Consider the following 115343-nt stretch of genomic DNA (forward strand, 5'->3'; position numbering starts at 1 on the left):
TTACTCCAGATTTGAAATGGAAGCGGATATGTAATCATTTTTTCACGAAACAAAGGGGTATAAACGAAGAGATCCGTTTCGCACGAAAGAAACGACTCTATCGAATGGACGTTCTTATGAAGGATGTCTTATAAAGGAGTGCCCCTGAATTTCTCACAAAGGAGACACCCCTTTTCATATAGAAAATTGGCGGCATAAACGAATGGCTGAAGGGAATCAGCGCGTTTCTATTTAAAGAAACGCGCTCTTTTTTTATGCATTGATTCATTTTTATTTCTCTTCATTGCAACGGGAATCTTTCCATTTTGTCTTCCCCGCTCTATGGCTGCGAAAGTATCAGCACCTTGTCACCTCTTTAGTATTCGTATGCAGAAAATTTATATATGCGCTAAAGAATAGATTGTTCAAATTGTCGCACATTAAAGTCAAGAAATTTCGGAGGTGATTCAGATGGCAAAGAAGAATAAGACAACCTTCAGAAAGGAGAAAAAGGAGAAGAATAAAAAAGTTCAGAGAGAAGAATATTCCAAAGAGTTCAATCAGGCAATCCACAACAATCCTCCTGCTGAAGTAAGAAAGCCGCGCAATACTTAAAAAGATGTAAAAAAGAGCGAATGAACTACGATTCGCTCTTTTGTATTATCCAAAATATACTTGCCCCTATTTTTCCATTAAAAAGACATCAACAATTAGGATAGCATCAAAGTTTCCATGAATAAGGACCTCTCTATAAAATCTTCACCATGCACCAGCTTCCCAATTAAACGATATATTGCTTCTTTATCTTTGAACGCAAAATCGCGCGCCAATTTCTTGAGAATAGTGGTTGGTGCTATAACCCGTATGCAGTTTGGCATCCGTCCCGAATCAATCCCCTCTTTTCAATTGGATGAAAAAAATCTGTCCAATTGGCTGTTTTCTTTCCGATATACCCAGTATGATAGATTTTGAAAGAGGGGGAAATGAAAGTGTTGCCATTTATACACGGATTTATTTTGGCATTCGGATTAATCTTGCCTTTAGGTGTCCAAAACGTCTTCGTTTTTTCACAAGGCGCCATGCAGCCGAGTCTGATCAGGGCCCTGCCTGCAACAATTACCGCAGCTATATGTGATACACTTTTGATTCTGCTTGCCGTTTTCGGCTTGTCCATCATCGTATTGCAGTTTGATTGGCTCCGGACCGGGCTTTTGACAGTTGGCATCATTTTCTTGATTTACATGGGATACTCCATTTGGAAAAGTCAGCCGAAAACCAATGAATCGAACATCTCTTTGCCGGCGAAAAAGCAGATCCTCTTTGCTTTATCCGTTTCCATCCTGAATCCCCATGCCATTTTGGATACAATCGGCGTCATTGGAACAAGCGCCATAAAATATGCCGGCATGGAACAATTTTTCTTTACCTTTGCCTGTATCATGGTGTCCTGGATTTGGTTCTTCGGTTTGACGGTGGCAGGTGCGATTTTCAAAAAGTTGGATCAATCAGGCAGCATCTTAACATTTTTCAATAAGTGTTCCGCCGTTTTTATTTGGGGAACCGCAGTTTATTTGCTATTGGATTTAATGAGTTGAAAACGGTTATATTATTGGGTGAACGTACGAACTTTACTTCCCCTTTTCTTTTCAAATAAAAACAATAAGAAACTGATAAAATAACCTGCTGAAACAAGGCTGAAACCGCGGAAAATTCCCGGGGTCATAAAGAAGTAAACACCGATGGGAAGGGACAACAGAAAAGCGACAAACATAAGCCATTTAGGTTTCAAAAATTGTCCGATGATGACAAAAGCGGCTGGAATGACGGCCGCAACAAATAAATTGCCGATGATTTCAGAATCCGGTGTCTGATAAGGATTATCGAAGGAAAAAATTCCCCAAAACACGAGGCTTGCCACTGCAGAGACAATTCCTACGACCGACCCTATCATCTGCATTCGTCTTCCTCCTTATATTACTATTTGATATTTAAATGGAATATAAATCTTTTTCTTTCATTTATTTATAATTTTTCTGATCCCAATGCAATAAATATTAATAAAATTTTTTATAAAGAAAAAAGAGCCGCAGCCCTCTGAACGAGATTCACGATCATTCTCCCGAGATTACAATCACATCGAAGGGTACCGGCTCTCCATTTATTTGGACTTCCATGTATTCTACATCGGCATCCTTGGATTTTGTCAGCCTAAAGAAATGGGCTTTTTCTTCATCCCCTTCTCCACTTTCATTCAATTTCACGATTAATTTTGTTCCCTCTTTTTCGAATGTCCCTTCTACATCCGAACGGGATTTATAAACGATATAAGAAACCTTTTCTCCACTATTGATTTTTTGCAATGTGGCATTTTGATCCATTTTTTCTTCCACATTTTCCGGCAATTCATCCAATTCGACCAAGCTGATTGTAGTTGAATTGCAAGCGGTTAAAATCAGCATAATAAGTGTGAAAAAATAAATTTTTTTCATGACTACCCCCTTTTTTATTACATTCAACAGATATTTCCAATATCCTTTAAAAAATTTTTCGCTTCCTCAGTTTTATCTTGAACTCTAAATTCATAGTGCTACAATCTAATTAAACTCTACTATAGCTGGAGGTCTTTCCATGGAATTGAATGAAAAAGAACTTGAAATACTCAGTGTATTGGAAAAAGATGCACGGATTGAAACAGCCGACCTCGCAAAAATGGTGGGCTTGAGTGTGGAAGAAACAGAATCCATTTTAAAAAAATTGGAAAATGATAAAGTCATCGTCAAATATTTAACAATGATTGATTGGACAAAAGTCGATGATCATCAAGGCGTCCGGGCGATGATTGATGTGAAAGTGACCCCTAAACAAGGAGTCGGATTCGATGAAATCGCGGGAAAAATCTATCGCTATGATGAAGTGCAATCAGTATATTTAATGTCAGGCACTTATGATTTATCCGTCATTGTGGAAGGGAAAACATTGAATGAAGTGGCGAACTTCGTATCCCAAAAATTGTCCACATTGGAATCTGTTGTTTCAACAACAACCCATTTCATCTTGAAAAAATATAAACATGATGGAATCATCTTGGAACAAGAGAAAAAAGATAAGAGAATTGTGGTGTCATAACATGAAGGCTACAAAAAAATCCTATGTTTCAAAAACCGTAAGAGATTTAAAACCCTCAGGCATTCGTCGTTTCTTTGATTTGGCAGCAGGTATGGAAGGCGTCATCTCCCTTGGTGTGGGTGAACCTGATTTTGTCACACCTTGGCATGTCCGGGATGCGGCCATCCGCTCCATTGAAGATGGGTATACTTCCTATACTCCAAATGCGGGTCTCCTTGAATTGCGGGAAGAAATTACAAACTATGTGAAAAATCGGTTTCATGTAGAGTACTCCCCTTCCGAAGTCATCGTAACAGTCGGCGCAAGTTCAGCCATTGATACAGCGATGAGAACGATTTTAGATCCTGGGGATGAAGTGATTGTCGTAGAACCTTGTTTCGTTTCATACAGTCCGATGGTGACGTTGGCCGGGGGTGTACCGGTACCGGTGCAGGCGTTGAAAGAAAACGATTTTAAAATTCTTCCAAGCCAAATTGAAGCGGCCATTACCGACAAAACAAAAGCATTGATGATTTGCTTCCCTAACAATCCAACAGGCACACTTTTAAATAAACAGGAATTGGAAGCGCTTGCTGAGATTGTAAAAAAATATGATCTACTAGTAATTTCCGATGAAATTTATGCGGAACTTACATATGACGTGCAATTTACAAGCATGGCCTCCCTTCCTGGCATGCGCGAAAGAACCATTTTGGTGAACGGGTTCTCAAAAGCATTTGCCATGACAGGATGGCGCCTTGGCTTTGTATGCGCACCGAAAGAAATTTCAAAAGAAATGCTGAAAGTGCACCAATACGCGTTAATGTGTGCATCCACCGCTTCCCAATATGCAGGAATCGAGGCATTAAGAAACGGTGAGGAAGAAGTGGAAAAAATGGTGAAAAGCTATCGTCTCCGCCGGAATTACATTGTGAATTCCTTTAATGAGATGGGGCTTACTTGCCACATGCCTGGCGGCGCCTTCTATGCATTCCCTTCCATTGAATCAACGGGCTTAAGCTCCCAGGAATTTGCTGAGCGATTATTGAAGGAACAAAGCGTGGCTGTCGTTCCTGGCGATGTCTTTGGTGAAAGCGGCGAAGGGCATATCCGCTGCTCCTATGCCACATCGATGGAAGAATTAAGAGAGGCTATGAAACGGATCAAACAATTTATTGATTCTTTATAATATGGATGGAGATGAACAGACTGCCGAGTTTGCTTGGCAGTCTGTTTTATTATTACTAATCTTCCTTTTTTTGAAATGAGGTTCTCTTCAAAAAACTTAACGCTTTCTTTAATATCTCCCCAAGGTTAGGACATTGGAAACTTCATTTTATCCAGTTAATCTGCTACACTCATTCATAACCATATTTTGAAAATATTGGTGGGATACGTTTGAAACTTAGGTTGTTCTGCGGATTATTTGCATTTTCATTTCTGGTCCTTGCAGCATGTTCCGACAACACCGACGTTTCGACAAAAATTAAAGCCAATCCTGAATCTGAATATAGCACCACCTTTGAAAAGCTTAAAATTGGAAAAATAATCGACTATGATTTTCAGATAGCAACTGAGGATCATCTGGTTTGGGTAACGGTTTGGGCGGAAGAATACCAGAATGGAAAACCACTTTCCGAACCGGTCACGCTCATCTCCTATGGACTGGAACCTGACGAAACAAGCCAAGGTCCTTTAGGCATTGGAGCTTTTGAAACTGAAGATGGCGCCTATCTGTTTCTTTATAACGAAAGTATCACGATGAAACCTAGAAAAATCGGCATTCCGCAAACCGGATATTCCGTGAGCGGTTGGCAATATGCTTTAGAAGAGGAATCGTTGGAAAACAATCAATCTTACTTATTAGCGGTATATCGGGCAACAGATGGTGAAATGGCCACTTACAATTTTCAAGATGAAAAAGACGTTCAGCAAATGATTCAAGACACCAATTACGCTTTACTCATTAAAATGAAATTGTAAGAGCGTGAAAGCTAATTATTATTGAGTATAGGAGTTGAATCGTTTGGATACTTTTGCGGAAATTTTACGCACAATTTTTGTATTCATTCTTATTGTCGCTTCCGGTTTTTACTTGCGCCACTTGGAAAAAACAAGAAAAGAGAGGGCATTATCCCCTTCAGAACGGGCGATGTTGATTTCGCTTAATATCGCATATTTACTATTTGCCGCCAGTATAGTGGTTTCCGTATTTTTTTAAATAAAAAAGGCTTAGCTCCAGCTGAACTAAGCCTCTTTTCATTACTGGGACGACTCATCGGAAGCGGCAAGCTCCGACTCCACAAGCCACTTGTAATTTTTCACCTCTTCCCCGGTTGTTGTGGTGAAATCCACTACATACACAGGACCTTCATCGGCCGATTCAATGGTTGCCGTTGCCCCGTCCATCCCTTCGATATGGTCTGCATTAATAACCAATTCTCTTCCTGGTTCCATCGGCGCTCCACTTGCCCCATCCAATTCTTCATGAATCACCCACTTATAATTTTCCACTTTCTCCCCGCCGGTTGTCGGTCTATAGGAGATCTCGTATGCCGTTGTATCATATACGGCTACAACCACTCCTTCCGCTCCTTTCATCCCTTCCATATGATTGGCGAAAATCTTCACTTTGGTGCCAACCGGGAATGCCGCATTCTCTGCAATTTTCAAATTCAGCGGCACAGAGCCGGTGCTGTCTTCAATTTCGTCAGCCTCTTTCGTTGGTGCCTCTTGCTCGGCAACATTTCCCTCTTGTTCGTCATTCTTGTCCAATTGTTCCGCAGTATCCCCGCAAGCTGCAAGCAATAGAATGAAGCCGAATAAAAAGATTTTGAATGCCCATTGCTTTTTCATAAAATCACCCTGTTTTTTTATTTTTTAGGGTTCGTCAATTTTGTTCTTTTATACATGATTTTGCTAAAGAAATATGATGGTTCTGAAACAAACGGGATGTCCATTCGTACCATTTAATAAGGGGGTGAAAAGGGGATGGAAACGAAAAAATGCAGCAAATGCGGAGGAACAGAATTTGCGGAAGGCTCGGACTTTATCGCTGTCAGACCAAGCAAAATGTCGATGAGAGGCAGCAACAAAATTTATACTTTTTGTTTACACTGTGGAGAAGTGGCCTCCATTCGGATTGAAAATACAACGATCTTCAAAAAGAAATAAAAAGGGATGTATAGGGAAACCTTGATGCCAAGTGTTTCCCTATTATTTACTTCACCGCCGCGGAAATTCTCTTAAATATGCCGAACCCTTTCATTTGAAGGGCCATTTTTTCTTTGAGGAGAAGGGGCTTTTGCACATAAACGGATATGTCCCCGATGGTGATTTCATGATATTGTTGCATATTTTTCGGCTTGAAAAGAAGCACAACAAGTTCTTGCACATCCGGGGCGCAACAGCTTCGCACTTCCAACAATTGCACGGTCAATTGATTGCCCTTTGAACGGATCCGCTCTTTTACCTCTTCATCCATTTCTATAAGCATGCTAATCCCCCGTTTCTGAAAAGTTTCCTTATATCTTATACAATTCGGATGATAAAATGAGTACTCTTTGAATCAATTGCGCATAGTTTGTTGGAAAGAAGCAAATAAAAAATCGCATGCCCCAACTTGGGACATGCGTAATACCCGCCTACTTACCCAATTCCCTCACTTGGACGGGAATCAAAGAATTTTCCAAACGGGGGCGCAAATGTTCATATTGGGATGAGAGCATCAACCGTTATATCAAGCCGATTGCAATATGTTGAATATTTCACCAGAGAAACCTTTTGAAAATAAGAAAACTGATAAGATACATCCTATCAGTTTTCCAATGGTTCTTTATCTTCCTGCCGGTTTGCGCTCTCAAAGGCAATTAATGCACATCCCAACTTTTTCTCCAAAGCCTGGATTTCCGCCAACTGTTCTTCGGATAATTGGGCATATTGCCAGTTTTCCATTTCCTTCACCTCATCAAGAGTATAGACAGGAAACGGGAAATTCAATCCATCCCGTTTTAGCCGACCATATCCCGGCTTCTTAAAAACTCCGCACTTCTCACTTCTCCTCAACCTTCGTAAAACTGGACCCCATTTCTTTGACTTTTCGCTCGATATAAAGCTTGATCCGAACGGGATATAAGCGTTTTCGCATCAGTTCCATCCTGCGGGAAGATGGCGATTCCCATGCTGGAAGTAATAACAACCGATCGATCTCCCAATTGGTAAGGGACTTGAAAGATATCTTGCAGCCGCTTTGCCACTTCCACAAGCGTTTGTTTTCCGCGGATATCCCGGATCAAAATGAGAAACTCGTCCCCGCCAATACGGCAAAGAACATCCCCTTCCCGCACATTCTTTTTCAACCGATCCGCCACCTTGATCAATAGCTCGTCTCCCATGTCATGGCCCAAAGTATCGTTCACTTGTTTAAAGTCATCCAAGTCGATAAACATGATGCCGAACATGGAATTCTTCTTGCCCGCTTCATCCATGATTTTTTTCATTTCCTTTGTAAAATGGAGCCTGTTCCAAACACCTGTCAGCGGATCATGGAATGCAAAATACTCCAGCTGCTCTTCATAAGTTTTCTTCTCGGTGACGTCCCTTATCACCCATTGATTCACATATTCCTGTTCAAACAAAACACGCCGAACCGTGATTTCAACCCACAATTCTTCCCCATCGATCCGCTTCACTTTTTCTGTCGCCGGCTCCCCTTCTTTCAGTGAGAGAGGGTGTTCCGTTTGAAGCAACCCCCCTATGGACGTCCCGATAATCGCATCTTTGGAGTCCGCACACACAATGTCAAGGGCAGGCTGATTCGCGTAAATGATGGTATCATCATTTGTCAAAAAAATGGCGTAAGGAAAATGGTCCAATAAATTGCGGTAACTTGCTTGGCTTAATTCCAGTTTTCGATGCATTTCCATATGTTCAGTAAAATCTTTGTACATCCCCACTGCAAGCACCTTCCCGATATTTACTGCACCATAGGAAGCCAAAATATCCAATATTTTTCCGTCTTTTCTTTTTCTTTTCGTTATATAGTGAGGGACATTCTTTCCGCTTCTTAACGTGTCCAATAATATTTCATATTCTTCTTTATTTTGAAAAATAAAATGATCGGGAGTTTTCAAATCCTTCGGTTCCCATCCAAGAAGCTTTGTAAAGGCAGGATTCGCCAATAAGATTCTGCCCTCATAATCAACGGTGAATAAGGCATCATTGGAGTTGTTCCATACTATTTCAAAAACACTGGTGTCAGATTGTCTATTAACCATTCATTTCTCTCTCCTAACGGACAAAAAAATTATCTTCCCAAAACACTATTGGAAAATAGAAGTTTTTACCTAGGTCTTTCCATGAAAAAAATATTTCCGATTGTGGCATAATTTGATCCAGCCAATCGGCAAATAGGATTAAACTCCCTTATTTTTATATGCGAATGGTCATAAATTTTTTCATCAATATGCACGAATACCACTTCACCTATAAACAAATCGCAGGCAGGTGTTTCGTCATTGCTCCCGCCTAAAGGAATGCCTTTCACAAGCTTGCATTCCATCCGCACTTTCGCTTCTTGTACACCGGGAACGCTGACAATTTCACTTTGTGCCGGAGTCATATTTGCAAATGCCAGTTCACTTTCACCGCTTGGCAAATTTGCCGCTGCGGCATTGAATTGCTCTATATTGTCATCATCCGCTATATGTACAACAAATTCTTGGGTTTCATATATGTTTTTTGCGGTATCTTTCATCTATCAAACGACTCGTCACAGTTGGTTACTAGTCATGTATAAAAAATCCAATTAAACTAGTAGTAGAATACTTGAATTAAAGGGAGAGAAAATTCACATGCCAGTTTACCATAAACTTGTACGTGACCGTATTCCTGTAATCATTCAACAATCAGGAAAAAAATGCGTTACGAAAATATTAACGGACGAAGAATATAGAAAAGAACTTCAGAAAAAAATGACAGAAGAACTAAATGAATACGTACAAGCCGAAAGTTCTGAACAAGCCATCGAAGAATTAGCAGATCTATTAGAACTTATTCATGCCTTAGCGAAGTGTCACGGCTCCACCATCGAAGAAGTCGAAGCATTCCGAAAAAAGAAAGCTGCTGAACGGGGAGGATTCGAAGAAAAAATCTTTCTCATTGAGGTGGAAGATGAGGGACGTTGAGTTAGTAACCGAACGACTCATTGATCATTTGATTGATGGAATCGAAAAATCTTCTACTATATGTATCTTAGTCTCCTTTCTGATGAAATCGGGCGTAGAACTTTTGAAAGAGTCACTCCAACGAGCAGCGGAACGTGGGGCGGATATTAAAATTTGTACGGGCGATTATTTATTTGTAACGCAGCCGGAAGCATTACAGGCTCTTTGCAACCTCCACGAAAATATAGAAGTTCGATTATACAAAAGCAATGGAACTGCCTTTCATCCGAAATCCTACATGTTCGAGTTTGAAAACAATGGGTATTTTATAGTTGGTTCTTCGAATCTCTCAAGGTCGGCACTGACAACAGGGGTGGAGTGGAACTTGGCTGTTAGTGGGGAAAAAGAGGTCTATGAAAAAGCGCTCAATGAATTTACGAAGCTGATGTACCATGAACAAACCGTGCCCGTCAATGAATTCACGGTGAAGGCGTATCAAAAAGAATATGAGACGTATCATCAACAACATCCCAATTTAGTAAGAACGTTGACCACTTCAGAAGAAATCGAATTAATGCTTCCTACGAAAAAGAAAAATAAAGTCCCTTATGAAGTTGTCCATGAATCATCCGCGCCATATGAAACGATTCAACCTCGTTTTGCTCAAATCGAAGCACTCGAGGAACTAGAGAAAACTATAGAAGAAGGATACAATCGAGCGCTTGTCGTCATGGCAACGGGTCTTGGAAAAACGTATTTAGCTGGTTTTTTTGCCAAACGATTCAATCGGGTGTTATTTATTGCCCATCGGGAAGAAATTTTACATCAAGCGAAACAATCCTTTCAGCGTATTTCAATAGAAAAAACATGCGGTATCTATAATGGCAAACAAAAAGAACGACACGCCGATTACATATTTGCTTCGATTTTTACGCTCAGTATGAAGCAGCATTTAGAAGTTTTTGATCGAGATGAATTCGATTTAATTATTATCGACGAATTTCACCATGCAGCAGCAAAGTCGTATCAGCGCGTATTAGACTATTTTAAACCTTCCTTTTTACTCGGGATAACCGCGACACCGGATCGTCATGATAATAAAGATGTGTACGCCATTTGTGATGGAAACGTTGCGTATCGGATCGATTTTTTAGAGGCGATTCAACGACAATGGCTCGCTCCTTTCCGTTACTACGGTATTTATGATGATACGGATTATAGTCAACTCACATGGTTAGGAACGAGGTACGATGAACAGGAGCTTCTTCAAGTTCAGCTGCGGAAAGAAATGGCCGATAAGATATTACAGGCTTGGGAAAAACATAAACAACCACGCACACTCGTCTTCTGTTCATCCATTAAACAAGCTGACTTTTTAGCCCATTATTTTCAACAACACGGCTATCAAACGGTTAGTCTCCATTCGAAGCAAATGGAGATCAGTCGAAAGCAAGCGATTGACATGCTAACAGAAGGAGAACTGGATGCTATTTTTACCGTCGATTTATTTAATGAAGGGGTCGATATCCCAAGTGTGGATACGTTATTATTTGTGCGACCCACTGAATCGTTAACGGTGTTCACCCAACAAATCGGTCGTGGATTACGCCTGTATCCAGAAAAAGATGCTTGTGTGATCATCGACTTAATCGGTAACTATCGGAATGCGGATGTGAAGCTAAGTCTGTTTGATACCGCACCAAACCGAAAAGGGAAAGCCAACATTCATCCGACCGTTCCTGCAAGCTGTGACATTCAATTAGATACGAAAGTCATTAACTTACTTCAAGAAATGGCTCGGAAACGACAGCCGCGAAAAGAAAAGTTAAACGCGCATTATTTAGAGGTCAAGCAAGAACTAGGAAGAAGACCAACGTATTTGGAGCTCCATTTAAAAGGGAAATCTAACTCAGTGGAATATAAACAAGAATTTAAATCGTATATAGGCTTCCTACATTGGGCCGGGGAACTTTCGGAGCGAGAACGAGAAGTATTTTATCGGTATGAACCTTGGTACATAGAAGTCGAGAAAACTGGAATGGCGAAAAGCTATAAAATGGTCGTCTTGTTAGCGATGTTACAACGTGGTGTATCCGCCTGGTACGATCCGATTACCCCGGAACAAGTCGCGCCATTCTTTCATCGATATTTAACGGAAGCAGAATATCGTAAGCGTATCGACTTTTCCGATAAAGAAACGAAACGTCTTTGGGACTACGACGAGCAAAAAGTAAGCAAACTTATCGTCAACATGCCGATGAAAAAATGGAGCGGCAGTTCAAACGGACTTGTCTTCTTTGAAAACAATCACTTTAAACTAAACTTAGAAGTAAAAAAAGAAGACGAACCGATTTTATTTGAGTGGACGAAACAAATTTGCGAATACCGTCTCCATTACCACTTTGAACGAAAAGCAAACACAACGAAATGAGGGAACCAAATGGACTGCATCTTTTGTACAATGGAAAAATTTGTACTCGAAAACGACCTTGCCTATGCCATATTCGACAAATACCCAGTAAACCAAGGTCACCTGCTCATCATCCCAAAACGGCACACCGCCAATTACTTTGACTTAACCGAAGAAGAACGGCTAGCCATCGATGACCTTTTATTTCAAAGCAAACAGTTCCTTGATGAAACATACCAACCCGATGGCTGCAACATCGGCATTAACTGCGGCCAAACCGCCGGCCAAACGATTTTCCATGTCCATGTCCACCTCATCCCAAGATATAAAGGAGACATGAACGACCCAAGAGGCGGGGTACGTGGGGTGATACCAGATAAGCAGAAATATTAGTTTATCTGGTGAAATCGTTTATTAACAAATGTAAATTAGTCCGTTTCACCTAACGTCGCCATAAGTTCATACATTTCAGCATCTAAGAAATTATTCACAATTCCCCAATAATAACCAAATATATTTTTGATTTTCCTGCCGTTTTTTAAGTTACGGATTAATTGCTTAAATGTGTCCACAGCAAGATCCACTTTGTCTTGAAGTGTGTAATACGTTAAGCACCGTGTTTGGATGGTGATAATTTTCCACAATTCTTTGATCATTTTGTAATTGTCAAAAAAACAGTTCACGAGATTACGAAATTCCTTCGGCACTCGATTGCTAGTATATGTGTAGTTTAGTTGAACGTCATTACGTTTATTATATAGATCATTAGTTTTAAATAAATTTTGATGGTTAGTTTTATGGGGTGTTAATTGCTCATCATTTGTTTGTTGATTTTTCGCAGATTCTTCCTGTTTACGTTGGTTGCAGGGGGTGTCATTTCTGTTTGAACGAGAATCATCTTTCTTTAAAAAACGATTAAATATCCACAGGTTACTAGATTGTGATCCGTCTTTTCTGACCGTTTCTTTTACGGTTAAAATCCCTAACTTGACGCATTTACGCTTCATCCGATGAAACGTACTTTCAGACACCCCATGCCCGTTATTCCGATCGGAAATGGCACGTAAAATTGTACTTATGGACGCATTCGACACCCCGTACACTTTCGCACAAAAGCGGACGAGTCCTTTAAACGCTATTAACTCCGAACGAGTAAAATCTTTTTTGTGCTCAAACAAAAATGCCTCAATATTATTATTAAAATCCTTCAACGACTCAAACTGACTATACTCTTTAAAATTCTCAATCGGTTTTTGTTGAATCATACTCTCTACCTCCTCACCTGCTATATAGGAGGAAGAGCGGGAATTGGGGACTTCCTTTTACAAAATTTATAAAATGATCTCTGTAATTTGGGGACAGTCCCCTACTACTTTAAAGCGTTGAGGGACAGTCCCGCACTGCTTTAAATGGTTAAAATAGGATGAGGGCGATATCGTAACCCGCTGGCTTGATTTGGAGTAGTGGACATTGCACTCTATTGTCCTTGTGAAAGAAAGCATTAAACTACTTTCGCCCTTCACAAAACCCTCGCCCACAGTGGATTATAGTTGATTAGAATTAAGGAGCTAGCATCAATTATTACTTAACTTATTTGTGTCCGATATAATAATCTAAATCTACTTATTTGAAAAAAGAATTTTCAGTTGAGGATAAATACAAATTATGGATAATTAAAATTAGCAATTTATTTTGTAAAAAAGGTGTGGTCCTTTTGATCGTCTACGAAGCAACAAAAGCTGAATTTATGTCCGATGTGTTCGAAGATCAGCTCGTTCCAACGATATGTGAAAATTTTAATCAAAAGGTAGGTAAAGTGAATGAGCGTGAAGTCCGGGCGTGGGATAACTCGATGCAATATATGTATCGGGTGTTGAATGATGAAGAAATTCCAGATGATGCAGGAGTAGCCATCGAATTTAATATTCCTCATACTTCTAAAAGGGTCGATTTTTTGATTTCAGGCATTGATGAACATAAACGTGATTCAGTGGTGATTGTTGAGTTAAAACAGTGGGAAAGCATCGAAAAAGTCGATGGAAAAGAAGCAATCGTAAAAACGATAATAAATCGAAATTTAGTAGAAACGACACATCCATCCTACCAAGCGTGGTCTTATGCTTCGCTTATAAAAGACTACAACGAAAGCGTACAGCAAGAACAAATAAATCTTTATCCATGCGCTTATTTACATAATTACTTAGATCTTGGTGAGAGCGATCCGTTAGTTGATCCGAGCTACCAATATTACATTGAGAAAGCACCTGTATTTATTAAGGGAGGAGCTGCAAAGCTTCGTTCATTCATTAAACGTTACATTAAATATGGGGATAATAAAGAAAACTTGTACAAAATTGAAAATGGTCGAATTCGTCCATCTAAGTCACTTCAGGATGCTCTCAACAACATGATAAAAGGGAATCAAGAGTTTACGATGATTGATGAGCAAAAAGTGGTATACGAGACCGCTTTACAATTAGCAAAAGAAGCTGAGCGAACGAAAACGAAACAAGTATTAGTCGTAGAAGGTGGCCCAGGCACAGGAAAATCTGTATTAGCCATCAATTTACTTGTAGAACTAACAAATCGAGATTTAGTCTGCCAATACGTAACGAAAAATGCTGCACCACGTAATGTTTATGCTAGAAAACTACGTCAAGACTTTCGGAAAGGACATATCGATAATTTATTTACTGGTTCTGGTAGTTTTATACACGCATCTGACAACGAATTTGATGCTCTAATTGTGGATGAAGCGCATCGGTTAAATGAAAAGTCCGGTATGTTTCACAACTTAGGGGACCATCAAATTAAAGAAATCATAAAAGCATCTAAGCTTTCAATTTTCTTTATTGATGAAAGACAACGTGTTACGTTGAAGGATATCGGTAGTATTGAATTAATAGAAAAGTTTGCAAAAGATTGTGGTGCAGCTATTACGAGAACAAAATTAGAATCACAGTTTCGTTGTAATGGTTCTGATGGCTATTTGGCTTGGATTGATGACGTGTTACAAATTAGAGAAACAGCTAATTCCCATTATTTTGATACGAACTATGATTTTCGGATTTATTCTGATCCAAACGAGCTTCGAAAAGAAATCGAACGACTCAATAAAATTAACAATAAATCGCGTATTGTCGCTGGCTACTGTTGGGATTGGAAAAAAGAAAGTAAGAACAATCCAGACAATCATGACATTGTCATTCCAGAACATAATTTCAGCATGAGTTGGAATCTTGGGAACACCGAAACGTGGGCCATAGACGAAAACTCTGTTCATCAAGCAGGATGTATTCATACATGTCAAGGACTTGAATTTGATTATGTTGGTGTCATTATTGGAGAAGACTTAATCTTCCGTGATGGTGAAGTTCAAACAGACTACACGAAACGAGCGAAAACAGACAACTCTTTAAAAGGAATCAAAAAGATGATGAAAGAACAACCTATAAAAGCGAAAAAATTAGCGGATGAAATCATAAGAAATACGTATCGGACTCTCCTAACGAGAGGACAGAAAGGTTGTTTTGTGTATTGTGTGGATAAGGGGTTAGGAGATTATTTATTAGAAAGATTTAATATGATTCATGATTATTACAATGAAAATACTAAATTGAAAGAAGTTCCTATAGTAGCTGAAGAAAAGGGCGAATATAAAAAGAAAATTCCCCAATAAATTTCTCATTTTTTATGGAAAATAAAAATTTTGTACTAGGTGATCTCATGAACAAAAAAGGCCTCTTTGAAGAATTAAAAATAAGTAACAAACTCTACCCAGAAACAAACTTAATTCAACACCTGTCACCTAAAGAATATATTGAAGTATTAACTCTTCATGCGGCTCGGAAATTAAGTGAACGATTTCAAGAGTTAGCGGAAAAAAATCGTTATAGCGAGATTATTCAGTTAACTGAGCAGCTTACTCAACTTGTTTCCGATCGTGAAGAAGAGTTAGCCCTTCCGTTGTCGATGATAACTTATAGTTATTCTCATCATGAATTACCAGTAACGGAGGATACATTTCTTTCTCGTTTAAGTTTGATACATAACCAAAAACATACAATTAAAAATTTCTTTAAAACTTTAAAGTATGAAATATTGACGGCAGATGCAGTTGATTTTATGGTTAGTTTTATCCGGATGTCAGGTTTACAGCTTCTTATTCGTCCATTAAAAGAGCTAGAGAAAAATGGCGTTCCAGTACGTATTATTACATCAACATATCTCGGGATTACCGAAGTAAAGGCACTAAGAAAGTTATTAGAGTTTACCAATGTGGAAGTTAGAGTCGTAGATACACAAAAAGAATCTTTTCATACGAAAGCTTATCTGTTTCACCGGGCATCGGGATTAAATACTGTCATTGTAGGTTCTTCGAATCTATCACATTCAGCTCTCAAAAATGGACATGAATTAAACGTGAAAATTCCTGATACTTCGTTTTTACCAATTTATAATGAAACGAAAAAAGTGTTTGATTCCATTTGGAACCATGAAGAAACCGTTCGTTTAACCGAGGCATTTCTTGTATCTTATGAACAATTAGTAAAAGCACAACGTCAATTAGAGAAATCAAAAATAAATAGTAAAGTAGCTGAAGTAAAACCAGCCTATAAATATAAAAAGCCAATTACACCAAATAAAATGCAAGAAAAGGCATTAATGAATTTAAAGCATACGAGAAAAAATGGAAATAACAAAGGAGTTATTATTGCAGCTACTGGTACCGGAAAGACTTATTTATCTGCTTTTGATGTAAAGGAATTTAATCCACAAAGACTTTTGTTTATCGCACATCGTGAAGAATTGTTAGATAATGCGATTGAAACATTTAAACAGGTGATACCAAACTATCACTTGTATGGAAAAATTACAGGGACCGTTAAACAATTTGAAAAGCCATATATCTTTAGTACGGTGCAATCTCTACATAAGGATGAGACATTATATCAGTTTTCAAGTAAAGAATTTGATTATATTGTTGTTGATGAGTTTCATCATGCCGAAGCCCCAACTTATCGAAAAGTACTCGATTATTTCCAGCCGAAGTTTTTACTTGGGTTAACTGCGACACCTGAACGAATGGATGGTCGTGATGTATTAGCACTTTGTGATCATAATATTGTGTATGAGATTCGATTACGCGATGCTTTAAACGCCGATTTATTAGCACCTTTTCATTATTTTGGTGTATCCGACCATACGGTAGATTACAGTCAAATTCCTATGAAAAATGGCTTCTTCCAAGAAGATATTCTTGTCCAGGCATTAAAAACGAATGAGCGGACAGACTTTATAATCAAGATGATTAATACATATGGCTACGACGGAGAAAGAATGATCGCTCTAGGTTTTTGTACTAACATTGAGCATGCGAAATATATGAGCGAAGAATTTAATAAACGCGGGTTCAATGCGACGTATTTAACAGGTGAACATAGTATTGCGGAACGTGAAGAAATGATTCGACGTCTAGAGGATGAACAGGACCCGTTACAAATATTATTTACAGTAAATATTTTTAACGAAGGTATTGATATTCCGAAAGTGAACCTTATCCTATTTTTACGACCAACGGAATCGTCCACCGTATTTATTCAACAATTAGGACGAGGACTTCGAAAAGTAGAAGGGAAAGAGTTTGTTACCATTTTAGACTTTATCGGAAATTATCAAAAATCGTTTGTTGTTCCGCTGGCACTGTCCGGCCAGATCAATCAGAAAGCATTTGATAAAGATTCCTTAAGAGTTGCAATCACGCATGAATTTGCCGATTTGCCAGCAGGTTCATACGTAGATTTAGACCCAATCTCACAAAAAGAAATACTCGAAAAAATCGATTCCATTCGAATGAATGCGGTTGATATGCTCAAGTCTCTTTACCAACAATTTAAAAATGAACTTGGTAAATCCCCAGAAATCATGGATTTTCTGTACACTGATCAATCGCCAAGTCTTACGTATTTCATCTATAAATACAAAACTTGGGTACAAACAAAAGAAAAAATGAAAGATACTAATGAATTAGATGAAAAAATATTAAATCATCCATTGATGGTGGAAGTACTTGAGCGGATAGAAGGACAATTTCCGATCAAATGGCCATATGAGATGATCATTCTTGAACTTGCTTTTCTGCAAAAGAAAGTAACAGTTGATGATGTAGTAATACAACTTGGAAAAAGATTTGCGACAACAATTCAAAAAGAAAAACATCGTTCTCTAATTGAACATGCGATGCGTCGACTATCAAACCCTTATAAAAAACAGAAGTGGAGCTTTGGATTTATAGAAGATGATATATTTATTTTAGATGACAAGATACTCCATCTAACAGCAGATCCCGATTTTTATCAATATTTAAAAGAACGATTAGACTATGGAATTATCGAATACAGAAGAACCTATCAACCTCAAAAGTTTTTAACAAGCGGTGAAAAGCTTACTCTTTACCAGAACTATACGAGAAACGACATCATCTTCTTATTCCAAGCAGGGGTAAAAGAAGGTTCTTGGCGAGAAGGAGTTAGTCGAGTAGGTAATCATTACTTTCTTTTTGTGAACTTAAACAAAGCAGATTCTGTTGAAGAGCATTTAAAATATAAGGATTATTTTATCGACCAGTCCCATTTCCATTGGCAAAGTCAAAACCAAACATCCCATGAATCAACAGTAGGTCAAAATTATATTTATCACAAAGAAAGAGGGATCCATATTCATTTATTTGTTCGAAAGTTTGATAATATGCATGGGATGACGTTGCCATTTATGTATCTTGGAGAAGTTGACTATGTATCAAGTCACGGAGATAAACCAATGAACATTAAATGGCGACTACATCATCCCATACCAGAAGACCTATTTATTGACCTTATCCGCTAACAGAGCATCCACCGTCGGAACATCCGCGGGTGCCCATTCGAGAGTGTGTAGCTCTTGGAGGGGTGCCCATTTTAATTCTGCATGCTCTTTGGCTTTTGGTTCACCATTGATTATTTCCGCTTTGTACGTTAGCAGATTGACGATTACGGATGGGTATTCGTGATGCACTTCTTCGATTTTTTCTTGCACTTGGATGGTGCAGCCGAGTTCTTCTTTGATTTCTCGGACTAACGTTTCTTCTGGTGCTTCGCCTTCCTCGATTTTGCCTCCTGGAAACTCCCATAGGTTTGGAAGCAACATGTCAGGTGAACGAAGCGCGCATAACACCTCATCTTTTTCATTCATGATCACTGCACCCACAACACGGACTGTTTTCTTCATCAAACCGCTCCTTTTTCTAATTTCTTATTTATTTTAACAAAAGATAAAGGTTTAGACAGCTTCAACATTTATCAAAAATTGATGGGTAATTGAAAGGAGCATAGAAAATAAAACATATATGATTATCAAAAAAGATGGGGAGTGCCATAAAGTTGACACTTCCCCTTTTACATCTGCAACCGCGGTAAAGGTTCTATTAATATCGTATATCAGAGGAAAATTCACCTTATTTCCGCTTTAACTCATATTTTTTTAACTTCCGATAAAGAGTGGACCTGGCGATATTCATTTTTTTGGCGACGGCTGATAGATTCCATTCGGTTTCTTCTAAAAGTCGGATCAGCACTTTTTGCTCTTCCACTTCGATGAGTGATAGGTCCTTTTGTTGGTGGGTGAGGGTATGACTCATCCTGTTTTCCATTAAGTAGGCCGGTAAGTCTTCTAACTTAATAACGGGAGAATCGCTGAATATGACGGCATGCTCAAGTACGTTTTGCATTTCCCTTATGTTGCCTGGCCATTGGTTGTTTATGGCAAACTAAAAATGGCTCTTACATTCTTTTGGTGAAAAGTCGAGTTAATTGAGAATGAGAATCTAAAAAATTCTATTTGCACACTGATTTTCTCAATTACTCCCTCCCTATCACCAAGATTGCGTAAGAACCATTTTCTACTTGCCAAAAACACTCTTATTGTCCTTCTTTATGAAGCAATCAACTCACAAAAAAAGAGACGCTTTCGCATCTCTTTTATTGATTTACAAGTAATCGAATTTGGTTTTCTACTGTCGTGCATAATTGAGGACCAAATGGCGTTCTTATCACAAACCCTAATTTTTCGTGTTTTAAAAAGTCATGTAATAAAAACGCACCGACAGAAGCCAGTTCAACCTGTACGTCGACTCTTCGCTCCAACGTTTTTAAAAACTTCCCTACTTCTACTAGCAATTCCCTATCTATTACATCCATATAAATGCATACGTCAATATCGCTTCTTTCTGTCGTCACCGAAATACCCGTTGCGAGCTCAAATCCGACGCTTCCAGTCGGCCCCCATAGTAAGTTGAATTGTTCAAAATCCTCTTTTATTTTTTTCAAAGTAGGAAAATGTATTTTATTGGTATATCCTTCAATTCGATCCACTAAATCCACAGGCGTCATCACTTCTACAATATGGCTTTGATGAATAAACGTTCCGAAGCGCTGTTCCCTTGTACTGCCGCGCAAACCGATGGGAACCATATCGTTCATAATCGGCATTCTTCTGACTACCCCATAGTTTTTGGCTGCCGGTGCATCATACACCCAATCCGGAATCGGCGTTGTTTTTTCGAGATGATCAATGCTTTCCCATTTCACAATATCATGTACCTTCAATTCCATTGCGCCTCAATCATCTCTCTTACCTTAATCGAAGCCGCTCTGCCGACGCTTCTCGCAATTTCAGATGTTAACCGGCAAGATAAATCCCGGGCTTTGTGCTTTTGAATGTCGTAATATGCATCTATAATGGCATCCATTACCACCTTTTTGTCTTCCTCATTTGGATTTTTCGCATTAACGCCATCCAACAATTGATAAAGAGCTCCCAGTTGATTGAAGGACTGGATATCATAAGCCATCGCCGGAACTTCCTTCGCTGCTTCATCCAGTTCTTCGATGGAACGCATCGTGATGATTGCCGCCGACTTTTTCGACATCACATGGACGTTGACGCCATCATCATTTAAAGCGATTAATCGGTTCCCTTGCATGCCATGGGACAAGAACGCCCCGGAAATCGCATTTCCAACAATCGCCGTCACAATTGGATGCCCTGCAAGTCTCGCTGTTGCATAAGCATCGATTGCCGCGGAACAAGCCAAATAAAGGCCGAGCAATTCTTCATGATAACCAAAGGCTTGGCTTGGTACATCGACAATCGGAATAATTAGCCGTTTTTCGGCTGCATCGCAGTCCTCATCAATCGCCTGCTGCACATATTTTGCGATGGTCCATCCTTCCAATAAACCAACTTCCCCTTTCCGGGCACGGTAATAAATGCTTTCCGGATTTGGTACAACCGCAATGACGCGTGCTTTGATGCCATTTATCGCTGTATCTGCTACTAATACCGACGGAACTTCACTTATGGACGGCTTCCCATCCGTTAATAAGTCGAACCACTTTCTCCCTGTGCTTTGTACAACTTCTGTTGGAACCGGCAATTCTGTATTTTGCCTTTCAGTTCCTGCCGCTAACAATTCCCTTGCAACTTCTGGCAATATTCTTTCTTCCAATGTACAAGATTTATATAACGATAAATAATAATCAATTTGTTTTGTTCTATTTTTGAGTTCAATTTCTCCGTTCCAAACGCTCAAAATCGCTTCTTTAAAGTTCTGTACATCATCTTCCACCAAAATATCAATCAATCCAGCTTCTTTACGTGCTGCTCCACCAATCATTTTCCATATCAATGGGTTATTTTTGGAATCCAGTTCCCGAATGCCCGCTTCTTGCTGGATGACTTCCGGTCCGTTCATTCCCAATCGGCCTTCCCGCGTCATAATCAATGCACTGCATAGTCCCGCTGTTAACGACATGCCGCCAAACGATCCGATTTTTCCTGGAATGATGCCGACAACAGGCACATACTTGCGCAATTCCACGATGGCCGCACTGATTTCCGCAATGGAGAGCAAGCCGTAATTCGCTTCTTGCAAACGCACTCCACCTGTATCGTAAATGATAATAGGGTATATCCTATTGCCCTTCTTGCATTCTTTTAAGACTTTTTCCAATGTGCCTGCGAACTTGGCTCCCGACACTTCCCCAATTCCGCCGCCCTGGAATTTTCCTTCAATGGAGATCACGACGGCATCATTGCCATTCAGTTTTCCTTTTACAATAATCATGCCATCATCAAATTGAGGGACGATGTTTTGTTTTTCCAAATGCGGAGACCCAAACCGATCAAAAGGGCCTAAAATTTCATAAGCGCTTCCTTGGTCAAGCAGCTGGAATGCCCTTTCCCGCGCAAAACTTTCTACTAAACTATTCGTCATAACCTTTACCATTTCCACTCACCTCCACTGCTTGTGCCAAACGAAGGGAAACGATTCCCGGCGTTGCCCCGAAATCGTTAATCGTAATGCGGGCTGAAACATCATTTAGGCTGACAAAACGCTCGATGACTTTTTTCCACGTATCTTGGAAGCCCGTAATCCCCGTACGAATTTCAAATACTGCTTGATTATCATCAGTCGGTTCCACAAGCACTTCCAAATCACCTGATCCGACAACGCCAACATGGGCTCGATTTGTAATTTTCTTTGTTGCTGGAAACGAATATGTGAACTTCTCCACTCTACCTCTCCCCTTTTTTAGCTGGTTGTGACAACTGCCATTTGATGTGCATATTGCGTTTGACAAATTTTATAGATATAAATGGTGGCGGCCAGTAAATCAGCGCTCCCTCCTGGCGATAAATGCCGCTTCACAAATTGCTCATTCATGTCTTCCAGTTCTTCTAAATTCCCATTTTTCAGAACCTTCTTTGCGTACCGTTTGGCAAATGTTAATCCTTCCATGCCGCCGCGGTGCAATAGGCACGTATCATCTAAATTTGCCATGAGCGCCAGTAACGCGCGAAACTTTGCAATCTCATAATTATAACGTTGTACCGATGACTTGAATTCCGGCAAACTGTAATGGCGAATGTGGGGAAAACCCAATTGTGCCTCCGCCTTCGCACCCAAAACTCCATATTTTTGAATCACCTTCATGCCATTTGTCCGTTGAAAGGGAATAAAACGATCTTCGTAATGCGCAATTTCACCCGCAGTAAAACAAAGGGTCTCTTCATCGCACGCTCCAAAATGGATGGCTGCCGCGGCTGTTATTAATCCAAGGGACCAAATGGCTCCTTTATGGGTGTTGACGCCCTTTGTCACTTGAAACATCCTCATTTCTCCTTGCCGGCCAATCTCACCGATTCTTTCCCGCAAATATTGAGAAGGCTTTTCACCATACGACTCAAAAGCCATTTGATAAAAGGTTTCTCGTAAACTTTGCGCTGATTCAATCATCAGTTGATACGTCAAATCATCATGTGAACCTTGGTCATTTCGGTCCACAAGCCCGGGTTTAGGAGTTAGCGAGACTTCCTCAATGAGTGAGGCTACTGCCAATTCAGCTAATGTGGATGATAATTGGTATACGTCAATCACTTGTCTCCCCCTCTCCTTACCAACTGCGGAATCTAGCTGGTGGGTTGTACAATCCTCCTGACCATTGCACGAGTTCATCAATGTTTTTGGCGGCAAGCAATGAACGTTTGGCATCAGAACGGCGGATTCCTAAGTCTTCAGGCATTGCAATCAGCCCTTTCTCTCGCAACTTTTTAGTTGATTTCGGATTATGTTCCATGCCAATCGGTGTTACCCCTGCAATCGCCGCAATCATTTCTCGTCTTTCAGCCATACTATCTGATTTGTAAAGGTAAGCAATTCCTTCCTCCGTCACAATATGTGTCACGTCTTCTCCATAAATCATCACTGGCGCCACTCGTAGCTTTGCCTGATCTTTCACATGAATGGCATCAAGGGATTCAACAAAGACCGGCTTGTTTGCTTCTTGGAATGTTTCAGCCACTTGCACGACTAACTTTTTGCCTCTTGCCAGCGGATCATTAGAAGTTTTGAGATTATACCAAGCATTTGTTGCGTGTCTTCGTCCACCAGGGTTATGCCCCATATTCGGTGCTCCCCCATAGCCGGCAACCCGCCCTCTTGTGACAGTGGAGGAATTTCCTAATGCATCCATTTGTAATGTGGAGCCAATAAATAAATCCACTGCATATTGGCCAGCTAGTTGGGCTAAAGTTCGGTTTGAGCGAAGACTGCCATCTTTTCCTGTGAAGAAAATATCTCTTCTTGCTTCCACATACTTTTCCATCCCCAACTCGCCGCCGAAACAATAGACGCTCTCGACCCATCCGGACTCAATCGCCGGAATCAGTGTCGGATGAGGATTCAAAACCCAGTTTGTACAGATTTTTCCTTTTAACCCTAATGATTCACCGTACGTTGGCAACAGCAATTCCACAGCGGCCGTATTAAAACCGATGCCATGGTTTAACGATTTAACCCCATGCTTTTCGTAAATGCCGCGAATAATCATCATTGCTTGTAAAATTTGAATATCTGTAATGTGTCTTGGATCTCTCGTAAATAACGGTTCCAGCTCATATGGCTCATCTGCCACAACCACAAAATCCACCCATGAACTTGGAATATCAACACGAGGCAACTCATCGACAATTTCGTTTACTTGCACAATGACAATGCCGTCTCGGAACGCAGTAGCCTCTACCAATGTCGGCGTTTCTTCTGTATTTGGGCCGGTATAAAGATTTCCGTATGGATCCGCCTTATCTGCCGCAACGAGGGCCACTTGCGGAATTAAGTCTACAAACAATCGCCCATACAGCTCGATATACGTATGCAAGTCGCCTAATTCTATTTTTCCGTCTTCTATCATTTGAGCGATTCGGAGACTTTGTGGACCCGCATAAGAAAAATCTATTTTTCTGGCAATTCCATATTCAAATATATCTAAATGTTCCGGTCTTGAAATGCTTGAAATAATCATGTGCAAATCGTGAACTTTTTTCGGATCCACTTGCACTAAAGATTTAGATAAAAACGAAGCTTGCTTTTGGTTATTCCCTTCCAGTACCACCCGATCGCCAGGTTTGATTAAGCGCTCCAATACTTCTACTATGCGCTCGGTCGGAATAATCACTCCGTCAACAAGACCTTGGACACTTTCGATTGTTTTCTTTTTCGCTTCGACTCTTGTAGTCCAAGATTTCCTTTCCATTTCCACACTTGAAATCACCATTCTGAACACCCCTTTATTGATTTGACATGACATATAAACAATCATCTATTCCATTCATTGAGACAGACAGCGTTTGAACAAGAGGAAATGCTTGTTGGGCCAACTTCGATAAAACATTCCCTGGCGGCATTTCGATCAAACATTTTGCTCCCATCTCATATAGCAAGTTGACGGCATCATGCCATCGAACCGGATAACAAATACTATTTGCCAAATCTTCTTTTACCGCATCAGCCGTCGTTAATAATCTTGAATTGATGTTGCTTGAAATCGGAATTTTCGGATTTTTCAAGTCGCAATGATCCAATTCCTTCATCAGTTCTTCACTGACCTGTTGAAATAGCGGACAGTGGGAAGGCGTCGATACATTTAACAGATGGGCTGACGCAGCGCCATTGGCTTTAACATATTCAATGACTTTTTCTAAACCCTTGATGGAACCGGACAAGGTTATTTGAGTGGGCGCATTTCGGTTAGAGACATATACCGGCTCTTTTTCATCGAATAATCCGTTAACGATGTCGGATAGTTTAAATTCATCTAATCCTAATACGACAGCCATTCCGTATCCGGAATCATAGGCTTTTTCCATGAGTTCCCCCCGCTTCGTTACCAACTTTAATGCCGTTTCAAATGAAATAACGCCGGAAGCTACAGCAGCTCCAAATGCGCCAACGGAATGGCCTGCAACAAAATGGGGGATTAGCCCATTTTTTTCAAACACTTTCAATGCACTGACAGAAGCGATTAATAAACATTGTTGTACCGCCTTGGTCGATGAGAGAGCTTCTTTCGTATGCAATGAGTCAATGGAAATATTTAATATTTCTTCACTTTCTTCCAAGATTTCTTTTACTGCCGGATCATCAGGCAAATCATAGAGCATTCCTTCGTATTGAGAACCTTGCCCGGGAAAGAGAAAAGCACTTTTCAATATAAGCCTCCTCTCTAGAATAAAATTTTGCTGACATTGGTAATAACATCTTCCGTATGTTTGCGAAGCAGTGAAATAAATTCTTCTACTCTATTTTCTTTTAAAAACTCATACATTTTTCGATGCTCTGTTTTCGAGTTTTCTACCGCTTCCGTTAATGAAAAGTGAATGCTTTGAATTCGAATAAGAGGAAGGCTGATTTTACTATACACTTCTTCTAATACGGAACTTTCGCTAAATTTGATGAGCGTATAGTGATATGCGTAGTTAAGATATACGTATTGCAGTCGGTTGCAACAGTCATCCATTTCATCCAAAATAAGCTTCAATTCTTTTAATAAATCTTGTTTTTTATGTGGATCTCGAATTTTTTTCGCTGATAATAGCTCGATATTATTTCGAATATCTAATAAATCTTGAATTTCGGATAGTGTATAACCTTTGACAAAAGCACCTTTTCTTGGAATTCTTTCTATTAATCCTTCGGTTGTGAGCAAATAAATCGCTTCTCTGACTGGAGAGCGGCTGATGTTGAACAATTCGGCATAAGTGCTTTCAACAATTTTATCCCCCGGTTTTAATTCCCCTTTTAATATTTGCTCGATGATTTTTTCTGCAACCATTCTTGATAAAGCGTTATCTGATGGATAATTAATAAAAAATTCCATGTTCATCACTTCTCTATCCTATATTCTGTATTTTTTAAATATACAGTCGACTGTGTACATAAATCATAATACAGGAAATGCACATTTTCAATCGAAAATTCATTTTTTTTCTGTTTAGTTCAAATTTATTATTGATTTATTTCTTTTCATGAAATATGATACTTACAAATATACAGTCGACTGAATATTCTATTAATTCACGAAAAGGGGTGTTAAATGTTGGTTATTTATGGTGTTGCCATTTTGGCTGGGTGTTTTTTGGTTGGTTCAATTGTCGGTGAATTCATTGGGGCATTAATGGGAGTCGATTCAAATGTTGGTGGCGTAGGAATTGCCATGCTGCTTTTGATCATTATTGTCGATAAGTTGATCAAAACTGGGAAAATTTCTAAACCTTCATTAGAAGGCTTAAGTTTTTGGAATCAAATGTATATTCCGGTTGTCATTGCGATGGCAGCCAGTCAAAACGTATTGGGCGCTTTAACAGGCGGTCCATTAGCCATTATTGCGGGGATCGGCGTTGTTATAATTAGTTGGGCATGCGTTCCCCTACTAAGCGGAAAAAAACGTTCTGAATCTACTTTTCATGAAGCCATCGTGAGGGGGGAAACGGATGCTTGATTTAATCAAAAATGTATTTGTAAACAATGGATTGATTACCGCATTTGTTGTTGTCGGGTTAACGATGTGGTTTGCTTATTTCATATCCGATAAATTGACAAAAGGCAGGATTCATGGCTCTGCTATTGCCATTGTGATTGGTTTGGTATTGGCCTACTTTGGTGGGGTAGCCACCGGCGGCTCGAAAGGAATTGCAGATGTAAGCGTTTTAGCAGGAATGGGCTTTTTAGGAGGAAGTATGTTAAGAGATTTCGCCATTGTTGCTACTTCGTTTGGTGCAAACTTTGATGAAATTAAAAAAGCCGGTTTTAGGGGCGTCATCTCCCTGTTTATCGGCGTCGTGTTGTCCTTTATTGTAGGGGTGATCTTTGCATTTGTGTTCGGCTACCGGGATGCGGTGAGCATTACAACCATCGGCGCCGGAACCGTTACGTATATTGTGGGTCCGGTGACAGGCGCCGCATTAAATGCCGGTTCAGAAGTGATTGCCATCAGTATTGCAGCAGGCTTAGTAAAATCCGTATTAGTGATGATTGGCACTCCATTTGTCGCCAGATTCATCGGTTTAAATAATCCAACGTCTGCCATGGTTTATGGCGGATTAATGGGGACAACTTCCGGCGTAACGGGCGGTTTGGCAGCAACCGATCCTAAGTTGGTTCCTTATGGCGCTGTTACAGCCACATTCTATACGGGTTTAGGCTGTCTATTGTGTCCTACTCTCCTATTCTTAATTACAGATACTTTCTTGTAATCGATTGGAAACCATAGCACCTCTTCTGTAATGCATCACTCTTACAGAGAGGTGCCAATCAATGGATATTCGTTGTTTGAATTCGGGTTTATCGCTTTTGAAAACAGAAAAGAGCCACTAAATATAATTTTCTCAATTTTGGAATGTACCTGTTCGAATGCCGCTGGTGTTGGAAAAGGTGCATTCTTTTTGACGTCCCAAAAACAGAAATCAAACAATACACTAAACTTACTATAAACTCCCGAGTCGCTCAATAAACATACGATGACTTCCCACCATATTCTCCGGCAGACGGTCCCTATGGAAAAAACGGACTTCGAGGGTTTCAGCGTGCTGAAATTGAAGGGTTCCTCCGAATTCCTCGGTGTAAAACACGGCGGTTACACTGTAAAATTCATCTCCGTTTGGGGCTTTTGTGTAAAATTCTTTTCCTGAAAAGACGTGCAGGAGTTGCAAATTTCGGATCTCGAGGCCAATTTCTTCCCGCACTTCCCGCTCAGCCACTTCTTCAAAGCTTTCCCCAAGCTCCATCAGTCCTCCTGGCAGCCCCCATCTTCCTTCAGGGCGTTTTTGCAAAAGCACTTCTCCCTTGCCATTGCCGATGATTACCACTGAACCCGGCAAAATCAATGGTTTTGTCCCTACATATTGTCTCAAAAACTTATAATACTCCATGGCTGAATCTCCTTGTTGCCTTATAGTAAACCGGCACATTATCTACCTCATATTTTGACCCTTTTTCTTCTTCCTGATGGCTGAAATCTATTTTTCTTGCCCTGCGGCTTCCTCCGCTTCCACTGCCTTTTCCCCTCTTAATCCCAAAACAATTAATAGGATACCCAGGATTAATTGAAGAACGCCCAATATATACGGCACCAAGTTTCTCGTCCAATATACATTATAGAAAAAATTCTCAATCGTATATCCTGCTGAATGAATGGTGATGGCCGCATGGACAAGCCCAAACAATATCGATCCCGACAAAATGAAAATCGCTCCAAGAAGTATTTTCAATAATTGCAAATCATTCACCTACTTATATTAAGAGAAATCTATCTTCTCAAATATACAGCAGGTTTGATAAATTTTCCATCCTCTTTTCTATCTACAAAGCCATTGTAAAATTCTTTTTTCTTTTTACTTCCAAGGAACTATTCCATTAACCGCCAACTTTTTATACCAAACTGTGATCCATCATATTTTTTCACAAAAAAGTCCCCCTTCCATCAACGGAAGAGGGCTTTTTCTTTCCCTCAAAGTTCCTGCAATTTCTTTTTATTCTTGTTGATTTTCATCATCGGAATGGATAAAAGCACCGCCACAAACAAATTGAAGAAGGCAACCACTCCATGCATAACCCCTGTGTCCGATTGCCCCAACAACGTGAAATTCGTCCCTGCACCGGCAATGTTGGCCAAAAAAAGAACAAGAAACGTATTTAAGATGCGATTAAGATAGGTTATTTTGGAGCTTGCATCCGTATACAGTTCAAACGTTCCTTCACTTGCCGGCTTTTTCACATAGATCCAGCCAAAGAATTCATGCACAATCGTCGCGCCGCTGTCCTGAAGGAACTCAAAATATTCCGCTTTCTCTTTCTTCGATAAGTTCCCCAAAAACTCATTACGGTAAATAAATGTGCCAGGCTCGCCCTTTGTAAATACAAAACGTCCGGTTGTAAATTTCTCAAGGTGCCATCCTTCTTTTGCCATTTCATTGATCCATTTTTCTTCTTTTTCATAGTCCAGAAAAAAACGATATTTCACCTTTCTCATTCCGATTGCCCTCCTTTGGTTATGAATAATCCGTTATGATACAGCTCCGCCAGCCGCCGGATTTCCGCTTCCACTACTTGCTTTCCTTCTTCCGTAATGACGTACTCCTTTTTCCGTCCTTCCTCTTCCAATGGCTGGATCCATTTCCGTTTCACAAGGGATTTGATGGCTCCATAGACGGTGCCCGGTCCAAGTTCCACCCTTCCTTTGCTCAGTTCGGAAACATATTGCATGATTCCGTATCCATGCCGTGGTTCATAAAGGGCCAAAAGTATATAATAGACTCCTTCTGTCAGAGGCGTTTTTTCATCCATTTTCGCACCACCTATCGTCATCCGATATATCGTCTGTTGATATAAATATATCAGGTGCCGATATATTTTTCAATCACTTTTTTCCTCCAAACAAAAAACCCTTTAACCTGCTTTGGCAAACGGTTGAATGCCTGATTATTGAAGCCAATAAAAAAACCACTTTTGCACTTCTGTCACCTCATATTGGAAAGCCTCCCCTTAACGAAAGCCCATCTAAAAGGTTTCAAAGTGAAAGTGGTTATAAATACTTTTCTTAGAAATTGGATTACTAATACAAAATGCCTATCTGACAAAAACGGATTGAACCGTGCTCTCAAAATCTTTCTTTTCCATCCATCTTAAAAATTCCTTCGCCAATGTCGGATCAAATTGGGTTCCGGTATTTCTTTCGATTTCTTCGTATGCTTCCTTCCATGTGAACGGTTTACGGTATGGCCTTAATCCGGTCATGGCTTCAAATGTATCCGCCAAGCCCAATAACCGGGAAAGAAAAGGAATTTCTTCCTTTGCCAAACCATACGGATACCCCTTTCCATCCCAACGTTCATGATGGAATAAGGCCAGTTGGGATATCTCATCGGATAATCCATTATTCTCCAAAATCTCAAATCCATACAAAGGATGTTTTTTGATCTGTTCATATTCTTCATCTGTCAATTTTCCATTTTTATTTAAAATATCACCATCGATTTTTATTTTGCCGATATCATGCAGCAAAGCGCCAACTTCCAACTTTTTTCTCTCATTTTTTGACAAACCCAGTTCCTTTGCAAAAAACACTGCGATTTTTGTCACTCTATTCGAATGATGAAATGTCAGCGGATCCTTTTCGCCCAGTTCTCTCATCAATTTGCAAAACACACAATATAGTTCCTGTTTCATAAAGTTCGCCTCTAAAATTTTAATCATGAACAACATTAATAAATGGGGTTTGCATAGTCAACTTTATTGTTTTGAAAAAAACCGATGATTTTCCAATATTGAACCTTTTGTGTCAGACTGGTTGTTTATAAAAACCCGGCCACCGAACTTTGACATGCCCATCGGATATTATGACAATGCTATTCTGATATGGGTCAAATGATGTTCCTCATGCCAATATAATTTCGCAAATTCAGCTCCCACGGCCGTTTTTCCGTTGATTGGATGGTTATAAGTACGGTTGATTTGTTCCTCCGTCAGGCTTTTTCCCAATGAAACAATCCGCTCATTCAATCCTTCGATGATTTTTATGGAACTTTCCACCGAAAGATCCGTATCCGGCAAGACTGCCCAAATATTTTCATCGAATACCGCCACATCGGGATTGTCATCCGTCAGTGCCAGCTTCAAACGTATGTACATGTGCACTTGGGCATCCGCAATATGGTGGACTAGCTGGCGGACAGTCCAAGAACCTTCGCGATACGTTTTATTCAATTCTTCCTCATTCAATACGCCCACCGTTTCTCTCAAGCGAATCGGAAATGTTTCAATGTCCTTTAACCATTTCTGTACCTGTTCCAGAGTCACTTTTTCAGGAACTTTCAATTCCCCAATCGGGTATCGTACATCCACCATATCATCCACTCCCTATTTATGATTGTGTCTGACTCCCTGCCGCTTATATTTTTTTGTATTCAGGATGCCCATGTTGCTTGCATCCAAACAAATAGCACCCGCCGGTAAAATAAGCGGCAAACAGGAATTTCGGAATATACCCCGAAACCAACTTCTCTTTCAATTGTCCATAATAATCGATTTCTTCCCTGCAGGTTTCTATCAACTCTTTCCGATCATTCTCCGTCCAGTATTCATCCGTTTCCTCTTGCAACACTTCTTCTATTCTTTTGTTTGTTGTTGCAATTGCCTCTTTGATCACTTCATCCAGCCGGGATAAACGGTTCATCTTATACAAAGCATAAGCGAATCTGCTGATCCAATAAGGACTGCTCAAGCTATCATTGCATCCTTTTTCAAACCAATAAATCGCTCCATTGTAATTATTTATCTCAATATATAAATCGGCAATTTCAATTTCTCCTATAGAACTCTCCGATTTTTTGTTCCGGAAAAAACAATCCAATGCTTCTTTTGCATCTTGGAATTTTCCCAAATCGATCAAACATTTTATATAGCAATACATTGAAAGGTCGGCATCTTCTTCTGAAATATCCGGATCTTCCGATGACTGCAAATAATATTTCGCAGCAGGTTCCATTTCACCCAGTTGATAATAAACCGCCGCCAAATTGATTCGCGCTTCACTGGAAGGTTGAATCGATATGGACTTCTCCAATGCCTCTTTTGCTTCTTTCCAATTTTCCCGTTTAATATGGATTTCCCCCAAAATGTTATAAGGGAAACGAGACGCGGGATTCAATGCAACCGCTTCTTGAATCAGTTCAAAGGCTTGATCAACGTCCTCTTCTTCATAAAGATACATCCATGCAAGATTATTCAATGCTTGCACATCTCTATATTGATTTAATGCCTCATGGAACAGGTCCATCGCTTTCCCGTATGCATTTCGTTCATAATATTCAATCGCTTTTTGATTCAGATTCATTAAGTACCCCCAAATATCCCCTCTCTATTCTCCTTATAAAATATAAGAAAGGGTTACGTTGTACAATATGCGTAACCCTTTCTCAACTTACATTATTTTACTTCTGCTTCTTCAAATAACATTGTACCTTTTTCTTTGTAATGTTGATGGAAGGAGAAGGCTTTTTCTAAGATATGAGGTGTTTGACCACCCACTTTTTCTTTCGCTTCTTCAAAGTACGCACGTAATTGAGGTCTGTATGATGGATGAGCAATTTCAATGATTTTTTCTGCTCTCTTCACTGGAGGAAGTCCACGAAGATCTGCATAACCTTGTTCAGTGATGATTACGTCCACATCATGTTCCGTATGGTCAACATGAGAAACGAATGGAACAATTGCCGAAATTGCTCCGCCTTTTGCTAAAGAAGGCGTTACGAAAATAGTAATTCTTGCATTACGCGCAAAGTCTCCAGAACCGCCGATACCGTTCATAATATGTGTACCGCTCACATGAGTAGAGTTTACGTTACCATAAATGTCCACTTCCAAAGCAGTGTTGAATGAGATAACACCTAATCGACGGATTACTTCTGGATTGTTCGAAATTTCTTGTGGTCTGAACATAATTTTACCTTTATATTTTTCTAAGTCTTCTGCTAAGGAATCAACACGTTTTTTAGATAATGAGAACGCAGTACCTGAAGCGAATTTCACGATACCTGCATCGATTAAGTCGAAGATACCATCTTGCAATACTTCAGAGTGCACAACTACATCTCTAAATTGTGCGTCTTTCATATTTTTAAGAACTGCGTTAGCTACAGAACCTACACCTGATTGTAGTGGAGCTAATGAAATTGGCAATCTTCCTTCTTCCACTTCTTTATTTAAGAAGTCAATCAAGTGGTCTGCAATTGCTTGTGTTTCTTCATTTGGTTCGAATAGAGGCGAAGGAATGTCCGGCTCTTCAGAAATAATAACGCCTCTTACTTTTTCTGGATTTACGCGAATTCCAATTTCGCCGATTCTGTCGGAAGCATTGTAAAGTGGAATGTCTTTACGTTCACCTTGTTCCTTTTGGATAAAAATGTCATGTAAACCTTCATACGCTCTAGGAGCAGAAATGTTAACTTCAATGATAACGTTTTCAGCTTTTTCGACAAAAATCGGAGAGTTACCTACAGAACCTGTCGGAATGATAAGTCCATCCTCTGTGATTGCTGCCGCTTCAATAATCGCGTAATCGATTTTTCCTAAAGTGCCTTTGCGCACTTCTTCCGCTGTATGAGATAAATGTTGGTCGATATAATACATTTCGCCGGAATTGATTTTCTTACGCATTACAGGGTTTGCCTGATATGGAACGCGCAAGTTTACGATATCCGCTTCCGCCATTGCCTGGTCAGCAGCTGGACCCAAAGACGCGCCTGTATACACATTCACTTTGAATTTTTCTGTTTTACCGCGCTCTGAAAGTGCTTTTGGGAACACTTTTGGCTCACCAAAAAGAGTGAATCCGCTCATACCAAGGTTCATGCCATCTTTGATCCAAGACGCCGCTTCCTCGGCAGAAACGATTTTGTCTAAAAATGCTTTGTTTCTAATAAATTGGCTTAAGTCTTTTTCCATCAACTAGTCACCTCGTATATATAGTAATTTTAAGAATTCACTTTACCATTTACGAACATAAAATACACAAAATTTTCCATTTCAAATTTTTGAACATTTTATGAACAAGCCCTTTAATTTCAATTGTAAAGATGTATTATACGTTCGTCTAATAAAAGATTTTTATGAATATAATAGAAAAAAACTATCGTTATACAGAAATAACTAATTTTTATAGTTTAACCATATTGAAAAATTTTATGAAATTGCATATAATACTCTATGAACGGGGCATTAGCACAGTTGGGAGTGCGCTACGCTGGCAGTGTAGAGGTCACCGGTTCGAGCCCGGTATGCTCCATAAAAAAGAACCGCAAAATCGATTGCGGTTCTTTTTATTTTGCACAGTATAATATTTTTCTACAAAATCTATTATTTATTCTGTAATAAACGCAATTTTTCGTTCAACTTGCGGTACACCACTTGCAAATCCCTTTCCGTGCTCGCTTCCACCGCTTCATCCAATACAAACCACTTCACATCGCTGTTTTCATCCGGCTTGATGTGCAATGTTTCCAGTTCATCGGCTTCCAATAAATAAGTGGCATTCAAATGCACATGCGTTGCCACATGTTTTCCCCGTTTTTCATGGGCTGCGACGCCTAAAATTTCTATTGAGAATATGTCATTCAATACGGGGTTCACCTGCTTCAGTCCCGTTTCTTCCTTCGCTTCTCTGATGGCCACTCTCAATAAGTCGGCATCTCCGTCCGCATGCCCCCCAACCCAAGACCATGATTGATAAATGTTGTGATAGATCATCAACACTTTAGTACGGTCTCTGTTCACGATCCATGCAGAAGCGGTAAAATGGGCGAATTCATTCTCCCTCGTCAGTAAATTATCAAACGTATCCATATAGCGGAGAATGAGTTCTTTGTCCTTCTCTTCCTGTGCGTTATAGGGAATGTAGTTTTCGATTTGTTGGCGTAAATCCATGTTGATTGCTCCTCTAGTATATTCTTTATTTTATCATGCAGAAAAAGTACAAATATTCCTTTGAACTATCAATAACGTTTCGACAGTACAACGAAAGATGAAAAAACCGTTATCATGATCAACGTCGCCAATACGCACACAGTCTGATAACCGTTTAAAAGGAGTGCATTAAATTCAAACAGCAGCATCAATACTAATATATATCCCATAATAAAAAAATAACTTACAAACATTCCTTTTTCCCGAATCCGTTTGGAACGTTCATCATTGGCCTTGAATTGGGGATATAAATAGGCGTTGCAAAGTGTGACGATACTGAGCCCAAACAACATAATTTCATGCCCGGCTGGAAACTTGCCAAACGTAAGCGAAACTATGCTTATCAAAACACTGGATAAAAGAAGCAGAAATCCAACAATCCAAAATACAATTTGGCTTGTTTTATCCCCCTTCATATGTTTCACCACCTTCATCTACTTTTTAAAATCTTTTTCTTCCAATATGAAAATATCTTCAACCTTTGAATCGAACAATTTGGCGATCATCAATGCCAACGGAAGAGAAGGATTATATCTTCCCTTTTCAATGGAAATGATGGTTTGTCTCGATACCCCCAACAGTTCAGCCAACTTGTCCTGCGAATATCCGAATTCTTGTCTGAACTTTGCTAGATGATTTTTCAAGTTTTTTCCTCCCTTAATATAAAGGATAATGTAAAATAAGCTTTACATCAAGCACCCTTTACAATAAAAAATTCCAAAAAAATTTGGACGCCTTATAGACGTCCAATTCCCATTATTCGTGGTCTTTTTGAAAGATGGCATATTGGCCTTTCCCTTTTTTCTTTGCGGCATACAAAGCCATATCCGCCTTTTTATACAGCATTTGCTTTGTATCCCCATCATCCGGATAAAAGGAGATGCCGATACTGGCGGAAACCCCTGTTTTATTCACATCCTTATGTTGTTCAATGAAATCATTGATTTCTTTAATGATGTTCCTCGCCACTTCTTCCGCTTCTTCATCTGTCGTGGAGTTCAGGATAACGACAAACTCATCGCCTCCGTAGCGATAAACCGCACCGTTCTTTGGAATGACCGAACGGATAATATTGGCCACTTGTTTCAGAAGCGTATCACCTGCCTGATGGCCCAAATCATCATTCACCACTTTAAAATAATCCAAATCGATCATGAAAAATGCCGTTTTCTTTCCTTTTTTCGCCTTTACCGCTGACTTTAATTCATCAAAGGCGGAGCGGTTTGCCAGTCCCGTCAATCGGTCATGGTAGGCCAAATACATCGGTCTTGCAATGACAAAGGAAATTACAAAAACAAAGCTGAAGATAATGAACAGTTGAACGATAAACATTTTTCTGTATTGGACCAGATTGGCGCTCCAAAGTCGATCATCATAGATGATTTCTATGACTTTGTTCTGGGCGAAATCTTCATCAAAAATCGAATCGTAATATATGTACCGGAAAGTGGCCGTTTTGCCCCGCCAATCCCCTTTTAGTTCATTCGTTTCTTTTGAAGTCAACGTCGCTTCGAAGGATTCACGCTCTTTTTTCGTCAAACTTCTTTCGTTGAACGACTTACCCAAAGCCAGTCCGCCAATATTTAAAATGTTGACATCGTAAATATAGGGATATAATTTTTTTAATTCATCAATGGTGTAAAAAAAATTGAAAGCATTGTAAACGGCGTTTTCATTTAAATTGTAGCTCAATTCAATAATATATTTTTTATCGGGCGTAGCCATATAACTATATTTTTTTACATTCCCCGTTTTTTGTTCGATATCCATCGTATCATGATAAAATTGTCCCGACTCTCTCCGTTTATCCAATAAAGACGCAAGTTTTTGGCAACAATCATTAAAATCGAGTCCGATATCATCCGGAAAACTGCCATGAGTGATCACATTTTCTTCGTTGATGATATAAATGTGCATCCCCAATTGTTTATATAATTCCTGAAAATCCCATTCATCAAAATCCGGATTTTCATTATACATCCGGATAATCTTGCCCGTATTTTCTTCCATTGCAACAGCGGTGTTTTTATCCAACAGTTGAATCGCTTTTTCATAAGTTTCGATAGAATCTTTCATTGTTTTTTCAATCCTGGTAAATTCCAATTCATTTTCCTCTATTGTTTGATCCCTTAGGTGTATATAGTTTATGACCGCTATCAACGACGAACTAAGTATGGATAAAACAACGATACTCACAATTATTTTGAATCTTAAATTAATCATCGATCTCACCACGTGCCCACTCAAATTCTATCGACCTTGCCAGCTCGATAGTAAAATCATGCTTTTATTAACAACTATCATTCATTATATATAACTATCAGCTCAATTCAAATGTCTAATTAGTAAAAATTTTTTAAAACTTTATTACTATGACTAAAAATTTACAAAGACTTTGTTACTACCAATAATGGTTTTTATCATTTTTATGTTTTTTATAGTAAAAACAGTGAATAAAATGGAAGGCCTCCGAATGGATGCCCCCCAAAAACTTGTCTATTTCCCTATTTATAAAAATATACCGCCAATTCCCAGTCCAATCATTACCACATAAACAGGATGAACGTTGAATTTTTCAAGGGCAATATATGCTCCCGCGATGAGTAGGAATGTGGCAATCAATCCGATCATGTCATAGGAAGTTTTCGCAAAATCAAAAGTCATTTCCGCAAGCAATACCGCAATCGCCGGCAGCACGAAGCTGGACAGCCTTTTCACCCTTTGGGATTGGCGATAGCGGTATAAAATGTTGAGCAAAATCAGCATTGCCATTAGTGAAGGGCCAACCGTCGCAAACAAGGCCACAATCGCTCCCAGAATACCTCCAACTTCATAGCCGATGTATCCGGCCATTTTCGTTGCAATCGGCCCGGGCAAAGCATTTCCCAATGCCAGCACTTCACTGAATTCCGTTGTTGTCATCCAACCATACTTATCCACCACTTCATGCTCAATTAAGGGAATGGAAGCCGGGCCTCCGCCATACCCCAAAATCGCCGGATAAAAAAAGGCTAAAAATAACTGGATGTAAATCATTGTTTCTCCCCCTTCTTAACAGGAAGAATCAGCGCAACGGCAAGCAACGCCGCAATGATGATTCCTGGATGAAGCTGAAGAATCAGGATTCCGATGATGGAAGCGGCAAAAATGATTCCGCCAATTTTCCAACCAAGGGAGTTCTTCGATTTTTTCAGGAAGTCCAAAGTGAGCACCCCAAGCATGACCGTTACAACCGGAACCACTCCGTTCGTCATGCCTTTAACAAAATCAAAATCTTTATATTGATTGAGAACAGTCAAAAAAAGAATCATTAAAATGACCGTCGGCAAAATTGTGGCGACTAAAGCGTTGATCAAACCGGGCCAGCCGCCAACCCGATAGCCGATATATCCGGCCATTTTGGTTATGATAGGGCCGGGCAAGGTATTTCCAATGGCCAAAACATCTGCAAATTCTTCTTCGGTCATCATATGAAATGTATCCACCACCTCTTTTTTGACGAGCGGAATGGAAGAAGGGCCTCCGCCAAAGCCCAATATGCCGGAACGGAAGAAGGCAATAAAGATTTCTTTCTGCCTTGCCATGATTGATCCCCTTTCAAGTCAGAAAACTTTCCATTTTATTGTGGTTAGGGTTCAAATGATATACTCAACTTGCCCATCGTTTTAATAAAAAATCCATTTTCAGTTTCTTATTTCCCGCTAATATCCCAAAGCCACCCCATCTCCACGGGGATCCGCACCGCCAAATTTGACGCCTTTTTCATCGATGTAAATAGCTCCGGCATGGCCCATCAGTTCCGTCAACTCTTCCATCGTTTCCACTTCATGGCCGAACGCTTCCAATTCTTTACGCACTTTTTCCGGAATCCTGCTTTCCATTTTTAGCGTATTGGAAGTTGCTCCCCATGTTCGTCCATATAGAAATCTTGGAGCTTCGATGGCTTCTTGCACATTCATGCCGTAATCGATGATACGCGTTGCAAGCAGCGATTGGGTTTGGGGCTGCCCTTCACCGCCCATTGTTCCGTAAAGCAGCACCGGCTTTCCATCCCTCATGAGCATTGCGGAATTGAGCGTATGGAAGGAGCGTTTACCTGGTTGCAAAGAATTTACGTGCTTTTCATCCAGAGAAAAGAAGCAGCCCCGATTTTGGAATAACACCCCTGTTCCTTTTGGAATAAAGGCGGAACCGAACTCATGGTAAATACTCTGGATGCAGGAAACCGCATTGCCTTCTTTATCCACTGCCGCAAACCATACGGTATCGCCTTTCGGATCCAAGGCGGACAATGTCGAAACATGCCTGCTTTTCATTATTTTCTCGGCAAACGCAGCACCCCGATCCGGACTCAGCAATTCCCTCAACGGAATGTCGTGGAAAGCCGGATCTGTCAAGTAAGCGTCCCTGTCCCGGAAAGCGTATTTTATGGCCTCCACCAGTAGATGGTAGTACTCTGCTGTACCTTCCCCAATCTCTTTTAAATTCACATGATTTAATATATTTAAGATGGATAAGGACGCCATTCCCTGCGTATTCGGCGGCAGATTATAGGCCATATATCCTCGATATGGCAAGGAAATCGGTTCGACCAATTCACTCGTATGATTTTTGAAATCTTCCCTCGTCAATATGCCGCCGTGCTTCTGCAAATCTTCCGCCATCCGATCCGTCAATTCACTATCGTAAAAATAGTCCGCCCCATTCTCTGCAATGAGCCCCAGCGTAATCGCCAAATCTTCCTGGATGAAGACGTCTCCCACTTCATATGGCTTGCCATCCTTTAGGAAGATGCGGGCAAACTCTTCAAATCGGCCCAATGCCCGGAAATTTTGGTCCTCTTCATCCAAATTGACTTTCGTCCAATGGTGCTGGCTTGGCGTTACCGGGAATCCTTCCTTGGCATAGTGGATCGCTTGTTGCAGCAACTTGCGCCATGATAGTGTGCTTCCCATTGCCTTTTGTCCGTACTTATAAGCCGTGTCCCACCCTCGGACCGCTCCTGGCACCGTGTTTGCCGCAAGCGGTCCACGGGCGGGAATGGAATCATATCCTTTGGAACGGTAAAATCCGATGTTTGCTTTTTTGCCGGACCTGCCACTGCCGTTAACGGCTTTCACTTCTTTCGCTTTGGCATTATAAATAAGCCAAAAATTGTCTCCCCCAATGCCATTCATGTGCGGGTAAACCACCGCAATTGTCGAAGCCATCGCTATTGCCGCTTCGATTGCGTTTCCCCCCTCCTTTAAAATGGAGAGGCCCGCCTGTGATGCCAAATAATGTGGCGAAGTTACCATGCCATTCAACGACATCGTTGCCGCTCTATATTGAACCATCCACTCATTTCCCCCTTCCTCAAATCTACGTAATTTTCATTTTATTCTGTAAATTCGAATTGTAAAGACAAAAATAGATTTTTTATCATTTTATGGAGTTAATTTCATAATTCTCACCCCTTGATTTTCAAGGGATTCAAGACAATAAAAAATGGGTACCTCCCCAAATTTCGTTATAATGGTAGGTAACCAAACAAACCATACGAAAGAGGTGAGTACCCTATGACTATTGTAAAACAAATTTCTCTTTTTGACATCCATCAATTATTAGAAATGGAAAGTTCCCATCGTTATGAAGCCATTTTTAGTGTGATCGACATTCAGCCTATATTTCAATTGTTTTCTAAAAAGACATTGAAAGGTGCACCACGTGAATTGAATGATGGTGCAATGATTCAATCGCTGATTATACGTATTGTCGAACGTATTCCAACTATCAAGGATTTAGTCAAACGTTTGGTTCATGATCCTTTATTTCGTTTCGACTGTGGATTCCTTGTGTCTGATGTCGTACCATCTGAAAGCTCTTATTCACGCATGATTCAAGTCATTAGTGAATCAGATGTGCTAGATAAAATGAACGATACACTCATCAAAACAGCGATGTTGGAAGGCTTTCTAAATGATGAACATGTCGCCATCGATGCGAGTCACTTTGAAGCTCGTGATGCTTTCACACCATCAGAAAAGAAAGCACCTAAAACTCCTAAAAAACGTGGTCGTAAAACGAAAGCTGAACGAGCTGTTTGGTTAGCCGAACAAGTAGAGAAAAAAGGAAATCAATCAACCTATGAAAAAGAACTGAAAGAACAGCTGGATATCCCATTAGAAACCCTTTGGAAGGATGTACCGATTGAGCCAAAATGGGGTGTGAAAAAGAATAGTAAAGGAAAAAATACATTCTGGTTTGGTTATAAAGCACATTTAGCTGTTTCGACGAAAAGTCAATATATCATCACTCGTTTGATGTCCTCAGGTAATTTAAGTGATTGTAAAGCTGCGATTCCATTATTGAAAAAACTTCATCACTTAGGAAACGGTCAATTTACAATAGCTATATTTGATGCTGGTTATGATGTTGAACCTATTTACCGTCAAGCCGTATCACAGTCCATGCGAGTCGTGATTCCTTACAACGTTCGCCGAGAAGGAGAATATATAGGATTCGATGAACATTTTCGTCCAACCTGTGTGCGTGAACATAGTTACCAATATGACAGCTTTGACGCTAAGTACAATACATTAAAATTCACACGTCCAAAGGAATGTGCAACTTGCCCATTACGAGAAGACACCCTTTGCCAAAAAGTTTTCAAAATCAAATGTGATATAGATATCCGTAAATTTACCTATCCAGCACGTGGGACAGAACGATGGAAACAGCTTTATCAAGAACGTACAGCAGTCGAACGCGTTAACGCTTATTTAAAGGAATACTTTCAATTAAACAATGTCCGTCATCGTACAGGAAAGAAAGCAAAAATGCATTTCAATCTGGTGACGTTAATTTATAATACCTGCAAACTAGCAGTTGATCGAATCAATGCTTTATTACAGCAACAAAACCAAGTTGCATAATTTAAAAAAAACAAAGTTTTTAGTATAGGGGTACTCTATACTTCAGAAAAACTATGATTTATGAAATTGATTCTATGGAGAAATTTAAGTATTTTTGATAAAGTTTCCAGCGTTTTTCCGCAAATCCGCCAATGCCAGAAACGGCTTTCCGCTTTCTTCTTTAATCATCGAGAAAATCTGCTTGGTTTATTCTTGAACCTTCGACAATCAAAAAGACATTTCTCGGGAAATAATTCAAAAATTCCTCTTTTTTCACAGGAAATGGATTTCTTTTTCTGCCATTTGCAACGATTTCTGTATTCTTTACTCAAAAATAAGAGACCAGCCGAACAAAATTCGACTGGTCCTTTTCATCTATTTCCTTCATTCATAACCACACGCAATTACATATTTTAATAGATTTATTGAAACTTTCAAAGGAATTAGCAAAAATCATGAAGAATTTTTTATTTGCAAGCCGGATGTGCCAAAGTTTATGATATTCCAAATCTACTCGTCACTATGTTTTTGCCATCCTCATGGTCTTATGAATCGGATTTTATCTTTATCGGAAGAAAATCAAACAAAAATAAGTTCATCAAAAAAGGAAAAGGATTTCGGAATTCCCGTCTCCTTTTCCTTTTTTCATCCGTACTGTTTTCAAGCAACCCAATCAATATTTATTCGACACTTTCAACAATGGCGGAACCACCAATGCTGCGGCAAAGGCAGCCAGTGTCGCCTCGGCGATGCCGTTTGTGAAAAATACCATTAAAATGGCCGCAATAATGCCGTTTATCCCATCCGCATTGACCGCTTTTGCATACGCATCATGAAAGATCAAAGCGATCGAACCCATGATTAGAAAAGTGTGCAAAACGGTGGTCAGCAAACCTGTCAGAAATAAAGACCATTTCTCCTTCGACAATACTTTTTGAAGCGTTTTATTAAGATAATATGGGACAACCCCAACGATCATCCTTGGCACGATGGCAATAAACAACGCCCATATGCTGCCATGGCTTGTCCCCAAAACCGGAACGGCCGGAGAAAAGGCGAAGGATAAAAGCGTCGGAGCCATCGTATTGGTGACGACACTCGAAATTCCAAAGGCAAGCCCCAGAAATGCCCCGATTCTCGGACCTAATATAATCGAAGCGATAATGATTGGGACATGGATGATTGTTGCTTTGATCACTCCTAAATGGATAAATCCAATAGGTGTTAGAGCAAATAATAGGATGATTGCCAAAAACACAGTGGTCAATGTAAACTCTCTTATTTTCATTGTGAAACCCCTTAGTGTAAGTTATTGTTGGAAATAGACGTATTCTATAAGATTTCCCCATACATGCCCGAAACTGTCATTCATCAAATATTACTCAAAATGAAAGGCCGCTTGGAAGGAGTGTCCCTCTCCAGCAGGCCGCTTTATTCATAACTGACCAGGCCAACAGCTATTTGCTTGGGAAGGCGAAATTGGCTTGGGAGTCCTCGCCCACATCCAGCCATTTTTCGGAAATCGTTTTTCTTTTGGTGAAGAAGTTCGCCTGTTCCGGTCCAAACATAACGCCCGTGCCGAAATTCGAACGCTTCCAGCCGGCGAAGTTATGATAACCCACCGGAATCGGAATCGGCACGTTGACACCCACCATTCCCACTTCAATTTCATCCTGGAATTTGCGGGCTGCTGCGCCATTATTCGTAAAGATGGTAACACCATTTCCAAGCTCATGGGAGTTGATGATATCAATCGCTTCCTGCAAAGAGTCGGCTCTCACAACAATCCGCACAGGGCCGAATACTTCATCCTTGAAAATTTCCATCTCCGGCGTCACTTCATCCAGCAATGTTGGACCCAGATAAAAACCGTTTGAAGATTTTGCGATTTCCGGATTTCGTCCATCCGTTACGGGTTTTGCCCCTTCTTTCAAAGCCCGCTCAATATATCCGAGAATCGTTTCCTTGGACTCTTTTGAAATCACCGGGCCAAAATCCACTTCATCATCTGTATATGGACCAACTTTCAATTTCCCAATTTTCTCCTTTAAGATGGCCACAAATCGATCGGCCGTTTCTTTGCCGACCGGAATCGCCCCCGAAAGCGCCATACAACGCTGGGAAGCCGCTCCATAAGCTGCTCCGATGAAGGCGTTCGCCGCTTTTTCCAAATCCGTATCCGGCATGACAATCATGAAATTTTTCCCGCCGCCAAGGGCTGCCACCCGTTTGTTGAATTTTGTTCCTGTTTGATAAATATACTCTGCCACCCGGGTGGAACCTACAAAGTGGACGGCTTTTACCGTTTCATTTTCAAGCAATTCATCGACCGCCTCTTTATCGCCATGAATCACCGTCCATACACCATCCGGCAATCCCGCTTTCTTCCAAAGGTTCGAAAGATAGAGGGCAGAAATCGGCACTTTTTCAGATGGTTTTAAAATCACTGCATTCCCAACAGCCACCGCCATGCTTGTTTGCGCTAACGGCACCATCACAGGAAAGTTGAACGGTGAAATGGCGGCCACGACCCCAAGCGGGTCTTTCCGGGAAAACATATTGATATCGCCGCCGACATTCACCGAATATTCCCCTTTGACCATATGTGGCGCGTTAATGGCAAGATCCACCGATTCCAAACCACGCTGAATTTCTCCGCGGGCGTCTTCCTTTGTCTTCCCGCTTTCTTCACAGATGATTTCAATTAACTCTTCTTCATTTTCATTGACCAATTGGCGGAATTTCTGTACAATCTCTCCCCGTTTTCCCCCTGACAACGCCTTCCATTGCGGAAATGCCTTTTTCGCCATTTCAATGGCTTGTCTCACTTCTTCACGGGTCGCCAGCGGCACCTGAGCAATCACTTCTCCTGTGCACGGATTATACACATTGGAAAAACGGCCACTGGTGCCGGATACCAACGTGCCGTTGATGAAATGTTGCAACTCGCGAACTTTTTGTTCCACTGCCATTCCATACACCCCTTAAAAAATTTTTTATTACAATAGCACTTTTATCCATTTTTGTCCATATATGACTGACCTAATGAATAAAAGGTATCAAACAACAATAAATCCAAATCCCCTTTCAAGACTATTGATGCCGAATGGACATACCCTCTCTTTTTTCAAAGCTTAAGATTATCCAAATATAATAAAAATGTTCACATGCAAATGCTTCAATCATAAGCATATTCGAATCAATCCATGTTTCAAAGCTGCCACACTTTTGCATATTTCTTTCAAAAGTGATCACTCAACCATACAACAATTGCAAAGGCAAAAACTTATCATCTCCCAAAGGAATCTTGTCTTTCTTCTGTTCATCCGCAGACCGCTGTCATAGCCCCGGACCATAAACGATAAAGTAAATTATGATGAATTCCTGATTCCTTCGAGGTGATTCCGTTTGAGCCACTACAAAAAAGCGGCACTTCAAAAATGGATGGATTTGAAAATTGATGTCTCCTTCCTGAAGGTGATTGGCTGGGAACAGCTGCACAATGTGACACTCACCTTTTTAAATGAAATCCTGGAACGGGAACCGAGACAAAAAATTCAACGCATCACCATGATTTCCAATCCCTTTGTTGAAGAAAATCCGCTGGCACCCATTCATTTTACCGGCATATCCAAAGACGGCAAAAAACTGCATATCTTAATCAACTTTTTTAATCGTTTCGATATCGTGAAACGATCTCTTTATTACGCAACAAAAGCCTATGCCGACCAAAAGGAAAACGACTTGCACCCCGTCATTTTCATCAACTTTTTAAGCTATGCATTATTCAATCAAACAGAAAACTTTCAAACGGTTTATCTATTGCAGGAGCAACATGCCGGCACTCCCCTCCGTGATGCTTTTGAATTGCACTTTATCGAATATCCAAAATTGATACGGGATTTTGAAGCGAAAAAAGTCGACCCGTGGAACGACGCAAAAGCAAGATGGCTTCTCTTGCTTTCCATCGTCGACCATCGCAATGGAAATGTGTACCACGACATTTACAAGGAGCTGGATTTGATCTCTTTAAGGGATGACCATATTCGGGCGGCATTAAACCGTTGGCGGGAGTTGAGCCAATCAAAAGAAGAAATGGAAGCCTATGAAGAACGATTGAAGCAGACCCTTGATGTGGAAGTGGAAGTGCGGGAAGCAAAGCGCCGGGAAGAAGAAGCCTTTGAAAAGGGCGCGAAAAAGCTGCAGGTGGAAATTGCCAAAAAAATGTTGGCGGAACAGATGGAGATCCAATACATTTCAAAAATCACCGGGCTTACTCTGAAGGAAATCCAAGAGTTGAGGTAAGATGTCACGAACAGAAGCCATGCCATCTGATAACAGACATCACAACGGTTTTTTTATCTTAATGTTTGTTGGTTGACTAATAGGAATATATAATGATAATCTATCTCTTGATTTTAATTATTTGAATATTAATAATCTTCAAAACATGCATCCCGCTATTAATCTTGAATCAATAATGGGGAGGGGTTTCAAATGAACAAATGGCTTTTCGGTATTCTGGTCGTATTGACCACTTTTTTAATGGGTTCTTCTTTTGCAGTCGGAAAGATCGGTCTTTCTTATACTACACCGCTTTTATTAGTCGGCATACGCTTTTCCTTGGCAGGAGTGATTATGGCCATTGCTGTTCGATTATTGCGGATCCCTCATCCCAAATCCTTTTCCCAATGGGTCAAGATCGCTGTCATCGGTTCCTTTCAAACAGCTGGCGTTATGTCCTGCATCTTTCTCAGCTTGCGGACAATTCCAGCGGGGCAGTCTTCCATATTAACATTTATGAACCCGCTTTTAGTCGTCATCTTTGGCACGATTTTCATGAAGTTATCTTATAGCCCACGCCAATGGACAGGTGTGATATTAGGTTTTATCGGGGTATTTATAACCCTTGGGGCACAGTTAAGTTTTGAAATCGGATCTTTACTCGCCTTTCTTTCCGCAGTTTCATGGGCGATCGGCACATTGCTCATCAAAAAATGGGGAAATGATTTCAATACGTGGCTATTGACGGCCTTCCAAATGTTATTTGGCGGCATCATCTTGCTTATTGGCAGTTTGATTTTGGAAAATCCCCACTTCCAAGTAACCGGCACATCCATTTTTATCGTATTGTGGCTCGCCATTATGGCATCCATCGTCCAATTTGCCGGCTGGTTTTATTTACTTCAAAAAGGGGATCCCGGCAAAACAAGCGCCTTTTTGTTTTTGGCCCCATTTTTCGGTGTTCTTTCAGGATGGGTATTATTGGATGAAGCCATCAATTCGTATGTAACCATCGGAGGTCTTTGCATATTTACCGGAATCTTCTTGGTGAACTGGACTGGCAGCAGAAGTATCGAGGTCGGCTCCTTGGAAACATCCATTGAAAAATAAAAACGTTGCTCTCAACGCAACCCTGCCAAATAAAATGGGCATAGCAGTTCCGTTTACTTCTGCTATGCCCCTATCATTTTATTAAGCATCCGGTCTTAAAATCCTATCAGCGAAAGTCATGTGAAAATTTCAAAATATCCTTGCACAAAAAGCCCTGACTTTTTATCCCATGCTACAAACCCGAGCATCACCTATTAAACTTCTTCCACTTTAAACCTTAACACCGTTTTTAATTTTTCAGGTGCCGTTTTTCTCGGATCTGAAATATAGATTTCTTTATGGGTTTTTTCTGCCCGCTTTACATTGTTTTCTGCGCAATAGGATTCCATCCGTTCGAAGGTCTTCCATTCATCATCGAAACTGCCGATGTGCATGGCTTGCACGCATAACCCTTCCATAATCGTTTCAAACCGGACCTGATCCACATCCAAATTCGGTTTTTTCTTCTTCACCGTATCCCGAGCATATTGAAACAATTCTTCCGTTACAAAATCCGGTTGCCGAATCATCAATTTATACACGAGGTGGTTTTTATCCAAATAATCTTTCGTTCTTCCTTCTTCATCCAAATCCCAATGCCCTTCCAATGGAAACACGGTATATTCATAATACCCTTCCGGCGTAATCCCCTTTTTGGGCATCATCCGGATCGCATAGGATAAAGCATAAAGAATTTCGATATGCTCCTGGAATGGTTTCTCGTTTGGATTACCTTTGCCGTCAATCGTAAAAAATTTCATGGTCGGCACATCAATGATTGTCGGTTGCGTGGAGGGCAAGTAAAGTTCTTTTAATTGTTTTTTCCATTCAAATTTACTCAATTGTCATCACTCTTTTCTTATTTTATAATCAGTTAAATACCCATATTATTGCATACGGTTTTCGGAAAACGCTTTCACCTGAAAAAAGCATTCCCCAATATTGGTGACACTGCATTTTGGGGAACATCGTGGAAAAATACCTGATTGCATGGGTGCCATACTGGAAACAACAATCGCGCTAAAGAAGGGATCAAAATGACGAATATTCTTCTAATCTTAGTTTTGCAATTAATCTATGTTCCGTTGCTTACATTACGCACCATCTTTTTGGTGAAAAACTTGACATTTCTTGCAGCTATGATTGGAACATTGGAAATGCTTATCTACGTCTTTGGGCTTTCCCTCGTATTCAATGGAGACCAAAGTTTGCTTGCCATGATTGTGTATGCGGTCGGCTTTGGACTGGGCATTTTTTTAGGAACAAAAATTGAAAATAAATTGGCGATCGGTTACGTGTACGTGACCATCAATACGCAAACGAAAAACCAGGAATTGATTAACGCCCTCCGCTCCAACGGTTTTGCCATCACGACTTATGTTGGGGAAGGTCGGGACAGCGAACGTTATAAATATGAGATTTTGGCCAAACGGAATCGGGAGAAGGAACTGTTTGAGCTGGTCAATTCCATCGAACCTAAAGCGTTCATCATTTCTTTTGAACCGAAATCCTTCAAAGGCGGGTTCCTTGTCGATCGGATGCGGAAACATAAACATCACTGAACGTTGGAACTGCTCCTTTTTGAAAAGGGGGCGGTTCTTTTTCCTTTACCCCACATATCTCCGCAATATCCGGTCCACCGATGGACCGTATGATTCCCCAAATAAAATCAAATGCACCAATAAATAATAAAGCTGATACAATTCTTTTCTTTCTTCATATTCCGGCGAAAGCGGGAACACCGACTGATAGGCTTCATAAAACTTCCGGGAAAAGCCGCCAAACAATTCCGTAAAAGCAAGATCCATTTCGTGATCGCCAAACAGGACTGCCGGATCGATCAAATATGGAGTTCCACCTGGCCCCGTCATCCAGTTTCCTCCCCACAGATCGCCGTGCAATAAACAGGACTTTGGTTTCCTTGGAATCCATTCATCCAGCCTTTCCATCAATTTCACTAACCTTTTCTCACGGGCTTGTCCAATTCTCCCATTCGCCTTGCCCCGCTTCCATTGGCCGGCTAAGCGGACATCGCGGTAATATTCCACCCAATCATCCATCAATCGATTTTGCTGCGGCAGTTTGCCAATATAACTTTCTCCATCGAATCCATACCCTTTCGCTTCAGCAAGATGCATGGCCGCAAGACGTTCGCCTAATAGCACATCTGTATCATGGGTCCGTTTCCCTTCAATCCATTCCAGCCAAAGCATTGGCACCCCTTCTGCTTCCAGGCAGCCTAAGACGTCCGGTACATTAATTGTATTTGTCGCCTGAATCATTTTCAAACCGCGCTCTTCAAATTTGAAATACCCAATTTTCATCTGTTGATTCAACTTCACGAAATATTCGCGTTCATTTGTTTGCACATAAAATGCTTGATTACTGTCACCGCCGGAAACCGGGGAAATCTTCTGGATGTTTTCTTCAGGAGAAATCATTTGAAGACCTTTACTGATCATTTGAATCAATTGAATCACCTTCTTCCATTTTGATTATAAAAAATTGCACCTCCAAATGACCATATGCATCATCATTCGGAGGCGCAGTTTTATTGAGTTCACTATTCTTCTTCATTTTCCTCTTCATCGGAACCGAAGATTGTTACGATTTCATCGGATTTTTTACGCTCTTTTCCTTTTGGAAGCTCATCGAAATAACCGAATTGCACCATGCCCACAATGCGTTCGCCAGGTTTTACGCCCAATGCTTCACGGAATGATGGTTTATCCAAAAACTCCGGAGTTTTCCAGCAGCTGCCGATGCCGTAATCCCAGGCAAGCAGCATCATATTTTGAATCAGTGCACATGCCGCCGCAAAGTCTTCCAAACGTTCTTTCTGACGGGAATCTTCAGGTACGATGACAAATACATAACCACCTGGCGTTGTGAATTTTTGCATGCGCTTTTCCACTTCTTCTTCCGGCAACGTTCTCCAATCCGGTATCGTCGTATTTCTGAGCAATTCGTGAAGCTTTTTCAGCTCTTTGCCGCATGCAACAATGAGTCGCCATGGTTCCCGGTTTTGATGGTTTGGCGCCCATACAGCATCATCTATGATCTGAAACAAATCTGCTCGGTCTACAGGCTGTCCGTTGAATTTTTTTATTGACCGTCTGCCAATAATGGCTTCTCTTACGATTAATGCTTGGTCATTCATTCAAACATTACTCTCCTTAATAATGAAGTTCAACGATTTTACTATTATCTCCAAACAACCATATCATAAAAAATGTGGAATTTGAATATCCATTATTTTGGGTCTTATTATAATTATATATTAATACACCTTTTCTTTCTCAGCTTCAAAAGAACGATATTAATAGAATATATCATCAATTTTAAAGAAATAATATTGAATATTTGGCGTATAAGCATAGGAATCTGAATAATCGTAGTGGCGATTGGCGCTGGGTCCTGTATGGGCATGAACGTAAGGGACGCCGTCAAACACACTCGTGACGATTACGCTGTGGTCAATGACTCCATCCCCTTGGAAGTCGTAAAAAATCACATCTCCAGGTTCCAATTCGGAAGGCGAATAAACCCGTTTCGCCGTCAGTCCCGTTTTGGCACTTTCCAAATACCATCTCAAACTATGCGCAACAGACCAACTATAACTCCAGGTTTCCCGGGGATAATGGTATTCTCTCGCCCCAGCTTTCCAACCATCCGTAATCCACCAACCTTTGCCGCGGTTCGGATAACCGGACATTGGCGCTCCCCCTGCTCTTAACGCTTGTGAGACAAAGTTCGTGCAATCAACCGTAAACACGGGGTAATTGGGATTAAAGGAATTCCACCAAGTTTTCGCGTATTGGACAGCTGCATCCCGATCATAATAAATCGCTATTTCTGTACCTCCTTTTTCATCATCTTATGAATCCGATGTTCAAATTTGAACTTCTATAATTGGTGTGTCCCCTTTCAGAAAAAACTGTAAAATTCTGATACAATAATAAATATCACTATTTATGTTCAAATTCTTGTTTTTACAGTAAATTTTTGAAATGATTTTTATGATGTTAATTTCAGGTAATATGAATTGAGAGGAAGTTGGCATTGGTGCAGCATGCTGAAAGAGAAATCCGTGAATGGACCCGTTTATGCGATAAAAAGGGAAATTTGAATCCGGCTGCGATTGGTTATGCCAAAAAACCAATTATTGAATGCAATCTATCGGGCCATTTTATGCGGAAAAAGAAATGGAATTATTGGTGCTGTTACGGCGAGGATATTTTATTTTCCGTGACGGTTTGTCACTTTGATTATGCCGTTTCTTGTTTTGTCTACTTTTTGGAGTATGAAACCCAACGATTTTTTGAAAAAATGGTCACCATTCCTTTAGGTGTTGTCAAAAAACTAAAAATGCCTACCCAGGTGCTTGACCCTGTCCGGTTTACAAAAAGCGAAATGAACGTCAATATCTCGCATATCCAAAATCAAACCTTGCTGACAGTCAATTGTGATAACTTTGACAACGAACCCCTTAACGTCAATTTAAAGATTTTGCACCCCGTTGACGATGAATCGTTGAATGTGGTAGTGCCTTGGAACCGGCAAACGTTCCAATTTACTGCCAAGCATCACATCCTGCCTACCAAAGGATTTGTCAAACTTGGAAACAAGCGCTATGAATTTCATGAGGACGATTGTTTCAGCGTATTGGACTTTGGCCGGGGAGTTTGGCCAAGGGAGGTCGTTTGGAATTGGGCAAATGCTTCACAACGCCTTCGCAATCATCGGGTGGGACTGAATTTTGGCGGCAAATGGACGGATGGCACTGGAATGACGGAGAACGCCATATTCGTCGATGGCAAAATGACCAAAATCCACGAAGACGTAATTTTCGAATATGATCGTTCCAATTTCAAAAAGCCATGGTATGTGACGACAAAATTTTCCGATGCCGTCATGCTCACTTTCCACCCATTTTTTGAAAGAGTGGCAAAAACGGACCTGAAGCTTGTGCAATCAGAAGTGCATCAGCTAGTCGGTTATTATAACGGCAAAGTCAAATTGGAAGATGGCAGCATTCTGATGATTCAACAAATGTTGGGATGCATTGAGGAACATGTGGCAAAGTGGTGAGCCGGTTAAAATCTTTCTGTCGAATGCGGGAAACTTGAAGGGCGAATATAGAAAGCGATAGGTTTTCTAATTCGCTTTTTCTTTTTTATGGAATAGAGGTTCTATCCCGGATCATAAAGATGCACGCTTCCCTTAGGTGCATGCAACAAAAAAAGACCTTGAATCAGGCCTTTTCCTTTTTCTTTCCAATCCAAATCCAACCATAATAAACTCCCCAAAAAATGAGAGGCACTTAAAGCACCAAGTATCTTTGACCGTTAGGAAGAAGCATAAACAATATTAAGGAATTGAGTGAAACGGTATGATCAGTACAACATATTTTTTCCAATCCATCATTTCACCCCATTTGATTAATAAGCTATGCCTTTTTCCCGTCAACTGCCCATTGGCGTTTTCCCGGCCGATACAATTCCCCGTATGCCGCGCCTCCTAAAATGAACGCGGCACCGATCATTTGCACGAAACTTAACGTTTCATCCAAAAATAAAGCGGAAAAGACCAGGGCGGAAAGGGGATCCAAATAGCCCAGAATCGACACCGACTGGACAGGCAAATGGCCAATGGACGAAAAATAAAGATAGCAGCCGATTCCTGTATTTACAATGCCCAAAACAAGGACTGGCAGCCAATTTCCTTCCTCCACATGGACGAAAAACCCCTGCTTCACGCCCATAAACACAGCGACCGTGATAAAGCCGATGACCAGTTGGCATGTGGCATTTTCAAGCCCCGAAACGCTGACAGCTTTTTTATTGAAGATTATGATGGCCGCATACATGATGGCCGATAAGATTCCGAAAATTAATCCCCATGAAATTTCCCCTTCAAGAAACGCATGGCTGTTGACGCAAAACAGCCCGAGGATGACAGAGAAAAAGCCGATGACTTTCGAGCTTGTCATCTTTTCCTTAAATAGGAGCGGCGACAGCATCATGACGATGATGGGACCGCAATAATATGCCAAAGTGGCAATGCTTACCCCGATTCGATTGTATGCTTCAAATAAAAACAGCCAGCTTGCTCCAAGGGATACACCGGAAATCACCAAGTACAGAAAGTGTTTCTTATTTTTCCAGAACCTGGCCTTTTGTTTTGTCAGCACAAAAATCAACACAAGGAAAATGCCGCCAATAAACGTCCGCAAATAAACGATTTCATAACTGTTCAATAAAATATAGCTTGCCACAATCCCGTTTGAACCGAATAGCAGCAATGCAAGTATATATTTCGCATATGAGGCCGACTTCATTTTCTGTTCCCCTCTCCATTATTAAAGGTAAGCGTATAATAAAAAAGAACTTTCATCAACCATAAAATGACAAAAAATAATCCCCTTTGAACTCATTCAAAGAGGACGGAACTTCCTTATTTGGGCTGTTTAAGCATTTCGTTCATTTCTTCCGGACAATCGGTAAATATCCCTTCCACTCCCAAATGCCGCAACACTTCCACTTGTTCTTTATTATTGATGGTATATACCCGAACCGGAATCCCTGCTTTGATGGCCTCCAGCACCGGACGCCGGGTCACCGCCCTGTATGCGACGTGAAGGGCCTTGGCAGGAAATAAAGTGCGGTACCATTTCATATTCAAAATGCTGTAGGAAAACAGCGGGGCACTTTCAATATCCGGTGCCAACCCGACCATCCGCTTGACGGCTTCATGATCGAAGGATGAAATAATGACCCGGTCCTTTAACCGGAAGTTTTCCACTTCTTTCAGCACCATTTCTTCGAGCCCTGGATATATCAATTTGTCGGACTTCAATTCAATATTAATTTTGTGGTGCGTATCTTTAAAGAGATCCAACACCTCCGCCAATGTCGGGATTTTTTCGCCGCGGAAATTTTTGTGAAACCAGGATCCAAAATCGAACTTGCGCAATTCTTTCAGGGTCATATCTTTAACAAAGCCTTTTCCATTGGACGTGCGGTTGATTTTTTCATCGTGGATGACCACCAATTCCCGGTCTTTTGTCAGATGAACATCCAACTCCACTCCGGTAATGTCCAGTTTTGCTGCCGCTTGAAAGGCTGCGAGCGTATTTTCAGGATACTTTGATGAATAGCCTCGATGGGCAAAAATTTGCATTGAAACTCCCTCCAAAAAGTGCGGGAAATACATCCCCTACTCCACAAAAATGCGGTCCAATTCTTTTCTCAATAAATAGCGTATGCGTTCCCTTTCAATAGGAACCAATCCCATTAAAATATGTAACGCAAGTCCATCAATTAACGCATGCAAAAACACAATTTCTTCTTCTAAAACAATTTCTTCTTTTAGCATCCCCGCTTTCTTTAAACGATGCAAAATTTCCGAAATCGCTTCATGAACCGATTCTTTTTGCAGCTCTTTTTTGCGGATTTTATATGAAACATATTCCAGCCATACTTGCATTTCCACTTTCTTTTCTTCCGGTGTGATCAACTCCATCAATATATTGAGTACTTGTTCCTTTGGTGGAAGCGGACTTTGCAGGTGGCCCATGATTCGTTCCGTTACTTGTTCTTCAACGAGCTGCATCGCAAATTCCAACAGTTCTTCCTGCGTCTCGAAATAATGACGCACTGCTCCCAGTGAAAGATTCGCCTCCTTTGCAATGGAACGAACAGAAGCGCCGCCAAGCCCCTCCCTTGCAATCACATTCCACGTTGCTTTTGCGATGATTTTTCTTCTCTCTTCATGGTCAACTAGTTTTGGCATATTTTTATTATAGCATTATTTAATACACTTGTATTATTTAAAAATATGCTGTATTATTTTAATACAACTGTATTAAATAAATTTTCATGGGGGTATGGATTGAATGCTTTTTTGGATTATCACTGCTGAAATCGCCTTCTGGATTGTCATTTTTTCAGGGCTTTACACTAGATATATATTGAAACGGGATAAGCTGAGCATCTTCCTGCTCTTGCTCACCCCGTTGATTGATTTTGCTTTGCTTGTACTCACGGCCATCGATTTGAAAAATGGAGCAACGGCCACTTTTGCCCATGGTCTGGCCGCCATCTATATCGGGGTTTCCATCGCCTTCGGAAAATCCATGATTGCTTGGGCAGACGGCAAATTCCAAACTTGGGTATTAAATAACCCTTTGCGGAAAAAAGTTTTGTATGGCAAAGAGAAAGCCGTTTATGAGATGAAAATGTGGGGACGCCATCTGATCGCTTATATCATCGGGGGAATCCTGCTTGGCCTCATGATTCTGTATATCGGCACCGGTGAAGGAACACGTCCGCTGCAACGCGTTATAAGCGGATGGACCGTTGTATTGCTGATCGACTTTCTCATCAGCTTTTCATACGTTGTGTTTCCAAAAAGAGAAAGAGAAAGTTTATAATTTTTTGCACTTTCAATGAACAAAGGCGCTTTTTTCATTCGTTTATGGAATGAAATACTATCAACCTTCAAAATGTAATTCTAATCGAGTAGGAGGGAGCGATTAACTCCCGTCCTCTCACACCACCGTACATACGGTTCCGTATACGGCGGTTCAATTAAGATAATTGACGCAAGTTTTCATAACTTCCGTGAATAGCTGTTCTCTTTATGCCAGTCGTCACTCCACCCTCCAAGAGGTCTCCCACGGGATTCACCGCTTCCTTCCTCAAGTGAGGTACTACGTTTTCTGTGTTCATCATGACTCACTGAATGCCAAGGGCTATTCTCTCTTCATTGTTCGGTCCTTCTTAGTTGTTCTAGACCAACTAATACTATGACCTCTGCTGACTTCTGACGGTTCAGCTACCTATCGCTAAGTAGGTTATGAAGCGTACTTCACATATCCGCCAGACCTCCCCGGGTAAGTACATGCACTTTCACACCATCTATCCGCCTCATTTACTCGATATGACCTTCGACAGAAAGAGCTTTGTTTTGTTAGGCAAACTCACTCAATCATACCTAGCCTTATATGAGGTTCGTGTTCCTCGGACCGGTGTTTTGCCTCCAGCTTCCTTCAGATTCCGCGTCACCACGGACACCCTTGCTCTTGGCTAACCTCTACTTCTGTCTTCGGGGTTCGGGACTTACACCCTATAGTTCATGTACATGCCGGGCGCACCAAGAAAAACCATCAGCAAGAATCCCCTGCTGATGGTTTCAAGTCATTCTTTTACTCTCAATAATCTCATACTATTCAAGGATACTAAAAGCGTTGCGCCCATATCCGAAAAAATCGCAATCCATAAAGTCAGCCAGCCAGGCACCACCAGCAGCAAAGCGAGAAGCTTCACGCCCAATGCAAATGCAATATTTGCCTTGATTACGGCCAATGTTTTCCGGCTAAGCTTGATGGCAAAAGGAAGTTTCCCCAAATCATCGGCCATCAGCGCCACATCGGCCGTTTCCAAAGCTGTATCCGAACCTGCGCTGCCCATGGCGATTCCCACTGTGGATGCTGCCAAAGCAGGGGCATCATTGACCCCGTCTCCAACCATCGCCACCTTGCCGTATGCTTTGCCCAATCCTTTTACATGCTCCAATTTCTCCTCTGGCAACAATTCCGCCTTCACTTCTGAAATGCCGACCGCCCTTCCGATGGCTGCGGCTGTCTTTGCATTGTCTCCCGTGAGCATCAGCGTCTTTTGGATACCCATTTCATGGAGCTTACGAACAACTTCTTTGCTGGAATGGCGCACTTCATCAAGAGCGGCAAAAATTGCATAAATCTCCTTTTCCGTGCCGAATAATATTACCGTTTTCCCATCGTTTTGAAGGGATGCCACTTTCTTTTCAATCTCTTCCGTCACCCGGCCGGCAAACCAAACAGGGCTGCCGATGGAATACGTTGTTCCGGCTATCGTCCCTTGAACACCTTTTCCGGTGATGGCCTTGAAATTCTCTATATCATGATTAAGAGGTTCCACTCCAAGCTCTTCCGCTTTCTTGACGAACGCACGGGCAATCGGATGATTCGAACATTCTTCCAAAGCGCAGGCAATCGACAGCGCTTCTTTCTCATGGATTTTATCACTTAACATGATAAAATCCGTGACCACAGGCGCCCCCTTTGTCAACGTCCCTGTTTTATCAAAGGCGATTGCTTTCAAGGACCCCAATTCTTCCAAATAAATGCCGCCCTTAATCAGCACTCCTTTTTTCGCTGCGGAGCCAATGGCCGAAACAATGGAAATCGGTGTTGAAATAACAAGGGCACACGGGCATCCGACAACCAATACGGACAATCCTTGATATACCCAATCCATCCAATCGCCACCCCAGAGTAACGGCGGCACAATCGCAACAAGAAATGCAACAGCCATAATCGCCGGTGTGTAATATTTGGCAAATTGATCGACAAACGTTTGTGCAGGGGCCCGTTCCGCCTGGGCTTCTTCTACGAGTTCAATAATTTTGGAAATCGTCGTATCTTCCACATATTTTGTCACTTTGACTTCCAAATGTCCTTCTTCATTCAACGTTCCCGCAAACACTTCATCTCCTGGCTGTTTTGCCGCCGGAATCGATTCTCCGGTGATGGCGGCTTCGTTGACGGAAGAAGACCCCTTTATGACAATGCCATCCATTGCCACTTTCTGCCCGGGCTTTACAATCATGATGTCGCCAATCACCACTTCTTCAACGGGAACAACCGTCTCTTTCCCATTTCGATAAACAGTCGCTTCATTCGGTGCAATTTCCATTAATGATTTAATTGATTTTCTCGCTTTGTCCATCGAATGGCGCTCAAGGGCTTCGCTGATGGCAAATAAAACGACCACCACCGCCGCTTCCGCCCATTCCCCGATGATCGTTGCGCCGAAGATGGCAATCGTCATCAGTGTCCGCATATCGAAATCGAGACGGAATAAATTATTGAGCCCGGTCTTCAACAATGAAAAACCGCCTATGAGGACGGAAGAAATAAATAATAATGCGGTGATTAGATTCTCTTCCCCATTGATGAATATGGAAATTGCTCCTAGCGCGATCAACAGGCCGGAGTATAATAACGGATGATGTTTTTCAAAAAAAGATACTTGTTTTTCATGCCCCGTTTCCGGATGCTTTTCCGCCCGTTTTTCCGGATAGACTTTTAAGTTTTCAAAAGCACCCGCTTTTTCCAGTTCTTCCACTGTCGCATGCCCAACAACGGTAATTTTCGATGCGCCAAAATTCACTTTCGCATCCTGCACACCCGGCAATGTCTTCACGTTCTGCTCGAATTTCCCTGCGCAATTCGCACATGTAAAACCCTCTACACGATAAATCTGTTTCATTTCACTCATCTATTGCCACCTCTTGTTGATGATGGAAGGCGATTTCAATCAATCGCTTCACACATTCATCCGTCAAGGAATAATAAACAAATTTCCCTTCTTTCCTCATCTTTGCAAGCCCCAAATTTTTTAATAATCTCAAATGGTGGGACGCGGTTGCAGTGGATGCGTTAATAACATTGGCAACGTCGCAAACGCACAGCTCATCTTCCAATGCCAAGGCATAAGCGATTTTGATCCGTGTTTCATCCGCCAATGCTTTAAAAAGTTTCGCCACTTCCAGAGGGTTTTGATGGGCTAATTGATTTTGAATTCTCGCCACTTTTTCTTCATCGACATACGTCACTTCACAAATGCTGATTTCTTCCGGCAACGGCTTCACCCCTCCAACATTCAAATATATGTTTGAATATTAGTTTAAGATATTCTTGCGTTATATTCAAATGAATGTTTGAGTGTTTTGCGAGTTGGATTGAATAAAAAAAACCGTACATCCCATACATGATGCACGGATTTTGCCTATCTGCCCCCATCAATCAGTAAATGCTATCAAAGGCGATAACAACATCAATAGAGAGAAACCTGCTATAAACACCGGTATTGCGGAAGCCCGTTCATCCTTCACAAAACCGGCAATGGAATAAACGAGGGAAAACACAAAAACAAAGGGCCATGCAAACCAGGTCCAATAAAAGAATAGGGCCAAACCATCCAATAAATTGATCAACATTCTTCCATCCCCTTTGAATCACTTCTTCTACGATATGGAGCTTTCCCATAGCGTTATATGTAAAATTTTACAATAAAAAAGAGGCTGGGACAAAACTAGCTTCTAGATAGGAAAAAGGAGAATTTGAGCCAACTCAAATTCTCCTTTTTCCATTTATCCCCATTATTTTTGGTTAGTTGATCTTTGTTGGCCGTGTATTTTCGTAAATTCACGGCCATTAAGGCAATGCCCATTTCATTTTCCACTTTCGATTTTCCTCGAACGGAAAATCGAGTGAAACGCAAATTAGCCTTCAAGAATCCAAAAACTGGTTCTACGTCTATTTTACGTTGACGGAAAATAGAACCAGCTTTTTCTTCTGAAAGCTTCGCTCTTACATATTCTTTTTGTTGTTCCCATTTTTCATTCACCATGACCTTTCGGTGATTGCCTTCCTTTGCTTTTGTGCATGATGAACGAAATGGACATCCTGAACAGTTTTCACATTCATAGATTTTCAATTCTCGTTTGAAACCAGTCTTATCTGTACGTACAGAACGATAACGGAAGGTTACTCGCTGCTGATTTGGACAAATGTAGGTATCACTTTCTTCGTCGTACATCCAATTGTCTGGATGAAATGGATTTTGTTTATATTTCTTCTTTTGTTCTTTCTCATACATGGTATATGGAATGAGTGCCTCACATTTTCGATTCGAAAGGATGTCTTCATAGTTTTGTTCACTACCATAACCAGCATCTGCGACAATATACTTTGGCAACGGAAAATAATCCTTTTCTATCTTATTCAAGAACGGAATTAATGTACGTGTATCAGTAGGATTTGGAAAGATGCTATAAGCTAGTGCGTATTGACCTTCTGTTGCGATTTGTACGTTGTATCCAGCCTTCAATTGACCGTTTTTCATATAGTCGTCTTTCATTCGCATGAACGTCGCATCTAAGTCTGTTTTGGAATAACTATTCCGTTCACCCAAGATTTCGAAGTCTTTTTGATACTTTTGTTTACGTAAAATCAAGTCAATCAACTGTTTGTACACTCGCTTCGGATATTTCCGTTCGCTTCTTAATGCTTTTCGTTCTGTGGCATCGGGCGATGCTTCTATCTTTTGGTCATATTCCGTAATCACTTCATCGACTTGTTGCACCATTTGAGCGAGTTCTTCAACGGACAGTTCTCCCTCATTTTCCCGCTCCATTTCAGGGATGATTTCCTTCTCTAACAGTTCGTTGTAGAGCTGATTGGATTTTTCAATTAAGCTTTGGTTGTATTTTTCAATGGATTTCTTCCATACGAAAGTAAATTTATTGGCATTCGCTTCAATCTTCGTACCATCGATAAAAATGGCTTCTTGATCGATTAACTTTTCTTCCACCAGTTGGCAACGGAATTGGACAAAACATTGACGAATTAATTCTTTTACTTCCGGATGCACACGAAAACGATTGATCGTCCGATAACTTGGTTCATATCCTTGTGCCAACCACATCATTCGTATACTGTCCTTTAATAGCGCTTCAATTTTTCGACCTGAAAAGACAGACTGCGAATAGGCACACAAAATAATTTTTAGCATCATGCGTGGATGATAAGCAGGACAACCTGTATTTCGAAGAAACGGCTGGAAGGCTTCATCTGGAATACTTTCAACTAAATGGTGAATGTGGAAGGCAATATCATTTTCTTGTAATTTTATTTCTAAATCTAGAGGCAAAACTAATTGATTCATGTTATAATATTTGAACATAAGGACCCTTCTTTCTGTTAGGTTTTGTGTGCTAACTTAATTTTAACAGAAGAGGTCCTTATTTTTTATTGAAAAAATGAAAAACAGCCCATGAAATTTCATTCCAAAATTTCATGGGCTGTTTCCATTTTAGAGGGGGTTTTGTCCCAGCCTCCCTATTTCTTCAAAGTCCCGCTGACTCCTTAATCCTATTCCACTTCCCCTTCCCAGGCGCTCATGCCGCCCAACATATTGGTAGCATCAAATCCATTTCGATCCAACAGCTCTGTCGCTTGGGCGCTGCGGCCGCCTGCCAAACACACCACAATATATGGTTTGTCTTTGGAAAGTTCATTCATTCTTATTGGAAGCAATCCTAATGGAATATTGACGGCTCCCGGAATATGCCCTCCTTGATATTCATGCACTTCACGGACATCGATAATATTCAATGTCTCTCCCGCTTCCAAACGTTGCTGAACTTCTTTCGGTGTAATTTCTTTCATTTAAAAATCCTCCTCCATCATTCATCTCCATGCATTCATGCCGCCACGGACATTTGTGACGCGCTCATACCCCAACTTTTTTAATTGCTTGCAGGCTTGACCGCTTCTCATGCCACTTTGGCAAATGACAATGATTTCTTTATCTTTGGGAAGTTTAGAAAAGTCCGATCCCAAAGGCAAATTTTGAAATTGCGGAATATGTTTTGCTCTGTATTCCGCCGGTGTCCTTACATCAATAAATATTTTGTCCTTATCCTGCAGAATATTTTTCAATTCGTTTGCGGAAATGGTGTTCACATTCGCCGGCTTCAAGCGCCATATAATGAATGCGGCAACAATCGCTAAGAGGATCCACTCCATGTTCTCACCTCCAAACAAATACCTATATAGGTATATTTCGGTTTATAAATAAATAGCTGCGTAAACAGCTATTGGAACTAACGGCTTTTGACAATTAAATTAATCGCTTCTTGCACCAATTCATCCATATCTTCCGCTTTGCTTTTATTCATACATTCGATCAAGTTGTTGCTCACAATCACGCCGATGGTACGGTCCACTGCGGAACGGACGGCGCTAAGCTGAGTGACGACCTCTTTACAGTCTTTCCCTTCTTCCATCATGCGCAGAATCCCGCGTATTTGTCCTTCAATACGCTTCACACGGTTTATTGTCTTCGTATCGTATTTCAATGAGGCATCCCTACTTTCTATGACTTTGATTTCTACCAACAGTTTATACCCTATTAGGTATAAAGTCAACTTATAATCGAGTAGGAGGGAGTGATTAGCTCCCGTCCTCTCACACCACCGTACGTACGGTTCCGTATACGGCGGTTCAATTAAGATCATTGACGCAAGTTTTCATAACTTCCGTGAATAGCTTGTCTTCTTATGCCAGTGGTCACTCCACCCTCCAAGAGGTCTCCCACGGGATTCACCGCTTCCTTCCTCAAGTGAGGTACTACGTTTTCTGTGTTCATCATGACTCACTGAATGCCAAGGGCTATTCTCTCTTCATTGTTCGGTCCTTCTTAGTAGTTCTAAACCAACTAATACGATGACCTCTGCTGACTTCTGACGGTTCAGCTACTGATCACTAAGTAGGTTATGAAGCGTACTTCACCTATCCGCCAGACCTCCCCGGGTAAGTACATGCACTTTCACACCATCTATCCGCCTCATTTACTCGATATGACCTTCGACAGAAAGAGCTTTGTTTTGTTACGCAAACTCACTCAATCATACCTAGCCTTATATGAAGTTCGTGTTCCTCAGACCGGAAGTTTGCCGCTCGCTTCCTTCAGATTCCGCGTCACCACGGACACCCTTGCGTTAAGCTAACTGTTACTTCTGCCTTCACAGTTCGGGACTTACACCCTATAGATTACCCCCATGCCAGGCGCACACATAAAAGCCAAGTAGAAAATTAATCTACTCGGCTTTCTTTACTGTATACGGGGCATTCCAAACAAAATATCATGTTTTAGCTAGCTCTTTTTTAGAAGAGCATAACCACCAATATTTCTCAATAAAATCTTGTTCATATAATAAGTTTCTGTACACAGCATCTTTAGAACTATAAAATTTTGTTATTTGTTTAGTTGAGACTGTTTAACAGCATCGTCCATCTTTTTGTTATATTTATCTTGATTCTTTAAAAACTCCTTCATTGTTACTGTTTCAATTTCTTCACCAGTTACACCATTTTTTAAATGAACTTTAACTTTTTCAGCTTTTGGTGAATCTACAGTAATTAATTCTATATCCCCTTCTTTTATCACAGGTGTTCCTGTTTCTGGTGAAAGTTCTACGTTGTTATTGAAAGGTTTTCCATTTCTAAATTCCTCTACTTTAAATGATAAAGGTGAATCTGCAGAAACTGTTTTATTAAATAAGGTTTCTTTTGTCATACCAACTGTAAAACCTAAAATAACAGAAAATAAACCTAAAAATATTATTTTTTTCATTTTGAACCTCCCACTTTCAGAATATATTAAGTTAATTATTTAGAAACATACATGGAATTGCCTTTTACTCTAGTAATAGGACTTACCCATCCAAGCGTAAAACCTACGGAAGGTCCAGCCATACTATGTCGAGTTACACCATCCATATCTGTAAAATTAAAATAAGTATTGCTACTTAAAGTAAATTGATATCCTGTTAAACCGAAATCTGAAGCCGGAACAGTTGCTTCCGCCATAATCCATCTTAATCCATCTGAAGTTGATGTAATAGTTATCTCCATAGGTGTACCGTGACAAGTTGAACAAGGTTCTTCAAATCCACTTAGAGTCATTTTTTTAGGATCGTACATTAATTGTGTTCCAACCATATCCTTTTTTGAGCTATTATGTCCAACCCAATAACGTGCTGTTATTTTTCCAGATGTAGCTTTTTTTGTAACATAATTGCATAATAAGTACCACCTCGATTTACATAAGGAATAGAATACATTCCAGTAGAATCGTTATAGGTAGGTTCAACATCATATCTTGTTGCAGCTCCACCAACTTTTAACCCTGCATTGTAAAAAACAACAAAAAGTGTGCAGAAGATTAAAACCAAACCGATTTTTTTTAACATATCCTTCATCTATTCCTATAATTTGAAAAGCTACCAATATTTAGTTAAATTGTAATAATATTTGAAATAAATGTCAATCTATTATAAAATAATTTACTCAACTTTCGCAGTCCAAAATCTTGTTTAAATGCTTGATGTAAATGGGTTTTGGAAGTACAAAATTATCATTTGACATTTTTTAAAACATAAAGAAAGACACCTATTCTTTTGGTAAAATATTGGTGACGAAACCAAATCCAAAAGAAAGGTGTCACCACTATGATAACGAATAAAGACTACTTTGCGCAATTACCAAAAGAAATTAAACAAGGATTTTCCGAATTAAATATTGGATATCATATAAGAAAAGCGAATATTACGAAACTTTCCGGGTATTCTTGTCTTACTGTTTTCAAACTGATTTTTCTTTTAGTCTTCCAATATAAGAACTGGTTTCGTGCTTTTATGAGTAAACGATCTCAGGATCTGCCCGGAAAGGATACAGTCTATCGCTTTTTAAATACACCAACCTATCATTGGAGAAAGTTTCTGCTTTCATTAAGCAGTGAAATGATCCGTCTGCTTCAACCATTAACTTCAAAAGATCGTGTCACAGCTTTTGTGATTGATGATTCTGTCTTTTCACGAAACCGTAGTAAGTCGGTTGAACTGTTGGCTAAGGTTTTTGATCACTCTACGCATCAGTACTTGAAAGGGTTTCAAATGCTTACCCTTGGCTGGACCGATAGTTTTACTTTTATTCCTATTGATTTTGCTCTTCTAAGTTCACCGAAAAAGGAAAATCGCCTGCAAGAAATCAATACCAATATTGATAAACGAACATCTGGCTATAAGCGTCGCCAGGAAGCTCTGAAATCAAAACCGGACGTGGCTTCAGCTTTACTTGATCATGCGCTTGAAAAAGGGATTATAGCTGACTATGTTCTCATGGATTCCTGGTTTACACAAGCGCCTTTAATTGAGAAGATTACGAACAAAGGGTTATTTGTCATTGGCATGGTGAAGCAATTAAAGCAGCGATACGTTTACAATGGTGAACGTTTCACACTGAATCAACTTTACAAATTGGCAAAAACGCACATGGGTAAAAAAGACATTCTCGGATCCGTTTATGCTACTTTAGACAATGGAATTCCAGTAAAAATTCTATTTGTACGAAACCGTAATAAACGGAGCGAATGGCTTGCTATTCTCAGCACAGATACAACATTAGAAAATGAAGAGATCATTCGTATTTACGGCATGCGTTGGGACATTGAAGTCTTCTTCAAATGCAATAAATCCTTTTTAAATTTAGGGAAAGAATTCCAGGGTCGTTCATACGACATGTTAATTAGCCATACAACCATTGTTTTTACACGATATATTCTCATTGCCTGGCAAATGCGAAAAGAGGAGGATCCTAAGACGATTGGCAACCTTTTTTACATCCTTTGCGAAGATGTAAAAGACATAGATTTTATTACTGCCCTTCAATCGCTTATTGACCTTTTCCAAACTTTGGCGGAATCCAAGGTTTCTTTAAACATGGACATCTTTAAAAATCAAATGAATAAATGGTTGGTTACTATACCTAATTATATCAAGCAATGCTTAAATATTACTGTGTGCGAAAGTTGAGTAATTTATAATTTATTAAGCTTTAAATTTGGATAATTTAGATAGATAAAGGAGGTTGATTTTTAGATGAAACATAGGGAATCTCCCAAAGAGACAAGAGAAAGAATGAGATTTGAAGAAATTAAAAAAAATCCAACAGGTACACTAAATGATGGGTTTAATCGAACTGAAAATGGGAGTTTGGGAAATTTAGGAGAAGGTATAGGATGGAAAGGTATAGGAATATTAATTTTAGTACTATTTATTGGTTTTGTGATATACCAACTTTTATTTTAATGAATTGAAACATACTAAAAATGAGTAGTATAAACCAAGACTGAACTGCTCCCTGTCAAGTATACAGTTATAATAAAAAATTCTTAAACGGTTTGAGATATAAAAGAGCAGACGGTTCACCGATTATTTACTATCGATTTTCTGCACCAAAAAACGAATAGAGGGTAAGCAAGAAATCGAGTAGGAGGGAGCGATTAACTCCCGTCCTCTCACACCACCGTACGTACGGTTCCGTATACGGCGGTTCAATTAAGATCATTGACGCAAGTTTTCATAACTTCCGTGAATAGCTTGTCTTCTTATGCCAGTCGTCACTCCAACCTCCAAGAGGTCTCCCACGGGATTCACCGCTTCCTTCCTCAAGTGAGGTACTACGTTTTCTGTGTTCCTCATGACTCACTGAATGCCAAGGGCTATTCTCTCTTCATTGTTCAGTCCTTCTTAGTGGTTCTAAACCAACTAATACGATGACCTCTGCTGACTTCTGACGGTTCAGCTACCTATCGCTAAGTAGGTTATGAAAAGTACTTCACTTATCCGTCAGACCTCCCTGGGTAAGAATGTAATCTTTCCTTCCATCTATCTGCTTCATTTACTCTGTACCCCCTTTGGCAGAAAGGACTTTGTTTTGTTAGGCAAACTCATCCAATCATACCTAGCCTTATATGAGGTTCGTGTTCCTCAGACCGGAAGTTTGCCGCTCGCTTCCTTCAGATTCCGCGTCACCACGGACACCCTTGCGTTAAGCTAACTGTTACTTCTGCCTTCACAGTTCGGGACTTACACCCTATAGATTACACCCATGCCAGGCGCACTAATAAAAACCAAGAAAATGTTTTTTCAACATTTCTTGGTTTTGTTAGAACGTCCTGCAATCCGCACGTCGCCTTTTATTGTATTGATACTCCCCGACTGTCCTGGCGATCATCCAGATGAAAGATTACATCGGCAATGATTTTAAAAATCGTACTGATCGAAATTTCTGATGCCGTGCGCCTCCATTGCTTGCCCCAACTCTTCGTTGACCAATTTTTTATACTGTTCCTGTCCATTGATGGAAAACCACAGATAAAAATTAATGATGAATCTTTTCAATTCCAATGGGTTGCTCGGCTCCCCGCCGGATGCGGATTTCCCATACTCCTGTATCATTGTTTTAAGGGCTTCAAATGGCGCGTTTTGCACTGTTTTCGGTGCCTGTTTTGGATAATTGAACATGACGGTTTTTCCAAGATATCCGGACTTTGAATATTTGCCCAAAATCGTAAGGATGTCGTAGCTTAATTGGTAATTTGTAATATACGCTTCGTATTTTTTCTTTCCTATCTCTTCTTTTGGAATTTCCGGATTTGTGTAAACATCCAGATCAATTCCCAATTGGCGCAAAGAATCTTTATTAAAAAGCGGAACAGAGTTGAATGTCACCGTTCTTTGATAATGTTCGAATACGGCTTTTTGAATGGCTTTCGCTGTTTTAGATGAAAGGAATTGATTTTTCGCTAATGAATCATTGATCAAATGATAGGAAATCACTTGTGCGTTAAATCCGCCCAATGAATGGCCCGTCACGTAAATATCGCTGTACAAATTGTTGGCGATCGCTTTTCTTGCCAACGCCAACGCATGATCCAACTGAGGAATATCGCCAGTCAAAAGTACGTCCAGATTATTTATGATTCCCGCCAAATCGGCTGCACCGCGTTCTGCTATTACGATGTCATTGGAATAGGAATTGCGGAACACAACCCCGCTATGTCCGCTAATTGCGTCTGTTTCAAACCCAATGATCTCCCAATTTTTCACTAAATAAGCTTTCTGTTTCAAACGGATGGCATTCTGTATGGATTCTTTCGAAAGCGGTATTGGCGGAACATCTTTATTGGAGAAGTCGAACAAACCTTGCGCCTGTTCCGTGGAATTTGACATACCGGCAACATCCAAATAGGCCAAATCCGAAAATACCGCCAAGGCTTCATCCGTCACGTTATAAACCAATCTTTCAGCCGGTTTTTCATCGGCATCTGAAATCCCATCTCCATCGGAATCTTTTTTATTCGGATCTGAAATGAGCACCGCATATTCCTTGTCTTGTTCGAATTTGATTTCATCTCCATCCAAGATTCCGTCCTGATCTGTATCTGGGTTATTTGGATCCGTTTTAATGAGGCTGCCCGTTCCGATGATCAACCCGTTCGTTTCATAATAGTCGGGAATGCCGTCACGATCGGAATCTTTTGTGAACAGCTCGGAATCTTCTGCAGCGGCTATTGTTTTTGATCCCGCTTGATCAACATCTGCCGGGACAACGGACAGTGAAGAGGTAAAGTGGATTGGGTTATCCAGATCACCTGATGAACGGGCCCGTTCCTTGTTTGACATGCCGGGCGCTTCTTTCCAAGCCTGATCCCATACAGTGCCATCAATCAACACATAAACGCCGAAACGGTCCACCGCCGCTTCAACGGTATTGGTTTGCGGATCACGCATTTGGTTTGGCACCTTTTCTAAAGCCTGTTTTTTCTCGTTATAGTAAAAAATGGCCGGTTGGAAATCATTGTTTGAAACGGAATTGCCATAATGGAATTTGATTTTGGCAGAATCAAAATCAGTGACGGTGTTGAAAGAATATGCGTTGCCGATCAGGCCGGGAATGCTGTCATTTAAGAGTGGATGGGCGGTTGAAATCGGTTGGATTTCCGTAAAAAATGCATCTTTCGCCCTGCTTTTCATCGTGACAGTCGGATAGGCCGGTTCACCTTTCAAATAGGCTGGAGCCGCTGTTTCCCATTGGATCACTTCATCCCCATCAAGAATCCCGTCTCCATCAGTATCCCGATTGCGGGGATTGAAATTGAATCTGCCTTCCTCCGAATCCAACAAACCATCACGGTCCGTATCATCGGCCAATGGGTTTGTACCGTTTGCGACTTCTTGTCCATCAGGCAGAGAGTCTCCATCGGTATCTTTCAAATAAGGGGATGTCCCTATCGCCAATTCCTGCAAATTCGAAAGTCCATCCGAATCTGCATCCTCATCTCCATCCTTTATTCCATCGCCATCTGTATCCGCCATTGTCGGAGAATACACATTGCTCACATACTCAAAATAGTCATCCAACCCGTCCCCGTCAGTGTCTTTCTTTTTGGGATCCGTCAGCAAAATCAATTCTTCCCGGTCCGTTAAACCATCACCATCTGTATCTGCATTGCTCAATATTTTATCCTTGTTTTTCAAAAAACGGCTCAGGATTAAGGCTAAATGTGCCCTCGATATTTTATTGTTCGGTTTAAAGGTTTTGTCTTCATACCCTGTAATAATTCCATGGGAAGCTAAAATATGGACGTATTTTGAATACCAATCTTTGTCATCAACATCTTTGAATGATACTTTTTTCTTTTCGTTCAATGGAATTTTATAGGTTTCGACCAACATTTTTGCCAATTGCGCACGGGTCAAATTGCCCGAAACATCAAAAGTGCCATCCGGTTTCCCCGAAACAATGCCCAATGCGGTTGCTAAAGCAATCTCTTCGTAACCGTAGTCCCCTTTTTTCACATCTTTATATTGAACGTCGGGAATATTCGTCACATCCGGTTTTATTTCCCGCAGTAGAATGTTGATTGCTTGGTATCTTGTAATCGGATTGTTGGGTTTGAATGTTCCGTCAGGGTAGCCTTTGATTAATCCTTTTTCAGCTAAAAAATTGATGTCTTCTTTATACAGTTGAACATCTTTAAATTTGGCGCTTTCTGAAGCAACGTTGTTTTCCGCGTAAACTGCCGGCGTAATTGTAGAAGCGATTAAGACCGCGCTTGCTATGGCCCCTATTTTTTTCATTCTTAATCTCCCCCTTTTGTGTTTCATGAACGATCCGCCACTTTCCATCCAGTGGTTTGATTGAAGTGAAGTACATCACTTCCACAGACCGGAAGTTGACTGAATTCCTCTCGCCAGGAGTTTTGTTTTTATACTAACACTCCGAAACAACAGGTGGGAGATTTTTTCAATAATTTTCCTAAATAATTTCTGAATTTTTCAAAACATATTCTATTTCCTTTAATAAGCAGATTCGCTTTTGTGAGAAAGCCCTTAGATCATCTTCGAATCAACAATAACAACCCGGACATGATGATGGAAAACTGAACGGATTGCAGCGGTTCCCGATCATAGATAAAAAAGAACGCAAGTATAAATAAAAGAATGAAATAGATACATGCTTGTCTCATTTCATTTGCAGCCCCTTCGCCTTTCTTATCCCTATCCTATTTCAAAGGGGGCAAGCTTATGAATTGAAATCAGGCTCCCGGGACGGCCAGAGGAAAATTTGCATACTCAACATACTTCGGTGTCCGATCCAAATGGGTTTCATAAAGAACGACTTCCGTCACGTTGAAAGAGAAAGTATTTCCGTTTTCCTCACGAATCTGCATCAATGTTTTTATGTCAAAAGCATCCCCGCTATTCCATTTTCTCGCCAATGTGATATGCGGGCGGAAAGGTTTTTTATCCAATTGAAATCCCGTCTCCACACATTGCTGATAAACCTCTTTTTGAATGGAAAAGAGCTGTTCTGAAGATTCCACATCCGCCCAAAAAATGCGGGGAGCTTTTTGTGGACCGAAAACGCCGATGGAATTCAATGTTAATGTGAATGAAACTTCCTTTTCCAAAATGGGCTTCACTTTCTCTATCGCTTGCTCCAGCTTCTCCTTTTCAGCAAACCCCAAAAAAGCCAGAGTTATATGGTAATCTTCCGGATGAACCCAGCGTGCAAATGGAAAATCCCCTTTTCTCGCTTGAATCCACTCATATAAAAATTCTTTCGCTTCTTTCGGCAATTTCACTGCAAAAAAATAATGGTGCTTTGACAACGCAATCCCCCGTTCCTCTTGAATGAACTCATTATAGTATTTACCCCTCCAACAATTTTAAACCAATTGTCGCCACAAGAATGGCAAAAATGCACAATATTCTCTTCCAATTTCCTGATTCATTGTAAAAGATTATACCTACCAGGGTACCCCCCACAACACCGATTCCCGTCCAAACGGCATAGGCGGTTCCCATCGGAATCGTTTGCATGGCATATTGCAATAAAACCAAGCTCCCTCCAAAACTTCCGATGAATAACGCAATCGGCTGCCAGCTGCGGCGGACGGCAAATTGATTCATCGACGCAACTACCAATGTTTCAAATAAACCGGCAAGTATAAGCGCCCCCCATGCCATCACTCTTCATCCCCCTTTCCGGCATCTTCATCCGTCAAAAGCTGCAACCCAACAACCCCTGCAATAATGAACAAAATGAAGCATATCTTTAACAGATGAAAAGGCTCTCCAAAGAATACAATATCGCTAATGACCGCCCCTAAGCTTCCTAATCCGACAAAAACCGAATAGACCGTTCCTGCGGGCAAAAATTGAGATGCCCGGATCAATAAGTAATTGCTCAAGAAAATCGCGCAGACTGTTCCAGCCCATTCAAGGAAACGATCCGCATGGGCAAGGCCGATCACCCACAGCACTTCAAATAATGCGGCAACATAAACGGTCATCCAATGTTTGTTCATTTCCATTCCTCCAATAAAAAAAGCCTAAAGAGATAGATTTATCTCCCAGGCTTTTATCCTTCCGTGTACGCAAATGCGCCGTTTTCTCTCGGACCAGTCCTGCAATGCAGCGGAACCCTAGAAAACGTTTCCCGTGTTCGGTTGTATATCATTTTGCCATATAGGCAAGAAAGATTCAATGGTAAGCGATTTAATCATGTTCAGTGAACGGATCATTTGAAATTATAGTCAGTGACGATTTTGTCCCGGCCAGTGGTCACATCTATGAAGTATTCATATAAAGAAATGCCCAAGAAGGAACCGGAAACGTTGTAGACATTTGCAAATCCTAAGTTTTGCAACATTTTCACCGCATTGTAACTCCGCTGACCGGAACGGCAATGCAAGTATACCGGCTTGTCGCGGGGAATTTCATCGACCCGCTCCCGCAATTCGCTCAATGGGATGTTGATGGCATTCACCAAATGCCCCCGTTCAAATTCGTTCTTCTCACGAACATCAATGAAGGTTGCCCCTTGCTCCACCAAGCCGCGCACTTCGGAAACATGCACTTGTTTATAATCATCGTGTAAGATGTTCAGTCCCACAAGAGCCGCGATATTCACCACATCCCGCGCCGTGCTGTAAATCGGGGAGTAGGCCAATTCCAACTCTTTCAAATCTTCCAGCGTGCCGCCCAACGTAATTAATGTGGCAATCACATCGATGCGTTTGTCTGCAGTTCCTTTTCCGATGGCCTGGGCCCCGAGGATTCTTCCCGTCGGCACTTCAAAAATCAATTTGAAATGGAGCGGATGGCTGTCCGGCATGATTCCCACTTTATCCGGCGCGATGATATAAACACTGTCATATTGAATGTTCGCCTCTTTTGCCGCCCGCTCATTTAACCCGGTTACAGCGCAATTTAAATCGAAAATTTTTACGACAGAGGAACCGATAACCCCTTTATTTTCCTGCTTATGGCCATAAATATGGTCCGCAGCCGCCCTCGCCTGTCTGACAGCCGGTCCGGCCAAAGCGAGCCTTGTCGGTCTGCGGGTCAAGCGATGATATACTTCAATGGCATCCCCCACGGCATAAATGGATGGGTCGGACGTTTGATAATTGGCATTGACTTTAATGCCTCCAAGCTCCCCAATTTCAAGCCCCGCTTCCTTGGCAAGCGCCACTTCCGGCTTCACTCCAATGGCCAGCACCACCGCTTGGGCCTCCACTTGTTTTCCGGAGTTGAGTTCTATGGAATGTTCCGTAATTTTTTTCAGCCCATCACCGACAATCAATTGAACGCCATGATCCATCATTTCTTTATGAAGAATTTGCACCATATCTTCATCAAATGGCGCCATGATTTGAGGAGCATATTCCACCAATGTGACTTCTTTTCCCGCTTCCCTTAAATTTTCCGCCACTTCGACACCTATAAAGCCTCCGCCAATGATTGCGACGCTTTCCACATTGGACCGGCTCACGTATTGATGCAAGCGGTCGATATCCACCACATTTCTCACCGTAAATACATGCGGCAGATTCACCCCTTCAAACGGAGGGACGACTGGACTCGCTCCAGGTGATAAAATTAAAACATCATAGCTTTCTTTATACACTTCATTCGTTTCCAGATTTTTCACTTCCACCGTTTTTTCATCCCGATGAATGTGAATGACTTCCTGATTGACGCGGGCTTCGATATTGTACTTCGTTTTAAAACTCTCCGGCGTCATTAGCACCAATTTTTCTTTTGATGCTACCACCCCGCCCAAATAATACGGCAAGGAACAGTTGGAAAAGGATACGTGTGGCCCCTTTTCAAACATGATGATTCGCGCCTGTTCATCCAACCGGCGAATTCTTGCGGCAGCACTGGCTCCTCCTGCTACGCCTCCAACAATCAACACTTTTTTCATGTAATCACTCCTGTCCTTTATACCCTAAAAGGTAATGATCGCCTTGTGGCAAATCTGAGAAACAAAAACATCGAAGACTTTTGTTCACTTTCAATTATTTAATTAAAAAATATACCCATATAGGTATTTTGTCAACGAATCTTTTTTCGGAGAATGAAATTAAGGATACCCAAGATAAGGAGCGGACCTTAAAAGGAGTGGTGACATGGCCAATGAAGAAAAACATGAGCAAGAACCGATGAATGAAGAGGAATTCTTAGAAATTGTATTGGAGGCGCAAAAGGAGGCGCTTGAAAAAGAGAGGGAAGATCGGCTAAAAGAAAAAAAACCCCGCAGATTCAGGAAATTGATGGCTTTGTTGATGGCCATTATCCTTGCCTTCAGCACCTTTGCCGTGATTTTTGAAATCTATTCCATCCCCGCCATTGAGTTTCTGAAGACTTCGGCAAGACTGTCATCCCAAAAAGAAATTCAATCTTATAAAAAAGCGGTTGTTCAAATAACGACAGAGGACGGAAAGGGTACAGGATTTTCCATTTCGGAAAACGGTTTGATCGTTACAAACGAACATGTCATTGACGACGCCCTCACGATTAAGGTCAGTTTCCCTGATGATGGCTTATATAAAGGAGAGGTTGTGGCCACGTATCCCGAAGTGGACTTGGCCTTATTGCAGGTGGATGGAAAAGACCTGTCCTATTTGACGCTGAGTGAAAAATATCAATATCTCCAACAAGAATCCATTTATATCATCGGCAATCCCCTTTACTTTACGGGCATCGCCAATGAAGGGCATGTGCTGGAACCTGTTTTGCTTGCGGATTGGGAAGAGGAAGTATATATGATCGATGCGCCGGTATATCGGGGAAACAGCGGCAGCCCAGTAATCAATGATGACGGGAAAGTAATCGGCATCATCTTCGCCACTTTGGATCATGAAAAATTTGGCCAAGTGGGGCTCTTTATCCCTGTTGCATATTTGCAGGAAAGGATGAGCAATTCATCATCCCTCCATTCGACAACAGGCTCCTGATGGAAGAGGCTTTAAGATTGATTCGAAACGATACGACAGAATTGATTTTTTGATATAACAAAGTTTAGTGTCAATATTTATTTCACCGAATTTAATTGTTTTTTTGAAATAACAATTTGTTTTGCTTCTATATTCGACATATCCTTTTGGCAGTCAATTTGTTTTGTAAACTTGGTTGATATCTTTTAAAAATTAAACTCCTTTTATAAGGATTTTCAATTTATTTTTTGCCTGTTCATTTTTTAGAAGATTGTTATTTTTATATAGGAAAATTACTATCTGTTATTTTCGACACAGAGATTTCTCTACCAAATTAATTTTGTAAACCTTGGTTGATATTTAAAGAGTGGATGTTCTTCATTGTTGGAGCTTTATTAATGTATTTAGGAAATCTTGCAATGAACCGTTCGTTATATGAAAAAAGCATCAAAATTCCATGCATTTTTTACAAGATTCGTACTTTGAGGCGCCTCCATTGTCAACTAAAGTTGACAATAAATGTCCGAATGCTCCTATAAAAAATCTTTCAATCTGATGGCCACTTTCAAATGACTTACAAAATAAGCGAAATATTCGACAACCGCTGTTTATTCAAGGGTTTATCGACACCATTTTCCTTTGAAATTTCCTTAGAAACTCATATACTTGTAAATTTTTTGAATTTTAGTAAAGTCACTACCGTCGCATTAAAATAACACAATTCGATTGATAATACAGAATATTCTGTTAGTAAACTTTTCCATAAAAAAATCCTTTATAATGGTTTGGTGGTAGTAAACCTATCCAAATCCAAAATAAAGGAACACATGTATGGATAAGTTTACACGAAAAACATCATTTGAACAATGGTTTTCACCCATTAATTCTTCCTTATTTAAGGAATTGGTGAAAACACATCAATTAAATCGCTATACCAAGAAGCTTTATATGGCTTCTTTTGTGAAACTCCTTTTATATGCTCAACTTCATGAAACAGAGAGTTTGCGAGCATTGAGCGACGCTGTTTTCTCCGAAGAATTACAACGTGCAACGGGATTAGAATCGATTAGCTTTTCACAGTTAGGAAGACGCATCAATTCGATTCCTACTGTTTTCTTTCAAACCATTTTTCTTGATTTAGTGGTCCAAATTCATGAGAAAACTCATTTTCAAAAGCGAAGAAAAGTGACAACACCACTCAAAATCGTTGATTCGAGTACATTACCACTTCCTTTAGCCAACTATCCGTGGGCAACGTTTCGAAAAACAAAATCAGGTGTCAAGTTGCACTTGCGCCTTGTTTTCATGGAAAAAGGGTACTCTTACCCAGACAAAGCCACATTGACGAACGCCATTGAACATGATCGAGGGCAATTAGAGATATTCATCGACGATCAAGAATGCCTGTATGTGTTCGACCGGGGCTACTTAGACTACGAGCGCTTTGATCGTATGACGGATGATGGCTATTTCTTTGTTTCCCGTTTACGGAAAAACGCTGTAGTCCGTGTATTGGAGACCTTTTCACTACCAGAAAATTCATCTGTTTTGTCTGATGAAATGGTGGTCATTGGCACTACACAAAATCGTTCTGAGAATGCGTTCCGTTTACTGAAATTGGTTGATACAAAAGGAAACGAACTGCATCTACTGACGAATCGTTTCGACATGAGTGCGGATGAAATCGCAGAAATCTATAAATCACGCTGGGCTATTGAATTGTTCTTCAAATGGATGAAACAGCATTTGAACATCAAAAAGTTTTATGGACATAGTGAACAAGCCGTACACAACCAAGTGTATCTAGCGATGATTGTATATTGTCTAAATGTGTTAGCACAGTTGAACACAAATAGCAATCGAAGCTACATACAAATTACTCGCTATTTAAAGGCCTCTTTATGGAAATCCGCTCACATTTGGTTACGAAAAATTGAGGGAAAAAGCGTCCCATAAGGGTTTATTTGTTGTTGTTGCACTAGTCACAAGTTATAGTAAAAAAATGGATGTTTACTACCTTTGTTTAGGTATTTTCAATTTTTTCTATTTCGTAGAAAAAATAAAAACTGAAATTTCAGAAACTATTTATGCGACACTAGTGTAGTAAAGTAATTAATAAACAAAGGGGGCATGATTTTATGGAGAAAGTGCGTTTAGGCAAAACCAATCTTTACGTCCATCCGGTCGGCTTAGGAGCAAATGCGGTAGGTGGTCACAATATTCACCCAAATTTGGATGAAGCGGAAGGCAAAGAAGTGGTCCGCGTTGCCATCGAAAATGGCATCAACTTTATCGATACGGCCTACATATATGGATTGGGACGTTCCGAGGAGCTCATCGGTGAAGTCATCCAAGAGCTGGGCAACCGAAGCGAGTTGGTCATTGCAACGAAGGTTGGTCCAAAAATGGTGAATGGTCAAAGGGTTATGGACAATTCCCCTTCTTTTTTGAAGGCGGAAGTGGAAAAAAGCTTGCGCCGCTTAAAAACGGACTACATCGACTTGCTCTATATCCATTTCCCTGATGAACATACGCCAAAAAACGAAGCCATTGGCGCATTGAAGGAATTAAAGGATGAAGGAAAGATTCGGGCCATTGGCGTTTCCAATTTTTCCTTGGCCCAATTGCAGGAAGCCAATCAAGACAGCTATGTGGACGTTTATCAGGGACACTATAACCTGATTCACCGGGAAGCGGAAAAAGAGTTGTTCCCGTATGTTCTTGAGCACAACATCGCCTTTATCCCCTACTTCCCATTAGCTTCGGGGCTGCTTACAGGGAAATACACAAAGGACACGGAAATTCCCGAATACCGGAAAAATTCGCAGTTCTTCCAAAAAGAGGTTTACGATCAAATCGTGGAAAAAGTGGAACGGCTGCGCCCAATCGCCCAATCGAAAAATGTGGAAGTGGCCAATATCGTCCTTGCCTGGTATTTGGCACAGGAAGCCGTGACGGCCATTATTCCAGGGGCAAAGCGGGCTGAGCAGGTGTTGAACAATTTAAAAACAGCCGATGTGTCTTTGAGCAAAGAGGAAATTCAAGCAATTGATGAGTTGTTTAAATTGGATTAAGTCGTTCCTAACCGAGCGGAAGAAGAAAGCGATATGTTTTCCCTCCGCTCTCTTTTTTTGTGCGGGATTTCCGCCAATCTTGGCTAGATATCCGTCAAATATGTGAACATATCCGCCAATCGAAAAATTTAGGATTGTCCGAAGTGGGATATCCGCCAATCTTGCGCATTTATTCGCCACTTTCATAAGAAAATCCGCCAATATCGCAAATATATCCGCCATCCGAATTATTTAGGTTTCTCCACAGCGGGATATCCGCCAATCTTGCGCATTTATTCGCCACTTTCATAAGAAAATCCGCCAATATCGCAAATATATCCGCCATCCGAATTATTTAGGTTTCTCCACAGCGGGATATCCGCCAATCTTGCACATTTATTCGCCATTTTCATAAAATAATCCGCCAATATCCCAAATATATCCGCCATCCGAATTATTTAGGTTTCTCCACAGCGAGATATCCGCCAATCTTGCGCATTTATTCGCCATTTTCATAAAATAATCCGCCAATATCACAAACATTTCCGCCAATCAAAAACTCCGTAAACCCCAACTATAAAAAAGGCAACTTTTCAAAATCGAGTAGGAGGGAGCGATTAACTCCCGTCCTCTCACACCACCGTACGTACGGTTCCGTATACGGCGGTTCAATTAAGATGATTGACGCAAGTTTTTATAACTTCCGTGAATAGCTGTTCTCTTTATGCCAGTGGTCACTCCACCCTCCAAGAGGTCTCCCACGGGATTCACCGCTTCCTTCCTCAAGTGAGGTACTACGTTTTCTGTGTTCATCATGACTCACTGAATGCCAAGGGCTATTCTCTCTTAATTGTTCGGTCCTTCTTAGTAGTTCTAAACCAACTAATACGATGACCTCTGCTGACTTCTGACGGTTCAGCTACTGATCACTAAGTAGGTTATGAAGCGTACTTCACCTATCCGCCAGACCTCCCCGGGTAAGTACATGCACTTTCACACCATCTATCCGCCTCATCTACTCGATATGACCTTCGACAGAAAGAGCTTTGTTTTGTTACGCAAACTCACTCAATCATACCTAGCCTTATATGAAGTTCGTGTTCCTCAGACCGGAAGTTTGCCGCTCGCTTCCTTCAGATTCCGCGTCACCACGGACACCCTTGCGTTAAGCTAACTGTTACTTCTGCCTTCACAGTTCGGGACTTACACCCTATAGATTACACCCATGCCAGGCGCAATCGAGTAGGAGGGAGCGATTAACTCCCGTCCTCTCACACCACCGTACGTACGGTTCCGTATACGGCGGTTCAATTAAGATCATTGACGCAAGTTTTTATAACTTCCGTGAATAGCTGTTCTCTTTATGCCAGTGGTCACTCCACCCTCCAAGAGGTCTCCCACGGGATTCACCGCTTCCTTCCTCAAGTGAGGTACTACGTTTTCTGTGTTCATCATGACTCACTGAATGCCAAGGGCTATTCTCTCTTCATTGTTCGGTCCTTCTTAGTAGTTCTAAACCAACTAATACGATGACCTCTGCTGACTTCTGACGGTTCAGCTACTGATCACTAAGTAGGTTATGAAGAGTATTTCACCTATCCGCCAGACCTCCCCGGGTAAGTACATGCACTTTCACACCATCTATCCGCCTCATTTACTCGATATGACCTTCGACAGAAAGAGCTTTGTTTTGTTAGGCAAACTCACTCAATCATACCTAGCCTTATATGAGGTTCGTGTTCCTCGGACCGGTGTTTTGCCTCCAGCTTCCTTCAGATTCCGCGTCACCACGGACACCCTTGCTCTTGGCTAACCTCTACTTCTGTCTTCGGGGTTCGGGACTTACACCCTATAGTTCATGTACATGCCGGGCGCACATCGAGTAGGAGGGAGCGATTAACTCCCGTCCTCTCACACCACCGTACGTACGGTTCCGTATACGGCGGTTCAATTAAGATAATTGACGCAAGTTTTTATAACTTCCGTGAATAGCTGTTCTCTTTATGCCAGTGGTCACTCCACCCTCCAAGAGGTCTCCCACGGGATTCACCGCTTCCTTCCTCAAGTGAGGTACTACGTTTTCTGTGTTCATCATGACTCACTGAATGCCAAGGGCTATTCTCTCTTCATTGTTCGGTCCTTCTTAGTAGTTCTAAACCAACTAATACTATGACCTCTGCTGACTTCTGACGGTTCAGCTACTGATCACTAAGTAGGTTATGAAGAGTATTTCACCTATCCGCCAGACCTCCCCGGGTAAGTACATGCACTTTCACACCATCTATCCGCCTCATTTACTCGATATGACCTTCGACAGAAAGAGCTTTGTTTTGTTACGCAAACTCACTCAATCATACCTAGCCTTATATGAAGTTCGTGTTCCTCAGACCGGAAGTTTGCCGCTCGCTTCCTTCAGATTCCGCGTCACCACGGACACCCTTGCGTTAAGCTAACTGTTACTTCTGCCTTCACAGTTCGGGACTTACACCCTATAGATTACACCCATGCCAGGCGCACTAAAATAGGCAGCTTCCAATTAGAGAAAGCTGCCTCAATTCAAACTTATCTATTTTTCATCCATTCAGGTTTTCCAAAACCTTCGAACTCTGCATCAATTACTTTTTCAAATTCTTCGGATTGAACAACTTCAATCAAATCTTTGGCAAGTTGGGAATCTTCATCCTCCGCTTTCACAGCCACTACATTGCGGTATTGATCAAGCATGTTTTCCAACGCCAACGCATCCAACAAGTTCATATTGGCTGCCAACGCATAATTGCCTGGTACAGCTGCCAAATCGGCGCTATCCACAGAACGTGGCAATTGTCCTGCTTCTAATGGTTGGAATTTCAAGTTTTTCGGATTTTCAATGATGTCTTTTTCAGACACTTTTAGTGGATCTGCATTCGGATCAATTTTAATAAGCCCTTCATCTTGAAGTGTATTGAATGCGCGGGCAGCATTTGTCGGGTCGTTTGGAATTGTGATTGTAGCCCCGTCTTCCACTTCATCCAAAGATTTATATTTGTTTGAGTAAATGCCCATTGGCGCAGTTGGAACCGTAATTAACGCTGTCAAATCCATATTGTTTTCTTTCTCAAAGTTTTCAAGATAAATTGTGTGTTGGAATAAGTTTGCTTGAATAGATCCTTCATTTAATGCTTTATTTGGTTGGATATAGTCGCTGAATTCCACAATCTCAACTTTATACCCTTTTTCTTCCAAACCTGGTTTAATGGCTTTTTTCACCATATCGCTGTATGGTCCGGCTGTTGCCCCAATTTTAATTTCTTTTGATTCTGATGAAGTTGAATCTGCTTTACTTTTTTCACTTGAATTACTGTTGCATGCAACAAGAAGTACTGCAACTAAAAAGACTAAAAATGTTGCTAAAAACTTTTTCACAATCATTCTTCCTTTCTTTTTATTTTCTTTTATCAACTAATTTGGCGATAAAATCACCGGCAAATTGAATTACTTGAACCAAAATAATTAAAATCAACACAGTTGTAATCATGATCGTATCGTCATATCGGTAATAACCAAAGCGGATGGCCAAATCCCCTATACCGCCTCCACCGACAGTACCGGCCATTGCCGAAAATCCAATCAAACTGATTAAAGTAAGGGTTATACCTGATATGATGCCGGAACGGGACTCCAACAATAATACATGCCAAATGATCATCCAAGGGGTTGCTCCAGATGCAATGGCCGCTTCGATGACCCCTTTATCAATTTCCCTTAATGCACTTTCTACAATTCTTGCAAAAAAGGGAATGGCCGCCACCGATAATGAAACGCTTGCTGCCGTTGGTCCAATCGTTGTCCCAACAAGAAAATTAGTAAATGGAATTAACGCGACAAGCAAAATGAGGAAAGGAATCGAACGGATCAAATTCACAATAAAACCTAAAATGTTATGTATAATCCCATTCTCCATAAACAAACCTTTATCCGTGATGTAAAGAATCACCCCGATAGGCAACCCGATCACTACAGCTACAATTAATGAGATGGAAATCATATAGATGGTTTGAAAAAAAGCGGTATTGATTTCCGGAATCAGCTCGGTTAGATGATTAATATCAAATTCCATAATTGATCACCTCCACTTGAGCGGCACGGTTTTCGATATATCTTAAGGCTTTTTCAATTTCCTGTTTTTCCCCTTTTAACTCCATTATAAAAATGCCCAGTGGTTCATCTTGAATATATTCAATGGATCCATGTAGGAAGTTGCCGTCTACTTGGTGTACTTTTAGCGTATCCGAAATGACACCCTCTCCAGCCACTTTCCCTTTGAAAGTCACTTTCACGATCGTTCCGGTGCATTCTAGAAGAATGGCTTCTGGAATATCATAAGAAATAACGCTGGTGATAAACTCTTTTGTGAGTTGCTCTTTCGGACTTGCGAAAATATCATAAACGCGGCCCTCTTCAATGATTCTTCCCTTCTCCATGACCGCCATCCGATCGCAAATTTCTTTTACGACGTCCATTTCATGGGTGATCAAAACGATTGTAATGTTCAATTCTTTATTGATTTTTTTCAACAATTTTAAAATGGATTTGGTTGTCTTAGGATCGAGGGCAGAAGTGGCCTCATCACATAACAGTACCGTTGGATTATTGGCAAGAGCCCGGGCGATGGCCACCCTTTGTTTTTGGCCGCCACTGAGTTGCGCAGGATAAACATCCTTTTTATCAGATAACCCCACCATTTCCAGCAGTTCTTCCACTCTCGGTTTGATTTGATCTTTCGGAACCTTTGCCGCTTTTAAAGCGAAAGCGACATTTTCAAAAACGGTTTTTTGGCTGATGAGGTAGAAATGTTGAAAAATCATGCCAATTTTAAGTCTTGCCCGACGCAATGATTCTCCTTTTAATTTCGTCAAATCCACCCCATCCACCTTAATCGTTCCCTTTGTTGGACGTTCCAGCAGATTGATGCACCGGAGCAAGGAACTTTTCCCTGCCCCTGAATAACCGACGATCCCGAAAATTTCTCCTTCCCGTATGGTCAAAGATACATTGTCCACCCCAACAACAGTGCCATTCTTTGTATCATATTCCTTTGTTACATTCTGAATTTCGATCATAAAGCTCCCTCTTTTGAACCAGGATGAAGAAAACCTGATTAAAAATTATTAAAATAATATATCATTTTATTTTTATTGTTTTACTATGATTTTGGAATAAAATAAAACTAAAGCGTCGACCATATCTGAACGAAAAACGCTTTATCCTATTAATGTTATAAAGTAATTAGGAATTTGATAATTTAGATACTACCCACCTATGTTTATTTTGTCAATATATTAATATGATTTTGAATTTAAGAATTTTAAAAAAAGAAAACATAAAAACCAGGTTCCAACCTTATTTATTAGAAATACTACCAAAAAAATTATTAATAAAAAAAACCGCCTCCCAAAAGGAAGCGATCCTATTAAAAGATATATCCGACCAACAATCCAGCCGATAATAAGAAGCAAAAAATCGTATTCGTCATGGCTGTGGATTTCATGGCCACTTTCATAAATTGCGGTTCCTTCTCACCTTTTTGGAAACCTTTGATAGCATCCACCGGTTTTTTCACACTTAAGAACACCACCAATGCCCAAGGGCTGATGCTTCCAGCCGCCACTAATCCGATAATCCAAAGATAGGAGATGACAAAGGCGAACGCCAATAACCGCACCGCATTTTTCCGTCCGATTAAAATGGCCAGCGTTTTTCTGCCGCCCCGCTTATCTTCCTCAATATCCCGAATGTTGTTCGACATATTGATGCCGCCGACTAATATCCCGGATGGAATGGAAAGAAGAAAAGCAAGAGACGTAATTTCCCCGGTTTGAATAAAATACGCGATCAATACGAATGCGGTTCCCATCAACGCCCCCGCAAACAGTTCTCCAAATGGGGTATAAGCGATTGGCAGCGGGCCACCCGTATATAAATATCCTACCGCCATGCCAAATGCACCAATTGCTACCAGCCACCAGCTGGAATTGGCGCAAATGTATACACCGATGATAGCAGCCAGCACATATAAAAGAATCGCTACCATCAATACATTTTTCGGCTTCAAGCCATGGCGGACGATTCCTCCGCCAATCCCCACCGATTCTTCCGTATCGAGACCACGTTTGAAATCGTAATATTCGTTAAATAAATTGGTTGCGATTTGGAGGCAGAGACATGCAACCATCATCGCCAAAAACAGCAACCAATCAATCTTCGCATCATAAAGTGCCATGACCGTCCCCAAAATGACCGGTGCAAAAGTGGCCGTCAATGTATGCGGGCGGGTCATTTGCCACATCAGTTTTAATGACGAGATCTCTTTTTCCTTTTCCATAAATGATTTCATCCTTTTCAGAAAATGTTGCTATTCCAATTCAGAAACCATTATAACAAATTCTGCAGATCCTTCGCTCCCACAGTGGAAAAAAATCCATTAATCCGGCATGAAAAGAAGCCCACTTTCTTAGTGGACTTGCGATTCACCCATAAGCATAAAAATCAATTTGCAGCCGTTTTTGAAAACCTGCCTTTAAATACACCGATAATGCTTCTTCATTCTCCATTTCCACTTCGAGCAGAACCTGTTGTTCCCCGCTCTGATACGCAAAATCTTTCGCCCATCCTAATAAAGCGGTCGCAACCCCTTTCCGCTGATGAAGTGGATGAACCGCCAAAGAAGTGATCCATTGGCTCATTCCATCTTTTGCTGTCGTTAATGTTCCAACCACTTCTCCATCCAACTCCGCAACCCAAATGACTCTTCCCGGGACACTCGTATTCATTTCAATCAATTCAACTGTTTCATCCCGTAGATCCCCAAAAGTTTCCCTGAAAATTTCAATGAGCGGCTCCAAGTCGGTCGACTCATTATAGGGTCTTATGTGTATGGAATGATTCATCTCCGTTTCTTCCGCCGCCGCTTCAAAAGTCGCTTCCGAAAAGCTGTATGTATATCCGTAGTTTTCGATGATCTTTCTTGCATACAAGTCTTTTTCATTCAGCGCCACCAGTTCGCCAACCGCTTGTCTGTCTTTAAACGCTTTCGATAACAAGCTGAGCAATGCATCCTCTATACCCGTTTTTCTGTACATTGGATCCACAAGCATTGACCATTCATAAGTATCCAGGCCAATCTTGTCCACCGCTGTAATGACGCCGACCAAATGATTGGTGACTTCATCATATGCCAAGATACAAAAGCCCTTGCTGAAGGGTTTATTTAATACAGATAAATTTAATGCATAGGAATAATCCAAATGGTCAATTTCCATTCCGAATCCGGATAAACTTTTAATTTCTTGAAAGGTTTCTTCATCAATCGGCAACGAGGCAGTCATAAAAGCAATGTTCATCATAAAGTGCTCCGTTCTATTTCATCATCCTTTAAACATTTTAGACAAAGCACCCGCACACTGCAATAAGCTTAGCCACATTCCCATAAATTACGTGATTCACTGGTTTTCCCCTTCCACCCTTTCCCAATAATAAGAAAGCTGCCTCATTTAAGAGACAGCCCCTTTGATTGTTTTAGCATATTGGCATAAATCCCGTTCTTTTCGATCAACTCCTGTTGTGAGCCGGCCTCCGCTATTTTTCCTTCCCTCATGACGAACACCATATCTGCATGACGGACCGTGTTCAACCGATGGGCAATGACGAAGCTTGTGCGTCCTTTCATCAGCTCTTCCAAGGCTTCTTGGATTTTCTTTTCCGTCACTGTGTCGATGCTGCTTGTCGCTTCATCCAATAACAATATCGCGGGATTCGCAACAAAGGCACGGGCAATGGAGAGCAGCTGTTTTTGTCCTTGGGAAATTTCACTACCATCCGCTTTTAATACCGTGTCATAGCCTTTTGACAACTTCATAATGAAATCATGAGCATTGGCTTTTTTCGCCGCTTCCACCACTTCTTCATCCGTTGCATCCAGTCTTCCATAGCGGATGTTTTCACGGACTGTGGCTTCAAATAAAAACGGATCTTGCAGCACAAATGCCATTTGACGTCTAAGGGTGGAACGCTTAAATTCCCGAATATTATGTCCATCAATCAATATTTCGCCGCTTGTTGCATCATAAAGACGGGCAATTAACATCATCGTTGTCGTTTTGCCGGCACCGGTTGGACCAACGAACGCCACCGTTTGACCTGGAGTGACATGAAAATTCAAATTTTGCAGAGTGTCGGATTTGTCATATTGAAAAGAGACTTGTCGAAATTCTACCTCTCCGCGAATTCGATAATTTTCGGGAAGATTCCCTCCGTCATCTTCCACTTTCTCATCCATAATGGAAAATACCCGTTCCGCCCCTGCTATGGCAGACAATACCGTATTGATTTGGTTTGCCAATTCATTTAACGGGCGGGTAAACTGCCGGGCATATTCTGTAAAAATCACAATCGTCCCAATCGTCACCCATCCATTATAGGCAAAAATTCCGCCGATGCCGGCAATAATGGCAAAGCTCATATTGTTTAGAAAGTTAAAGACTTTTGGAATATAGCCGGAATAAACTAGCGCCCAAAATCCGACATTCTTCAAACGTTTACTTTTTTCATAAAATTCCTTTTTCACAAACTCTTCCTGGGAAAAAGCCTTAACAATGCTTTGGCCGGAAATCGTTTCTTCAATCATCCCGTTCAAATCGCCAAGGGCCGCTTGTTGCTCTTTAAACAACTTTCCCGTTCTTTTTGTAATCCATCTCATAGCAAAATACATGAGCGGAATGACAATCATCGTAATCAACGTCAATAGAGGGCTTAAAGAAAGCATGACCACAATGGTGCCGGCAAGGGTTAAAATACTTGAAAAAACTTGAATAAACGAAGAGTTCAGCGTCGTGCTCACCGTTTCAATATCGTTTGTCAGACGGCTCATAATCTGGCCGTGCTGTCTTTTATCAAAATAAGATACCGGAAGCTTCAGCAAATGATTGAAGGCGCCCGCTCTCATTTTGTAAACGACCGTTTGCGCAATGCCGACCATCCAATAGTTTTGCATAAACAGCGTCACTGCATAGACAACATAGATGCCAATGAGTTGGAGGATGAGCGGAAGCATCCCTTGAAATTCTTTGGGGATGATATATTTATCAATCATACGGCCAATCAAATAAGGACCCAGCAAACCCGCAAGTGAACTGATGATGACCATGATGAAAACGACAATCAATAATCCCCTCTGTTCATCGACGAGTTGCCATATGCGGAGGAGCGTTTTCTTCCAATCGCTTGCCCGGGGGCCTTTCTTTTTACCCGCATTTTTCAAATCTGCCTTTGTCAAAGCCGGTTCATAGCCAAATGGTTTCTTTAAAATGTCCATCATTCATCACCCACCTGTTCCTCCTGGGAGCCTACGATTTGCTGATACAGCCTGCTCGTTTTCATTAATTCCTCATGGGTTCCAATGGCAGCCATTTCCCCTTCATCCAACAATACAATGCAATCCGCCCCTTTGGCTGTATGGATTTTCTGTGTCACAACGAGCATTGTGGCCTCCGTACCTTTAAGCGCCTCCCATAGCGCCGCTTCCGTTTTCACATCCAACGCACTTGCGCTATCGTCCAAAATTGAGATTTGCGGTTTCCGGATCAACGCCCTTGCAATGGATAACCGTTGCTTTTGACCACCGGATAAATTGACGCCCTTCTGTCCAACCATGGTGCCGTATCCTTCCGGAAAAGCGGAAATGGTATCATGAATTTGCGCCATCTTTGTGGCAGCCACCACTTCATCAAATGCCGCTTCCCGTCTCCCCCATTTCACATTGTCTTCAATGGAACCGGTGAAGAGCAGTGATTTTTGCGGAACATAGCCGATTATGCTGCGCAATTCCTTTAACGGCCAGTCTTTGATATTCTTCCCTCTGACCTCGATCGCCCCTTCCGTCGGGTCATAAAAACGTGGAATTAAACTGAGCAGCGTGGATTTCCCTGAACCGGTCGCCCCCATAATCGCCAACTTTTCACCTTTCTTCACTTCAAAAGTGATATTTTGAAGAACGGGCTTGTCCGTATTCGGGTAGGTGAAGGACACCCCATTAAATCGAACCATGTCATTTTCATCTTGTGAAACGCTCTTCCCATTACGTTCACAGTCTCTTTCAAGCCCCTCTTCCATGATCAATATTTCCGCCATCCGTTCACTGGAAGCTTTTGCGCGGGAAAAACCGTTCAAAATAAAGGCGAACATGCCAAAGTATCCCGTAATCCGCAAAGCGTAGTTGACCACTGCCACCAATTCCCCGACTTGCGCCTGATTCATGCTTATTTCCCGTGCTCCATACCAGATGGCGGACAATAAACTGACATTCAGCACAAAGGTCATAACCGGCATCATCAATTCCATCGTCCGAAGAGCTTTCATCGTATCCACTTTCAAATCTTCTGCGACCCGATGGAACTTCTCCATTTCATATGCATTTCTCATGAAAGCTTTCACCAGATAAATGGCCTGCAAGCTTTCCTGCAATGCCCGGTTCAGCTTGTCCATGCGCCGTTGCACTTCGCTGAAGAGCTGACTCCCCTTTTTCACAATCACATATAAAAAGAGGGCAAGAATCGGTGTGCCAATCATTAACATCATCGCCATCTTGGCATTGACGAAAAAGGCCATCATCAGGCTTAATACGACGGATAAAGGTGCGCGAAGCATTATACGCAAACTCATAAATAAAATGCTTTGGACTTGCTGCACATCGTTCGTGAGCCTTGTAATTAAACTGGATGTCGGATATTTCAAATAGGTTGCCATGGAAAAAGATTGGATTTTGCTGAACAATGCATTTCTCAAATCAAAAGCAAAACTTTGGGCCGCATGAGATGAATAATATGTATTGATAATCCCGCAGGTAAAGGCGATGAACGCAATTCCCAACAATATGCATCCCCATAGGGAAATGACATGGAAATCTTTCAATACAATCCCGTCGTCGATGATTTTTGCAATGATCAACGGTTGCACCAGTTCCGCCGCCAGCTCCGCCAACATAAGAACAAGTGCAAAAATGGCGTACCATTTATATGGCTTCAAATAACCTAAAACGACTTTCACAAACACACCCCATTCCAAGAGACTCTGCTCCCTGAACAACTAAAAAACTTCTTTAATTTATATGTTCACCATCGCTGTATTTTTCATCCTTCTCACTGGCGACGGAAATCCAAGTGACGCATATCAGCATAAGGAAAATCCCAATCACTTGCCAAAACCCGAAAGAAGTTGAAAATACGGCAACGGAAATCACCATTGTCGTCAATGGTTCCATGGTGGATAAAATGCTTGTCAACACCGGACTGATATATTTCATGCTGCTCAAAAACAACACGAATGCAATGGTGCTGAAGAAAATGATACAAGCCATAATAAGGAAAATTTTTAAATTGGAAAGCAATATCCATTCTTCACTCCGCCAAATCAATGTTCCGGTTCCCAACACGATTCCGCCAATCAACATTCCCCATCCAACGACAAGCAAAACCCCCCACTCGCCCATCAGACGAACGGGATACAGCGTATAGATGGCAAAAGTGATCCCTAATATCAGCCCCCAAAAAATCGCTTCCTTGCTTACCAATAACTGATCAAACTTTGCATTGGTCAATAGCAGAAACAATCCCAAAAGCGTGCCGATAATCCCTAATACCTGGTATCTTGGCGGCCACATCCGGACTTTGATTGATGTATACGCCACAATGAAAAGCGGTCCCAAAAACTGGAGCAGCGTTGCAAAAACCGCATTGCTTTCTTGAATGGTCGTTGTGAAGGAATATTGCAGCCCGAGCATTCCGGCAATGCTATAAACGACTAATTGGCGTCCCCAATATTTCGTCTTCCATACTTCAAAAACCGGCTTTTTTGTCATCTGTAAGAACCCTAAAATGCCAATCCCCGCTACAAGCAGCCTTACTGTCAGCAGGAAATTCACCGTCATTCCCGAACTTTTCAATATCCACTCCGTCAACGGCCCTGTTGTCCCCCACATCATTGCACCGGTGACAATCAACATGATTCCCTTTATATGTTTCATCATAGTAACTTCCTTTTCTTCAAATTCAAGGATGAGGCTGTAAAATACTTCTATTAATTTAGTTCTAAAGTAATATTATTGAATTTTTTAAAAAAATGATTGACTTACTATAGTGACGATTTCCTTCAAATTATTTATAATGAACATGGTATAAAATAACGATACGCAAGGAGAAGGAATAATGAATCTTAAAATAATGCAAAGCTGTGAAGAAAAATTGCTGCTGGATGCTCCTTTCCCGTCTTTTGCATTAAATAAAAATGGACAAATTACCATTTGGAATCCAATCTGTGAACAATATTTAGGCTATAAAAAGGAAGATTTTAAGAACATTAATACCCTAAAGGACCAATTATTATCTACTTTATCTGAAAATATGTGGCAACGCATTTTGGATGCTCAAGAATTTATACGAATCAATAATATACAATTGCTCCACAAAAATGAAACGCTGAGCAAAGCGGACATCATTATTATTCCATGTTTGATAAACGGTGAGCATTCCATCGCGTTCTATTGTTTCCCGGAAGAGCAATTTGCCTTCTTGGGCGATTCGGAACAGGAACTGAACGATTTAAAGAACGGAATTCTTTCATCTTTTATGGTAGTGAATTTGGATCACGAAGGATTCATTATCAGTTGCAATCCATTGTTTTTAAAAACAAGCAAATGGACTCCAAAACGCGTGCTGAAGAAAAACTTTTGGCAATTGTTCCCCGAAGATGAAGAAAGCCAACAAATGGCCGACACCATTTGGAATACCATCTCAAAGGGAAAAATTTGGCAAGGCGATGTCCAAAAAACGAAAAAAACCGGCGAAACTTATTGGGTACATTTGACGGCCATCCCTACGTATTCTCAAAAAGAACAAAAATACAGCTACATATTAATTGAGCAGGATATTACAAATGAAAAAGAATTGCAACAAAAACTGGAAAAAATCGCCTATGTTGATGCGGAAACCGGCCTAATGAATGTTCACCGCTTAGAAAACGTCGTAAAAAAAATGATTGCGGAACAGCAAAATTTTTATTTTGTTTACTTAAGCATCGACAAATTTTATACGCTAAAAGAACTTCATAATGTTGAAGTTGAAAGCAACTTCATTTTGGAATTCACAAAACGCTTGAAAATTTATTTCCAAGACAGCGTCCTTGCCCGTGTGAACGAGAGCGATTTTATTGTCATCACTCCTCTTGGCGAATGGTTCATTCAGGGATTTTTGACTTATTTGAAACAACATCCGATTTATATAGGCCATCGTGCAATGCCGATTACAATCAGCGGCGGAATCACCCGTTCCCCGCAAGATCAATCGAACTTTACCCAATTAATGAACGCTTCCCTTGCAACCATTGCGGATGTTCGCAAAGCGGGTGGAGATAACATTTTATCCCTTTCCGAATCCGCCCATAAAAAATTGAGCCGAAAATCCATCATCGAAAAGCGTTTGCTGCTTGCTCTTGACCAGCATAATTTAAAAGTATTGTATCAACCGCAAGTAGATTTAAAAACCGGAAAAATTTATGCGGTGGAAGCTTTCGTCAGATGGGAAGATGAAGAAATCGGTGTAGTGAGCCCTGACGAGTTGATCCCTGTTGCTGAAGAATCCGGACTGATCAACAACATCGGTTCCTTTATGATTGAAGAAGCATGTAAACAAGCAGCCCAGTGGCAGCAGCAAGGCATTGAATTAAAAGTGGGAATTAACTTATCCGTGCGTGAATTCAGGGATAAAAACATGGCGAAATTCATATTAGATACATTGATGAAAACCGGTTGCCCTGCCAATCTTGTCCAATTGGAGATTACCGAAAAATTTGCATTGGAAGCGGAAGCGGAAACATCCATCATCCAGCAAATGCGCAAATTGGAGGAAGAAGGCATCACCTTTGTATTGGACGACTTTGGAACAGGCTATGCATCCTTCCGCTACATGCAATTATTGCCGATCCAAATTTTAAAAATTGACCAAACGTATATTCAGTCCCTCACAAAATCCGATAAAACGCAGCGCCTAATTAACGGCATCGTCCATTTCGGAAAATCAATGAATCTGACAGTCCTTGCAGAAGGTGTAGAAACGGAAGAACAAAAACAATTATTGGAGCAATATGATTGTGATGCCATTCAGGGCTACTTGATCAGCAAACCTGTCACAGCAGATAAAATTCCGCAACTTTTGTCCTCATAACAGAAAAAAGGCTACTCATCTTTCCACTTTTGAGTAGCCTTTTTCGTCCGGTTATTGCTGCCTCTTATTTCGTATAAACGATTGCATCGACGTCAGACTTTTCTTCATAAATTTTATGGATAACTGAAAGATTACTTCTGAAAATACGATTCCCATTGCAATCGCCCCTGAAATTAAAAACGCCCGAATGCCCGTCTCAAGCCCTAGCGTATAATTTTGTTCCACAAAGTAACGCATTGTATTGTAAGCAAGTCCACCAGGCACCAAAGGAATGATTCCTGAAACAATGAACACAATCATCGGCGTTTTTAACCTTCTCGCATACATTTGGGCGCAAACGGCAACGACAAACGCTCCCAAAAAGGATGCAATAACTTCCGTCAATTGCGACTCCAAAGCAATATAATAAATCAGCCATCCAACGGCCCCGACCCATCCGCAATAGGGAATGGCTTTAATCGGTGCATTGAAAATGACGCAAAGGCTTGCAGTTGCAAGAAAACTGAAAAATAGCTGAATCAAATATTCCATAACCATTACCCCTTAATGAAATACCACAACAACCGCCACGCCCGATCCGATGGCAAAAGCGGTCAAAAATGCTTCCGTACCTTTGGCAATTCCCGCCGTCAAATGGCCGGCCATCAAATCCCGGACGGCATTGGTAATTAAAATTCCCGGAACGAGCGGCATCACTCCGCTAATGATTATTTTGTCGAGCTCATATCCAAACCCAAATCTGACAGCAAAAAAGGCAACAAGCGCTACGATAAAGGAAGCAAAGAACTCAGAGAAAAATTTCACTTTTGATACATGTTGAATGGCCAATAAAGCAAGGTACCCGGCACCCCCTGCCAAAAACGCGGCAGGCATATCGGACCAAACACCTCTGAACAAAATTAGGAAGCAGGCACTAGACACTGCGGACATTAAAATCTGCAACCAAATTGGTAGAAAATAGTTCGTTTTTTGTACCATTCTTAACTGGTCATAGGCTTCTTCTAATGTTATTATTTTAAGTGTAAGCTTTCTAGAAATGTTATTCACTTTCGCAATTTTATGCAAATCGGTAATCCGATTTGATATAGATATAATTTTGGTTTTCTGTTGTTCACCGAGAGAAAGAATGATTCCCGTTGGCGTTACATAACTTTGGGCGTCCAAGTTTTGGGAGCGAGCCATTCTGAGCATTGTATCCTCAACCCGATAAGTCTCAGCACCGCTTTCCATCATTATTTGTCCCGCCAACAACAAGCAATCTAGCGCCAAATCATCGTTCTTTTCATATGTCATTGTCAAATTCTCCCTTTCTTTCCTTGCCATCATATCGAACAGAAGGGCAAATCTCAAGTTTTTCTTATTTCATATTTTAGGATGTTTACTGAGAGGAGAGCTACCGAAGATGAAACGCTGCCGCAAGTCCAAACGTGGTGCATGGATTGACTTTCTATTGATTGGTTCCATCATTGCATTAACCACAGTCATCATTATTACCGTTTCCATTACTGGCCAGTTTAAATTTCAACAGCCGACCGTATCGGCCACAACAGAAGATCCGTTAGATGTTTCCTCTCTAACCGAAGAAAAAGAATCGCCGTTTCCTGACATTCAAATCTTCTCAGAATCATCCACGGATGATTTAATACCATATTCGTTAGAGTATCCGAAAACTCCTTTCGATTTGGTGAATGAACAAATTAATCAATACATAGAAGATGCAAAACGCGTTTACATTCGAACGTTAAATGAAAAAAATGAAAACAGCGAAAACAAAACGATCGGCGATTTGACTATCACGACGGAAATAAATGATGTGAATGACAAATATTATTCAATCGTACTAAAGAAACAATTGTCATATGATCAAGTTTCCTATCATGAAACTTTTAAAACTTTCACCTTCCATAAAGCAACAGGAGAAATCGTTGATGCCCAGGCATTGTTCAATAATGATATCGGAAATCTGGATTTGCTTGCAAACTATCTACGTTCCGAACTGGAAAATGATTATGGTGCAAATGTGATTGATGAAAAGCTCGAAGAATTGACATCACCAAGTTGGAATCATTTCAATCTTTTTGCAGTGACAAACGATTCGATTGTATTTTATTTTAACCAGGGAGAATTTGCCCAAGAAAGTGCCGGTTCAGCAGCCATCAGCATTCCGATCTCTTTCTTGAACCCGATTTTGTCATCCGATTTCCAAAGCAATGAAACGAGCGCAGTAACCATTGTCACTCCTAAAAAGAAAGTCGCTCTTACTTTTGATGATGGCCCTCATCCACAAGTGACAATGCAAATTCTGGATACTTTGGATCGATACAATGCAAAGGCCACATTCTTCATGCTTGGAAAACAAGTTGAAAAAAATAGGGACATTGTGCATGAAGTATTAAATCGCGGCCATGAAATCGGCAATCATACATACAATCATCCTGTATTGACAAAACAGAATAACTCCCAGGTGGCTTGGCAAGTAGATTACACAAGCCAAATAATTCATGATATAACCGGGGAATATCCGACTGTATTCAGACCTCCTTATGGTGCGACGAATCAAACCGTTGAAAGTCTAATTAATCTGCCGGTGGTTTTATGGACGATTGATACTTATGATTGGAAATACCGCGATCCAAATAAAATATTGCCTGTCGTTCAAGCAAATTTATACGATGGCGCAATCATCTTAATGCATGACATCCATCAATCAACAGCCGATGGACTCGAAAGCGTATTGGCCTATTTGCAGCAGGAAGGTTACGAATGTGTAACTGTTAGCGAAATCTTGGCAGAAAAAAATTGAGAATGGATGGATTAAGAGGCTGGGACAAAACTAGCTTCAAAATAGGAAAAAGGAGAATTTGAGCCAACTCAAATTCTCCTTTTTCCATTTCTCTCCATTATTTTTGGTCAGTTGATCTTTGTTGGCCGTGTATTTCCGTAAATTCACGGCCATTAAGGCAATGCCCATTTCATTTTCCACTTTCGATTTTCCTCGAACGGAAAATCGAGTGAAACGCAAATTAGCCTTCAAGAATCCAAAAACTGGTTCTACGTCTATTTTACGTTGACGGAAAATAGAACCAGCTTTTTCTTCTGAAAGCTTCGCTCTTACATATTCTTTTTGTTGTTCCCATTTTTCATTCACCATGACCTTTCGGTGATTGCCTTCCTTTGCTTTTGTGCATGATGAACGAAATGGACATCCTGAACAGTTTTCACATTCATAGATTTTCAATTCTCGTTTGAAACCAGTCTTATCTGTACGTACAGAACGATAACGGAAGGTTACTCGCTGCTGATTTGGACAAATGTAGGTATCACTTTCTTCGTCGTACATCCAATTGTCTGGATGAAATGGATTTTGTTTATATTTCTTCTTTTGTTCTTTCTCATACATGGTATATGGAATGAGTGCCTCACATTTTCGATTCGAAAGGATGTCTTCATAGTTTTGTTCACTACCATAACCAGCATCTGCGACAATATACTTTGGCAACGGAAAATAATCCTTTTCTATCTTATTCAAGAACGGAATTAATGTACGTGTATCAGTAGGATTTGGAAAGATGCTATAAGCTAGTGCGTATTGACCTTCTGTTGCGATTTGTACGTTGTATCCAGCCTTCAATTGACCGTTTTTCATATAGTCGTCTTTCATTCGCATGAACGTCGCATCTAAGTCTGTTTTGGAATAACTATTCCGTTCACCCAAGATTTCGAAGTCTTTTTGATACTTTTGTTTACGTAAAATCAAGTCAATCAACTGTTTGTACACTCGCTTCGGATATTTCCGTTCGCTTCTTAATGCTTTTCGTTCTGTGGCATCGGGCGATGCTTCTATCTTTTGGTCATATTCCGTAATCACTTCATCGACTTGTTGCACCATTTGAGCGAGTTCTTCAACGGACAGTTCTCCCTCATTTTCCCGCTCCATTTCAGGGATGATTTCCTTCTCTAACAGTTCGTTGTAGAGCTGATTGGATTTTTCAATTAAGCTTTGGTTGTATTTTTCAATGGATTTCTTCCATACGAAAGTAAATTTATTGGCATTCGCTTCAATCTTCGTACCATCGATAAAAATGGCTTCTTGATCGATTAACTTTTCTTCCACCAGTTGGCAACGGAATTGGACAAAACATTGACGAATTAATTCTTTTACTTCCGGATGCACACGAAAACGATTGATCGTCCGATAACTTGGTTCATATCCTTGTGCCAACCACATCATTCGTATACTGTCCTTTAATAGCGCTTCAATTTTTCGACCTGAAAAGACAGACTGCGAATAGGCACACAAAATAATTTTTAGCATCATGCGTGGATGATAAGCAGGACAACCTGTATTTCGAAGAAACGGCTGGAAGGCTTCATCTGGAATACTTTCAACTAAATGGTGGATGTGGAAGGCAATATCATTTTCTTGTAATTTTATTTCTAAATCTAAAGGCAAAACTAATTGATTCATGTTATAATATTTAAACATAAGGACACTTCTTTCGTTAAAATTTTTGGGGTTGGATACTTAAATTTTAACAGAAGATGTCCTTATTTTTATTGAAAAAATGAAGAACAGCCCATGAAATTTTATTCCAAAATTTCATGGGCTGTTTCCATTTTAGAGGGGGTTTTGTCCCAACCTCTTTTTTATTTTATGGATAAATTATATTGCGGATATCTTCCGCGCTTGTGAGATATCTTCGCTTCTTGCGCGGATGCCCCCCGCGCTTGCTTGGATAACTTCTTCTCTTGCTCGGATAACTCTCCTGCTTGCTCGGATGAACCCTCCGCTTGCTCGGATGCCCCCTCCGCTTGCCCGGATACTCCCTCCTCTTGCTCGGATACCTCCCCTGCTTGCTCGGATACCTCCCCTGCTTGCTCGGATACCTCCCCTGCTTGCTCGGATGAACCCTTCGCTTGCTCAAATACCAACTTCACTTGCTCGGATAGCACATACGGTGCATAAATCCCCATATATAACAAAAAATCTGCCCTTGCAACAACAAGAGCAGATTTCATCCTCAATTATGGATACCCACTTGCCCAATCTGATTGAAAGTGTTGATATCATAGCTTTTCACTTCATTCGGAGAAACCGTATATAACACATCGCCGATATACGCTAACCGCAAAATGCTTGTATTCCAATCTTCATATAATTCGCCTGTTTTGGCCGGTGTGATGATATCCCCTTTCAATTGAATACCGCGCTCTGGTGTGATTTCATAAATCACCGCACCCAATCCTTTATACTGGATCTCGTCTTTTTTTCCATCCTCGTACAAAATCACCGGGAAGCCGTAGTAATTCAATTCTTCATTTCTAAAGAATGCCTTATGATTATATTGCGCTTCCGAATACGTTCCTCGTCCGCCGATCACTGCCGTATCCTGTTCCTTTGGATTGGCAAAATCGGACACATCAAATAAAGAAATTTTCATGCCGGTCGTCACCGTCACCGGTTCCTTCGACCAGGAATCCATACGCTGTTCCGTATCATAACCGATTCCAATCAAATGATGGTCTCCAAGAGGATGCAGATAATTGCTGAAGCCCGGAATTTTTAATTCGCCCAAAACGGTCGGATTTCCCGGGTCAGAAGTATCTATGACAAAAAGAGGGTCTGTCTCTTTGAAAGTCACGATATACGCCTTATCCCCCATAAACCGGACGGAATAAATGCGTTCACCTTTTGCCAAATCCGTGACTTCCCCCACTTTCTCCAAGTTCCCGTTCAAAATAAACAAATGATTTTTTGAAGTTGGTTGCGAACCCCAGGCAACTCCTTCCGTTGTCGCAATACGGAAATATCCATTATGTTCATCCATGGAGAATTGATTAAGTACATGCCCTTTCACCGATTCAGACGCTGCAAACTCAATATTTGTTCCGCTGATGATAAATTTATAAATATTTGTTTTTTGATCTGCAGTTTGTCCTGAACTGACCGGGGTATCTCCATCTGAAACGGTTATATTGAGATCGATTGGCATAGGGGCCCCCTCCCCATAATCAAAAGCCGTCAAATAAAGGGCATTGGGGGACATATATAATGCAGAACTGCTGCCCAAATATCCCTTTGTGATGACTTCTTTGGATGTCAGATTGTTCAAGTCAATCGCGGAAATAATGGTATAGGATGGCTCCAATGATCCCGGAATAATCGAAATGTTTTCTATTTCCAGCGGAGTTGTTTCGCCTCCGTCAGAAATATAGGGCCTCAGCTCGACTTCCCTCTCTTCCATAAACCAATAATTTGGCGAATAGCCGGATACCATGTAAAGCACCCCGTTATATTTTCGTACGCCATTCATATATCCTTCCTGGCCAAATTCCTTTGCCAATTTCGGATTGGAAGCATCACTCACATCATAAATCGCCGCTTTGGTGAAAGATTGCCAGATGTAATTTTCCTTATTGTCCTTTGAATTAAGCACCATCTCATCAAGCAAGGCGATTAAATAATTTCCTTCCTTTAACAATAATTGGGGGTAACTGTTTTTTAATTGAATTGTCGCCACATGCCGCAAATTTTTCGGGTCTTGCGCATCCACAATGTTAATTTTCTGATTGACGGCTGTGTAAATATATTTGCCGTCTGTGATGACAATATCCCCTTCATCAATTCCTTCCACTTGATTATTCGTCGTTGAATGGTCTGAACCGGATGTATCGGCGGCGGATTCTTCCACAACACCATCTTCCATTTCGAATTTCTGGTCGTTTTGTTTACGAATGGCGAGTGCCGCTTCGAAATACTTTTCTAATTCTTCAACGGATTGCACCGATTCCAATTTTTCAATCACCTGAAATTCGAACGTCGTTTTTGAAGCGGCTCTTTTAAAGGCCTTTTTATCAATATGAAGAATATATTTTCCCATGCTCAAATCTTCTATGGTGATTGTCCGTTGATTGTCATTCAATGAAATGGCTGCATCCAACTTGTTTCCCTTTTCGTCGGTCACATACACTTTACCTTCCCGAATCGCCTGCAGATCCACACTTTGGGTGAGATACACATGATAAGGATGACCGGAAAAAATGACGGAGGCTGCGGTCACTTCCACTTTTCTCTCTCGCAGCAAGAATCCCACTGTTACAGCGATAATGAGCAGAATCAATACGCCTGCTGATATCCAAATTCTCTTCTTCATACGTTTTCACTCCTTTCTCCCTTTACTTGATTAGACTACTGAACTTCTTTTTTGTTACATTCTTTGTAAATTTTGTTTCTGCAATTAAAAAAACGTGAAGCCGCATCGCTTCACGTTTTCGTTGACCCAACATTATTTCATTTACCATTTCACAATGGAAGAACGATGGGATGTTTCTTTGATGACAACACCGCGCTTATTCATTTTTTCGATATATTCTTTTCCTGGAACAATCGTTTCCGGCGGGAACACGCCCCGTTTTGAAATCGTGCCATCTGCGATCATGATCGCCGCTGACGCGATCGTTCCGGCAGTCGCTTTGGCCATCGCCGTTACATCGGAATCTTCATCCCGTTTTAAAATTGTTTCATATTCATAAGTGACTTGTTCCCCGGATTTTTCACCGACGATGATTGCCCGAAGTACAACCGCATCCTGTTTCTTCCCTAAATATAATTTTTTCTTTAACGCTTCCCGAACGACATCCCGGACTTTCACCTGAACGCCATCCACTTCGACAACATTATCTCTGTCGAAAAATCCCAGTTCCCTCATCAGTTGGAACTTTTCAGCGTGCCCTTTGTAGCGGACCGTTTTATATTCAAGGGTTTTTACATTCGGGAATGTTTTATACAAAGTGGATGTTCCCCCGGATGTATAAAACGCTTCTAAAGTGCCGAATTGGTCAAAATAAATCGGTTCCAACCCTGTAAGCGACTCCACTTCCACCAGTTGGCCATCTTGGATGATTTTGGCCGGCTGCGTATAATGATCGATCACCCCTTCAAGAGAAAACACGCGTGTATAATTCAAAGGAGGTTCCGGTTTTACCGGAATTCCGCCAACATAAAGCCGGATGGACTCCACCTTATCCAATTTCGAAGCGCCATAGCCAACCAAAATATTGATCATTCCTGGTGCTAACCCCAGATCCGGAATGATCGTTACATTTTTTTCTCTTGCCTGTTCATCCAACTTCAGCACATTTTCCGTAATATCACCGATGTGTCCGCCTAAATCCACCGCATGAACGCCTACATCAATGGCCGCTTTTGCCACCCGCTCATTGAATGCATAGAAGAGCGCATTCACACACACGTCTCCTTTGGCAATGACCTCGCGCAATTGTTCCTCATTTTCCGCATTCAATTGCACTGCTTCCGTTTTTTGCAAATCCGCTTCTTTAATGAATTCTTCCACTGCCGCTATATCTAAATCTGCCAAAAATACTTTTTCCACTCGATCGCTTGTATTTAAATCCCTCGCCACTTCTTTCCCCATCAGTCCTGCACCTAACACTACTACCTTCATTCCTCGCATCCCCTTTCTTTTCATTCAATCTGTATCAATTTGTGCCCGTTGAAGCTTACCGCTGTAATCCACATAAATACTTTTCCATTCTGTAAATACATCCAAAGCCGCTTGACCGGAATCACGGTGACCATTCCCCGTTCCTTTTGTGCCTCCAAATGGCAGGTGGATTTCAGCACCGATTGTTCCCGCATTAATGTATACAATCCCTGTATCCAAATCTCGTTTGGCTTGGAATATCTTATTTACATCTTGTGAGTAAATGGAGCTGGATAAACCAAACTTCACACTATTATTCACTTCAATCGCTTCTTCCAAGCTGCTCACTTCAATGATGCTGAGCACCGGTCCAAAGATCTCCTCTTGGGCAATGGTCATGTCCGGCTTTACATCGGTGAAAATGGTCGGTTCAAAATAATAACCTTTATCGAAAGGAGGCTTTATCAAGATTTCTCCGCCCGTCAGCAGTTTTGCCCCTTCCTTTTTTCCAACCTGCACGTAATACTCGATTTTCTCCAATGCGGCTTTGTTAATTACAGGCCCCACTTTCACCTTTGGATCCAGACCGTTGCCAATCGTTAATTGACGGGCTGCAGCAACGAGCTTCTCTTCCAATTCCTTTTTCACATCTTTATGAACAATGACCCGGCTGCAGGCGGTGCATCTTTGCCCCGTCGTCCCAAAGGCGCTCCAAAGAATCCCTTCCACCGCCAAATTTAAATCCGCATCATCCATGACAATGACGGCGTTCTTGCCGCCCATCTCAAGCGAGACCTTTTTCAAATGCCGGCCGCCCAACTCGGCCACTTTGCGTCCCGTTTCATTTGAACCTGTGAAAGAAATCACTTTTACATCCGGATGTTCAATGAGCGCCGTACCAACCGTAGATCCTGAGCCAAACACGATATTAAACACACCGTCCGGCAACCCGACTTCTTCCATTATTTTTCCTAATTCATATGCCATCAGAGGGGTTTCAACGGATGGTTTCCAAACCACTGCATTACCGGCAACAATCGCCGGGAAGGCTTTCCAAGTGGCGATTGCAATGGGGAAATTCCATGGCGTGATAAGACCGACTACGCCTACGGGGCTTCTTACACTCATGGCAAACTTATTCGGCAATTCGGAGGGAGTCGTCTCGCCAAATAACCGTCTGCCTTCCCCTGCCATATAAAAGGCCATATCAATGCCCTCTTGCACTTCTCCGCGGGCTTCCTCAATCACTTTGCCCATTTCCTTTGTAAGAATCTCAGCCAGCATTTCTTTCTTTTCTTTCAATTTATAACCAATTTCATATAAATATTCCGCACGCTTCGGAGCCGGGACGAGAGCCCACTTCTTTTGCGCCTGTTTGGCTGAGCGGACCGCTTCATCCACTTCATTTCCCGTTGAAAGAGGGACTTTTGCCAATTCCTCCCCCGTTGCCGGATTAATCACTGCAGCCGCTTCTAAATTCCTTTCCACCCACCGACCATTGATATAGTTTTTTAAATTCATAACACCCTCCTTATTTTTATTATTGCAATATTAATTCAACATTTTCTCGCTAAATCCCTTTTTTTCTCACCAATTCATATAAGACTAAATGTAATTGAAACTTTTTCCAAAGGGAATACGTATGCAAGTAATGTATATATTAAGTAAATGCAAAAGGAGGAAACGGCATGAATAATCATGAAATTGATTACAAAGTATTTGGCGATGATATGCAGTACGTAGAGGTCGAGTTGGATCCAAATGAAACGGTGATTGCGGAAGCGGGCAACTTAATGATGATGGATGATGGCATCAAAATGGAAACGATTTTTGGCGATGGCTCTTCCCAAAGCAGTGGTGGAGGACTTTTGGGAAAATTAAAGGGTGCCGGAAAACGGCTGATTACTGGTGAAAGTTTATTCATGACGACATTCACGAATGTGGGCATGGGCAAAAAACGCGTTTACTTTGCCGCTCCTTACCCTGGAAAAATTATTCCGATGGATTTAAGCCAATTAAACGGGAAAGTGATTTGCCAAAAGGATGCCTTCTTAGCCGCTGCAAAAGGCGTTTCCATTGGCGTTGAATTTCAACGGAAAATTTCCGCCGGCTTCTTCGGTGGAGAAGGATTCATTATGCAAAAACTTGAAGGCGACGGTATGGCATTCATTCATGCAGGCGGTGCGATTCATCAATTGGAACTTCAACCGGGTGAAGTGCTCCGAGTGGATACTGGATGCTTTGTCGCAATGACTTCGGAAGTGGATTACAGCATTGAAGCGGTTGGCGGAATTAAAACCGCTCTGTTTGGTGGAGAAGGTATCTTCTTCGCAACATTGAGAGGTCCCGGAACTGTATGGATTCAATCATTGCCATTCTCCAGACTTGCAAGCCGCGTATTCGCAGCTGCTCCTGTGTCCCAAGGCGGAGGAGGAAAAGATGTCGGTGAACGTGGCATCGCCGGGTTGTTTAATCTATTCAACGATTAAGGTGGCCATAAAAAAATCCTTTCCCGTTTCGAGAAAGGATTTTTTTATTATATGAACAAGATTGCAATCAATACCGCCGCCAGCACTAGACGGTATATGGCAAACGGCACCAATTTGATGCGTGAAATCAATTTTAAGAAGAATTTAATCGCAATTAATGCAAAAATGAAGGCGCTTATAAAGCCGACAACATAAAACCAAAAATGGTCCGGGTTGATTTGATCCCAGTTTTTCACTAAAGACAATCCGCTTGCTCCTGCCATGATCGGAACGGCCATAATAAAGGTAAAATCGGAAGCGGTTTTATGGTCAAGTCCCATGATTACCCCTCCGGCAATCGTCGCACCGGAACGGGAAAATCCCGGCCATAAAGAAAGGCATTGTACCAGGCCGATTTTAAAAGCTTTGCTGTAAGACAGCTTGTCTAATGAAGTGACCGTTGGGCGTTTTGGACCCATTTTATCGGCCATCATCATCCAAAGGGCGCCGATAACCAACCCGACCACAACCGTTTCTGTTGTGAATAAATGTTCATCGATAAAATCTTCGAACAATACGCCGAAAACGCCGGCTGGAATAATTCCGACAATGACGTGCAATAAATTAAAGCGTTTTGAATATTCTTGTCCATCAATTTTGTATAACCCGACAAGGCTCAACATGCGTTTCCACATAACGACCACAACCGCCAAAATGGAGCCCAGCTGGATGACTATTTTAAACGTATTGGCAGAACCCTGCCCCAAAAATTCCGTTGTCTTTAACCACAAGTCATCCACGATGATCATATGGCCGGTGGACGAAACCGGAGCGAATTCCGTCATCCCTTCCACAAAACCGAGGATGATCGCTTTCAACAATTCAATGAATTCCATAAACCATTATTCCCCTTACACTCTTTATCACTCAATCTACAATACACGATACTTCCCAAAATGTCTATCACCATAAAAACGTTCTATTATTCATTTGGTTGCAACATATCTATCACTCTTTATACACTATTTTCGGTTAAAGTAAAATATGCCATCAAAAAAGAATAGGATTTTCCTGAAATTTCCGTTCGAAAATTGAATAAGCGAAGTTCCACTAAATGAGGATGACCGTTCAAAATGGAAGGAAGTTGACTGAACTGATTGAGGCTGCATCCGCACCAAATCAAGTATTATCCACACCAATGGAGGCTGCACCCGCACCAAATCGGGCGTTATCCACACCAATTAATGCTGCATCCGCACCAAATCGGGCGTTATCCACACCAATTAATGCTGCATCCGCACCAAATCGGGCGTTATCCACACCAATAGAGGCTGCATCCGCACCAAATCGGGTGTTATCCACACCAATTAATGCTGTATCCGCACCAAATAAGGTGTTATCCACACCAATTAATGCTGTATCCGCACCAAATCGGGTGTTATCCACACCAATTAATGCTGCATCCGCACCAAATCGGGTGTTATCCACACCAATTAATGCTGCATCCGCACCAAATCGGGTGTTATCCACACCAATTAATGCTGTGTCCGCACCAAATCGGGTGTTATCCACACCAATTAATGCTGCATCCGCACCAAATCGGGTGTTATCCACACCAATTAGATGCTAATCCTCACCAAATCACGTACTTTCCGCACCAATTAATACAAATATCCACACAAATTAAAAGAAAGAGCAAACGGAGAATTTCCCCATTTGCTCCCTTTCATCATCAAACTCTTAAACTCACACTGCGCTCACTGTCACAACGACTTTAAATAAATCTCCATCCACGCCAATCTCCAATTTCCCGTGATGCAACTCCACAATCGATTGGGCGATGGCAAGTCCAAGACCGGAGCCTTCCGTATGTCTCGACTCATCCGCCCGCTTGAACCGTTCCTTCAATTCCTCCACATTATCTCCCAATTCATAATTGGCTATATTTTTCACCGAAAATTCAGCCGTGGAGCCAACCTTTTTCAACGTTACATAAACTCTCGTGCCGCTCAGTGAATATTTCAATGCATTGACAATCAAATTATCAATCACCCGCCACCATTTTTGACCGTCCACATCGGCGTAAATCGGTTCATCCGGCAACACGACACGCAATTCCAAGTTCGCTTTTTCAAAATCTTCTTTATGTTCGCCAACCGCCTGTTGCAACAGTTGCGTCAGATTGATTCGTTCCTTCTTCAGCTCCACATTCCCGCTGGACATTTTCGATACTTCAAAGAGATCCTCAATCAGCGTTTTCAATCGTTGGGATTTATTATCCAATATTTCGATATATCTGTTCCTTTCTTCTTCCGTTATCTCCGGATTTTTCAATAAATCCGTATACGTAATAATGGAAGTCAAAGGCGTCCGCAAATCGTGGCTGACATTCGTAATCAATTCCGTTTTCAAACGCTCGCTTTTCGCCTGCTCCGTCAAAGATTTGCGAACCCCTTCCTGCAATTCGTTCAAATTTTGCGCGTGTTTGGCAAGCGGCGACTTCCCTTTCACCTCTACCTCCGCCGTCAAACGCCCTTCCGCCATCTCTTCCGTTTGCTTCATGATGCGGTTTAAATACCCTGCATTTCTTAAAAAAACGATGACGGCCGGCAGTGCGATAAAAAGAAACAATGGAACATAAACAACGATTGCTTGGAGATCCATGAACACCACCGCAAAGCCGAACCCTGCAAAAAAAGCGACGCATAAGATGAATAACGCCTGTACCCCGATGGAACGGGATAAAAATAAATCTTGGATACCGTCAGACAAACGGTACAGAAAGGCGTTTTTCCATTCACTTATTACCTTTTCTTCATTGTCCAACGATTCCCAAATCCATACAGCCCCCAAAATGCTCACTGCCGCAAAAATGAAAAGGAATGCAAAATGATAAGCCAAATCAAAGATATATCGTATCCAATACTCGTTTTGGAAATAATAGGTGTTATATACAATCAAATTCCCCATATCCAAAATGAATTTATAAGCCAAACTTGCGGAAATGAGGACTACTGCGATTCTGACATCCACCGGCAATTGTAAAAATAATCCTTTTCCCCGCTTATGACTTAATAAATTGTCCAATGAAGGTTTTGCGAAAGTCAACAGCGCTGCGATCGCTAACAAGGCGGTAGCCCAAATGCCGTAAAGGCTCATTTTGGACAGCATGAATGCTTGATAATCCTCTTTAAAGTAGGCGTTGTTCATCATCGATTTCGGAATGGTGATTTTCCCTTCAAAACGGAACACTTTTCCAGTCACCGGAATTTCATGATTCATTAATGTGTCATCATAATAATCCGGTTGAATGGTTCTGGAACTGTTTACGACTAAATAGCCATTTTTTCTTCCAAAACTTTCTGTAAAAACGGCATCCGCATTCACATCTCCAGACTGGAAGGTTTCTCCCGTCTCCACATTCCGCAACTCATATGCAAAATAGTTAAATTCATCCAAAAAGACTTTTTCTTCTTCTTTTTGCGATGCGGCATACTTATCGATAATCTCTTCTTTTTGCTTGCGGACTTTTTCTTCTACATATTCATCATCGCTAAAGTTTTTCTTAATATCGTCGATTTTCCGATCCCGCTCTTCCGTCAGCATCTTTTGCAATTCCGGGTCATCGGCAGCCTGTTCAATTCGCTCCTGGTACTGCGCTTTGATGTTTGCCACTTGATCGGTCAATGACCCATAATAATTCCGGTGATATTCAATTTCTTCTTGTGTCACCGTTATCTGCTTTTTTGCCTCTTCCAAATCAAAAGGTTCCAAGACGTAGCGGCCTATTCCATCTTTAAATCGTCCCAGATTCGCATTAAAATTGCCTGAATCGAAATAAGATTTCCCGATATATTGCGTACCAAAATTAATAAGCAAAAAAAATGAAAATATAACCCATGTCATAAGAAAAAGAGAGAGGAGGGTTTTCCATTTATTTTTCATGCGGTTCTCTCCTTCTCAAAACACCTTTGCCATAAAGGTGATAATGGTAGCCCATTCTCTTGCCAAAAAGAGAATTGTAAAACGAATGATTAAGATGATTCCTATTATTGAAGCGATAAAGCTGATACCCATCAAACCGTTTTCCAACTTATTTTTCAATTTTGTATCCAATTCCCCACACAACCTTTAAATATCTTGGATTTTTCGGATCTGCTTCGATTTTTTCACGGATTTTCCGAATGTGCACCGGAACGATATTTTCCGCATTGTACGCCTCTTCATTCCATACCCGTTCATAGATTTCCTGTATTGAAAAGACGCGGCCCGCATTTGTAAGGAGCAGCTCGGTGATTTTGTATTCGATCGGGGTGAGCTTCACAATCTCCCCATTGAGCCGCACTTCTTTCGCTTCCCGATCGATGGACAGACCGTTGACTTCGATTTTCGAATGGGGCGCACCGTTGTATGTACCAAGCTGGGTGTATCGTCTAAGCTGGGATTTCACACGGGCAATCAGCTCCAGTGGATGAAACGGCTTTGTAATGTAGTCATCCGCACCAATCGAGAGTCCGTGAATTTTGTCCGTTTCTTCGGCTTTTGCACTTAACATAATAATCGGAATGTTGCGCTCTTCCCGGATTTTAAACGTTGCTTGTATGCCATCCAAATTCGGCATCATGATATCCAAAATAATCAGATGCACTTCATTTTTGGAAAGAATCTCGAGCGCCTCTTTTCCGTCTTTTGCCTTCAACACGTTATAGCCTTCGTTTTTTAAATAAATTTCGATGCCGTCACGAATGTCCTGATCATCGTCTGTGACAAGCACAGTCAAATCCATCCGTACCACCTCATCTCTTTTTCTTACAGTTTAATCATAAAATATGTTTCTTACAAAATTGGGGTGGAAAATCTTAAGAAATCCTTAAGATTCCCACTTCATTTTTATGTATAGATGTAAATATAATTTTAACACGAAAACAGGCCGTTTACTGGTATATTTTGGTTGATAGCAGCTCTATTAAAAAAGTTGGAGAAGTTTAAACACTTCTTCATTTTTGTTCGATGAAGATAACTTTATCACACATCAAAAAAGGGGGATCTGACGGCGGCTTTGCCCATCTTCCTGCATGTCCGCTCTGCTGATTGCAAAAACGATCCCTTGGCATGCGGAAAGACATTTAAGAAGGCTTATGGGGAATAAGCATGGAACGTAAGAGGGGTTGCAAAAGAGGATGCTTGCTTGAGGCCAATAATGAAGCCGGACTTTTACTTATCCAAGTTTGTAAAAAAAAAAGCGCAGCCGGACTTTTTCTTTCCGGCCGCTCATTCTTCCATTTCCATAAAACAGGTCTTTCCTGATGCTTAAGAAAAACCGCATCAATTAAAATATTTCAAATCACGTTTCCGTTGTTCCAACCTTTCTATTTTGGCTTCCAACGATTTAATGTCCAGCTCTAAATTTTCAATTGTATTGTTGGATTTTTGGATTTCCTTTTCCATATTATAAATGCTGTTGTTTGTCTGCTCCTGCTCTTCCAATGTCTGATAAATAATTTCATTTTTTAATGTGGCAATTTCCTCATTGATGCGATTGATTACACTCTTCTCATTTTTGATTTTATTGTTCAATTCTTCAATTTCTTTTTTACTTTCTTCAATCATTTCATCCGTTACCTGGATGGCATAATCCTTAACATTTCTTTCCGTGATGGAACCTCTTTTGACCACCCTTTCATCCGCATAAATGCTGGTTATCAATTTTTCTTCATTATGATTTTCCGTTGATTCCTGTTCGAATTCTTCGCCCAATAAAATATCTTTTTTCACCAGACGCAACGCTACTTGTTGGAAGTTTTTCGGCACTTCATGAATGTCAATGATGTAAATATCATTGCTGGAATAAACCACTTCCGTCGGCAATTCCTTGTCCAAGTTTACTCTCGCCACAGCCCTGAAGTTCAATTCGGATAAGTAACTTCTCATATTCGATGTAATTAAAGTGACTTGCATTTTATGGTTTTTTTCATCATAAACCCAATCTTTGATGATGAATTTGCCGTTCGAATTGAGATTATGTTCTTTCCCGATTTCCGTATTCAAAATGTCCAATTCATCCGCAATGAACACTTTGCTTGTTAAAAAAAATGCAAATCCTACAATAAAGAAAAGGGTGATGACGATATATAAATTGGACCATTGGGTAGTCAAATTTTTCCTCTTTTTCTTCTTCATTCCGGTCAAACACCTCCTATATTATTGATGGGCTCTATCCCTTTCACTTTATAAATTCCGCCAGTTTCAACCATGTGAAGTAAAACAAAGTCATTTCTTTTCTCCACATAACCATTCTTATAATCGATTTTCAAATCATAACTGACAATCACTTTTTTATTATCTTCGCTGTTTAAATACACCTGAATGTTGCTCACTTTCGTGGTGGATTTGAATTGGGATTCGTCCAAGCCGTCGCTGGGAAAAAGGGTTTCGATCAGTTCATCGGTCATATAATGTGAAGCGTTTTGTTTGGCGGTCACATAGTTTTCCGAATTCACGTTATAGGCGTATTCTATAAATCTCCGCGCTGTATTCTTTAAGTTTTCAGTCGACTGGTTACCGGATGAATATCCCCCATTATCACTTTTCTTTGTATTTTCCCCATTTTGTATATCCGGTTGATTCTCCAAAGCAAGGACTTCCTGCTGCAAATCCGAGATTTCCTTTTCTTTTTCTTCCAGCAATTTCGCGTATCTTTCATGTATTTCCGATTCGTTGTTTGCCAATTTCTTAAAAGAGTAGATGTTTCCCGAAAGAGAAAGGACAAGGACAATACCAAGCGTCACCATTATGCTGAGATATTTGGCTTGCATACCGCGATTCTCCCCTTATTTGAATAAAAATGGTGTTGGGTCAAATTGGCCACCCCACATTTCCGTCTTGAGTTCAAAATGCAAGTGAGTACCCGTAGCACGTCCGGTTTTTCCGCAAGCACCGATTGATTGCCCGCTTGAAACACTTTGGCCGTTTTTTACATTGATTTTACTTAAATGGGCGTAAGCGCTGATGAAATTGCCATGCTGGATTTGAACCAGGTTTCCGTACGTGCCCCTTACGCCTGCATAAACCACTACACCATCCTGAACGGCATGGACTGTATTCGATTCATTGCAACTCAAATCCACTCCCAAATGAAACTCTCTTACCCCGTCCAAAGTGCGCCATCCATAAGGTGAAGTGATTTCCAACGACCGTTTCAATGGAGAGGAGAAACCGTTTGAAAGTGTGGCTGAATTGCCCATCATCGCAGAAGGCAAGTATCTCAATACGGCATCCACATATTCAATGTCCCCATAGCAAGCTTGATATTGAATGGCGGCAGGTCTATGGCATTTATACAACCCGGTGTTTTTGAACTTTTGATACATTTTTTGCGAATACTCAATCGCCAATTCCTTTGTGTACGCTCCTCCATTGGCCATCACATAGTCAATAAATCCGCTTCCGAAGTTATAGCTTTGAAGCGTCAATTTTACATCGTAATTCGCCTTTTGCAAAACATTGACGAAGTGTTTTACACCATACACAATACTTTCGTCCGGGTTCTTGATACATCCGATTCGCCCGCATTTTGATTCACTTGCCTGCATCGGATCATTGCCTCTTCCTCCACTCTCCTGCATCATTAAAGCAAGCAATAAATCTGTATATTGTTCAAGCTCAAATTTGGATAATTCGGAAGCGATTTGTTCCCGATACCGTTCAACTTCCGGCGATACTTGAGCCGTACCAAAAGCCGACATTTCCACATTTTCCCCTGTCTTTAAAACACCTTGTATGGCCCCGATGATGCCGATCATGATAATAAAAAAGAGCAAAGCAATGATCGCAATGCTCCAAAGGATGATTTTCTTTCTGACCGTAAGAACTCTATATTTTTCTTTGATTCGGTTTTTTACAGATTTTTTTCCGACAGCGGCAGTGGCATTTATGACTTTTACCATTATGCGCCACCACCGAATAAAGTTAATTCATTAGGCGGAATTTCGACTTTAAACGTTATATTTTTAACCCCGGAAATGGAAAGGATTAAGTGGCCCGTTTCGAACCTAGGAATGAGCTGCAATTCAGAATCGGTTATCTGACCTTCAAAAATGGATTTGATGATCGGCAAAGTAATGGCATCCTGTTGCGCGATAAATTTGTATTGGGTGAGTTGGAACAATTTTTTAATATTTTCAGCGTTGTCATTGGTAATTTTCCCATCATAGTTCGGCACGAAGTCATTAATCGAATGGCTTACAAAGAATATGCCTCCGAAGTATTTTCTGGCTTCACGCATAAACCGTTCAATATATTGGACGGCCGGCTTTGAAATATCCCTTGTGTTGATGATGTTATGCGCTTCGTCCATAATAATGAGGTATTTGACAGCATCTTCCACCGTCAATTCCCCGTGATTGAACTTTCTGAATTGGTTGGATCCGTTGACAATCATTCCATCCCATAGGGTGTTCATGATATTGAACAATTGCGCCTGGAAAATCTCCCCTTGCAATGATAACAATGAACGCAAAGGAAACGACACAATCAGTTCATCATCAAAGGACCGGATGGATGAATGTCCATCGAAAATTTGACTATAAATTTCAATCAGATTTTTTATCGTCAACTCGATACTGCTTAATATGGCCACATTGCTTTCCGACAAATTTTGTTTGATGATTCTGTTTGGAAAGTCCTCGTAAAGTTCATCCCGGATTAACTGAAGGAACTCGCTGAAAGTTGGATATTCATGTGCTTTGAAGGTTGTAATCGGCAATACTTTCTTTTCCGACCACAAACCCTTTCGAATATATAACTTTAATAATAGAGAAGAAAACATCGACTTTTCATCGTCGGTCGCTGTCGGCTTCAGATAATTATAAAAAACTTTCAACTTGGATAGATGCTGCATGAAAGACAGTTCTTCATTCGTGCTGCCATCATCATTGACCGCTGTTTTATATACATGCAGAGGGTTAATGATCCCTTCCGAACCGTCCAATGCAATCTGTTTTCCACCAAGGGCTTCCACCAACTCGCTGAATTCACCGGTTATATCGAGGATGCGAACTTTGTTTCCGCGTATCGCCTGTTCAAGAACCATTTTTTTCAACAATGTCGATTTCCCGCTTCCCATCACGCCGACCATTAAAGCATTATAATGCTTCCTTTGTTTGTCTTTATGGAAAAGATCGAACAGCACGGTTCCTCCAGTGTAGGTTGTGCCTAGATAAGTGCCATTCGGATCGTGCAAAGCGGTGTAGTGGAAAGGATATCCTCCAGCCAATGTGGTAGCGGAAATTTCTTTTCCTTTTCGTTTATTGACATATTTCAATTGTGTATGATAGCTCGTAAACATACTTTCCCATTCCCATTCCTGTTCATTTAGAAAAACAGCGGAACGGAAATTCATCGCTTCCAATTCTTCCATTACTCTGCGTGTATTAATCTCCAATTCTTCCAAAGTTTTGCCTTTCACGTATAAACGGAGATGAATACATTTGACAATTTCCCCGAGCGCTATGTCATTGTAAAGCTGATCCAATTCCTGATACAGATTTCGTGCATCAATGCGCTCAATATTTTCTTTGGCGTTGTAAAAACGGGCGTTCTGCTCGGCCATCGCACGATTGATTTTTTCAACCACTTCATGTTTATTGGCATTGGCTATATCAATTGTGGCAATGACATTGGGCATGTTTAAAATGGGTTCCAACCAATAATCTTGTACGATGCTTTGATATTTATAGACATGCAAACACGTTATGTACCCGTCTCCCAAACGTATATAATTCGGTTCAAATTTAATCCCGCCTTGTGGCTGTATCGCCGCAACCAGATTGGGGTTGTAGCCTTTTTCAACTTTTACTTCTTCGTCGGATTTCTTTCGGATGATACGTTGCAATTTTTCAATCAGATCCATGCCCTTCCTGCCCCCTTATTCATTTTCGTTCAACGGTTTTGTGTTAGGGTTAAACAATTGGAATAGAATATTGGTCTTTTTCTCCAAAGGAATCCCAATCACCGGATTGCTTCGGCTTAACAAACTTTTCACCCGCTGTACCTTTTCCAATAACTTCTTTTCATCGTCAGAATAAAGAAATAAGAAGTACTCCCGGTTCGTACGGTATTTTTCAAGGTTTTCCAATTCTTTCATTCTCGCTTTTAAAAAAGTTTCGTAGGCCGGATTTTTATTGTTTCTCATTCGTTGGGCAATATAGGCTTTTTGCCGTTCCAAACTCAAAGGCACATCCAACGGGACGATTTTCAGATCGTCAATATAGGTGGCGTAAAATATGGCCAAGGTATTAATATCATTCTGCAAATCTGTTTCATTAAGCGAGTAAATGTCCTTCGATTCGATTTGAACAATTTCCAGATATTCGCCGCTCCTCATTTCGAAAAAATCATTGTTGGTGATATCAATAATTGGACAGATTTCTGCGAAAGAAGATTTAACGGCCGTTTTTTTCTGTTTCTCCTGTTTTTCGGAAATGACGTTGTTCTCATCAAGAATCGCAAAACCGTTTTGCGAACTTTTCTGCTTCGTCTTTTTTTCATCTAAAAATACCATTCATGTCACTCACTTTCAGAATGATCGATTGCACAATAAGTATTTTTTTTTCGCACAATCGCATAATATATCGCATGAAACATCCGTTTGTTCGGATTGCTTTTCGGTCGAATAATCATAAATATGCCAAACAGCACCAAGAAAACCGTGTACCAGACTTTTAAATCACTGTGTACATATTCGATGGTGATTGCTCTGAATAAAATTAATCCGACAATAAAAAGTAAATCGAACAAATAAATGAATTTCGTAATTTTCAATTCACTGGAAATTTCCCTAGGAATCCGATAAATGCGCATAATCACACCCCGTTAAAAAAGAAAAGTAGTATTTAAATGGCAACACTACCTTTCTTTCAGTTTATGACTTCACTTTTTCACGTTTTTTGATTCGTTTTAATCGTTCTTCCGCACTTTGACTTTTAATAATATATTTTCGTTGATCGTTTCCGTTTTCTTGGGAATGGCGATTCGTTTCATATGCCAATGATTCATTTTCATCTGCGAATCCATTGGAGAAATCGATTGAATGTTTTTTGGTTTGATGATTTTGGTCATTTTGAGTTGAAGTTTGTTGCCCTTTATTGTTCACTGATAAATCTTCGCTGTAAGGAGAACTAGCCGCATTTAGATGGCCTTGGCGGTTTTTCCCGATTGCAAGGTTGATATCTTGGGCTTCTGTTCCTGTTTGGCTGACAGCTTTCATACCGGAGCCCGCCAAATGCCCTGCCAGCGATTGATTAACATTACTTTCAAATGGGGATTTGGGCTGCAATTTACTTAAAGGCGATTGATTTCCGATTACATGTTCAGTTTCAATTCTTTGATTTTTGGATTGGCCATGGTTTATATCTTCAAGAGTATGCTCCGTTGATAATTTGCCTTTGATCGCTTTGGCCAACCCGTTTCCAAATTTTTCGGTAGCATACGCTCCGACCGCCAATCCCCAACCATTTCTGAGGCCGGCATCGATGCCAAACAGCCTTTCCACTATATTCGGGCAGTCGATCACCGCCACACTGAAACCGATTAAAGCGATTAAATACGCCCATCCATCCAAATTATTTTCCAACCAGACAGTCCCGATCATATAAAGTTTCATCGACAGGAAGATTAAGATGACCACGATAAAAATGCCCAATATATTTTGCAAAATCTTTTTTGTTTTTTGTCCGTCATGGATATCAACAGGGGCGATAATCGTTGCGAGCAACTGATTAAACACCAATTCAAATGACAGCCTTGCCAGCTTATAAGCAATGGCGAACAATGTGAATCCCAATGCGCCAAGAGTAATGACGATGGTCAGCCAATCAACCGAGAATCTATAGTAGTATTCTTCATTCCATCCGTTTTCCCCGTCTTGTTCAAGTTCGGCCAATTCGACAGAGCCGTTTTTCCATGTCAAATAATGCTGGGCGACTTCGGGATGCTGGAGATTCAATTCTTCATGTTTGAGTTTTTCTGTAATTTTAATATTGCGTACGATACTCAATGGCAAGCTTTGGATTTTCTCCGGGTTCTCCCAGTTATTTTTATCAAACTCCACTAAGTCTGTTATATTCCTGGAAATGATGTTTTCCGATATGGTTCCATTATCAACACTGTATAATGATCCGTTATTGATGGCGCGGATCGCTTCATCCGTAAACTGATTCACCCTTTCCATCCCGCTGAACATCAATACTAAAACGGAAATGGATACGATTAAATTGATCCCGATTGTTTCAGCATCCAATTTTCTTTGGAAAATCAACATATACCCGGTAATAATTAAACTAAGGGCCAATAAAACCCATAACAACGGTCTGATGGAATCTATAAACGAGACCACTTCCGGGTTTTGGAAAAATTGCTTCGTCAATAATATGGTGTCAATGACATTTTCCATCCCGTCCACTAAGATGGATAAACCTTTGATGACCACCCAACCAATCGTACGCATTCCATCCATAAAAACATTTCCTATCGAAAGGAAATCCTCGAATTTTTCCAAAATATC

The 115343-nt window shown here is 41.0% G+C and carries 120 protein-coding genes, 1 tRNA gene and 1 riboswitch (2 of these 122 running past the window's edge); of the genes, 31 read left to right on the forward strand and 90 right to left on the reverse strand.

All coding sequences use genetic code 11. The annotated features are described in order from the left end of the window. The 3 genes from NSS77_RS03910 to NSS77_RS03920 all read left to right on the forward strand — a co-directional run. Positions 1-34: the end of a hypothetical protein gene (locus NSS77_RS03910; RefSeq protein WP_342470485.1), read on the forward strand. The gene continues 119 nt to the left of window position 1, outside the view; the window shows 34 of its 153 coding nt (coding positions 120-153); the start codon falls outside the window, past its left edge; its stop codon occupies positions 32-34. A 416-nt stretch (positions 35-450) separates the two neighbouring features. Beyond that, positions 451-594 carry a hypothetical protein gene (locus NSS77_RS03915; RefSeq protein ID WP_342470486.1) on the forward strand — a complete coding sequence of 48 codons (144 nt, stop codon included), beginning with the start codon at positions 451-453 and terminating at the stop codon, positions 592-594. Positions 595-968: 374 nt separating this feature from the next. Next, positions 969-1574, forward strand: a complete 606-nt coding sequence (locus NSS77_RS03920; RefSeq protein WP_342470487.1) for a LysE/ArgO family amino acid transporter — start codon at positions 969-971, stop codon at positions 1572-1574. 11 nt (positions 1575-1585) lie between these two features. Here NSS77_RS03920 and NSS77_RS03925 read toward each other — a convergent pair whose 3' ends face one another. Both NSS77_RS03925 and NSS77_RS03930 read right to left on the reverse strand, forming a co-directional pair. Next, positions 1586-1936: a hypothetical protein gene (locus tag NSS77_RS03925; protein WP_342470488.1), complete on the reverse strand. Its 351-nt coding sequence runs from the start codon at positions 1934-1936 to the stop codon at positions 1586-1588. A gap of 154 nt (positions 1937-2090) precedes the next feature. Next, positions 2091-2468 carry a membrane lipoprotein lipid attachment site-containing protein gene (locus tag NSS77_RS03930; protein ID WP_342470489.1) on the reverse strand — a complete coding sequence of 126 codons (378 nt, stop codon included), beginning with the start codon at positions 2466-2468 and terminating at the stop codon, positions 2091-2093. Between the two features lie 139 nt (positions 2469-2607). Here NSS77_RS03930 and NSS77_RS03935 point away from each other — a divergent pair, with 139 nt between their 5' ends. The 4 genes from NSS77_RS03935 (at position 2608) to NSS77_RS03950 (ending at position 5305) form a co-directional block, all read left to right on the forward strand. Continuing rightward, a complete protein-coding gene (locus NSS77_RS03935) occupies positions 2608-3105 on the forward strand; it encodes an Lrp/AsnC family transcriptional regulator (RefSeq protein ID WP_342470490.1) in 498 nt (165 codons plus the stop codon). 1 nt (position 3106) lies between these two features. After that, positions 3107-4273: an aminotransferase gene (locus tag NSS77_RS03940; RefSeq protein WP_342470491.1), complete on the forward strand. Its 1167-nt coding sequence runs from the start codon at positions 3107-3109 to the stop codon at positions 4271-4273. 209 nt (positions 4274-4482) lie between these two features. After that, positions 4483-5067, forward strand: a complete 585-nt coding sequence (locus NSS77_RS03945) for a hypothetical protein (RefSeq protein WP_342470492.1) — start codon at positions 4483-4485, stop codon at positions 5065-5067. Positions 5068-5110: 43 nt separating this feature from the next. Then, positions 5111-5305 (forward strand): hypothetical protein, encoded by a 195-nt coding sequence (locus tag NSS77_RS03950; protein WP_342470493.1) that lies wholly within the window; start codon positions 5111-5113, stop codon positions 5303-5305. Positions 5306-5346: 41 nt separating this feature from the next. On the opposite strand, the gene NSS77_RS03955 is transcribed toward NSS77_RS03950, so the two are convergent. Beyond that, positions 5347-5940 (reverse strand): YdhK family protein, encoded by a 594-nt coding sequence (locus tag NSS77_RS03955; protein WP_342470494.1) that lies wholly within the window; start codon positions 5938-5940, stop codon positions 5347-5349. A 135-nt stretch (positions 5941-6075) separates the two neighbouring features. Here NSS77_RS03955 and NSS77_RS03960 point away from each other — a divergent pair, with 135 nt between their 5' ends. Continuing rightward, a complete protein-coding gene (locus tag NSS77_RS03960) occupies positions 6076-6258 on the forward strand; it encodes a hypothetical protein (RefSeq protein WP_342470495.1) in 183 nt (60 codons plus the stop codon). Between the two features lie 46 nt (positions 6259-6304). Here NSS77_RS03960 and NSS77_RS03965 read toward each other — a convergent pair whose 3' ends face one another. The 4 genes from NSS77_RS03965 to NSS77_RS03980 form a co-directional block, all read right to left on the reverse strand. Further along, entirely contained in the window at positions 6305-6580 is a 276-nt protein-coding gene (locus tag NSS77_RS03965; RefSeq protein ID WP_342470496.1) for a CC/Se motif family (seleno)protein, read from the reverse strand. 320 nt (positions 6581-6900) lie between these two features. Continuing rightward, positions 6901-7038 (reverse strand): hypothetical protein, encoded by a 138-nt coding sequence (locus NSS77_RS03970; RefSeq protein WP_342470497.1) that lies wholly within the window; start codon positions 7036-7038, stop codon positions 6901-6903. A 107-nt stretch (positions 7039-7145) separates the two neighbouring features. Beyond that, complete coding sequence (locus NSS77_RS03975; protein ID WP_342470498.1) at positions 7146-8360, reverse strand: sensor domain-containing diguanylate cyclase; 1215 nt, start codon at positions 8358-8360, stop codon at positions 7146-7148. 65 nt (positions 8361-8425) lie between these two features. Beyond that, entirely contained in the window at positions 8426-8839 is a 414-nt protein-coding gene (locus NSS77_RS03980; RefSeq protein ID WP_342470499.1) for a flavin reductase family protein, read from the reverse strand. A gap of 97 nt (positions 8840-8936) precedes the next feature. On the opposite strand from NSS77_RS03980, the gene NSS77_RS03985 reads away from it, so the two are divergent. Genes NSS77_RS03985 through NSS77_RS03995 form a run of 3 tightly spaced genes read left to right on the forward strand, consistent with a single transcriptional unit; the run spans position 8937 to position 12051 of the window. Next, positions 8937-9269 (forward strand): nucleoside triphosphate pyrophosphohydrolase, encoded by a 333-nt coding sequence (locus NSS77_RS03985; RefSeq protein WP_342470500.1) that lies wholly within the window; start codon positions 8937-8939, stop codon positions 9267-9269. Beyond that, a complete protein-coding gene (locus NSS77_RS03990) occupies positions 9256-11679 on the forward strand; it encodes a DEAD/DEAH box helicase family protein (RefSeq protein ID WP_342470501.1) in 2424 nt (807 codons plus the stop codon). Before NSS77_RS03985 ends, NSS77_RS03990 begins: the two co-directional genes overlap by 14 nt. A 9-nt stretch (positions 11680-11688) precedes the next feature. After that, positions 11689-12051: an HIT family protein gene (locus NSS77_RS03995; RefSeq protein WP_342470502.1), complete on the forward strand. Its 363-nt coding sequence runs from the start codon at positions 11689-11691 to the stop codon at positions 12049-12051. Between the two features lie 35 nt (positions 12052-12086). Here the strand turns inward: NSS77_RS03995 and NSS77_RS04000 are convergent, their stop codons facing one another. Continuing rightward, positions 12087-12923 carry a hypothetical protein gene (locus NSS77_RS04000; protein WP_342470503.1) on the reverse strand — a complete coding sequence of 279 codons (837 nt, stop codon included), beginning with the start codon at positions 12921-12923 and terminating at the stop codon, positions 12087-12089. Between the two features lie 449 nt (positions 12924-13372). On the opposite strand from NSS77_RS04000, the gene NSS77_RS04005 reads away from it, so the two are divergent. Together NSS77_RS04005 and NSS77_RS04010 are read left to right on the forward strand one after the other, a co-directional pair. Further along, on the forward strand, positions 13373-15337 hold the full coding sequence (locus NSS77_RS04005) for a DUF2075 domain-containing protein (RefSeq protein WP_342470504.1): 1965 nt from the start codon (positions 13373-13375) through the stop codon (positions 15335-15337). Positions 15338-15384: 47 nt separating this feature from the next. Beyond that, positions 15385-18543, forward strand: a complete 3159-nt coding sequence (locus NSS77_RS04010; protein ID WP_342470505.1) for a DUF3427 domain-containing protein — start codon at positions 15385-15387, stop codon at positions 18541-18543. On the opposite strand, the gene mutT is transcribed toward NSS77_RS04010, so the two are convergent. From mutT to NSS77_RS04055, 9 genes are all read right to left on the reverse strand, one after another. Next, positions 18520-18924 carry an 8-oxo-dGTP diphosphatase MutT gene (gene mutT / locus NSS77_RS04015; protein WP_342470506.1) on the reverse strand — a complete coding sequence of 135 codons (405 nt, stop codon included), beginning with the start codon at positions 18922-18924 and terminating at the stop codon, positions 18520-18522. The genes NSS77_RS04010 and mutT overlap by 24 nt on opposite strands. Before the next feature lie 226 nt (positions 18925-19150). After that, entirely contained in the window at positions 19151-19423 is a 273-nt protein-coding gene (locus NSS77_RS04020) for a helix-turn-helix domain-containing protein (protein WP_342470507.1), read from the reverse strand. A gap of 250 nt (positions 19424-19673) precedes the next feature. After that, the gene (locus NSS77_RS04025) at positions 19674-20300 is read right to left on the reverse strand and encodes a malonate decarboxylase holo-ACP synthase (RefSeq protein ID WP_342470508.1); all 627 of its coding nucleotides are present in this window, start codon (positions 20298-20300) and stop codon (positions 19674-19676) included. Continuing rightward, positions 20297-21982, reverse strand: coding sequence for a biotin-independent malonate decarboxylase subunit beta (gene mdcD, locus NSS77_RS04030; protein ID WP_342470509.1), 1686 nt, complete (start codon positions 21980-21982; stop codon positions 20297-20299). The genes NSS77_RS04025 and mdcD overlap by 4 nt, the downstream gene beginning before the upstream one ends. Continuing rightward, complete coding sequence (locus tag NSS77_RS04035) at positions 21960-22271, reverse strand: malonate decarboxylase subunit delta (protein ID WP_016838819.1); 312 nt, start codon at positions 22269-22271, stop codon at positions 21960-21962. Before NSS77_RS04035 ends, mdcD begins: the two co-directional genes overlap by 23 nt. 17 nt (positions 22272-22288) lie before the next feature. Beyond that, positions 22289-23134: a triphosphoribosyl-dephospho-CoA synthase gene (locus NSS77_RS04040; protein ID WP_342470510.1), complete on the reverse strand. Its 846-nt coding sequence runs from the start codon at positions 23132-23134 to the stop codon at positions 22289-22291. Positions 23135-23150: 16 nt separating this feature from the next. Next, a complete protein-coding gene (gene mdcA, locus NSS77_RS04045; RefSeq protein WP_342470511.1) occupies positions 23151-24809 on the reverse strand; it encodes a malonate decarboxylase subunit alpha in 1659 nt (552 codons plus the stop codon). Between the two features lie 13 nt (positions 24810-24822). After that, on the reverse strand, positions 24823-25743 hold the full coding sequence (gene mdcH / locus NSS77_RS04050) for a malonate decarboxylase subunit epsilon (protein WP_342470512.1): 921 nt from the start codon (positions 25741-25743) through the stop codon (positions 24823-24825). Positions 25744-25757: 14 nt separating this feature from the next. Then, entirely contained in the window at positions 25758-26411 is a 654-nt protein-coding gene (locus NSS77_RS04055; protein ID WP_096550207.1) for a GntR family transcriptional regulator, read from the reverse strand. A gap of 219 nt (positions 26412-26630) precedes the next feature. Here NSS77_RS04055 and madL point away from each other — a divergent pair, with 219 nt between their 5' ends. Further along, complete coding sequence (madL, locus tag NSS77_RS04060; RefSeq protein ID WP_342471188.1) at positions 26631-27032, forward strand: malonate transporter subunit MadL; 402 nt, start codon at positions 26631-26633, stop codon at positions 27030-27032. Beyond that, a complete protein-coding gene (madM, locus tag NSS77_RS04065) occupies positions 27025-27786 on the forward strand; it encodes a malonate transporter subunit MadM (RefSeq protein WP_342470513.1) in 762 nt (253 codons plus the stop codon). The genes madL and madM overlap by 8 nt, the downstream gene beginning before the upstream one ends. Before the next feature lie 231 nt (positions 27787-28017). Here the strand turns inward: madM and NSS77_RS04070 are convergent, their stop codons facing one another. From NSS77_RS04070 to NSS77_RS04105, 8 genes are all read right to left on the reverse strand, one after another. Next, a complete protein-coding gene (locus NSS77_RS04070; protein ID WP_342470514.1) occupies positions 28018-28461 on the reverse strand; it encodes an NUDIX domain-containing protein in 444 nt (147 codons plus the stop codon). A gap of 87 nt (positions 28462-28548) precedes the next feature. Next, entirely contained in the window at positions 28549-28809 is a 261-nt protein-coding gene (locus tag NSS77_RS04075; protein ID WP_342470515.1) for a hypothetical protein, read from the reverse strand. Between the two features lie 230 nt (positions 28810-29039). Next, a complete protein-coding gene (locus tag NSS77_RS04080) occupies positions 29040-29561 on the reverse strand; it encodes a DUF2812 domain-containing protein (protein ID WP_342470516.1) in 522 nt (173 codons plus the stop codon). Then, a complete protein-coding gene (locus NSS77_RS04085; RefSeq protein ID WP_342470517.1) occupies positions 29558-29875 on the reverse strand; it encodes a PadR family transcriptional regulator in 318 nt (105 codons plus the stop codon). The genes NSS77_RS04080 and NSS77_RS04085 overlap by 4 nt, the downstream gene beginning before the upstream one ends. A gap of 282 nt (positions 29876-30157) precedes the next feature. Next, on the reverse strand, positions 30158-30757 hold the full coding sequence (locus NSS77_RS04090; RefSeq protein WP_342470518.1) for an HD-GYP domain-containing protein: 600 nt from the start codon (positions 30755-30757) through the stop codon (positions 30158-30160). A 168-nt stretch (positions 30758-30925) separates the two neighbouring features. Beyond that, positions 30926-31432: a YfiT family bacillithiol transferase gene (locus NSS77_RS04095; RefSeq protein WP_342471189.1), complete on the reverse strand. Its 507-nt coding sequence runs from the start codon at positions 31430-31432 to the stop codon at positions 30926-30928. A 46-nt stretch (positions 31433-31478) separates the two neighbouring features. Continuing rightward, positions 31479-32423 (reverse strand): tetratricopeptide repeat protein, encoded by a 945-nt coding sequence (locus NSS77_RS04100; RefSeq protein ID WP_342470519.1) that lies wholly within the window; start codon positions 32421-32423, stop codon positions 31479-31481. A gap of 92 nt (positions 32424-32515) precedes the next feature. Next, positions 32516-34033 (reverse strand): succinate CoA transferase, encoded by a 1518-nt coding sequence (locus tag NSS77_RS04105; RefSeq protein WP_342470520.1) that lies wholly within the window; start codon positions 34031-34033, stop codon positions 32516-32518. A gap of 267 nt (positions 34034-34300) precedes the next feature. Between NSS77_RS04105 and NSS77_RS04110 the strand changes: the two genes are divergently transcribed. Further along, positions 34301-34373: transfer RNA gene (locus NSS77_RS04110), tRNA-Ala, on the forward strand. A 71-nt stretch (positions 34374-34444) separates the two neighbouring features. Here the strand turns inward: NSS77_RS04110 and NSS77_RS04115 are convergent. From NSS77_RS04115 to ggt, 7 genes are all read right to left on the reverse strand, one after another. Then, positions 34445-35011 (reverse strand): NUDIX hydrolase, encoded by a 567-nt coding sequence (locus NSS77_RS04115; protein WP_342470521.1) that lies wholly within the window; start codon positions 35009-35011, stop codon positions 34445-34447. 68 nt (positions 35012-35079) lie between these two features. Next, the gene (locus NSS77_RS04120; RefSeq protein WP_342470522.1) at positions 35080-35466 is read right to left on the reverse strand and encodes a hypothetical protein; all 387 of its coding nucleotides are present in this window, start codon (positions 35464-35466) and stop codon (positions 35080-35082) included. A gap of 18 nt (positions 35467-35484) precedes the next feature. Then, positions 35485-35694: a helix-turn-helix transcriptional regulator gene (locus NSS77_RS04125; protein ID WP_342470523.1), complete on the reverse strand. Its 210-nt coding sequence runs from the start codon at positions 35692-35694 to the stop codon at positions 35485-35487. 112 nt (positions 35695-35806) lie between these two features. After that, positions 35807-37126 (reverse strand): GGDEF domain-containing protein, encoded by a 1320-nt coding sequence (locus NSS77_RS04130; protein ID WP_342470524.1) that lies wholly within the window; start codon positions 37124-37126, stop codon positions 35807-35809. A 432-nt stretch (positions 37127-37558) separates the two neighbouring features. Continuing rightward, the gene (locus NSS77_RS04135) at positions 37559-38086 is read right to left on the reverse strand and encodes a chromate transporter (RefSeq protein WP_342470525.1); all 528 of its coding nucleotides are present in this window, start codon (positions 38084-38086) and stop codon (positions 37559-37561) included. After that, positions 38083-38634, reverse strand: a complete 552-nt coding sequence (locus tag NSS77_RS04140) for a chromate transporter (protein ID WP_342470526.1) — start codon at positions 38632-38634, stop codon at positions 38083-38085. The genes NSS77_RS04135 and NSS77_RS04140 overlap by 4 nt, the downstream gene beginning before the upstream one ends. Positions 38635-38751: 117 nt before the next feature. Then, complete coding sequence (ggt, locus tag NSS77_RS04145) at positions 38752-40386, reverse strand: gamma-glutamyltransferase (protein ID WP_342470527.1); 1635 nt, start codon at positions 40384-40386, stop codon at positions 38752-38754. A 222-nt stretch (positions 40387-40608) separates the two neighbouring features. On the opposite strand from ggt, the gene NSS77_RS04150 reads away from it, so the two are divergent. Further along, positions 40609-41964, forward strand: a complete 1356-nt coding sequence (locus tag NSS77_RS04150; RefSeq protein WP_342470528.1) for a transposase — start codon at positions 40609-40611, stop codon at positions 41962-41964. A 652-nt stretch (positions 41965-42616) separates the two neighbouring features. On the opposite strand, the gene NSS77_RS04155 is transcribed toward NSS77_RS04150, so the two are convergent. Both NSS77_RS04155 and NSS77_RS04160 read right to left on the reverse strand, forming a co-directional pair. Continuing rightward, on the reverse strand, positions 42617-43231 hold the full coding sequence (locus NSS77_RS04155) for an ECF transporter S component (RefSeq protein ID WP_342470529.1): 615 nt from the start codon (positions 43229-43231) through the stop codon (positions 42617-42619). A gap of 169 nt (positions 43232-43400) precedes the next feature. Further along, a complete protein-coding gene (locus NSS77_RS04160) occupies positions 43401-44915 on the reverse strand; it encodes a CoA-acylating methylmalonate-semialdehyde dehydrogenase (protein WP_342470530.1) in 1515 nt (504 codons plus the stop codon). Positions 44916-45351: 436 nt separating this feature from the next. Here NSS77_RS04160 and NSS77_RS04165 point away from each other — a divergent pair, with 436 nt between their 5' ends. After that, the gene (locus NSS77_RS04165) at positions 45352-46248 is read left to right on the forward strand and encodes an Rpn family recombination-promoting nuclease/putative transposase (protein WP_342470531.1); all 897 of its coding nucleotides are present in this window, start codon (positions 45352-45354) and stop codon (positions 46246-46248) included. A 192-nt stretch (positions 46249-46440) separates the two neighbouring features. Next, a complete protein-coding gene (locus NSS77_RS04170; protein ID WP_342470532.1) occupies positions 46441-47337 on the forward strand; it encodes a DMT family transporter in 897 nt (298 codons plus the stop codon). A gap of 194 nt (positions 47338-47531) precedes the next feature. Here NSS77_RS04170 and NSS77_RS04175 read toward each other — a convergent pair whose 3' ends face one another. Continuing rightward, the gene (locus NSS77_RS04175) at positions 47532-48158 is read right to left on the reverse strand and encodes a GyrI-like domain-containing protein (RefSeq protein WP_342470533.1); all 627 of its coding nucleotides are present in this window, start codon (positions 48156-48158) and stop codon (positions 47532-47534) included. A 195-nt stretch (positions 48159-48353) separates the two neighbouring features. On the opposite strand from NSS77_RS04175, the gene NSS77_RS04180 reads away from it, so the two are divergent. Further along, on the forward strand, positions 48354-48878 hold the full coding sequence (locus tag NSS77_RS04180) for a DUF2179 domain-containing protein (protein WP_342470534.1): 525 nt from the start codon (positions 48354-48356) through the stop codon (positions 48876-48878). Positions 48879-48923: 45 nt separating this feature from the next. On the opposite strand, the gene NSS77_RS04185 is transcribed toward NSS77_RS04180, so the two are convergent. The 3 genes from NSS77_RS04185 to NSS77_RS04195 all read right to left on the reverse strand — a co-directional run bounded on the left by NSS77_RS04185 (position 48924) and on the right by NSS77_RS04195 (position 51169). Next, on the reverse strand, positions 48924-49778 hold the full coding sequence (locus NSS77_RS04185; RefSeq protein ID WP_342471190.1) for a fructosamine kinase family protein: 855 nt from the start codon (positions 49776-49778) through the stop codon (positions 48924-48926). A gap of 101 nt (positions 49779-49879) precedes the next feature. Continuing rightward, positions 49880-50476: a nitroreductase gene (locus NSS77_RS04190; RefSeq protein WP_342470535.1), complete on the reverse strand. Its 597-nt coding sequence runs from the start codon at positions 50474-50476 to the stop codon at positions 49880-49882. 159 nt (positions 50477-50635) lie between these two features. Then, on the reverse strand, positions 50636-51169 hold the full coding sequence (locus NSS77_RS04195; RefSeq protein ID WP_342471191.1) for an amidase domain-containing protein: 534 nt from the start codon (positions 51167-51169) through the stop codon (positions 50636-50638). A gap of 209 nt (positions 51170-51378) precedes the next feature. Between NSS77_RS04195 and NSS77_RS04200 the strand changes: the two genes are divergently transcribed. Next, complete coding sequence (locus tag NSS77_RS04200; RefSeq protein ID WP_342470536.1) at positions 51379-52407, forward strand: DUF2804 domain-containing protein; 1029 nt, start codon at positions 51379-51381, stop codon at positions 52405-52407. Between the two features lie 358 nt (positions 52408-52765). Here the strand turns inward: NSS77_RS04200 and NSS77_RS04205 are convergent, their stop codons facing one another. The 3 genes from NSS77_RS04205 to NSS77_RS04215 form a co-directional block, all read right to left on the reverse strand. Continuing rightward, the gene (locus NSS77_RS04205) at positions 52766-53656 is read right to left on the reverse strand and encodes a DMT family transporter (protein ID WP_342470537.1); all 891 of its coding nucleotides are present in this window, start codon (positions 53654-53656) and stop codon (positions 52766-52768) included. A gap of 116 nt (positions 53657-53772) precedes the next feature. After that, a complete protein-coding gene (locus NSS77_RS04210) occupies positions 53773-54498 on the reverse strand; it encodes a glycerophosphodiester phosphodiesterase (protein ID WP_342470538.1) in 726 nt (241 codons plus the stop codon). Positions 54499-54534: 36 nt separating this feature from the next. Continuing rightward, complete coding sequence (locus tag NSS77_RS04215; protein WP_342470539.1) at positions 54535-55110, reverse strand: TetR/AcrR family transcriptional regulator; 576 nt, start codon at positions 55108-55110, stop codon at positions 54535-54537. A gap of 103 nt (positions 55111-55213) precedes the next feature. Here NSS77_RS04215 and NSS77_RS04220 point away from each other — a divergent pair, with 103 nt between their 5' ends. Then, on the forward strand, positions 55214-55750 hold the full coding sequence (locus NSS77_RS04220) for a hypothetical protein (RefSeq protein ID WP_208650921.1): 537 nt from the start codon (positions 55214-55216) through the stop codon (positions 55748-55750). A 157-nt stretch (positions 55751-55907) separates the two neighbouring features. Here NSS77_RS04220 and NSS77_RS04225 read toward each other — a convergent pair whose 3' ends face one another. The 12 genes from NSS77_RS04225 to NSS77_RS04280 all read right to left on the reverse strand — a co-directional run bounded on the left by NSS77_RS04225 (position 55908) and on the right by NSS77_RS04280 (position 64182). Then, entirely contained in the window at positions 55908-56051 is a 144-nt protein-coding gene (locus tag NSS77_RS04225; RefSeq protein WP_172597784.1) for a hypothetical protein, read from the reverse strand. 465 nt (positions 56052-56516) lie between these two features. Next, entirely contained in the window at positions 56517-58640 is a 2124-nt protein-coding gene (locus NSS77_RS04230; protein ID WP_342470540.1) for a heavy metal translocating P-type ATPase, read from the reverse strand. Beyond that, positions 58633-59004: a metalloregulator ArsR/SmtB family transcription factor gene (locus tag NSS77_RS04235; protein ID WP_342470541.1), complete on the reverse strand. Its 372-nt coding sequence runs from the start codon at positions 59002-59004 to the stop codon at positions 58633-58635. Before NSS77_RS04235 ends, NSS77_RS04230 begins: the two co-directional genes overlap by 8 nt. Positions 59005-59163: 159 nt before the next feature. Then, complete coding sequence (locus NSS77_RS04240) at positions 59164-59361, reverse strand: hypothetical protein (protein ID WP_342470542.1); 198 nt, start codon at positions 59359-59361, stop codon at positions 59164-59166. Positions 59362-59456: 95 nt separating this feature from the next. Continuing rightward, complete coding sequence (locus NSS77_RS04245) at positions 59457-61109, reverse strand: IS1182 family transposase (RefSeq protein ID WP_232019826.1); 1653 nt, start codon at positions 61107-61109, stop codon at positions 59457-59459. Positions 61110-61297: 188 nt separating this feature from the next. Further along, positions 61298-61594, reverse strand: a complete 297-nt coding sequence (locus NSS77_RS04250) for a rhodanese-like domain-containing protein (protein ID WP_342470543.1) — start codon at positions 61592-61594, stop codon at positions 61298-61300. Positions 61595-61615: 21 nt separating this feature from the next. After that, complete coding sequence (locus NSS77_RS04255) at positions 61616-61954, reverse strand: rhodanese-like domain-containing protein (RefSeq protein ID WP_342470544.1); 339 nt, start codon at positions 61952-61954, stop codon at positions 61616-61618. A gap of 77 nt (positions 61955-62031) precedes the next feature. Next, complete coding sequence (locus NSS77_RS04260; RefSeq protein ID WP_208652122.1) at positions 62032-62286, reverse strand: metal-sensitive transcriptional regulator; 255 nt, start codon at positions 62284-62286, stop codon at positions 62032-62034. A gap of 155 nt (positions 62287-62441) precedes the next feature. Continuing rightward, positions 62442-62579, reverse strand: a complete 138-nt coding sequence (locus NSS77_RS04265) for a hypothetical protein (protein WP_340709696.1) — start codon at positions 62577-62579, stop codon at positions 62442-62444. Positions 62580-63185: 606 nt separating this feature from the next. Next, on the reverse strand, positions 63186-63563 hold the full coding sequence (locus NSS77_RS04270) for a hypothetical protein (RefSeq protein WP_016839272.1): 378 nt from the start codon (positions 63561-63563) through the stop codon (positions 63186-63188). Positions 63564-63598: 35 nt separating this feature from the next. Continuing rightward, positions 63599-63913 carry a hypothetical protein gene (locus NSS77_RS04275; protein ID WP_342470545.1) on the reverse strand — a complete coding sequence of 105 codons (315 nt, stop codon included), beginning with the start codon at positions 63911-63913 and terminating at the stop codon, positions 63599-63601. 59 nt (positions 63914-63972) lie between these two features. Beyond that, a complete protein-coding gene (locus NSS77_RS04280) occupies positions 63973-64182 on the reverse strand; it encodes a hypothetical protein (RefSeq protein WP_342470546.1) in 210 nt (69 codons plus the stop codon). A gap of 258 nt (positions 64183-64440) precedes the next feature. Between NSS77_RS04280 and NSS77_RS04285 the strand changes: the two genes are divergently transcribed. Together NSS77_RS04285 and NSS77_RS04290 are read left to right on the forward strand one after the other, a co-directional pair. Continuing rightward, positions 64441-65802 carry a transposase gene (locus NSS77_RS04285; protein ID WP_342468410.1) on the forward strand — a complete coding sequence of 454 codons (1362 nt, stop codon included), beginning with the start codon at positions 64441-64443 and terminating at the stop codon, positions 65800-65802. A 66-nt stretch (positions 65803-65868) separates the two neighbouring features. Continuing rightward, a complete protein-coding gene (locus NSS77_RS04290) occupies positions 65869-66078 on the forward strand; it encodes a DUF6366 family protein (RefSeq protein ID WP_016839270.1) in 210 nt (69 codons plus the stop codon). A 255-nt stretch (positions 66079-66333) separates the two neighbouring features. On the opposite strand, the gene NSS77_RS04295 is transcribed toward NSS77_RS04290, so the two are convergent. From NSS77_RS04295 to NSS77_RS04325, 7 genes are all read right to left on the reverse strand, one after another. Further along, the gene (locus NSS77_RS04295) at positions 66334-66471 is read right to left on the reverse strand and encodes a hypothetical protein (RefSeq protein WP_342470547.1); all 138 of its coding nucleotides are present in this window, start codon (positions 66469-66471) and stop codon (positions 66334-66336) included. A gap of 564 nt (positions 66472-67035) precedes the next feature. Then, positions 67036-69915 (reverse strand): S-layer homology domain-containing protein, encoded by a 2880-nt coding sequence (locus tag NSS77_RS04300; RefSeq protein ID WP_342470548.1) that lies wholly within the window; start codon positions 69913-69915, stop codon positions 67036-67038. 257 nt (positions 69916-70172) lie between these two features. After that, positions 70173-70304: a hypothetical protein gene (locus tag NSS77_RS04305; RefSeq protein WP_281275674.1), complete on the reverse strand. Its 132-nt coding sequence runs from the start codon at positions 70302-70304 to the stop codon at positions 70173-70175. 69 nt (positions 70305-70373) lie between these two features. Beyond that, positions 70374-70949, reverse strand: a complete 576-nt coding sequence (thpR, locus tag NSS77_RS04310; protein ID WP_342470549.1) for an RNA 2',3'-cyclic phosphodiesterase — start codon at positions 70947-70949, stop codon at positions 70374-70376. Positions 70950-70989: 40 nt separating this feature from the next. Beyond that, entirely contained in the window at positions 70990-71307 is a 318-nt protein-coding gene (locus NSS77_RS04315) for a multidrug efflux SMR transporter (RefSeq protein WP_342471192.1), read from the reverse strand. Continuing rightward, the gene (locus NSS77_RS04320; RefSeq protein ID WP_208650927.1) at positions 71307-71648 is read right to left on the reverse strand and encodes an SMR family transporter; all 342 of its coding nucleotides are present in this window, start codon (positions 71646-71648) and stop codon (positions 71307-71309) included. The genes NSS77_RS04315 and NSS77_RS04320 overlap by 1 nt, the downstream gene beginning before the upstream one ends. 40 nt (positions 71649-71688) lie before the next feature. Continuing rightward, positions 71689-71780, reverse strand: a riboswitch (guanidine-I (ykkC/yxkD leader). Between the two features lie 80 nt (positions 71781-71860). After that, positions 71861-73552: an FAD-dependent oxidoreductase gene (locus NSS77_RS04325; RefSeq protein WP_342470550.1), complete on the reverse strand. Its 1692-nt coding sequence runs from the start codon at positions 73550-73552 to the stop codon at positions 71861-71863. Between the two features lie 205 nt (positions 73553-73757). On the opposite strand from NSS77_RS04325, the gene NSS77_RS04330 reads away from it, so the two are divergent. The 3 genes from NSS77_RS04330 to NSS77_RS04340 all read left to right on the forward strand — a co-directional run bounded on the left by NSS77_RS04330 (position 73758) and on the right by NSS77_RS04340 (position 77638). After that, complete coding sequence (locus NSS77_RS04330; RefSeq protein ID WP_342470551.1) at positions 73758-74585, forward strand: serine protease; 828 nt, start codon at positions 73758-73760, stop codon at positions 74583-74585. A gap of 810 nt (positions 74586-75395) precedes the next feature. Further along, positions 75396-76520: an IS4 family transposase gene (locus NSS77_RS04335; RefSeq protein WP_342468459.1), complete on the forward strand. Its 1125-nt coding sequence runs from the start codon at positions 75396-75398 to the stop codon at positions 76518-76520. Between the two features lie 182 nt (positions 76521-76702). Beyond that, a complete protein-coding gene (locus tag NSS77_RS04340; protein WP_208650930.1) occupies positions 76703-77638 on the forward strand; it encodes an aldo/keto reductase in 936 nt (311 codons plus the stop codon). 375 nt (positions 77639-78013) lie between these two features. On the opposite strand, the gene NSS77_RS04345 is transcribed toward NSS77_RS04340, so the two are convergent. The 12 genes from NSS77_RS04345 to NSS77_RS04400 all read right to left on the reverse strand — a co-directional run bounded on the left by NSS77_RS04345 (position 78014) and on the right by NSS77_RS04400 (position 89675). Then, positions 78014-78169 carry a hypothetical protein gene (locus tag NSS77_RS04345; protein ID WP_208650931.1) on the reverse strand — a complete coding sequence of 52 codons (156 nt, stop codon included), beginning with the start codon at positions 78167-78169 and terminating at the stop codon, positions 78014-78016. Positions 78170-78289: 120 nt separating this feature from the next. Beyond that, positions 78290-78433, reverse strand: coding sequence for a hypothetical protein (locus NSS77_RS04350; RefSeq protein WP_342470552.1), 144 nt, complete (start codon positions 78431-78433; stop codon positions 78290-78292). Positions 78434-78934: 501 nt separating this feature from the next. Then, entirely contained in the window at positions 78935-79072 is a 138-nt protein-coding gene (locus NSS77_RS04355) for a hypothetical protein (protein ID WP_342468482.1), read from the reverse strand. Between the two features lie 496 nt (positions 79073-79568). After that, positions 79569-79712: a hypothetical protein gene (locus tag NSS77_RS04360; RefSeq protein WP_342469131.1), complete on the reverse strand. Its 144-nt coding sequence runs from the start codon at positions 79710-79712 to the stop codon at positions 79569-79571. A gap of 467 nt (positions 79713-80179) precedes the next feature. After that, on the reverse strand, positions 80180-81022 hold the full coding sequence (locus tag NSS77_RS04365; protein WP_245989572.1) for a MetQ/NlpA family ABC transporter substrate-binding protein: 843 nt from the start codon (positions 81020-81022) through the stop codon (positions 80180-80182). Positions 81023-81041: 19 nt separating this feature from the next. Continuing rightward, positions 81042-81716, reverse strand: coding sequence for a methionine ABC transporter permease (locus NSS77_RS04370; RefSeq protein ID WP_342470553.1), 675 nt, complete (start codon positions 81714-81716; stop codon positions 81042-81044). Continuing rightward, positions 81706-82719, reverse strand: coding sequence for a methionine ABC transporter ATP-binding protein (locus NSS77_RS04375; protein ID WP_342470555.1), 1014 nt, complete (start codon positions 82717-82719; stop codon positions 81706-81708). Before NSS77_RS04375 ends, NSS77_RS04370 begins: the two co-directional genes overlap by 11 nt. A 350-nt stretch (positions 82720-83069) precedes the next feature. Then, positions 83070-83981, reverse strand: coding sequence for a 1,4-dihydroxy-2-naphthoate polyprenyltransferase (locus NSS77_RS04380; RefSeq protein WP_208650905.1), 912 nt, complete (start codon positions 83979-83981; stop codon positions 83070-83072). Between the two features lie 145 nt (positions 83982-84126). Beyond that, on the reverse strand, positions 84127-85002 hold the full coding sequence (locus tag NSS77_RS04385) for a GNAT family N-acetyltransferase (RefSeq protein WP_342470556.1): 876 nt from the start codon (positions 85000-85002) through the stop codon (positions 84127-84129). 143 nt (positions 85003-85145) lie between these two features. Then, entirely contained in the window at positions 85146-86969 is a 1824-nt protein-coding gene (locus NSS77_RS04390; protein ID WP_342471193.1) for an ABC transporter ATP-binding protein, read from the reverse strand. Beyond that, the gene (locus NSS77_RS04395; protein WP_342470558.1) at positions 86969-88699 is read right to left on the reverse strand and encodes an ABC transporter ATP-binding protein; all 1731 of its coding nucleotides are present in this window, start codon (positions 88697-88699) and stop codon (positions 86969-86971) included. Before NSS77_RS04395 ends, NSS77_RS04390 begins: the two co-directional genes overlap by 1 nt. Positions 88700-88751: 52 nt before the next feature. Continuing rightward, the gene (locus tag NSS77_RS04400) at positions 88752-89675 is read right to left on the reverse strand and encodes a DMT family transporter (RefSeq protein ID WP_342471194.1); all 924 of its coding nucleotides are present in this window, start codon (positions 89673-89675) and stop codon (positions 88752-88754) included. Positions 89676-89856: 181 nt separating this feature from the next. Between NSS77_RS04400 and NSS77_RS04405 the strand changes: the two genes are divergently transcribed. After that, complete coding sequence (locus NSS77_RS04405) at positions 89857-91869, forward strand: EAL domain-containing protein (RefSeq protein ID WP_342470559.1); 2013 nt, start codon at positions 89857-89859, stop codon at positions 91867-91869. A 51-nt stretch (positions 91870-91920) separates the two neighbouring features. On the opposite strand, the gene NSS77_RS04410 is transcribed toward NSS77_RS04405, so the two are convergent. Beyond that, positions 91921-92400 carry a threonine/serine exporter family protein gene (locus tag NSS77_RS04410; protein WP_342470560.1) on the reverse strand — a complete coding sequence of 160 codons (480 nt, stop codon included), beginning with the start codon at positions 92398-92400 and terminating at the stop codon, positions 91921-91923. Positions 92401-92412: 12 nt separating this feature from the next. Further along, complete coding sequence (locus NSS77_RS04415; RefSeq protein WP_342470561.1) at positions 92413-93162, reverse strand: threonine/serine exporter family protein; 750 nt, start codon at positions 93160-93162, stop codon at positions 92413-92415. 109 nt (positions 93163-93271) lie between these two features. On the opposite strand from NSS77_RS04415, the gene NSS77_RS04420 reads away from it, so the two are divergent. Beyond that, entirely contained in the window at positions 93272-94672 is a 1401-nt protein-coding gene (locus NSS77_RS04420; RefSeq protein ID WP_342470562.1) for a polysaccharide deacetylase family protein, read from the forward strand. A 36-nt stretch (positions 94673-94708) separates the two neighbouring features. On the opposite strand, the gene NSS77_RS04425 is transcribed toward NSS77_RS04420, so the two are convergent. From NSS77_RS04425 to NSS77_RS04445, 5 genes are all read right to left on the reverse strand, one after another. After that, a complete protein-coding gene (locus NSS77_RS04425) occupies positions 94709-96355 on the reverse strand; it encodes an IS1182 family transposase (RefSeq protein WP_342468967.1) in 1647 nt (548 codons plus the stop codon). A 161-nt stretch (positions 96356-96516) separates the two neighbouring features. Next, the gene (locus NSS77_RS04430) at positions 96517-96894 is read right to left on the reverse strand and encodes a hypothetical protein (protein WP_342470563.1); all 378 of its coding nucleotides are present in this window, start codon (positions 96892-96894) and stop codon (positions 96517-96519) included. Next, positions 96891-99023 carry a beta-propeller domain-containing protein gene (locus NSS77_RS04435; RefSeq protein WP_342470564.1) on the reverse strand — a complete coding sequence of 711 codons (2133 nt, stop codon included), beginning with the start codon at positions 99021-99023 and terminating at the stop codon, positions 96891-96893. The genes NSS77_RS04430 and NSS77_RS04435 overlap by 4 nt, the downstream gene beginning before the upstream one ends. Before the next feature lie 141 nt (positions 99024-99164). Then, on the reverse strand, positions 99165-100334 hold the full coding sequence (locus NSS77_RS04440) for a saccharopine dehydrogenase C-terminal domain-containing protein (RefSeq protein ID WP_342470565.1): 1170 nt from the start codon (positions 100332-100334) through the stop codon (positions 99165-99167). A gap of 24 nt (positions 100335-100358) precedes the next feature. Then, complete coding sequence (locus NSS77_RS04445) at positions 100359-101834, reverse strand: aldehyde dehydrogenase family protein (RefSeq protein ID WP_342470566.1); 1476 nt, start codon at positions 101832-101834, stop codon at positions 100359-100361. A 167-nt stretch (positions 101835-102001) separates the two neighbouring features. Here NSS77_RS04445 and NSS77_RS04450 point away from each other — a divergent pair, with 167 nt between their 5' ends. Continuing rightward, positions 102002-102802: a TIGR00266 family protein gene (locus tag NSS77_RS04450; protein ID WP_342470567.1), complete on the forward strand. Its 801-nt coding sequence runs from the start codon at positions 102002-102004 to the stop codon at positions 102800-102802. Between the two features lie 47 nt (positions 102803-102849). Here the strand turns inward: NSS77_RS04450 and NSS77_RS04455 are convergent, their stop codons facing one another. Further along, positions 102850-103677, reverse strand: a complete 828-nt coding sequence (locus NSS77_RS04455) for an undecaprenyl-diphosphate phosphatase (RefSeq protein WP_342470568.1) — start codon at positions 103675-103677, stop codon at positions 102850-102852. A 224-nt stretch (positions 103678-103901) separates the two neighbouring features. On the opposite strand from NSS77_RS04455, the gene NSS77_RS04460 reads away from it, so the two are divergent. Continuing rightward, positions 103902-104411: a hypothetical protein gene (locus NSS77_RS04460; protein WP_342470569.1), complete on the forward strand. Its 510-nt coding sequence runs from the start codon at positions 103902-103904 to the stop codon at positions 104409-104411. A 116-nt stretch (positions 104412-104527) separates the two neighbouring features. On the opposite strand, the gene NSS77_RS04465 is transcribed toward NSS77_RS04460, so the two are convergent. The 10 genes from NSS77_RS04465 to NSS77_RS04510 all read right to left on the reverse strand — a co-directional run. Further along, entirely contained in the window at positions 104528-106726 is a 2199-nt protein-coding gene (locus NSS77_RS04465) for a histidine kinase dimerization/phospho-acceptor domain-containing protein (RefSeq protein WP_342470570.1), read from the reverse strand. A 15-nt stretch (positions 106727-106741) separates the two neighbouring features. Next, a complete protein-coding gene (locus NSS77_RS04470; RefSeq protein ID WP_342470571.1) occupies positions 106742-106897 on the reverse strand; it encodes a hypothetical protein in 156 nt (51 codons plus the stop codon). Continuing rightward, positions 106875-107567 carry a response regulator transcription factor gene (locus NSS77_RS04475; RefSeq protein ID WP_342470572.1) on the reverse strand — a complete coding sequence of 231 codons (693 nt, stop codon included), beginning with the start codon at positions 107565-107567 and terminating at the stop codon, positions 106875-106877. Before NSS77_RS04475 ends, NSS77_RS04470 begins: the two co-directional genes overlap by 23 nt. Before the next feature lie 539 nt (positions 107568-108106). After that, positions 108107-108961, reverse strand: coding sequence for a hypothetical protein (locus NSS77_RS04480; protein ID WP_342470573.1), 855 nt, complete (start codon positions 108959-108961; stop codon positions 108107-108109). 5 nt (positions 108962-108966) lie between these two features. After that, positions 108967-109596, reverse strand: a complete 630-nt coding sequence (locus NSS77_RS04485; protein ID WP_342470574.1) for a hypothetical protein — start codon at positions 109594-109596, stop codon at positions 108967-108969. A 15-nt stretch (positions 109597-109611) separates the two neighbouring features. Next, positions 109612-110727, reverse strand: a complete 1116-nt coding sequence (locus NSS77_RS04490; RefSeq protein ID WP_342470575.1) for a lysozyme family protein — start codon at positions 110725-110727, stop codon at positions 109612-109614. Further along, positions 110727-112691: a type IV secretion system protein VirB4 gene (locus tag NSS77_RS04495; RefSeq protein WP_342470576.1), complete on the reverse strand. Its 1965-nt coding sequence runs from the start codon at positions 112689-112691 to the stop codon at positions 110727-110729. Before NSS77_RS04495 ends, NSS77_RS04490 begins: the two co-directional genes overlap by 1 nt. Before the next feature lie 15 nt (positions 112692-112706). Then, on the reverse strand, positions 112707-113342 hold the full coding sequence (locus tag NSS77_RS04500) for a hypothetical protein (protein ID WP_342470577.1): 636 nt from the start codon (positions 113340-113342) through the stop codon (positions 112707-112709). A gap of 5 nt (positions 113343-113347) precedes the next feature. Next, the gene (locus NSS77_RS04505; RefSeq protein WP_342470578.1) at positions 113348-113641 is read right to left on the reverse strand and encodes a DUF5592 family protein; all 294 of its coding nucleotides are present in this window, start codon (positions 113639-113641) and stop codon (positions 113348-113350) included. Positions 113642-113702: 61 nt separating this feature from the next. After that, positions 113703-115343, reverse strand: partial view of a pLS20_p028 family conjugation system transmembrane protein gene (locus NSS77_RS04510; protein WP_342470579.1) — the 3' portion only. Its footprint extends 21 nt past the window's final position; only the last 1641 of its 1662 coding nucleotides appear in the window; its start codon lies beyond the right edge, outside the window — the gene reads right to left on this strand; the stop codon is at positions 113703-113705.

Origin of the sequence: Ureibacillus sp. FSL K6-3587 (assembly GCF_038593165.1) — a bacterium.
In the GTDB taxonomy this organism is placed as follows: Bacteria; Bacillota; Bacilli; order Bacillales_A; family Planococcaceae; genus Ureibacillus; species Ureibacillus suwonensis.

Excerpts from the sequence above, each read along its gene's own strand:
- NSS77_RS04505 (WP_342470578.1), bottom strand. The coding sequence starts at position 113,641 with ATGCGCATTTATCGGATTCCTAGGGAAATTTCCAGTGAATTGAAAATT.
- NSS77_RS03940 (WP_342470491.1), top strand. The coding sequence starts at position 3,107 with ATGAAGGCTACAAAAAAATCCTATGTTTCAAAAACCGTAAGAGATTTA.
- NSS77_RS04415 (WP_342470561.1), bottom strand. The coding sequence starts at position 93,162 with ATGACATATGAAAAGAACGATGATTTGGCGCTAGATTGCTTGTTGTTG.
- NSS77_RS04180 (WP_342470534.1), top strand. The coding sequence starts at position 48,354 with ATGACGAATATTCTTCTAATCTTAGTTTTGCAATTAATCTATGTTCCG.
- NSS77_RS04305 (WP_281275674.1), bottom strand. The coding sequence starts at position 70,304 with ATGAGACAAGCATGTATCTATTTCATTCTTTTATTTATACTTGCGTTC.
- NSS77_RS03980 (WP_342470499.1), bottom strand. The coding sequence starts at position 8,839 with ATGAAAGATACCGCAAAAAACATATATGAAACCCAAGAATTTGTTGTA.
- NSS77_RS04325 (WP_342470550.1), bottom strand. The coding sequence starts at position 73,552 with ATGAAAAAAGTGTTGATTGTTGGAGGCGTAGCAGGAGGAGCCAGTGCT.
- NSS77_RS03925 (WP_342470488.1), bottom strand. The coding sequence starts at position 1,936 with ATGCAGATGATAGGGTCGGTCGTAGGAATTGTCTCTGCAGTGGCAAGC.
- NSS77_RS04330 (WP_342470551.1), top strand. The coding sequence starts at position 73,758 with ATGGCCAATGAAGAAAAACATGAGCAAGAACCGATGAATGAAGAGGAA.
- NSS77_RS04105 (WP_342470520.1), bottom strand. The coding sequence starts at position 34,033 with ATGGAAAAAGACTTAAGCCAATTTATTAGAAACAAAGCATTTTTAGAC.
- NSS77_RS04285 (WP_342468410.1), top strand. The coding sequence starts at position 64,441 with ATGATAACGAATAAAGACTACTTTGCGCAATTACCAAAAGAAATTAAA.
- NSS77_RS04355 (WP_342468482.1), bottom strand. The coding sequence starts at position 79,072 with ATGATGAACACAGAAAACGTAGTACCTCACTTGAGGAAGGAAGCGGTG.
- mdcA (WP_342470511.1), bottom strand. The coding sequence starts at position 24,809 with ATGGTGATTTCAAGTGTGGAAATGGAAAGGAAATCTTGGACTACAAGA.
- NSS77_RS04445 (WP_342470566.1), bottom strand. The coding sequence starts at position 101,834 with ATGAATTTAAAAAACTATATCAATGGTCGGTGGGTGGAAAGGAATTTA.
- NSS77_RS04255 (WP_342470544.1), bottom strand. The coding sequence starts at position 61,954 with ATGGAGTGGATCCTCTTAGCGATTGTTGCCGCATTCATTATATGGCGC.
- NSS77_RS03955 (WP_342470494.1), bottom strand. The coding sequence starts at position 5,940 with ATGAAAAAGCAATGGGCATTCAAAATCTTTTTATTCGGCTTCATTCTA.
- NSS77_RS04295 (WP_342470547.1), bottom strand. The coding sequence starts at position 66,471 with ATGAGGAACACAGAAAACGTAGTACCTCACTTGAGGAAGGAAGCGGTG.
- mdcD (WP_342470509.1), bottom strand. The coding sequence starts at position 21,982 with ATGGTAAAGGTTATGACGAATAGTTTAGTAGAAAGTTTTGCGCGGGAA.
- NSS77_RS03935 (WP_342470490.1), top strand. The coding sequence starts at position 2,608 with ATGGAATTGAATGAAAAAGAACTTGAAATACTCAGTGTATTGGAAAAA.
- NSS77_RS04340 (WP_208650930.1), top strand. The coding sequence starts at position 76,703 with ATGGAGAAAGTGCGTTTAGGCAAAACCAATCTTTACGTCCATCCGGTC.
- NSS77_RS04230 (WP_342470540.1), bottom strand. The coding sequence starts at position 58,640 with ATGAGTGAAATGAAACAGATTTATCGTGTAGAGGGTTTTACATGTGCG.
- NSS77_RS03970 (WP_342470497.1), bottom strand. The coding sequence starts at position 7,038 with ATGGAAAACTGGCAATATGCCCAATTATCCGAAGAACAGTTGGCGGAA.
- NSS77_RS04135 (WP_342470525.1), bottom strand. The coding sequence starts at position 38,086 with ATGATTTACATCCAGTTATTTTTAGCCTTTTTTTATCCGGCGATTTTG.
- NSS77_RS04500 (WP_342470577.1), bottom strand. The coding sequence starts at position 113,342 with ATGGTATTTTTAGATGAAAAAAAGACGAAGCAGAAAAGTTCGCAAAAC.
- NSS77_RS04350 (WP_342470552.1), bottom strand. The coding sequence starts at position 78,433 with ATGATGAACACAGAAAACGTAGTACCTCACTTGAGGAAGGAAGCGGTG.
- NSS77_RS04240 (WP_342470542.1), bottom strand. The coding sequence starts at position 59,361 with ATGTTGATCAATTTATTGGATGGTTTGGCCCTATTCTTTTATTGGACC.
- NSS77_RS04225 (WP_172597784.1), bottom strand. The coding sequence starts at position 56,051 with ATGATGAACACAGAAAACGTAGTACCTCACTTGAGGAAGGAAGCGGTG.
- NSS77_RS04185 (WP_342471190.1), bottom strand. The coding sequence starts at position 49,778 with ATGATCAGTAAAGGTCTTCAAATGATTTCTCCTGAAGAAAACATCCAG.
- NSS77_RS04435 (WP_342470564.1), bottom strand. The coding sequence starts at position 99,023 with ATGAAGAAGAGAATTTGGATATCAGCAGGCGTATTGATTCTGCTCATT.
- NSS77_RS04220 (WP_208650921.1), top strand. The coding sequence starts at position 55,214 with ATGCTTTTTTGGATTATCACTGCTGAAATCGCCTTCTGGATTGTCATT.
- NSS77_RS04450 (WP_342470567.1), top strand. The coding sequence starts at position 102,002 with ATGAATAATCATGAAATTGATTACAAAGTATTTGGCGATGATATGCAG.
- NSS77_RS04270 (WP_016839272.1), bottom strand. The coding sequence starts at position 63,563 with ATGAAAAAAATAATATTTTTAGGTTTATTTTCTGTTATTTTAGGTTTT.
- NSS77_RS04315 (WP_342471192.1), bottom strand. The coding sequence starts at position 71,307 with ATGGCATGGGGGGCGCTTATACTTGCCGGTTTATTTGAAACATTGGTA.
- NSS77_RS04400 (WP_342471194.1), bottom strand. The coding sequence starts at position 89,675 with ATGAAACATATAAAGGGAATCATGTTGATTGTCACCGGTGCAATGATG.
- NSS77_RS04385 (WP_342470556.1), bottom strand. The coding sequence starts at position 85,002 with ATGATGAACATTGCTTTTATGACTGCCTCGTTGCCGATTGATGAAGAA.
- NSS77_RS03965 (WP_342470496.1), bottom strand. The coding sequence starts at position 6,580 with ATGCTTATAGAAATGGATGAAGAGGTAAAAGAGCGGATCCGTTCAAAG.
- NSS77_RS04010 (WP_342470505.1), top strand. The coding sequence starts at position 15,385 with ATGAACAAAAAAGGCCTCTTTGAAGAATTAAAAATAAGTAACAAACTC.
- NSS77_RS04070 (WP_342470514.1), bottom strand. The coding sequence starts at position 28,461 with ATGGAGTATTATAAGTTTTTGAGACAATATGTAGGGACAAAACCATTG.
- NSS77_RS04495 (WP_342470576.1), bottom strand. The coding sequence starts at position 112,691 with ATGGATCTGATTGAAAAATTGCAACGTATCATCCGAAAGAAATCCGAC.
- NSS77_RS04460 (WP_342470569.1), top strand. The coding sequence starts at position 103,902 with ATGACCGTTCAAAATGGAAGGAAGTTGACTGAACTGATTGAGGCTGCA.
- NSS77_RS04475 (WP_342470572.1), bottom strand. The coding sequence starts at position 107,567 with ATGGATTTGACTGTGCTTGTCACAGACGATGATCAGGACATTCGTGAC.
- NSS77_RS03915 (WP_342470486.1), top strand. The coding sequence starts at position 451 with ATGGCAAAGAAGAATAAGACAACCTTCAGAAAGGAGAAAAAGGAGAAG.
- NSS77_RS04000 (WP_342470503.1), bottom strand. The coding sequence starts at position 12,923 with ATGATTCAACAAAAACCGATTGAGAATTTTAAAGAGTATAGTCAGTTT.
- madM (WP_342470513.1), top strand. The coding sequence starts at position 27,025 with ATGCTTGATTTAATCAAAAATGTATTTGTAAACAATGGATTGATTACC.
- NSS77_RS04020 (WP_342470507.1), bottom strand. The coding sequence starts at position 19,423 with ATGCAAAACGTACTTGAGCATGCCGTCATATTCAGCGATTCTCCCGTT.
- NSS77_RS04080 (WP_342470516.1), bottom strand. The coding sequence starts at position 29,561 with ATGAGAAAGGTGAAATATCGTTTTTTTCTGGACTATGAAAAAGAAGAA.
- NSS77_RS03990 (WP_342470501.1), top strand. The coding sequence starts at position 9,256 with ATGAGGGACGTTGAGTTAGTAACCGAACGACTCATTGATCATTTGATT.
- NSS77_RS04485 (WP_342470574.1), bottom strand. The coding sequence starts at position 109,596 with ATGCAAGCCAAATATCTCAGCATAATGGTGACGCTTGGTATTGTCCTT.
- NSS77_RS04130 (WP_342470524.1), bottom strand. The coding sequence starts at position 37,126 with ATGAAAGATTCTATCGAAACTTATGAAAAAGCGATTCAACTGTTGGAT.
- NSS77_RS04440 (WP_342470565.1), bottom strand. The coding sequence starts at position 100,334 with ATGAAGGTAGTAGTGTTAGGTGCAGGACTGATGGGGAAAGAAGTGGCG.
- NSS77_RS04300 (WP_342470548.1), bottom strand. The coding sequence starts at position 69,915 with ATGAAAAAAATAGGGGCCATAGCAAGCGCGGTCTTAATCGCTTCTACA.
- NSS77_RS04160 (WP_342470530.1), bottom strand. The coding sequence starts at position 44,915 with ATGGCAGTGGAACAAAAAGTTCGCGAGTTGCAACATTTCATCAACGGC.
- NSS77_RS04205 (WP_342470537.1), bottom strand. The coding sequence starts at position 53,656 with ATGAAGTCGGCCTCATATGCGAAATATATACTTGCATTGCTGCTATTC.
- NSS77_RS04455 (WP_342470568.1), bottom strand. The coding sequence starts at position 103,677 with ATGGAATTCATTGAATTGTTGAAAGCGATCATCCTCGGTTTTGTGGAA.
- NSS77_RS04275 (WP_342470545.1), bottom strand. The coding sequence starts at position 63,913 with ATGTACGATCCTAAAAAAATGACTCTAAGTGGATTTGAAGAACCTTGT.
- mutT (WP_342470506.1), bottom strand. The coding sequence starts at position 18,924 with ATGAAGAAAACAGTCCGTGTTGTGGGTGCAGTGATCATGAATGAAAAA.
- NSS77_RS04280 (WP_342470546.1), bottom strand. The coding sequence starts at position 64,182 with ATGTTAAAAAAAATCGGTTTGGTTTTAATCTTCTGCACACTTTTTGTT.
- NSS77_RS04290 (WP_016839270.1), top strand. The coding sequence starts at position 65,869 with ATGAAACATAGGGAATCTCCCAAAGAGACAAGAGAAAGAATGAGATTT.
- NSS77_RS04190 (WP_342470535.1), bottom strand. The coding sequence starts at position 50,476 with ATGAATGACCAAGCATTAATCGTAAGAGAAGCCATTATTGGCAGACGG.
- NSS77_RS04170 (WP_342470532.1), top strand. The coding sequence starts at position 46,441 with ATGAACAAATGGCTTTTCGGTATTCTGGTCGTATTGACCACTTTTTTA.
- NSS77_RS04380 (WP_208650905.1), bottom strand. The coding sequence starts at position 83,981 with ATGGAAAAGGAAAAAGAGATCTCGTCATTAAAACTGATGTGGCAAATG.
- NSS77_RS03985 (WP_342470500.1), top strand. The coding sequence starts at position 8,937 with ATGCCAGTTTACCATAAACTTGTACGTGACCGTATTCCTGTAATCATT.
- NSS77_RS04215 (WP_342470539.1), bottom strand. The coding sequence starts at position 55,110 with ATGCCAAAACTAGTTGACCATGAAGAGAGAAGAAAAATCATCGCAAAA.
- NSS77_RS04360 (WP_342469131.1), bottom strand. The coding sequence starts at position 79,712 with ATGATGAACACAGAAAACGTAGTACCTCACTTGAGGAAGGAAGCGGTG.
- NSS77_RS03975 (WP_342470498.1), bottom strand. The coding sequence starts at position 8,360 with ATGGTTAATAGACAATCTGACACCAGTGTTTTTGAAATAGTATGGAAC.
- NSS77_RS03930 (WP_342470489.1), bottom strand. The coding sequence starts at position 2,468 with ATGAAAAAAATTTATTTTTTCACACTTATTATGCTGATTTTAACCGCT.
- NSS77_RS04090 (WP_342470518.1), bottom strand. The coding sequence starts at position 30,757 with ATGAAACAGGAACTATATTGTGTGTTTTGCAAATTGATGAGAGAACTG.
- NSS77_RS04370 (WP_342470553.1), bottom strand. The coding sequence starts at position 81,716 with ATGGAATTTGATATTAATCATCTAACCGAGCTGATTCCGGAAATCAAT.
- NSS77_RS04375 (WP_342470555.1), bottom strand. The coding sequence starts at position 82,719 with ATGATCGAAATTCAGAATGTAACAAAGGAATATGATACAAAGAATGGC.
- NSS77_RS04140 (WP_342470526.1), bottom strand. The coding sequence starts at position 38,634 with ATGGCAAGGCAGAAAGAAATCTTTATTGCCTTCTTCCGTTCCGGCATA.
- NSS77_RS04335 (WP_342468459.1), top strand. The coding sequence starts at position 75,396 with ATGGATAAGTTTACACGAAAAACATCATTTGAACAATGGTTTTCACCC.
- NSS77_RS04425 (WP_342468967.1), bottom strand. The coding sequence starts at position 96,355 with ATGTTTAAATATTATAACATGAATCAATTAGTTTTGCCTTTAGATTTA.
- NSS77_RS04245 (WP_232019826.1), bottom strand. The coding sequence starts at position 61,109 with ATGTTCAAATATTATAACATGAATCAATTAGTTTTGCCTCTAGATTTA.
- NSS77_RS03995 (WP_342470502.1), top strand. The coding sequence starts at position 11,689 with ATGGACTGCATCTTTTGTACAATGGAAAAATTTGTACTCGAAAACGAC.
- NSS77_RS04390 (WP_342471193.1), bottom strand. The coding sequence starts at position 86,969 with ATGGACATTTTAAAGAAACCATTTGGCTATGAACCGGCTTTGACAAAG.
- ggt (WP_342470527.1), bottom strand. The coding sequence starts at position 40,386 with ATGGTTCAATATAGAGCGGCAACGATGTCGTTGAATGGCATGGTAACT.
- NSS77_RS04320 (WP_208650927.1), bottom strand. The coding sequence starts at position 71,648 with ATGAACAAACATTGGATGACCGTTTATGTTGCCGCATTATTTGAAGTG.
- NSS77_RS04085 (WP_342470517.1), bottom strand. The coding sequence starts at position 29,875 with ATGGATGAAAAAACGCCTCTGACAGAAGGAGTCTATTATATACTTTTG.
- NSS77_RS04100 (WP_342470519.1), bottom strand. The coding sequence starts at position 32,423 with ATGAATCTGAATCAAAAAGCGATTGAATATTATGAACGAAATGCATAC.
- NSS77_RS04465 (WP_342470570.1), bottom strand. The coding sequence starts at position 106,726 with ATGAAAAATAAATGGAAAACCCTCCTCTCTCTTTTTCTTATGACATGG.
- NSS77_RS04115 (WP_342470521.1), bottom strand. The coding sequence starts at position 35,011 with ATGGATTTACGCCAACAAATCGAAAACTACATTCCCTATAACGCACAG.
- NSS77_RS04210 (WP_342470538.1), bottom strand. The coding sequence starts at position 54,498 with ATGCAAATTTTTGCCCATCGAGGCTATTCATCAAAGTATCCTGAAAAT.
- NSS77_RS04480 (WP_342470573.1), bottom strand. The coding sequence starts at position 108,961 with ATGAAGAAGAAAAAGAGGAAAAATTTGACTACCCAATGGTCCAATTTA.
- NSS77_RS04250 (WP_342470543.1), bottom strand. The coding sequence starts at position 61,594 with ATGAAAGAAATTACACCGAAAGAAGTTCAGCAACGTTTGGAAGCGGGA.
- NSS77_RS04490 (WP_342470575.1), bottom strand. The coding sequence starts at position 110,727 with ATGGTAAAAGTCATAAATGCCACTGCCGCTGTCGGAAAAAAATCTGTA.
- NSS77_RS04150 (WP_342470528.1), top strand. The coding sequence starts at position 40,609 with ATGACTATTGTAAAACAAATTTCTCTTTTTGACATCCATCAATTATTA.
- NSS77_RS04265 (WP_340709696.1), bottom strand. The coding sequence starts at position 62,579 with ATGATGAACACAGAAAACGTAGTACCTCACTTGAGGAAGGAAGCGGTG.
- NSS77_RS04055 (WP_096550207.1), bottom strand. The coding sequence starts at position 26,411 with ATGGAATTTTTTATTAATTATCCATCAGATAACGCTTTATCAAGAATG.
- NSS77_RS03960 (WP_342470495.1), top strand. The coding sequence starts at position 6,076 with ATGGAAACGAAAAAATGCAGCAAATGCGGAGGAACAGAATTTGCGGAA.
- NSS77_RS04410 (WP_342470560.1), bottom strand. The coding sequence starts at position 92,400 with ATGGAATATTTGATTCAGCTATTTTTCAGTTTTCTTGCAACTGCAAGC.
- NSS77_RS04405 (WP_342470559.1), top strand. The coding sequence starts at position 89,857 with ATGAATCTTAAAATAATGCAAAGCTGTGAAGAAAAATTGCTGCTGGAT.
- NSS77_RS04420 (WP_342470562.1), top strand. The coding sequence starts at position 93,272 with ATGAAACGCTGCCGCAAGTCCAAACGTGGTGCATGGATTGACTTTCTA.
- NSS77_RS04120 (WP_342470522.1), bottom strand. The coding sequence starts at position 35,466 with ATGAAGGGGGATAAAACAAGCCAAATTGTATTTTGGATTGTTGGATTT.
- NSS77_RS04155 (WP_342470529.1), bottom strand. The coding sequence starts at position 43,231 with ATGAAAATAAGAGAGTTTACATTGACCACTGTGTTTTTGGCAATCATC.